Here is a 115343-nt window from a genome sequence, read left to right as displayed (position 1 = left end):
ATGTCTTGAGGTCACCCTGTCAGCGACCCAAAGCGACGTGTGAACCGATTTTTACGGTTTTTTGTCGGCTATAAGTTTTGTTTAAAAAATCTACAAGCCGATCGGCTATCCGGGACAGATCGCGATCGGAATGGCGGATCATAACGCAAACGGCGGCAGAGATCCTCCCCTTCCTCACAGAATAGATCCTTTTTATCCACAGGCAGCGCATATCAAGTGAGTAAGATTCGCTGACAGTATGAATAGTAGGAGGCTGCATCGCGGTTTGCACAATAAAATAAGTTTTCTCGACAGCTCATTCACAGGTTTTCAACCGGGATCACACCGCCCCTGTTCATGGAATGTTCAAGGATCAAGCGGCGATCCTTGCGATTTGGGCAGGAGTCCGTATAATCCTCAGCCCTACGTGTGATACCCGTGCTCCTGATGGTCATTGGTGACCACGGGAATATTTGGTAAACAAATTCGGCGCGCTTTCTAGCAATGTAAATTGACTCAGGACTGTACAATTATTACAATCCCGCTTCTTTATATGTTGCGACAAAGGCATCGGCTGCTTCAGCACCGAGAGCCCACGCGTTTACTGATCAGTTTTAATTTCAAGTTTAGGTAGAAATCGCCATGAAACGCACTTTCCAACCGTCTGTACTGAAGCGCAACCGTAGCCACGGTTTCCGTGCTCGTATGGCCACCAAGAATGGTCGTCAGGTTCTGGCTCGCCGTCGCGCGAAAGGCCGTACCCGTCTGTCTGCTTCTAAGTAATAAAAGCTAACCTGTTTAGTGGTTAAGCTAGCTTTTCCCAGGGAGTTACGTTTGTTAACTCCCCGTCATTTCACTTTCGTCTTCCAGCAGCCACAACGGGCCGGCACGCCTCAAATCACCATCCTTGGCCGCCTGAACGAGCTGGGGCATCCCCGCATCGGTCTCACCGTCGCAAAAAAACATGTCAAACGCGCTCACGAACGAAATCGGATAAAACGCCTAACCCGCGAAAGTTTCCGGTTGAATCAGCATGCGCTGCCGTCCATGGATTTTGTCGTGCTGGTGAAGAAAGGGGTAGCCGATCTCGATAACCGTGCGTTAACGGAAGCGTTGGAGAAATTATGGCGTCGACACTGCCGACAGGCTCCCGCATCCTGATTGCCTTGATACGCGGGTATCAATTGGTAATCAGTCCCATGCTTGGGCCTCATTGTCGTTTTCGACCAACCTGCTCTCAATACGGTATTGAAGCAATTGGTCGTTTCGGCATGGTAAAAGGCAGTTGGTTGACGCTGAAGCGCGTATTAAAATGCCATCCTTTAAACCCAGGTGGTGATGACCCCGTACCGCCGAAAACCGACAATAACAGAGAACACTAACGATGGATTCGCAACGCAATCTTTTCCTCATCGCTCTGCTGTTCGTGTCTTTCATGATCTGGCAGGCCTGGCAAACGGACCACGCTCCGCAACCAGCCAACCAGACCACGCAACAGACTGCGAACACAGCCACCGGTGATGCTGCCAACCAGGCTGTTCCTGGAAGCGGACAGGGCAAACTTATTACCGTTAACACCGATGTCCTTTCTTTGACCATCAACACCCGTGGTGGCGATATCGAGCAGGCTCTGTTGACTCAATATCCGGTAGCGCTGAAATCCACAGCTCCTTTCCAGCTACTCGAAACGTCTCCATCATTCGTCTATCAGGCTCAAAGCGGTCTGACCGGCAAAAACGGTCCTGACAACCCGGCCAACGGCGAGCGTCCTCTGTTCACGACCAGCCAGGAAAACTTTACCCTGGGTGAAGGTCAGGCAGAACTGCGTATTCCGATGACCTACACGGCACCTAACGGCGCAGTCTATACCAAGACTTTTGTTATCAAGCGTGGCGCCTATGCCGTGAATGTTGAATACAACATTAATAACACGACGGCAGCACCGCTGGATCTGACCCTGTTCGGTCAGCTGAAACAAACCGTCGAGTTGCCTAAGCATCGTGATACCGGGAGCAACAACTTTGCTCTGCATACCTATCGCGGCGCGGCTTACTCTTCAAGCGACGACAAATATCAGAAATACGCGTTCGACAAGGACGAGAATCTGAATGTCACGACGCAGGGCGGCTGGGTTGCCATGTTGCAGCAGTATTTTGCCACTGCGTGGATCCCGTCTGCGAAAGACAGCAACACCTTCTATACCAACAACAATAACGGCATCGCGTCTATCGGCTTCAAAGGTGCGCCGTTTGTTGTTCAGCCGGGCGCGCAGCAGCAGGTTGGTTCTATCCTGTGGGTTGGCCCTGAAATTCAGGACAAGATGGCCGCAATTGCGCCTCACCTTGACCTGACTGTTGACTACGGCTGGTTGTGGTTCATCTCTCAGCCGCTGTTCAAGCTGCTGAAGTTTATCCACAGCTTTATCGGTAACTGGGGCTTCTCCATTATCATCATCACCTTTATCGTGCGCGGTATCATGTACCCACTGACCCGTGCGCAATATACGTCGATGGCGAAAATGCGTATGCTTCAGCCGAAACTGGCCGCGATGCGCGAGCGCATTGGTGACGACAAACAGCGCATGAGTCAGGAAATGATGGCGCTGTACAAGTCCGAGAAGGTCAACCCGCTGGGTGGCTGTCTGCCGCTGGTAATCCAGATGCCTATCTTCCTGGCACTGTATTACATGCTGTCCGGTTCCATCGAACTGCGCCACGCGCCGTTCATTCTGTGGATCCATGACCTGTCGGCGCAAGACCCGTACTACATCCTGCCGGTCATGATGGGTATCACGATGTTCTTCATTCAGAAGATGTCGCCGACGACCGTGACCGACCCGATGCAGCAGAAGATAATGACCTTTATGCCGGTTATCTTCACCGTGTTCTTCCTGTGGTTCCCGTCTGGTCTGGTGGTGTACTACATCGTCAGCAACCTGGTTACCATTCTCCAGCAGCAGCTGATTTATCGCGGGCTGGAAAAACGTGGTCTTCACAGCCGCGACAAGAAGAAAGCGTAAAAGTTAACGACGCTGTATAATAGGTACACAGGAAGGCGGTCATTTGACCGCCTTCTTTTTTAGATAAAACGCAGAGAACTCTATGAATACGTCAGACACTATCGTTGCTCAAGCTACGCCGCCAGGCCGCGGCGGCGTCGGTATTGTGCGCATCTCCGGCCGCGCCGCCCGCCTTATCGCGCAGGAGATCCTGGGCAAGCTGCCTAAGCCGCGTTACGCCGATTACCTGCCCTTTCTGAATGCCGACGGCAGCACGCTGGATCAGGGGATTGCACTGTGGTTCCCCGGCCCCAACTCCTTTACCGGAGAGGACGTGCTCGAGCTGCAAGGTCACGGCGGGCCGGTTATCCTCGACCTGCTCATCCGGCGTATTCTTGCCGTGCCGGGCGTGCGCATTGCGCGGCCGGGCGAGTTCTCGGAGCGCGCGTTTCTTAACGACAAACTGGATTTGGCGCAGGCCGAGGCGATTGCCGACCTGATTGACGCCAGTTCCGAGCAGGCGGCCCGTTCGGCGGTCAACTCGTTGCAGGGCGCGTTCTCGTCCCGTATCCATCACTTGGTGGAAGCACTCACTAACCTGCGCATCTACGTCGAAGCGGCGATTGACTTCCCGGATGAGGAAATCGACTTCCTGTCCGACGGTAAAATCGAAGCCCAGCTGAATGCGGTGATCGGCGACCTTAATGCCGTGCGTACCGAAGCGCGTCAGGGCAGCCTGTTGCGCGAAGGGATGAAAGTGGTGATCGCCGGTCGTCCAAACGCCGGAAAATCCAGTCTGCTCAATGCGTTGGCAGGTCGTGAAGCCGCGATAGTCACCGACATCGCCGGGACCACGCGCGACGTCTTGCGTGAACACATTCATATCGACGGCATGCCTTTGCATATTATCGATACCGCCGGATTGCGCGAAGCCAGTGACGAAGTCGAGCGTATCGGCATCGAACGTGCGTGGAACGAGATAGAACAGGCCGACACCGTGCTGTTTATGGTGGACGGAACCACGACCGCCGCGACCGAACCTGCCGACATCTGGCCCGAATTCATGGCGCGCCTTCCTGCCTCGCTGCCTATTGTTGTTGTCCGCAACAAGGCCGACATTACCGGCGAGACGATGGGTAAAACCGAAGTAAATGGTCACTCACTTATTCGTCTTTCTGCGCGTACGGGCGACGGTATCGACCTGCTGCGTGACCATCTCAAAGAGAGCATGGGCTTTAATCAGAACATGGAAGGCGGATTTTTGGCACGTCGTCGCCACTTGCAGGCCCTCGAGCAGGCGGCGCAACATTTGTTGCAGGGCAAAGATCAGCTCCTGGGTGCCTGGGCGGGCGAATTGCTGGCCGAAGAACTGCGCCTTTCCCAGCAGTCGCTGAGCGAAATCACCGGTGAATTCAGCTCCGATGATCTGCTGGGCCGTATCTTCTCCAGTTTCTGTATCGGAAAATAATCTCCTCTCGCCCCCGCTGCGGTTCTCGTCGCGCGGGGGCATTTTTCCCCGCCCTTTACTGTTTGTTTCTGCCTATTCCATAACCGGTATTTTCTTATTCACCTTTCCCCCTGCGGCAGCGCATTATTTGCGGATAAGTTATTTATATAATTTGCTCGGCGATCGTAGTATTGAGCGCAATTGATATAAATTTGTACGACCCATTAATCATGGAGTGAACAATGGCGTGCCACTTTGCCCGATGGAGAGTCACGGAGAGCGAGCCGGATACCCACCGCCTGCCCGCCGACGTTTTAACCTTCGCCAACACCCTTGCCCCGAAGCTGCGCCAGCGGTTTATCCACGGACGCGTGCTGCTGGCCGAACTGATGTTTTATCTGTTCGGCATGACGCAACTGCCGCAAATTATCATCCTGCCCAGTGGTCGCCCAAGCTTTGCCGCCAGCGGTCTTCCCGATTTCAGTCTCGCCTACGCCAGCAGCACGCTGGGCGTCATGCTGAGCATTGAGGGCAAGGCCGGACTCGACCTCGAAATCCTTCATGCCCGCAGCGCGCTGCATCAGACACGACAAGTCGCCTTCTCTGCCGTGGAAAAAACCTGGATAGCCGTGCAGGCCGACCCCGATGAATCCGCTTCGCAGCTGGAATGCATTCGCCAGAGCGTCCACAAACTCTCGGGGCAAACCGACATCACTGCCGATACGCTGAGTCTGCATCCCCTTTCCGGCCGATTGCGCTCCAGCATCACGCAGAACGTGCAGGTGATGAGCAACATTGAAGGCTCGATTATCTGGTCCTGCGCGCACAGCCCTGCTTTTCAGCGCCTGATTTGCTGGCACTATCATCCCGAGGAAGGATTTGTGCGCGCGCAGACTTTCTCCTCGCAGCAGCAGGTCGATTCGCTACACTTCATGAAACTAACCAGCTTACCGCCGGCCAAGTGATCGCCCTTTTCATTGCACAGGAGTCGTTTATGTCTACTCAACCACTGAAGTTCGTCACCCTGCTCGGCAGCTTGCGTAAAGGCTCGTTCAACGCCATGGTGGCGCGCACGCTGCCAAAACTGGCTCCCGAAGGTGTCACCATTGAAGCCTTGCCGTCGATTGGCGACATTCCGTTATACGATGCCGATGTTCAGCAGGAGTCGGGATTTCCGGCCACTGTGGAGAAGATGGCCGCGCTAATTCGTGAGGCGGACGGCGTCATCATCGTCACGCCGGAATACAACTATTCGGTGCCGGGCGGCCTGAAGAATGCCATCGACTGGCTGTCGCGCGTGCCGGAACAGCCTTTGGCGGGCAAGCCGGTACTGATTCAGACCAGCTCGATGGGTGCCATTGGCGGCGCGCGCTGTCAGTATCATCTGCGGCAGATTCTGGTCTTTCTGGATGCCATGGTGCTCAACAAGCCCGAATTTATGGGCGGCGTGATTCAAAACAAGGTGGATGCACAGGTGGGCGAAGTGATCGATCAAAGCACGCTGGACCATCTCACGGGCCAGCTGAGTTCGTTCTCCGACTTTACTCGCCGCTTCAAGAAGTAGACTACGAGGGTCGCGATAAAAAAAGGCCGCGAATGCGGCCTTTTTTATTTTTGCGCTGAAGCGGTTATTTGCTGTCGATAAACGCGATTTTCAGGACAAACAGCAGCGTCACGACGATCACGCACGGGCTGATTTCACGCCAGCGCCCGCTTCCGAGCTTCATCACGACGTATGAAATGAACCCAAGCGCAATGCCTTCGGTAATCGAGAAGCTGAACGGCATCATCACGGCCGTAACGAAGGCGGGTACCGCTTCGGTCAGGTCGTCCCAGGTTACGCGCGCCAGACTCGAGGTCATCAGCACGCCGACATAAATCAGCGCACCGGCGGCGGCATAACCCGGCACCATTCCGGCCAGCGGCGAAATAAAGATAACCAGCAGGAACAGAATACCGGTAACGACAGCGGTCAGGCCGGTACGCCCCCGATGGAGACGCCGGAGCAGCTTTCAATATAGGCAGTCACGGAAGAGGTGCCGATAAACGAACCGGCGACCGAACTCAGGCTGTCGACAAACAGTGCCTGCTTCATCTGCGGGAATTTGCCTTTGCTGTCGGTCAGTCCGGCCTTGTCGGTCACGCCAATCAGCGTACCGGAAGAGTCGAACAGGTTGACCAGCATGAAGGAGAAGATAATCCCGGCAAGGCCCACGTTCAGCGCGCCCTTGATATCAACCTGCCCGACAACGCTGCTTACGCTCGGCGGCATCGACCAAATACCGGCATAGTGCACGTCGCCCAGTGCCCAGCCGATAAGCGTGGTGATCACAATAGACACCAGCACGGCGGCGTGCACGTTGCGCGCGGCCAGAATGGCGATAATAAAGAAGCCCAGCGCGCCCAGCAGCACCGAATGGGAGGTCAGATGGCCGATGGCCACCAGCGTGTCGGGATTGGCGACCACGATGCCCGCGTTTTTCAGCCCCATCATGGCGATAAATAGCCCGATACCGCTGGTAATGCCGATACGCAGGCTGGCCGGAATATTGGCGATCATCCAGTAGCGCACGCGAAAGACGGTCAGCAGGAACAACCCGACCGCACCCCAGAAAATCGCGCCCATGCCGGTCTGCCAGGAAATCCCCATGGCGCCGACGACGACAAAGGCGAAGAAGGCGTTCAGGCCCATCGCCGGTGCCAGAGCAACCGGCAGATTGGCGACAAGGCCCATCAGAATGCTGCCAAAGGCGGCGATAAGACAGGTGGTCACAAACACGGCCTGCTTGTCCATGCCCGCCACGCCGAGGATCTGCGGATTGACGAACACGATATACACCATGGTCAGGAAGGTCGTGAAACCGGCGACGGTCTCGGTTCTCAGCGTGGTGCCATGTTTACTCAGTTTAAACACGCGCTCTAACAGTCCTTGCCCGGCGCTGGCGTTGTTTTGTGGTGTGCTCATTAGCGAGTTCCAAAAGGGAAAATCAGTCGGCCGCTATCCTATACCAAATGGGCCGCCGAATGAGATGAATCTGCTGCTTTTTATTGCGAATTGTCATTTTTTAACCGCTATTTCGGATGAACTGCGCGAGCAAGCTGCTTCGTTAAGCCAATTTAGTCGAATGTTTAAAGAAACAGAGAGGTCGGAACGGCGGGCCATCTTCTGTAAGATAGTGTCTGGCACCACGATTTACCCTAAGCGATAAAGCCGAAAAAGGAAGGAATATGTCTCGGATAGAATGCGTTTTCTTTGATTGTGACGGTACGCTGGTCGACAGCGAGCGCCTGTGCTGCGAGGCCTACGTGCTGATGTTCGCCCATTTTGGCGTCACTGTGTCTTATGACGTGATGTTCAAAAAATACAAAGGCGTCAAGCTGTACGAAATCATCGACATCATCAATCGCGAACATGGGCTGCAAGCCGGCAAGGAAGAGATGGAAAAGGTTTTCCGTCAGCATGTCGCGCGCCTCTTCGACGAAAAGCTGGAGCCTATCGAGGGCGCCAAAGCCCTGCTTGAGTCCATCACCGTGCCAATGTGCGTGGTCTCGAACGGCCCGGTCACCAAAATGCAGCACTCGCTCGGATTAACCGGTTTGCTGCCGTTTATGGGCGAGAAACTGTTTAGCGGCTACGACTTGCAGCGCTGGAAGCCGGATCCTGCCCTGCTTTACCATGCTGCTGATAAAATGCAGGTTCCTGTCTCTTCCTGCATACTGGTCGAAGATTCCGTTGCGGGTGTGCAGGCAGGCATTGCCGCCAATATTCCGGTGTATTATTACTGTGCCGATCCGCATAATCCGCCCATTGATCATCCCTTGGTGACAACTTTTGACGATATGCATCAGCTTGCCGCCATTTGGCGAGAAAAAGGCTACAATATCGTCAAATAAAGCCGAATGATTTAATTTTGATTCAACTTCTCGAGGGTAACCTTTTTGAAAGACACCACAGGTTTCGTTAAGGAGAAGACGCTGACTAGCCAAAGTCCCCAGACGACGGGGCGAAAGAACGATCCTATAGGCCTCAAGCAGCGTATTTTCGACAGCGCGCTGAACGAGTTTGCCGAGTCCGGACTGATGGGCGCACGGATGGAAAACATCGCCAACAATGCGGAAACCACCAAACGTATGGTGGTTTACCATTATAAATCGAAAGAAGCGCTCTACATGCAGGTTCTCGAGCATGTCTATCGCTGCCTGCGCAAACACGAGCTTGAACTCGATCTCTCTGCCTATCCCCCGGCCGAGGCTATCGTCAAGCTGGTGGAGGCCAGTTTCGATTTTCACGTGTCGCATCCTGAATTTATCCGCATCGTCTCGACCGAAAACATGCTGCGCGGCCGGTTTATTCGTCAATCCACCCATATTCGCCAGTTGAACCAGACGGCGCTGACGCTGCTGGACGATATTCTCGAACGCGGTAAAAAAGGTCATCTTTTCAAGGAAGATGCCCAGGCGCGGGACGTGCATCGGCTCATTAGCAGCCTTTGCGTGCACCAGGTCGCCAACAAGTACACCTTTGGCGCGCTGTTTGAAAATCCGGAAGAACTGGATACCCAAACCGCGCATTATCGCCAGTTGGCGGTCATGGTGGCGCTGCGTTACCTGATGATTTAGTCAGGCAGAAACAAAGAAGCCCGTTAATGGCTTAACGGGCTTCTTGATAACAGTCTGTCGCGTTGACGAAAACTAGGCCGGTTTGTTGGCGTCGCCGTCTTTATCGCCCACCAGCAGTTTGTCCAGCGCATCGCCCCCGACATGGCGGAAATCCTGCCCCTTGACGAAATAGAAGATGATTTCGCAGATATTCTGGCAGCGATCGCCGATACGCTCGATAGAGCGCGCGCAAAACAGCGCGGTCAAAATGCTCGGGATCATGCGCGGGTCTTCCATCATATAGGTCATCAATTGACGCACGATGCCTTCATATTCCTGGTCAACCTTCTTGTCTTCGCGATATACGCGGATAGCTTCGTCGAGATCCATTCGCGCAAAGGCGTCGAGCACGTCGTGCAGCATCTGCACCGTGTGACGGCCAAGCGACTCCAGGCTCACCAGCAACGGCTGATGCAGGTGCGAGAACTTCTCGAGCGCCGTGCGGCAGATTTTGTCTGCAACGTCGCCAATACGCTCCAGCTCGGAAATGGTCTTGATAATTGCCATTACCATGCGCAGATCGCTTGCGGTCGGCTGACGCTTGGCGATGATACGCACGCAGGCTTCGTCGATAGCCACTTCCATCATGTTGACCTTGTCGTCGCCCTTGATGACACGTTCGGCAAGCTCGGCGTCCTGATTGTGCATGGCCGTGATAGCGTCGGTCAGCTGCTGTTCGACCAGCCCGCCCATCGCCAGCACCTGTGTGCGGATGTGCTCGAGTTCGGCGTTGAACTGCGCAGAAATATGTTTATTAAGATTTAAATTGTCCATATTGCTCCCTTGCCTGAAAAGGCCTCAACCGTATCGGCCGGTAATGTAGTCCTCGGTCTGCTTTTGGGCAGGTGAGGTGAACAATGTGTCTGTATCGGTGTATTCGATAAGTTCGCCGAGATACATAAACGCCGTGCGATCCGAGCAACGTGCCGCCTGCTGCATGTTGTGGGTCACAATCACGACGGTATAGTCGGATTTCAGCTCGGTAATCAGTTCTTCGATACGGCCGGTGGAAATCGGGTCAAGCGCCGAGCAGGGTTCATCAAGCAGCAGCACGTCGGGACGAATGGCAATGCCCCGCGCGATGCACAGACGCTGCTGCTGGCCGCCAGAGAGGCTGTAACCGCTCTGATGCAGCTTGTCTTTCGACTCATTCCACAGCGCGGCTTTGGTCAGCGCCCACTGTACGCGCTCGTCCATATCGGTACGCGACAGCTTCTCAAACAGGCGCACGCCAAAGGCGATGTTGTCGTAAATCGACATCGGGAACGGCGTCGGTTTCTGGAACACCATGCCGACCTTGGCGCGCAGCAGCGCGATATCCTGCTTGTCGACCAGAATATTGTCGCCATCGAGCAGGATTTCACCTTCGGCGCGCTGATCGGGATACAGCTGATACATCTTGTTGAAGGTGCGCAGCAGCGTCGATTTACCGCAGCCCGAAGGACCGATAAACGCCGTCACTTCATTTTTGGCAATATCCAGTGAGATGTTCTTCAGCGCATGGAACTTACCGTAATAGAAATTCAGATCGCGGACCTGGATTTTGCTGTTGGATGCATCGGTCATTCGACTCATTCAGACATCTCTCTTAATCAATATTTTTTGTAATCACTGCTTTTTCTTGGCGAAAATCACGCGAGCAATGATGTTCAGCAGCAGTACGCACACGGTAATCAGCAAGACGCCCGCCCAGGCCATCTGCTGCCATTCCGCAAACGGGCTCATGGCAAATTTAAATATGGTGACCGGGAGGTTGGCGATAGGCTGCATCAGGTCGGTGCTCCAGAACTGGTTGGAGAGCGACGTGAAGAGCAGCGGCGCGGTTTCACCGGCAATACGCGCGATAGCCAGCAGCACACCCGTGATAATTCCGGACACGGAGGCTTTCAGCGTAATGGCCGAAATCATCTTCCATTTCGGCGTACCGAGTGCATAAGCCGCTTCACGCAGGCTGTCCGGCACCAGTTTGAGCATGTTCTCGGTCGTGCGGATAACGATGGGTACCTGCAGGAGCGCCAGCGCCAGAATGCCCGCCATGCCGGAGAAATGGCCCATTTTCGCAACCACAATGGTATAGACGAACAGCCCGACCACGATGGACGGTGCCGACAGCAGAATGTCGTTGATGAAACGAATCACTTCCGCCAGCCAGGATTTACGGCCATATTCCGCGAGATACACGCCCGCCATAATCCCGAGCGGTGTGCCGATAACGGTGGCCCAGAGGATCATCAACCCGCTGCCCGCGATGGCGTTGGCCAACCCGCCGCCCGCCGTATTCGGTGGCGGCGTATTTTCGGTGAACAGGGCAAGCGACATGCCGTCGATGCCTTTGGTCACGGTGGTAAACAGGATCCATATCAGCCAGAACAGGCCGAAAACCATCGTCGCCATCGACAGCAGCAGCGCAATACGGTTTTTCTGACGACGCCACGCCTGACGTTTGCGGCGCGACTGCAACAGCGCGTCGTTGCTTTGCATTTCGAGCGTTGCCATCTTAGCGGCCCTCATTCTTGGCGAGACGCATGATCATCAGCTTCGACAGCGCCAGCACGATAAAGGTTATCACAAACAGGATCAGACCCAGTTCCATCAGAGCAGACGTATGCAGGCCCGATGCCGCTTCGGCGAATTCGTTGGCCAGCGCCGAGGTAATGCTGTTGCCCGGCATATAGAGCGAAGCACTGTCGAGCTGGTAAGTGTTCCCGATGATAAAGGTCACCGCCATCGTTTCACCGAGCGCGCGGCCCAGCCCCAGCATGATGCCGCCGATGACCCCGTTTTTGGTGTACGGCAAAACGATACGCCAGATAACTTCCCACGTGGTGCAGCCGATGCCGTAGGCAGACTCTTTCATCATCACCGGGGTCTGCTCGAACACATCGCGCATGACGGAGGCGATATAGGGAATGATCATGATGGCGAGAATCACGCCCGCTGCCAGAATCCCGATGCCGAAGCCCGGACCCGCAAACAGCGCACCGATGATAGGCACGCCCGAGAGCACATCGCCTACTGGTTGCTGAAAGTAGGTCGCAAACAGCGGGGCGAAGACAAACAGCCCCCACATGCCGTAAACGATACTCGGGATAGCGGCCAGCAGCTCAATGGCAATACCCAGCGGGCGTTTCAGCCAGTTGGGGGCCAGTTCGGTCAGAAACAGCGAGATCCCGAAACTCACGGGCACGGCTATCAACAGCGCGATAATCGAGGTTACAAGGGTGCCGTAAATCGGCACCAGAGCACCAAATTGTTCGTTGGGAACATCCCAGGTTTTATTCCACAGGAAAGAGAAACCAAACTTTTCCATACTGGGCAGGGAAGAGATAAACAGCGAAACGATGATCCCGCCGAGCAGCAATAGCGTAATCAGCGCAGCCAGTTTAACCAGCGCGCCGAAGATAATGTCACCGTTCTTGCCTGGTGCTTTGATGGACGGCGTTTTTTCAGCCATAACACTCTCTTCTTTTCAGATTTATTTCTCCTGCGACAAGGTGTTGGCGCAAGAGAATGAGACAGTAGACTGGTACTTTATCCCAATTGAACGTCAAGCCAAAGTTATTGGCCCGGTAGCAGAACCAGCGGGCCAATGCCCGCTGCAAGCTGCCGCCGTGTAAAGCCGGAGACTTAGTTCAGGGCCTTGCCGCTGCTGTCTTTGATATTGTTCTTCCAGGCGCTCTGAATCTGGGTGACCAGAGAGTCCGGCAGGGAAGCGTAATCCAGACCGGTAGTCAGCTGGTCGCCGTTTTTATACGCCCAGTCGAAGAACTTCAGCACTTCTGCGCCTTTTGCGGCATCCTGCTGCTGCTTGTAGACCAGAATAAAGGTGGTGGACGAGATAGGCCACGCGTTATCACCTTTCTGGAAGGTCAGATCCTGGGCAAAGCTTTTGCTCCAGTCTGCGCCTTTCGCTGCCGCGCTAAACGAGGCTTCGGAAGGGGCGATGGCTTTACCGCTGGCATCCACCAGCTTGGTGTAAGTCAGGTTGTTTTGCTTGGCGTAGGCGTATTCCACATAACCGATGGAGCCCGGCAGACGCTGAACGAACGCGGCTACGCCGTCGTTGCCTTTACCGCCCAGACCCACCGGCCAGTTAACGGTCGTGCCGATGCCAATCGCGCTTTTCCAGTCGGCATTGGCCTTGGACAGGTAGCTTGTGAACACGAAGGAGGTGCCTGAACCGTCGGCGCGGCGAACCACGGCGATGTTGGTGTCTGGCAGCTTGACGTTCGGGTTCAGCCTGGTAATTTCGGCATCGTTCCACTTCTTGATTTTGCCGAGATAGATATCGCCCAGCGTTTTGCCGTCAAGCGTCAGTTCGCCCGACTTCACACCCGGAATATTCACCGCCAGTACCACGCCACCGATTACGGTCGGGAACTGGAACAGGCCATTTTTTTCGAGGTCGGCATCGCTCATCGGTGCATCGGAAGCACCGAAATCAACGGTTTTGGCGATGATCTGCTTTACACCGCCCGAAGAACCAATGCCCTGATAGTTAACCTGCACACCGGTAGCTTTTTGATAGGCATCCGCCCATTTTGCGTAAACAGGAGCCGGGAAGGTTCCGCCTGCACCCGTCAGATTGGTTGCTGCAACCGCAGAAATAGCGGTTAAAGAGAAGGTCGCTGCCACAATACCAGCGATGGTGTTACGCATCATTTTCATAATCCACTCCCGGAGGGTAAACCCTGGCAACGTCATATCATTGCGGAGGGCTATATTGATTCGACTCAAGTCGAAGCTTAGTAAAGTGTTTGGCACAGGAGGAAAATAGGACAATTGAGTGACAGTAAAATGTAGTTTATATGACAGTTTTGTGACAGCGTGCAAAAAGCCGCCACTTCATCCGGGAGGAGGTGCCTGCGTTACGCCTGTTCCTGCCGCTTCAATCCGCACATGGCCTTGAGGCGCAGCCGATCGATTTTTCCGGTTGCCGTTTTTGGCAGCACATCGAGTACAGTAAAATCAAACGGATACATATAATCGGGCAGTAATTCGGCCAGACGAACCTGCACATCGGGCAATGCAGCGTCGCCTCCGGCAAGACTGAGACAGGCGTGAAGGGTCGCGCCATATTTGTCGTGCGAAAGTGTAATAATTGCCACCTCCTCTACCGCTTCAATGGCGGCAAAGGCGTTTTCGACCTCGCCAATCTCGACGCGATAACCTCGCGTTTTCACCATGTTATCGATTCTGCCCCGATAAATTATCTCGCCCCGTTCATTGTAATAACCGTAATCGCCGGTGCGAAAGGCCAGAGTCGGATAGGCTTGGAAAGGACTTTGAATCAGTTTCTCGGCGGTTAACGACGGCGCATTGAAATACCCCGCAAACACGGTGCTGCCGCGCACCAGAATCTCGCCCATCTCTCCTTGAGGCAAGGCACGAAGCGCCTCATCGACAATATGGATTTCAGTGTCTGTTACCGGAACGCCAATAGGAATGCTGGTGGCGTTCGTCGTGGGTTGTGTGACGTGCTGGCAGGTCACGATATTGGTTTCGGTAGGCCCATAGATGTTGGCAACCGCCGCGGCGGGTAGACAATCCATCACGCGCCGCAGCCAGACCGGGGAGAAAGGCTCGCCCGCGTAGAGCAAAGTGCGCAAACTCGGCATACCGCGCGCCAGTTTGCCTTTGATAAACCAGCGAATATACGCCGACGGCACGGTATACACTACCGTAACGGTTTTTTCGCGCATAAAATTCACGACATTGAACGGCGAGTTGTCGAACCCCTCGGGAACAATAACCAGACAGGCCCCGCTGAGCAGCGTGGTAAAGATATCGAAGACCGACAGGTCGAACTGCAACGGCGCGCGGCTGAAAATTCGGTCACGGGCGTGGATGGCGAATTCCTTTTGCATCCAGACGATAAATGAGCAGGCATTGCGGTGGGTCAACATGATGCCCTTCGGGTTGCCCGTGGACCCCGAGGTATAGAGAATATAGGCCACGTTATCACTCAGGTTCGCCACCTTTTGCAGGGGAGGCGGCTCGTCTTGTTCTGCCAACGCGGGGGCTTCGAGCAAGGTAATCGGCACCGCCTGGCTGGACTGGCTTAATGCCGAGAGATAACGCGGTTGCGCCAGTACCTGTTTCAGCTCGGCGGACATTACCAGATGCTTGACCCATGTCGCCGGGGCATGAATATTGATAGGGATATAAATAATGCCCGCATAAAGCGCCCCGAGCATCGCACCGATGGCAAAGGGCGTAACGTCGGAAAGAAGACCGATATGATCGCCCTTTTTAAGCCCGCAGAGTTGAAAATAGCGCTGATAATATTCCCCGAGTTTTTCTATATCGCGATAGCGGTATTTCTTTTCGCCGTATTCGACGGCGATATTCAGGGAATAATGTTGTAACGCCTCGGCAATAATATCTGGCAGAGTCACGGCATTGAGTAATTTCATACAGAATATCCATCAATAGGTATTAATAAGCAGTTTTACCGTCCCTGCTGCGCGGGTGGATTCCACCACGCAGGAAATGGTGCCGGTGGCGATGGGCAGAATGGAAGATTGCCGGGCCGACGAGCACACCAGCCAGGCGAGTCCGCCCTCTCGCCAGCCGACGTCGTGCGTGATGACCGTCAGCAGCCCGGCATTCTTGGCCAAACCCCAGGCATTGGCCTCGATATGCCCGAGAAGGTCATGACTTCGCCCTTCTTCGATAAATCCTTGCAGCAGAAAAGGTTCGGGATAGGACGGCGGCGGCGTGGCAACCTCTTGCCGCAGAGGTGAATAGGGTGAAAAGAAAAACAGCTCGCCAATCGTTGAATGCGCAATCCGTTGGGTGAGCCTGAATCCAAATTCATTTAACAGAATCTCGAGATTTTCGGCGTCGTAGGCCAGAGATTGCAGAAATTCGCGGGAGGATATTTCCACCCCGCGCTCGGTAACACGACAGCGCAGATCGGTGCAGCCGCACTGCTGGTAATAGGCCATTCTTGCGAGCGTTGCCTGTTCGTTGCTGGCAAATCCCGAGATGATCACCTCGGTATTGCGACCTTTAAGCTCTGCCAGCACGCGAAGGGGATCGCGTAAATTTCCGAAACAGTTGAAGGGAAAGAACAGACAGCTTTTACCGGCGATGTCGATATCCGAATCAGGCAGCACGCAGTGAAGATGCTCGGCCGACAGATGCTCTATCTGCGCGCTACAGTTGGGCGGTAAGGGGCAGGCGGTTACCCTTGCCTTGCCGAGCGCCGCCAGCCAACCTACCAGCTCGATTCCGCGATAACTGACACCGTGTTTCAGCGCGACATGCAGATAGCGCCCGTAACCGCAGCCCACCTCGATAAACTGCTCGAGGGCCTCTCCGGCCTCTTCAAGATATTCCGCCACCAGCCGCTTTTCTTCAACCAGATAGGCGGCCACTTCGGGCGTTAGCATTCGCCCGTCAAACATCCGCCAGCCATTGTGTTGACCATAAAAAGTCTCGACGCGGTCGGTGCAGCGGTTTTCATCATTGGTCATAGGCATCTCCACCCGGCGTCAGCGCAACACCGGCGCGAAGCCACTGCGTTTTGATTTCACCAAACAGCGTCAGGAGGTGATCGACCTGCTGCTGGGTGTTCAGGGAAGTCAGGGTAATGCGCAGGGCTTCCTTGCCCTTGGGCATGGTCGGATAGGGACAGGCGGTAAGGAAAATGCCGTGTTGATAGAGGTATCGCGAGGCGTCGATCAGCGTTTGAGTGTTGCCGGCCCAGACGGAAATGATGGGAAACAGGGTCTGCGTCATGACGTGGAAACCCAGACCGCGAAGTCCTTCGACCAGCGAGCAGGTAAGACTATAGACCTCGATGCGGCGCACCTCGCCGACTTTGGGCAGTAGATCGAGTGCGGCGTCCAGCACGCCCAGACAGAACGGGGTTGAGGGATGGGTGTAATCCAGCGGCTTGGCATAGGCCATCAGATACTCTTTCATCTCGGGCGTGACGGCTGCAAACGCCGCGCTGGCGGCCAATCCCTTGGCGGTGCCCGCGACATACAGCGTGTTGCCGGACGGCGCGCCATAATAGTTGATGATGCCGTTGCCCCGCTTGCCGTAGGGATGCCGGGCATCGGGCTGTTCGCCGACAAAGCCGAAACCGTGGCCATCGTCGATATACAGCATGGCATTGTACTCTTCGACAAGCGGGATCAAACCCGCCAGGTCGGCGTAATCGCCGGTCATACTGTAGACACCGTCGACACAAACCATTTTGCGAGGACAATGCCGGTGGGTTTCAAGCAAGATGCCGAGCGCCTCCATGTCTCCCTGAGGAAAGCTTTTCAGGATGGCGCCCTTGTCACGCGCCATCTGCGCGGCTTGATACAGGGTCGCATGCGCCGCCTTGTCGAGCAGGATAACGTCGCCCTTCTGCACCAGTGCGGGAATAATGCCGATGCTGGTGAGCGTGGTATTGGGAAACATCAGCGTGTCCTCCGCGCCGATAAAATTCGCCAGTTTCTTTTCAAGATGCGTAAAAAGCGCGTGATAGCCCATCAGCCTTGCGCGACTGGTATGCATGCCGAACTCTCTGGCCGCCTGTACGCCGCGAGCGAGCAGTTCTTCCTGCTCGCAGTCAAAGCCGAGATAGTTGCAGGAGGCGAAATCATACAGTTTTTTGCCGTGGATATCGGTCAACTCGCGGCCTTCGGCGCGGGCGATTCTGACGTCATATTGCTGACTCTGTCTTAATACCAGAAGAAGCGGATCGCGTTCACTGGCGCTGTGTTGTAAAAAAGCCTGTTGAATAGTCATAAGTTTCTTATTGGTAGAGTAACAGAGGCGGGTAAATTCCCGAGACGATGCCGAACCCCTTTCAAGAAAAAGGAAAGTATTTATAAAGGAAATGCTATTTTTATGCTGCTGGATATTATTTCGCTATAAACATTCAGCTTTTATATTTAATAGCTACCAGCTATATAACAGAGTAATTTTATTAGAAATAAATATCTTGATAGTTAAAGTGGCCAGAAGATTAATAACCAAAAGTGCAACCACTGTAATAAACTTGGCGGGCAATAAATATCATAAAACACTTTTATTGCCGGTGGCGGGGAAATAAGTCGGCGAATAAAAAAGCCCCGCGTCATGACAGATTCACCACGCAGGGCTATGCTTTTTCATAGGATTTTTGGCAATACAGGCCAATCTAGGCTTTGTCTTGTCTGGCCTGCATGACTTCAGGCAGGTTTTCTTCTATCCAGTCTGCCAGCGAAGCGACGCGCTCGGCCGCCCCTTCGCCCAGCGGCGTTAAATTGTAAACCACATGAGGCGGGATAACCGGATACGCGGTACGGCGCACGAAGCCATCCTGTTCGAGGCGTTGCAGCGTCAGCGCCAGCATTCTTTCACTGACTCCGGTCGCTTTTCTGCGCAATTCGCTAAAACGCAGCGTACCGTCGCGCAGCGCAATCAGACAGAGCACGCCCCACAGGCTGGTGACATGATTAAACACCTCACGCGAAGGACAATCCTTGGTAGTGAGTTCTCCGCGCCGAACCTTGCCCGACAGGTTCTGCTCCTCCTGCTCCAGAGGGATTGTTTGTAAATTTTTCATTTTATCCTCACTAACATTTTTGTACGTACTTCTTTTAAGTGCGGTACTAGTTTAAGGTTTAAACATGCAAACAACAACCACGGAGTCTTCCATGAGTCATTTAATTCTTGTTACCGGTGCATCCGGCCAACTGGGTCAGGCTGTTTTGCAACATCTGACTGAAACCCTGGCAGTACCGGCAGAACGTATTGTGGCGGCCAGCCGCAATCCCGAGAAACTGGCTTCCTGGGCTGCAAAAGGTGTCGCAACCCGCGAGCTGGATTTCGAAAAACCGGAAACCTTCGCCGCCGCCTATGCGGATGTCGAACGCGCACTATTGATAAGCACCGATACGCTGGATAAGCCGGGTCACCGTCTTTTGCAGCATCGCAATGCGATTGACGGATTTGCCGCCGCGGGCATCAGGCACGTGATTTACACCTCGGCGCCCAATCCTGCCGATTCACCGCTGTTGATAGCGCCTGATCATGAGGGCACCGAGAAAGCGCTGGCCGCCAGTTCCCTTGCAGGCTGGACCGTGCTGCGTAACCACTGGTATCTGGAAAACCTGTTTATGTTCCTGAAACCGGCGCTTGCCTCCGGCTCCTGGTACACCGCCGACGAAGGCAAGGGCAGCGCCGACATCTCGCGTAACGATCTGGCGCTGGCGGCCGCAACGGTGTTGGCAGGCAACGAAACGGCCAAAAACACCTATACCCTTTCAGGAAGCCAGTCGCTGACCAAAGTCGAGATAGCATCGGCCGTGAGCGAAGCCCTTGGTAAACCGCTGGAAGTGGTACAGGTACCGCTGGAAGGGCTGGTGCAGGGAATGGTTCAGGCCGGGTTGCCAGAACCGGTGGCGCGGATTTTTGCCTCGTTCGATGCCAACACGGCGGCAGGCCGCGTGGCCGATGTTACGGGTGACTTCGAGCGCATTACGGGGCGTAAACCGCAATCCTTCTGTGAGTGGCTGCACGCCAACAAAGCCGCGCTCGCCTCGCTTTAAGCATAAAAAAGTCCGGCAGGCGTTCTGTATACGCACTCCGGACTTTTTCGGCGTCGAAACAAGAAGGGCTTAACGGCCTTTCTTTTTGCGACCCGGCTGGGCAAAACGCTTGCGCGACGCGGCGTTGCCTTCTGGTTTTTCGGCAACTTTCGGCTTTTTGATCGCCGGTTTTTTCGCGGCGGCAGGTTTGGCCTGCGCCTTCTTCGCCGGTTTATCTTCGGAAGAAGAGTTTTCAATCAGCTTGAATAACTCGATCAGTTCATCGTCGGTCAGATCACGCCATTCGCCGAGCGGAAGCCCCTTCAGATTGACGTTCATGATGCGTGTACGCTCAAGCTTGGTGACTTCAAAGCCAAAGTGTTTGCACATGCGGCGGATCTGGCGGTTAAGTCCCTGTACCAACGTAATGCGGAACACAAAAGGCGCTTCTTTCTTGACCTTGCACTTTTTGGTTACCGTGCCTAGCATCGGGACGCCAGCGCTCATGCCCTGAATAAATTCGTCGGTCACCGGCTTGTTCACGGTCACCACGTACTCTTTTTCGTGATTGTTGCCGGCACGGAGGATTTTGTTAACCAGATCGCCGTGATTGGTCAGGAAAATCAGTCCCTGCGAATCTTTATCCAGTCGACCAATCGGGAATACGCGCTTGCTGTGATTCACGAAATCACTGATGTTATCCCGCTCGCCTTCTTCCATCGTGGTAATGATGCCAACCGGCTTGTTCAGCGCAATCAGCACCAAATCTTCTTCATCGCGAGGTTCGATGAGCTGACCGTTAACTTTCACTACGTCTCCGGGAAATACCTGATCGCCAACGGCGGCACGCTTGCCGTTAATAAAAACGTTGCCCTGTTCGACATAACGATCGGCATCGCGACGAGAGCAGATGCCGCTCTCGCTAATGTATTTGTTGAGACGTATTGATTGATTGGTCAGCATGGTTCCTCCGTAAAGTGCGGACTATACCTTACCGGCGTTGGCTTGCGAAGCGCGATTGTCGCCTGACGTGTGCGGGATAACGTCTGAAAGCCTGCGAAATAAAAAAGCGCCGGGGAAGGTGCTTCATAACCCATAATATCGCGCGCGCCCTCATGAAAGTGCGCGGACGTCAGTCTTTAGCGCGTCGGACAGAAGGCGCAAAGCTTGTTACCGGAGGGATCGCGAAGATAGGCCACACATTTTCCGTCGGTTTCGCGGGTATGTGGCGGAGTCTCGACGGACGTTCCTCCATTTTCGACACCTTTGTCGTGCCATAGATGCACGTCTTCGACAGTTGCCAGCAAGAAACCGATTGTTCCGCCGTTGGCCGGGGTCGCAGGATTGCCGTCAATCGGGCGGGTAATAATGAAACGCTGATTGTTTTTGGTGTAATACGGGCGCTCCAGAGCATCTATTCCTTGCTCGTCAGTGCCGATCACACCAAAAAGTGCATCGTAGAACGTCTTTGCAGTATGCAGATCGTCAGAACCAACAACAACATGACTAAACATGGTGAATCCTTTTATCCAGTAAACAAAGCTGCGCGTTATGCATTGTTTTAACACAGATAAATAAAAAAATGAGTCATTTGGGGCGGGAAAATTCATACCACGATAAATGCAGCAGATTGAAGGATGCCAAAAGATCCCTTGTTCATTTCGGCAACAAAAAAGCCCGTCATGCGGGATTCGCATAGACGGGCTTTTTAATTCAGTGGCTTAGCCACTCAAACGGGATGCGGCGTTATTCTACGGTAACAGATTTCGCCAGATTGCGTGGCTGATCGACGTCGGTGCCTTTGATAAGCGCGACGTGATAAGACAGCAACTGGAGCGGCACTGTGTAGAAAATAGGGGCCACAATTTCTTCGACGTGCGGCAACTGGATGATTTTCATGCCGTCGCTGTCGGTGAAACCGGCATCCTGATCGGCGAAGACATACAGCTGACCGCCGCGTGCGCGCACTTCTTCGATATTGGATTTCAGCTTTTCCAGCAGTTCGTTGTTTGGTGCAACAACGATGACCGGCATATCGGCATCAATCAGGGCCAGCGGGCCGTGCTTCAACTCACCGGCGGCGTAGGCTTCTGCGTGAATGTAGGAAATCTCTTTCAGCTTCAGCGCGCCTTCCATTGCGATTGGATATTGATCGCCACGACCCAGGAACAGCGCGTGATGTTTGTCGGAGAAACCTTCTGCCAGCGCTTCGATGGTTTTATCCAGCGACAGCATCTGCTCGATGCGCGCAGGCAGCGCTTGCAGCCCGTGAACGATGTCGTGTTCAACCTGTTCGCTCATGCCTTTCAGACGGCCCACGCGTGCCACCAGCATCAGCAGAACGGTCAGCTGAGTGGTAAACGCCTTGGTCGAGGCGACACCGATTTCGGTACCGGCCTTGGTCATCAGCGCCAGGTCAGATTCGCGAACCAGCGATGAACCCGCGACGTTGCACACCGCAAGCGAGCCAAGATACCCCAGCTCTTTGGACAGGCGCAGCGCCGCCAGCGTATCGGCCGTTTCACCAGACTGGGACAGCGTAATGATAAGGCTGCCCGGACGCACGGCCGATTTGCGATAGCGGAATTCGGAGGCGATTTCTACGTCGCACGGCACACCGGCCAGCGCTTCGAACCAGTAACGCGCCACCATACCGGAGTGATAGGAGGTGCCGCAGGCAATGATCTGCACATGCTGGACTTTCGCCAGCAGCGCGTCGGCATCGGCACCCAGCTCGCTCAGATTGATTCTGCCATGCTCGAAACGCCCTTCCAGCGTATTTTTAATCGCCTGTGGCTGCTCGTAGATCTCTTTTTGCATGTAGTGACGATACGCGCCTTTATCGCCGGCGTCGTACTGCACTTTGGATTCGATTTCTGCACGCTCTACCTTGTTACCGTGTTTATCAAACACGGTAACTTCGCGGCGTTTAACTTCTGCGACATCGCCTTCTTCAAGGAACATGAAACGACGAGTGACAGGCAGCAGCGCCAGCTGATCGGAGGCGATGAAGTTTTCACCCACGCCACGACCAATCACCAGCGGGCTGCCGGAGCGGGCGGCCACCAGCACGGAAGGGTCACGTTTATCCATCACCACGGTGCCGTAGGCGCCACGCAGCTGAGGGATCACACGCAGAACCGCTTCGAGCAACGTGCCGCCTTGAGACAGCTCCCAATGCACGAGGTGCGCGATGACTTCGGTATCGGTCTGGGACGTAAAACGATAACCGCGTTCGATAAGCTGCACGCGCAGCGGCTCGAAGTTTTCGATAATGCCGTTATGAACAACGGCGATGTAATCGGAAACGTGCGGGTGTGCATTCGCCTCGGACGGTTCGCCGTGCGTTGCCCAGCGGGTATGGGCAATACCGGTGCCACCGTGAAGCGGGTGCTCGTCCAGCGCATCTGCCAGCATCTGCACTTTGCCAAGACGGCGTAAACGGCCCATATGACCTTCGTTATCGACCACTGCCAGACCGGCAGAGTCATAACCGCGGTATTCCAGACGGCGTAAGCCTTCCAGCAGGATTTCAGCAATATCGCGTTGCGCTACTGCGCCAACAATTCCACACATCGGTTTTATTCCTATAGAAGATCTGTTTGCAGATCTTTTTGATGCCACAACCTGATTGATAGCCGCGGCGGTCGCGCAAGCACGCCGTGCGGGTTCCCCGAGCCTTGTAGAGACGGGGATTATTATGTTTTGCGCTGTCCATCGCTCTGAAATGGGCAAGGCAAAACACAATCGGTCATCATAATTAACAGGGCAGGACAGATGCGTTCACCTCTGTCCTGCTCCTGTTGAACATCGTTTACGAGGTTCGTTTCAGCGGTCGTTGCCAGTCAGGTTTGTGCACCTGAGTAACACGACTTATCACGAGGCCGCCTGCGGCCACATCACGCGTAATGGTGGTGCCTGCGGCGATAGTCACGTCGTTGCCGACGGTGACCGGCGCAATCAGTTGCGTATCGGAGCCGACAAAGACGTTGTCGCCAATGACCGTCTGCGACTTGTTCACGCCGTCGTAGTTACAGGTAATGGTGCCTGCGCCGATATTGACGTTATCGCCAATGACCGCATCCCCGAGATAGCTGAGGTGACCCGCTTTCGACCCTACGCCGAGACGCGCTTTTTTCAGCTCGACGAAGTTACCGACGTGGGCGCCCTGACCCAGCTCCGCACCGGGACGCAGACGGGCAAACGGGCCGACGGTGCATTCCGCCTGAAGATTTGCGCCGTCGAATACGCTGTAGGGACTGATGACGCAGTCATCGCCGATCACACAGTCTTTCAGCACACAACCTGCACCAATGGTGACGCGGTTGCCCAGCTTGACCTTGCCTTCGATAACGACATTGACGTCGATATTGACATCGATACCGTGCGACAGCTCGCCGCGCAGATCAAAACGCGCAGGGTCCATCAGCATGACGCCCGCCAGCAACAGGCTTTCGGCCTGTTCCTGCTGATAAACGCGCTCGAGGCGAGAGAGTTGCAGGCGGTTGTTCACGCCCTCGACTTCGCTCAGGCGAGCAGGGTGTACGGTCGCAATCTCATGACCTTCGGCATGCGCCATCGCAATGATATCGGTGATGTAATATTCGCCCTGCACATTGTTATTCGAGAGTTTGCCTAACCAGCGCTTGAGGGAGGCACCGGTTCGCCACCAGAATGCCGGTGTTTATCTCGTTGATGAGAAGCTGTTCGGGAGAGGCGTCTTTCTGCTCGATGATGCCGACCACCTTGTCGTTCTCACGAACGATACGGCCATAGCCGGTAGGATTATCAAGTTTGACGGTCAGCAGACCGATGCCGCCTTCAGGCTTGGCAGCCAGCAGCTTTTGCAGGGTTTCTACGGAAATCAGGGGCACGTCGCCGTAAAGCATCAGGACATTTTCGTCGTCGGCGAACTGCGGCGCGGCCTGCTGCATGGCGTGGCCGGTGCCGAGTTGTTCGGCCTGCAATACCCAGCTTAACTCGCTACCCGCCAGATTCTGCCTGAGCAGGTCTGCACCGTGGCCGTAAACCAGATGGACATTATTGGCACCGAGTCGGGTGGCCGCATCGATAACGTGCTGAACCATCGGTTTTCCGGCAAGGGGATGCAGCACCTTGGGAAGGTTCGAATACATACGCGTTCCCTTGCCTGCGGCAAGGATCACGACACTTAATGCGCTGTTGGACATAGGCAACCTGACAAATCCAGTTTGAGTGACAAAAGTAACCCGTTAGCCGGTCGGATTACTACATATTTTTCATTGAAAACTACCCACAGGCCGCATGCGGCAAGGGTTGAGCGGTTTATAAACAACGTGAAAGGAAACACGGAAAAACTGTCTTCAATAGCAGACAGTATTTCATTGAAATGCGCTGAATTGAATGAAGAACTTGCTGAAAATACCGCTTTTTTAAAGCAAAAAAAGCGACCCGAAGGTCGCTTTCCAATTGGCAGTGCTTTGATAACCAATACGGCTATTGCCGATTAGTAACCCGCTCTTCTGGTCAGTTCGATTACGCGAAGTTTCGCAATCGCCTGAGCCAGTTCTGCCGACGCCTGAGCATAGTCGACGTCGCCGTGAGACCCGTTGATGTGGTCTTCCGCTTTACGCTTAGCTTCAAGCGCGCGCGCTTCGTCGAGGTCTTCTCCACGGATTGCAGTGTCAGCCAGCACGGTCGTTGCGTTCGGTTGCACCTCAAGGATGCCTCCGGAGAGATAAATATACTCTTCTTCGCCGTGTTCTTTGACAATACGCACCATGCCAGGCTTGATGGCGGTGAGCAGCGGGGCGTGACCAGGGAAAATACCCAGTTCACCTTCGCTACCCGTCACCTGGATTTTCTGCACCAGGCCGGAGAACATTCTCTTTTCCGCGCTGACTACATCCAGATGGTAAGCTTTTTCAGCCATGTCACCTTCCTCTCTCAATACTGCAACGTAAATTACCCCGAAGGGAGAACATTACAGTTTTTTGGCTTTTTCCACGGCTTCTTCGATAGGGCCAACCATGTAGAACGCTTGTTCTGGCAGGTGGTCGTAGTCGCCTTCGATAATGCCTTTGAAACCACGAATGGTATCTTTCAGCGGTACGAATTTGCCTGGAGCGCCGGTAAAGACTTCAGCAACGAAGAATGGCTGAGACAGGAAACGTTCGATTTTACGCGCACGAGATACAACAAGCTTGTCTTCTTCAGCCAGCTCGTCCATACCCAGGATTGCGATAATATCTTTCAGTTCCTTGTAACGCTGCAGAACAGACTGCACGCCACGCGCCACGTCATAGTGCTCTTGACCAACAACCAGCGGATCAAGCTGACGGCTGGTGGAGTCCAGTGGATCGACCGCTGGGTAGATACCCAGAGAGGCGATCTGACGGCTCAGTACCACAGTCGCGTCCAAGTGGGCGAAGGTGGTTGCCGGAGATGGGTCAGTCAAGTCATCCGCAGGAACGTAAACGGCCTGTACAGATGTGATTGAACCACTTTTGGTCGAGGTGATACGTTCTTGCAGAGCGCCCATCTCTTCCGCCAGCGTTGGCTGATAACCTACCGCAGAAGGCATACGGCCCAGAAGTGCGGACACTTCGGTACCGGCCAGGGTGTAACGGTAGATGTTATCGATGAACAGCAGCACGTCACGACCTTCATCACGGAATTTTTCCGCCATGGTCAGGCCTGTCAGTGCAACGCGCAGACGGTTACCCGGTGGCTCGTTCATCTGACCGTAAACCAGTGCAACTTTGTCGATAACGTTGGAGTCAGTCATCTCGTGGTAGAAGTCGTTACCCTCACGAGTACGCTCACCCACACCTGCAAACACGGAGAAACCGGAGTGCTCGGCCGCGATGTTACGGATAAGCTCCATCATGTTTACAGTCTTACCAACACCAGCACCGCCGAACAGGCCGACTTTACCGCCCTTGGCGAACGGACACATCAGGTCCATTACCTTGATACCGGTTTCCAGCAGTTCCTGGGAGTTTGCCAGCTCTTCGTAAGAAGGAGCTGCACGGTGAATACCACGACGGTTCTTCTTCGCCGATTTCACCTTTCATGTCGATTGGTTCACCCAATACGTTCATGATGCGACCCAGAGTCGCAGTACCTACCGGTACTTCGATTGGGTGTTGCAGGTTGTTCACTTTCAGACCGCGACGCAGGCCGTCTGAGGTACCCATTGCGATACAACGAACAACGCCGCCGCCGATCTGTTGCTGAACTTCCAGCACCAGCTTGGAGGTACCGTTTTCTACCTCAAGAGCAGTGTACACGTTCGGTACTGCATCCTGAGGGAACTCGACGTCCACCACGGCGCCGATTACCTGGATAATCTTTCCAGTAGCCATCTTGAATCCTCTACGTAATTCGTAAACCTAGCTTAAACCGCGGAGGCTCCCCGACGATCTCGGTGAGTTCCTGAGTGATGCTGGCCTGACGAGCTTTGTTGTATACCAACTGCAGCTCTTTGATCAGGCTGCCGCCGTTATCGGTGGCGGCTTTCATCGCTACCATTCGCGCGGCCTGTTCGCTGGCCAGGTTTTCTACGACGCCCTGATAAACCTGAGACTCTACATAGCGACGCAGGAGGGTATCCAGCAGCGCTTTCGGGTCTGGCTCATACAGGTAATCCCAGGACTTCTTCGCCAGGGTGCCGGTATCTTCTTCCGCAGGCGGAAGAGGCAGCAGCTGAACGATTCTTGGTTCCTGAGACATGGTATTGACGAATTTGTTGCTAACAATGCACAGCTTGTCTAAACGACCTTCATCGTAGGCTTGCAGCATGACTGCCACGGGACCGATCAGTTCTGACAGGGAAGGGTTGTCCCCCATGCCAGTAACCTGGGCAACGACGTTGCCACCCACGGAACCGAAGAAAGATGCCGCTTTAGAGCCGATCAGAGCCAAGTCAATCTCGACGCCCTGCTCGCTCAGACCTTTCATCTCCAATAGCAGTTTTTTGAACAGGTTGGTGTTCAAACCGCCACAGAGACCGCGATCGGTAGACACGACCAAATACCCGACGCGCTTAACTTTACGCTCGTCCAGGTATGGGTGCTTGTATTCCAGATTACCCTGCGCAAGGTGACCAATCACTTTGCGAATGGTATCTGCATAAGGACGGCTGGCCGCCATGCGTTCCTGCGTTTTACGCATTTTGGAGGCGGCGACCATTTCCATCGCTTTAGTGATCTTTTGCGTGTTTTGCACGCTACCGATCTTACTACGTATCTCTTTTCCGCCGGCCATCTCTGCTTCTCCTCATTACCACTTCCCCACCGGGTTAACGGTGAGGGAAGTCAGTATTACCAGGACTGGGTTGCTTTAAAGGTCTCGAGGATGGTTTTGAATTTACCCTCGATTTCCTTGTCGTACGCGCCAGTTTGGTTGATTTGTTGCATCAGCTCGCCGTGCTCGCGGTCGGCATAAGCCAACAGCGCAGCTTCGAAGCTACCCACTTTAGACAACTCAACGTCTTCCAGGAAGCCACGCTCTGCAGCAAACAGAATCAGAGACTGCGCAACGATAGACATTGGCGCGTACTGTTTCTGTTTCAGCAGCTCGGTCACTTTCTGGCCGTGATTCAGCTGTTTACGGGTTGCTTCATCCAGGTCGGATGCAAACTGTGAGAACGCAGCCAGTTCACGATACTGTGCCAGTGCGGTACGAATACCACCGGACAGTTTTTTCATGATCTTGGTCTGAGCAGCACCACCAACACGGGATACGGAGATACCCGGGTTAACCGCAGGACGAATACCGGAGTTGAACAGGCTTGATTCCAGGAAGATCTGACCATCGGTAATCGAAATTACGTTGGTCGGAACGAACCGCGGAAACGTCACCAGCTTGCGTCTCGATAATCGGCAGTGCAGTCAGGGAACCGGTTTTACCTTTCACTTCACCTTTGGTGAATGCTTCAACGTAATCAGCGCTCACGCGAGATGCACGCTCCAGCAAACGGGAGTGGAGGTAGAACACGTCACCCGGGTAAGCTTCACGACCTGGCGGACGACGCAACAGCAGGGAGATCTGACGGTAGGCAACGGCCTGTTTAGACAGGTCATCGTATACGATCAGGGCATCTTCACCGCGGTCACGGAAGTATTCACCCATCGCGCAACCAGAGTATGGTGCCAGGTATTGCAGCGCAGCTGATTCAGATGCGGTTGCAACAACAACGATGGTGTTGGCCAGTGCGCCGTGCTCTTCCAGTTTGCGAACCACGTTGGAAACGGTGGAAGCTTTCTGACCGATAGCGACGTAAATACATTTGATACCGGAATCGCGCTGGTTGATGATGGCATCAATGGCCAGAGCGGTTTTACCGGTTTGACGGTCACCGATTACCAGTTCACGCTGACCACGACCGATTGGGATCATGGCATCGACTGACTTGTAGCCAGTCTGAACAGGTTCGTCAACGGATTGACGATCGATAACGCCCGGTGCGATAGCTTCTACAGGAGAGAAACCGTCGTTATCAACCGGACCTTTACCATCAATAGGGGCACCCAGTGTGTTAACCACACGGCCCAGCAGGCCGCGGCCAACTGGAACTTCAAGGATACGACCCGTACATTTTACTTTCATACCTTCGGCGAGGTCGGCGTAAGGGCCCATAACTACGGCACCTACAGAGTCGCGCTCCAGGTTCAGGGCGATAGCGTAGCGGTTACCCGGCAGCGCAATCATTTCGCCTTGCATGACTTCGGCCAGGCCGTTCACGCGGATGATTCCGTCAGAGACGGAAACGATAGTACCTTCATTGTGAGCTTCGCTCACTACATTAAACTGAGCAATGCGCTGCTTGATCAGTTCGCTGATTTCGGTGGAATTCAGTTGCATGCTCCAGTCCCCTTAAGACTGCAAGACGTCTGCCAGGCGTTCTAGACGACTGCGAACGCTGCCATCAATCACCATATCACCTGCACGGATTACGATCCCGGCAAGAACAGACTTGTCAATTTTGCAATTCAGCTTAACTTTGCGAGACAAACGTTTTTCCATCGCAGCAGCGATTTTCGCCTGCTGTTCTTCAGACAGAACGTTGGCAGAAATAACTTCTACTTCAACGGTCGCCTCCAGTGCCGCACGCAGTTCGAGGAACTGTTCCAGCACTTCAGGAAGAACGCGTAAACGTTTGTTATCAGCCATAACCTTGATCAGGTTCTGACCCGCTTCGTCGAGTTGTTCACCACATACCGCGATAAAAGTTTTAGAAAGCGCTTCAGGGCCCATGGCACCTGTCAGCAATTCCGAAATCTGTTTATCGCGTGTGACTTGAGCCGTGAACGCGAGCATTGACTGCCAGCGGTCCAAGCTTTGATGCTCAACGGCAAAGTCAAAAGCTGCTTTGGCGTAGGGGCGAGCTACCGTAGTAAATTGTGACATCAGCCCCTCCCTCCTTACAGTTCAGCGACCAGTTTATCAACGATGTCGCTGTTAGCAGCTTCATCCACGGAACGTTCGATGATTTTCTCGGCGCCAGCAATGGCCAAAATACCGACTTGTTTACGTAACTCTTCACGAGCACGTTGACGTTCAGCGTCGATCTCTGCCTGCGCTTGCGTCACGATCTTGTTACGTTCCTGCTCGGCTTCAGTTTTAGCTTCATCGATGATCTGAGCTCTACGCTTGTTAGCTTGCTCGATAATCACCTGAGCTTCCGCTTTGGCTTTAATCAGTTGGTCGGTCGCATCGGCTTGCGCTAAATCCAGCTCTTTTTTGGCTTGTTCTGCGGAAGATAAACCGTCAGCAATTTCTTTTTGACGTTTTTCGATGGCAGCCATAATTGGCGGCCATACATACTTCATGCAGAACCAGACAAACAGGACGAACGCGATAGCCTGGCCGAGGATTGTTGCGTTAAGATTCACAGCACAATGCCTCTTTCAAAGTGAAATTAGTTGATGTCTATCGATTAACTCAGAGCGAGCTCTGTGTTAGGCGACAGCAAACATCACGTACAGACCCAGACCAACAGCGATCATCGGGATGGCGTCGACCAGACCCATAACGATAAAGAACTGTGTACGCAGCAGAGGAATCAGGTCAGGCTGACGCGCAGCGCCTTCCAAGAATTTACCACCCAGGATGCCGATACCGATCGCAGCACCGATTGCCGCCAGGCCCATCATCACAGCGGCAGCCATGTACAGCAGATCCATACTCAGGTTTTCCATGACAGTCTCCAGTTTGTTTCAGTTAAAACGCAGTATTGTTAAAAGAAAAATCAGTGTTTTTCAGATGCCATCGACAGATAGACAATCGTCAGAACCATGAAGATAAAGGCTTGCAGTGTAATGATCAGGATGTGGAAAATGGCCCAAGGCACACTTAGAACCCACTGTGACCACCACGGTAGCAGGCCAGCAATAAGGATGAAGATCAACTCACCCGCATACATATTGCCAAACAGTCGCAGACCCAGTGAAACTGGTTTGGACAGCAGGCTGACGCCCTCAAGAATCAGGTTAATCGGAATGAAAACCGGATGATTGAAGGGTTGCATTGTTAGTTCCTTAACGAAACCACCAACACCTTTCATCTTAATGCTATAGAAAAGAATCAAAATGAATACGCCAAGAGCCATCGACAACGTAACGTTCACGTCGGCGGTTGGCACAACTCGCAGAGCTGGCAGACCGAGAACATGCTCACCCACGTAAGGGAGCAAGTCGATTGGCAGCAAATCCATCAGGTTCATCAAAAACACCCAGACGAACACAGTCAGTGCCAGAGGCGCGATCACTTTGCTTTTGCCGTGATACATGTCTCGCACATTACTGTCGACGAAACCGACAACCAGCTCTACAGCCGTTTGCAGTTTACCTGGAACACCACTGGTGACGTTTTTGGCGACGCGATGGAAAATAACCAAAAAGAGTACCCCGAGGACCACGGAGAAAAACATCGAATCGATGTTAATCGACCAGAATCCCGTCCCAACCTGAAGCTGTGTCAGATGGTGACCGATATACTCTTGTGGAGTAGAGATTTCTCCTGATGCAGACATGATGCCTCTTACCCTTTAGTAGTTAAGTACGGTTATCTACGGTTACGACCGATTGATTACGGTCGGAGCTACAATCTGCGTGATTAGCACAGATAAATAGGCCATACCCAGCGGAGCAAAAGCAGCCTTGAAAAGGCCCAGCGCGATAACCAGCAAAGTTATGGTAGCCACAACTTTCAGCGCCTCTCCGATGACAAATGACCAGGCAACTCGTCCAGAGACCGTTGTTTGCGCCTGTTGGCGCCACGCATACAGCATAAACAGTGCATTCGGTAGCCAGGCAGCCATTCCCCCCAGAAGCGCAGAGACGGACCACCAGGAACTCTTGAAACCCAATGCTGCACTGAGAAGGACAAACGTCAATAGCTGCAGTATTAACAGCTTTCTCGCTACTTTCCCGCCGTTCTTATCGTATAAGGAGTAAGACACAGACATGACGTTTATTCTCTCGTACCTAACTGGAGGTATGCTGAATGCCGTATAACACTGCCTTACCCCAAAGGAGTCAAGCAGCAAAAAACGTGCAAATTATACGGGCCACTCAAACGAATTCAATGGATAAGTAGCGAAAAGGTGAACAATTATTTAAATTGACCTTTTTAGAGCTATTTTCATAAGCAAACTACAGCCCTAAATAACGACAAATCAGCTGTCGACTTATTCCTTAACCCGACAAATATGCGTGCGCCGGATCACAAAATTCGTATTTAGCCGCTAATTTATTCGCCTGCCCTTACTCATCCACATTTTTGGCTTATATTTTCAAGCCATTAAAAACAACAACTTACGACTTCAAGCAATAATATTAATGGCGCTACTGAATTACCTGCCGCTCTTTTCACAAACAAACAACAAATAACAACAATTTGATCACAATTAAAATATTGAGCGCTTAAATGCAATTCAATTTCAAAAGTGATTATTTCGCATTGGATTAAAGCCAAAAGGTCAATCGGCTGCTGCTCAACCGTAAAATCCAGGTAAAAAGCGAATAAATAGCCAAACTAGTTAGCTTGCTTATTTTTACCTAAATTAAACATCTTGTTTTCTGACGTTTTATTGACGCAAGACAAACTTAGCAGGCGCGCAAAATCACCAGATGCCTTTCGCCTTCCAACTCGGGTACGCGGAGCTTGACGACTTCCTGCAACGCAATACCTTCCGGCAGCGAAGCCAGTTCGTCATCGGGACGAAGGCCTTTCAAGGCGTAGAAACGGCCCTGCCCTTTCACCGGCAAATGATGACACCAGGAGAGCATGTCCTGCAATGACGCGAACGCGCGGCTGATAACGCCGTCGAAAGCCGGTTCGGGGATAAACTCCTCTACCCTGCTCTGCACCGGCTCGACGTTTTTCAGTCCGAGCTCATGCTGTACCTGACGCAGGAAGCGTACGCGCTTGCCCAGGCTGTCCAGCAGAGTGAAATGAGCATCGGGGCGGACAATCGCCAGCGGAATGCCTGGCAGGCCGGGGCCGGTCCCGACATCGATAAAACGGTTGCCCTCGAGATGCGGGTTCACCACGATGCTGTCGAGAATGTGGCGCACCAGCATCTCCATCGGGTCACGCACCGAGGTGAGATTATAGGTTTTATTCCACTTGTGCAGTAACTCGACGTAGCCAATCAGCTGCTGTTTTTGTTGATCGGGTAGCGCTATTCCTGCCGCAGCAAGCAGCGAGTCCAATTTCTTTTGCATGGTAAGTCCTTGAGGCAAACTGAACCCGTCTCCCGCGCTGACAAACGCGGGAGACGGTGTGGCTGAATACTCGTTAACGTCAGGCGCTGCGGCGCAGCAGACCCTGTTTTTTCAGCCAGACTAAAAGTATCGAGATAGCCGCCGGGGTGATCCCCGAGATACGGGTAGCTTGTCCGATAGACGTTGGACGGTGATCGTTGAGCTTGGCGATCACTTCGTTGGACAGGCCGTTGACCTGCTTGTAATCCAGCGTTTCCGGCAGCAGCGTATTTTCGTTGCGCTGCTGTTTTTCAATTTCTTCCTGCTGACGCGCGATATAGCCTTCGTACTTGACCTGAATCTCGACCTGCTCGGCGGCCTGCGGATCGGCGACTGCCGGTGCGAAGGCGTTCATGGTGGTCAGCAGTTCGTAGGTCATTTCAGGACGACGCAGCAGCTCTTCGGCGCTGGCTTCTTTCGACAGCGGCGCAGAGAGTTTATCGTTGATTTCGGCAACCTGTGCGTGGTGTGGGTTAACCCAAATACCGCGCAGACGCTGACGTTCCTGCTCGATCATTTCAAGCTTCTCGCTGAAACGCGCCCAGCGTGCATCGTCAACCAGACCCAGCTCGCGGCCTTTTTCGGTCAGACGCAGGTCGGCGTTGTCTTCGCGCAGCATCAGACGGTATTCGGCACGCGACGTAAACATGCGGTACGGCTCTTTGGTGCCCAATGTGCACAGGTCGTCGACCAGAACGCCAAGATAGGCCTGATCGCGACGTGGCGCCCAGCCTTCCTGTTCCGTGGCGCTACGGGCGGCGTTGAGGCCGGCAAGCAGACCTTGTGCGGCCGCTTCTTCGTAACCGGTCGTGCCGTTGATCTGTCCGGCAAAGAACAGACCGTCGATAAATTTGCTTTCGAGCGTAGGCTTCAGGTCACGAGGATCGAAGAAGTCATACTCGATGGCGTAGCCAGGACGCACGATCACGGCGTTTTCCATGCCCTGCATCGAACGCACGATTTGCATCTGCACGTCGAACGGCAGGCTGGTCGAGATACCGTTTGGATAAACTTCGTTGCTGGTCAGGCCTTCCGGTTCAAGGAAGATCTGGTGCGCGTTACGATCCGCAAAACGCATGACCTTGTCTTCGATCGAAGGGCAGTAGCGAGGACCGATCCCTTCGATGATCCCGGCGTACATCGGGCTGCGATCCAGATTGCTGCGGATCACGTCATGGGTTTTTTCGTTGGTATGCGTGATGTAACACGGGATTTGGCGCGGATGCTGCGCCGCATTGCCCATGAACGAGAATACCGGAGCGACCTCGTCGCCGTGCTGCTGGCCAAGGACGCTGAAATCGATGGTACGCGCGTCGATACGAGGCGGCGTGCCGGTTTTCAGGCGATTAACGCGCAGCGGTAACTCGCGCAGACGTTGCGAAAGTGAAATGGCAGGGGATCCCCGGCACGGCCACCGCTGTAGTTTTCCAGCCCGATGTGGATCTTCCCGTCGAGGAAGGTTCCTACGGTCAAAACTACCGCTTTGGCACGGAATTTTAGGCCCATCTGGGTGACAGCGCCGACCACACGATCGTTTTCGACGATCAGGTCTTCGACAGGCTGCTGGAAAATCATCAGATTAGGCTGGTTTTCCAGCGCAGTGCGTACGGCCTGGCGGTAAAGCACACGGTCTGCCTGCGCACGAGTCGCACGAACGGCAGGGCCTTTAGACGCGTTTAGTATCCTAAACTGGATACCCGCATGGTCGATCGCCGTTGCCATCAAACCACCGAGTGCGTCCACTTCTTTAACCAGATGTCCCTTCCCGATCCCGCCAATGGCAGGGTTGCACGACATCTGTCCCAGCGTGTCGATATTATGGGTCAATAACAGAGTTTGACGTCCCATTCTGGCTGAAGCCATGGCCGCTTCTGTGCCTGCATGGCCGCCACCGATGATGATGACGTCAAATTGATCCGGATAAAACATGGTACTGCACCTCGAAGTTCAACGAACGATCGTATTGCGTTGGGAAAACGGATTCTACGCGAGTTTGGAGCTTCCACAAGCCCCAGGGGATCGTCACTAATTAAAAGAAGATCTTTTTATTTAAAGATCTCTTACTACTAACTCTTATTAGGATCGCGATCCTCTGTGTATAAGTCATTATTGTCTATTTAGATCAATATGCTAGAGAGGATCGAATGCTGTGAATGATCGGTGATCCTGCGCTGTATAGGCTGGGATCTAAATGGCGAGTTATGCACAGCACCACAATCGGGCAAGGGTTGTTAGAGGGATAACTACCGGTTTTACACCGCTTTAAAGCCTAGTTATCCACATCTGATCGCATAATATTTACACTTATCTGAGCAAATTAATCCAGTTCAGTGCCCAAACCTCGGCCGGATCTTCAGGAATTTCGTGCTGGGTCACGTCGATCTCGAGGCGATCACCTATCCTTTTTGCACCCAGATCCGTCAGTTTTTGATCCAGAACGCGGATGGCACCACAGAAAGTGTCATATTCGCTGCTGCCCAGACCGATCGCGCCAAAGCGGACATTGGAGAGATCCGGTTGCTGCTCTTCAATCTGTTCAAGCAGAGGTTGAAGGTTGTCAGGAAGCTCTCCTGCACCGTGTGTCGAGCAGACCACCAGCCAAATACCGTCGGTCGGCAGTTCATATAGTTCAGGACCGTGGAACAGCTGGGTGGAGAAATCGGCTTCTTTCAGCTTCTCTTCTACATGTTCGGCAACATATTCAGCGCTGCCAAGCGTACTGCCACTGATCAGGGTGATGTCAGACATAATGCTCTTACCCGAAAAAAGAATGGCTATTGTACGCTGTGAATCAGCTGGGATCTACCTGTGGATAATAAGGTATTAAAATTTATTGCTCAGGGCTGGATCGTACGCATGATCGGGTTTTGCAAGGAGATTAAGGTTTCGGTTGACTGAATCTCGTCGATAGTCTGGATCTTGTTGATAAGTACCTGTTGCAGCGCATCGATGGAGCGGCACATCACCTTGATGAAGATGCTGTAATGCCCGGTGGTGTAATAGGCTTCAACCACTTCTTCGAGGCTTTCAAGGCGTTTCAGCGCGGAAGGATAGTCTTTGGCGCTCTTGAGAATGATGCCGATAAAGCAGCATACGTCGTAGCCCAGGCGCTTTGGGTCGACGTTGACGCGGGTGCCGGTGATTATTCCGGCCTGCTTCATTTTCTCGACCCGCACGTGAATGGTGCCGGGACTGACGTTAAAGGATTTGGCCAGTTCGGCATAGGCTACGCGGGCATTGTCCATCAATGCGTTGAGTATTCCGCGATCAAGGTCGTCTATCTGGTAGTGGTCGGACATCGTTTTATTCTCGATTAGGGACGTTTCCATCGTCGTTGTACACGGCTTTTCATTCCAGTATCAAAGCGCCAGATGTGGTCAAAGATACGCATTATTGCCGGTTTGCCATAGTGCGACATGGCCAGTGCGTGAAAACGGTGATGATGCTGGTTCTGCTGCTGCCTGACCCGCTTCTGCACTTCGTCGGGAAGACGCTGGGCAATGAAGTCGGAGATTATGACCGCATCGGCGTCCTGCCATTCGGGCGTGGCGAGCTTGTCCAGCGTGGCGGTGAGGCAGGCCGAAAGATCGGTGCCGCCTCTGAAATGCTGCCCGAGAAAGCGCATGGCCTGTTCCAGTCCGCTGCTCGACGTCAGTTCGTAGTGAATCACTTCACTGGCGAACAGCATGATATAGCAACGCCGGTTGTCCGCCAGCGCAATGCGCAACAGCGCCAGACAGAACGCCTTGGCGCACTGGTTCGTTGAAACCGCCCATCGATCCGGAGGTGTCGACACAGACGACGAATGGCCCGCGCGGCTGAGGTTCCTGCTGCTGATACACCACCGGGCGCATCACCACTTTTTCTCGCCAGACATCGCCCTGTAGCTGATAGGTCATCAGCCGTTTCTCAAGCATTCGGCGATAGAAGTCTATCTCCAGTTCGGGAATGCCGAGGGTGGCAAGCTCGGGCGGCAGCAGACGCAGAATATCGTCGCTGTGGTGAATGCCGCTGACCTCTTCGGGCACCGTGGCTGGTTCCCGCACCATGAGACGGTGCGCTTCCATCGTGGTTTCTTCGTGCGGATTGGCCTTGGCCGTCTGGCTGCGGCCGAGCTGTTCGGCCAGCTGCTGCAGCTCGGGTTGCTGTTGCAGGAACGTGCCATAGCGAATCAGGGACTGATAATCGCCGCGCTGACGCCTACCCTTGCTCATATCCCACAGTCGCCCCGCCGCCGCATCGTTTTCTACCAGTAAGGGAGAGAGTTCCCCGCTCATCTCGAGCCGTTGCTCCAACTCGTTTTGCAGTTGTTCCTGTTCCTGTTCCAGCAGTTGATGATGCAGCGTGACCGTCTGAAAGGTGATGTTCAGTCGCCAGCGCTGCATGAACAGCCCGTGGAAACTGGCGCTGGCCGTGCTCGAGGCATTGTTTTGCAGTGCTCGCGCCTCCGTGAGAAAGGGCGAGGTAAACTGCTCGAGCTTCTCGACCGTCTCTTCCAGTTCTGCATGGAAAATGCCCTGCGTGCTCTGCTGGCAGTGTTGATAAAGGTAAAACTCTTTCGCCAGCTCGGGAGGCACCGGCGTGTCGTGGATCCGCTGTTTCAGCCTGAAACGCCATTCTGGAAGATCCTTGGTCAGCGCACGCCTCAATCTCGGGTATTTCTCGAAGAAAACCTGAAGCTGGGGCGTTGCCAGCAGCGTGACGATCAGCTCGTCGATCAGTTCGGCTTCCTTGATGGCGAGCATGACATCCAGCGTTTCGAGGCTAAACATCAGTTTTTGCCAAACAGTTGCTGTTGCTGGGTGAGTTGTTCACTGACTCGAATCAGGCTGGCTTCGATTTTTGCCGTCCACGCCTCGGGAACAAACAGGCAGGGATGATGCTGATTGAACAGCTGGCGCTGACGAGTCAGGGATTCGCCGAGGGTCAGCAGCGTATTTTTCATTTCGTCGGGTACGGTGATGTGCTCGTTGCCCGGCAAGGTCAGATAACTCGGTTGACGGCTGATGTCGAAAATCACCAGTTGCAGTTTGTCGTCGACTTCGACGTCCACAACCTGCGCAAAGCCGATGCCGTTGAGCTTGGCTTTGAGTTGTCCGCCTTTGTTCAGCCATTCTGTCATGGCCTCGCGTTCCACCAGCACGTGCGTGACCTGAATATCATGCAGGTGCAGCGGTTGCTGCAACGAGAGGGTCAGGCTGGTGGAAGAGAGCGATGCTGGCAGATCATACTGGGGTTTTCGGCTGAACATCCCTGATTTTTTTGTGAGTTTTAGCGCCTGGCGTGTGCTTTGCTGCTGCTGATACTGGATCCACTGCTGGTTGAGTTGCTGAATCTTTAAACTTAAGGTCTGCTGCTCGTAGGCTTGCTCGGTAAGGCTCTGCTCTATTTGCGTTTGTAACAAATGATAAGAGCTCATGTCATGCCACAGGCAGTCTTTGAGCAAAATCAGGTCTACCGGCGATACCGACGGGCGTCCGCTAAAGAAGGCGCAGGCCTGAAGCAGGCGCAGGGCTTTTTCCAGCGGCGGTCGGAAACGTAAGGCGCATTGTCGAGCGCACTCAGGCGCTGGCGTAGCTGGAAAACCAGTTCGAAACAGTGATCGGGTAGATGGACCTTTTCAATTTCCGGCTGCCACTGCTGATACTCCTCGTTGCTGATACTCAGGTTTTCGGCCACGGGATGTGTGTTTTCGGAATGACGGCTCGACAAAAGCGAACTGGAAGTTCTGTTTGTCCTGCACGCGGTCCATCCACAGACGGATGAGCATACGGTCATAAAGTGCTTCGAGACCGCCGTCGGCTTCGGGCAACTCATTGGAGGCGCTGACCAGCAGGCGCATCGGAATGGCTTCTTCCGTATCGCCGTTTCTGAAACGCCTTTCATTAATAGCGGTGAGCAGGGTATTCAGAATTGCCGGTCCGGCCTTCCAGATTTCATCGAGAAACACGATTTCGGCTTCGGGCAGATAGCCAGTCGTGAGGCGCAGATAGCGGCCTTCATCCTTTAACGCCTGAATGGAAAGCGGGCCAAAGACTTCTTCGGGTGTCGAGAATCGGGTCATTAAATATTCAAATGCACGCGCATCGCGAAACGCGTATTTTAATCTGCGCGCGATAAGGCTTTTGGCGATGCCCGGCGGGCCAAGCAGAAATACGCTTTCTCCGCACAGCGCAGCCAGCAGACAGAGGCGAATCGCTTCCTGCCGTTCATAAAGACCGTTTTCCAATGCGTTGGCCAGTCGGGTGATTCGTTCTGCCAAAAGTGGTGATTGCGCCATAATGTGTTTTCAACTGCCCCGATAAGTGTCTTTATTAAGGAAATAGTGGACTGCGAGCAGATAATAAACCATGATTTTTTTCGGCGATATAGCTTGTTGATTCGCAATATCTTTCCATTTCGGAAAATGTGATACGGCCGAATGATTTGTTTACTTGTCTTTGTAGTAAAGGGTAGGCAATCTGATTTATTCGTGCATACTGTGCGCCTTTTCGTGGGTTTAAAGGAACTGCCAACCCACATAGCTTACGGATTTTGGGCGAAGAAATTTTTAGCCAAATACTCAAGTCAGCCAAATGACAAAGCATAAAAGAAACCCATTATGAGCACAGAACATAAACGGTCACTTCCTGCAGTAACCCTGGCCGCCATTGGCGTGGTTTATGGTGACATCGGTACCAGCCCACTCTATACCTTGCGCGAATGTTTTTCCGGCCATTACGGGTTTAGTGTTGAACCCAGTGTTGTATACGGCTTTCTCTCCCTGATTTTCTGGCTGCTTATCGTGGTCGTTTCGGCTAAATACCTCTCCTTTGTCTTGCGTGCCGACAACGCCGGTGAAGGCGGGATACTGACGCTCATGTCGCTCGCCGGAAGAAACACCTCGGCGCGTACCACGGCGATTCTGGTGATCCTCGGGCTCATCGGCGGCAGTTTCTTCTATGGCGAAGTGGTCATCACCCCGGCGATGTCCGTGCTTTCCGCGATGGAGGGCCTTGAGATAGCCTCGCCCAATCTGGAACGCTACATTGTTCCTCTTTCCATTGCCGTGCTGACCCTTCTGTTCTTTATTCAGAAACACGGTACGGGGCTGGTGGGTAAACTCTTTGCGCCCGTCATGCTGCTGTGGTTCCTGGTGCTGGCGGTGCTTGGCCTCAACAGCATCATGCATAATCCTGAAGTGCTGCGCGCCGTCAATCCTATGTGGGCGGTCAACTTCTTTATCGAACACAAGTCTTTCTCCTTCCTGGCGCTCGGCGCGGTGGTACTGTCGATTACCGGTGTCGAAGCGCTGTATGCGGATATGGGGCACTTCGGCAAACTGCCTATTCGACTTGCATGGTTTAGCGTCGTGCTGCCTTCGCTGGTGCTGAACTACTTTGGTCAGGGCGCGTTGCTGCTCAAGAATCCCGAAGCCATCAAGAACCCGGTTCTTCCTGCTGGCGCCTGACTGGGCGCTGTTGCCGATGCTGATTCTGGCCACGCTTGCGACCATCATTGCCTCACAGGCGGTGATTTCGGGCGTGTTCTCTCTCACCCGTCAGGCGGTGCGTCTGGGATATCTGCCGCCGATGCGCATCATCCACACGTCGGAAATGGAAGCCGGGCAGATTTATATTCCGGTGATCAACTGGCTGCTCTATTTCGCCGTCGTTATCGTGATTCTCGGCTTTGAACACTCCAGCAATCTGGCCGCCGCGTACGGCATCGCCGTGACCGGCACCATGGTGCTGACCACTCTTCTTTCCTGCACCGTGGCCTATAAAAACTGGCACTGGAAGGGGTTTATCGTGGCGATTCTGGCCGCGATACTGCTGTTTATCGACGTGCCGCTGTTTGCCGCCAACGCCACCAAAATTCTCTCAGGCGGTTGGTTGCCTCTGGTGCTCGCCGTCATGATGTTTGTGGTGATGACCACCTGGAAGAGCGAGCGCTTCCGCCTTATGCGCCGCATGCACGAGCACGGCAATTCGCTTGAGGCGATGATTGCCTCGCTGGAGAAATCTCCGCCGGTACGTGTGCCGGGCACGGCGGTTTACATGTCGCGCGCTATTAACGTCATTCCCTTCGCGTTATTGCACAATCTCAAGCACAACAAGGTGTTGCACGAGCGCGTGGTGTTGCTGACGCTGCGTACCGAAGATGCGCCGTTCGTGCATAATGTCCGCCGCGTGACCATCGAGCAGATGTCGCCGACGTTCTGGCGCGTGGTCGCGAGTTACGGTTTTAAAGAAACGCCGAACGTGGAAGAAGTGTTCCACCGTTGTGGACTGGAAGGTCTGTCGTGCCGAATGATGGAAACCTCATTCTTTATGTCGCATGAATCGTTGATTTTGACCAAGCGTCCCTGGTATCTCTATTTCCGTGGCAAGCTGTTTATCGCTCTGAGCCGCAACGCCTTGCGCGCGCCCGACCAATTCGAGATCCCGCCCAATCGCGTTATCGAACTGGGCACGCAGATAGAGATTTAACCCGTTGCTCCCTCACAACGCCGCAGACTTTCCTGCGGCGTTTTTGTTTCCGGTTTCTGCCCACATTCTCTCCCGAACGACTTCTGCATGAAATACGCCCTCCTTGACCTGCGCCATCGAAACGTTTCGACAGTGATCACAATTTCATCGTTTGCTCATTGCCAGAATCTGGCAAATTCCTAGAATCGACGGCAAGCGAAACGTTTCGCTGCTGGAGCCGATAATGAAGAAAGCCGTATTGTTAAATGCCGATATCTCGCAGGTCGTTGCCTCTCTCGGGCACACGGACCGCATTGTGATTGCCGATGCCGGTTTACCTATTCCCGCCACCACCCAGCGTATCGACCTTGCGCTCACGCACGGTGTGCCGGAATTCTTGCAGGTGTTTTCGGTGGTGACCGACGAGATGCAGGTCGAACATGCCGTGCTCGCCGAAGAGATAAAGCAGCACAATCCCGACCTGCACGAATCGTTGATCGGTCAGTTAAAACGGCTTGAACAGCAACAGGGAAATACCATTACGCTGGAATATGTCAGCCATCAGGCTTTCAAACAGCAGACCCAAACCACGCGCGCCGTCATTCGCAGCGGAGAGTGTTCGCCTTATGCCAACATCATCCTCTGTGCCGGCGTGACCTTCTGAGGCCTCTATGCAACCTTTGCTGCAACTCGCGGGAATCGATAAAGCCTTCCCCGGCGTGAAAGCCCTTTCCGGCGCGGCGCTCAGCGTCTATCCCGGAAAAGTCATGGCGCTGGTGGGTGAAAACGGCGCGGGCAAGTCGACCATGATGAAAGTGCTGACCGGCATCTATCAAAAAGATGCGGGTTCGGTGCATTTCCTCGGCAAGGAAGCCAGCTTCAACGGTCCAAAAGATTCGCAGGAAGCGGGGATCGGAATCATTCATCAGGAACTTAACCTGATCCCTGAATTGACCATCGCCGAAAACATTTTCCTTGGCCGCGAGTTCGTCAACAGGTTCGGGCGGATCCAGTGGAAGAAGATGTATGCCGAAGCCGACAAGCTGCTGGCCCGGCTGAATCTGCGTTATAGCAGTCATCGGCTGGTGGGTGACTTGTCGATTGGCGATCAGCAGATGGTCGAGATTGCCAAGGTGCTGAGTTTCGAGTCCAAAGTCATCGTGATGGATGAACCGACCGATGCGCTGACAGATACAGAAACCGCCTCGTTGTTTAGCGTGATCCGCGAGTTGAGAGCCTCGGGCTGCGGTGTGGTTTACATTTCACATCGCCTGAAAGAGATCTTCGAGATTTGCGATGATGTGACCGTGTTGCGCGATGGCCAGTTTATCGCCGAGCGCCCGGTCAGCGAGCTTCAGGAAGATACTCTTATCGAAATGATGGTAGGACGTCGCCTCGACGAGTTGTATCCCCGTCTGAATCAGCCGCGCGGCCCCCTGCGTCTCGACGTAAATAATCTGTCGGGGCCGGACGTCAACGATGTCAGCTTCAAGCTTTACGGCGGCGAAATCCTGGGCGTTTCGGGATTGATGGGCGCGGGGCGCACCGAACTGATGAAAATTCTTTACGGCGCGCGTCGCAAAACGGCGGGCACTATTTCGCTGGAGGGTCAGGAGATTCAGCCGCGCACGCCGCAGGACGGGCTGGCGAACGGCATCGTTTATATCTCCGAAGACCGCAAGCGGGATGGTCTGGTGCTCGGCATGTCGGTGAAAGAGAACATGTCGCTGACCGCGCTGCGCTATTTCAGCCGAACGGGCGGTGGATTAAAGCATAAGGAAGAACAGCAGACTGTGGGTGATTTCATTCGTCTGTTCAATATCAAGACACCTTCGATGATGCAGCCGATTGGTCTGCTGTCGGGCGGAAACCAGCAAAAAGTGGCGATTGCCCGCGGGCTGATGACGCGCCCGAAAGTCTTGATCCTCGACGAACCGACGCGCGGCGTCGACGTGGGGGCCAAAAAAGAGATCTATCAGTTGATCAATCAGTTCAAGCGCGACGGTCTGAGCATCATTCTCGTTTCCTCGGAAATGCCCGAAGTGATCGGCATGAGCGATCGCATTTTGGTGATGCATGAAGGCGCGTTGAGCGGTGAATTCACCCTCGAACAAGCCACGCAGGAAGCCTTGATGGCGGCGAGCGTGGGCAAGCAATACGGCGTAAAGCAGGAGTATCCGCTATGAGTACCCAGACATTACCGGCCAAGAAGCGCGGCATCAGTAAAGCGTGGTTGTTGGAACAGAAGTCACTGATTGCACTGCTGGTGCTGATAGCCGTGGTTTCGTCGATGAGCCCGAACTTTTTCACAGTCAACAACCTGTTCAATATTTTGCAGCAAACCTCCGTCAACGCCATCATGGCCGTCGGAATGACGCTGGTTATTCTCACTTCGGGTATCGATCTGTCCGTAGGGTCATTGCTGGCATTGACGGGGGCGGTTGCCGCCTCTGTGGTCGGATTCGAATCCAGCGCCATGCTGGCCGTTGTCGCCTCGCTGGGATTGGGGGCCGCGGTCGGCGCCCTTACCGGCGCTATCGTTGCCAAAGGCAAGGTGCAGGCCTTTATCGCCACACTGGTCATGATGTTGCTGCTGCGCGGCGTGACGATGGTGTACACCAACGGCAGCCCTATCAGTACCGGCTTCAACGATGTGGCCGACACCTTCGGCTGGTTCGGCATTGGCCGTCCTCTGGGCATTCCTACGCCTATCTGGCTGATGGCGGTCGTCTTCCTGGCGGCCTGGTACATGCTGCAACATACCCGTCTTGGTCGATACATCTATGCGCTGGGCGGCAACGAGGCGGCAACGCGCCTGTCGGGTATAAGCGTCGATAAAGTTAAAATCATCGTCTACTCCCTGTCTGGCCTGCTGGCGGCGCTGGCGGGAATCATCGAGGTCGCGCGTTTGTCCTCCGCACAACCGACGGCCGGTACCGGTTACGAGCTGGACGCCATTGCCGCTGTCGTGCTCGGCGGAACCAGTCTTTCAGGCGGCAAGGGCCGAATTATCGGCACCTTGATTGGCGCGCTTATTCTGGGCTTTTTGAATAATGGCCTCAATTTGTTGGGCGTGTCTTCCTATTTCCAGATGATTGTCAAAGCAGTGGTCATTCTGCTGGCGGTCCTGGTTGATAACAAAAGCAATAAATAATCTTCCCTACAGGAATCCTTACCATGACAACATCTATGAAGAAAATTGCATTATGGGTCTCGGCGGCGGCATTCACCGCGTCGTTCAGCGCCAACGTATTGGCGAAAGACACTATCGCGCTGGTGGTCTCCACGCTGAACAACCCGTTCTTTGTGTCCATGAAAGATGGCGCGCAGCAGGAAGCCGACAAGCTGGGCTACACCCTGGTGGTGCTGGACTCGCAAAACAATCCGGCCAAGGAGCTTGCCAATGTGCAGGACCTGACCGTTCGCGGCACCAAGCTGCTGCTGATTAACCCGACCGATTCCGATGCGGTCGGCAATGCGGTCGCGATGGCCAATCAGGCGAAAATTCCCGTCATCACCCTCGACCGTCAGGCGTCGAAAGGACAGGTTATCAGCCACGTGGCTTCCGACAACAAAGCCGGCGGTAAAATGGCCGGGGATTACATTGCGAAGAAACTGGGCGAGAATGCCAAAGTGATTGAGCTGGAAGGCATTGCCGGTACTTCGGTGGCCCGCGAGCGCGGAGCCGGTTTCAAAGAGGCAGTCGACGCGCATCACTTCAAGGTGCTGGCAAGTCAACCGGCCGATTTCGATCGTACAAAGGGGCTTAACGTCATGCAGAACCTGCTGACCGCGCACCCGGATGTGCAGGCTGTATTCGCTCAAAACGATGAAATGGCGTTGGGTGCCTTGCGCGCGCTGCAAACCGCAGGCAAAACCGACGTGCTGGTGGTGGGGTTTGACGGCACCGAAGACGGACTTAAAGCGGTGAAAGGCGGCAAGCTGGGTGCAACGGTTGCCCAACGTCCCGATCAGATTGGTATGATTGGGGTCGAAACCGCCGATAAAGTGCTGAAAGGTCAGGCCGTTCCGCCGGTGAATCCGGTCGCGCTGAATCTGGTGACACAACCTTAATCAAGACGGCGCCATCTTTACCGGTGGCGCCGCACATGCAGGAATCAAGGCAATGGACAAGGGTAAACTGGTGGTTCTGGGCAGCATCAATGCTGACCACGTCCTTAATATCAGGCAATTTCCGCAGCCGGGTGAAACCGTGACGGGATCGCACTATACGGTGGCTTTCGGGGGTAAAGGAGCGAATCAGGCCGTAGCCGCCGGAAGAAGCGGTGCCGATATTTCATTTATTGCCTGTGTAGGAAGCGACGATATCGGTGAGCGCGTGCGTCAGCAGCTGGCGAGCGACAACATTGATACCCGTTCCATCGAAGCGGTTGCCGATACCACCACCGGTGTGGCGTTGATTTTCGTCAATGAAGATGCCGAAAATGTTATCGGCATCCATGCCGGAGCCAACAACGCGCTGACCCCTGACTCTCTCCCGCGTTTTGAATCGCAGATTACGCAGGCCTCTGCCCTGTTGATGCAGCTGGAGTCTCCGCTCGAGACGGTCATGGCCGCCGCCCGTTTAGCCAAGGCGCACAAGACGCAGGTTGTCCTGAATCCTGCGCCCGCCTGTGAATTGCCGGACGCGCTGCTGTCGCTGGTGGATATGATAACGCCGAACGAAACCGAAGCCGAAAAGCTGACCGGCGTGAAAGTAACCAACGATGAAGATGCCGCCCGCGCGGCGCAGATACTGCACGACAAGGGGATCGCGACCGTCATTATTACGCTTGGCAGCAAAGGCGTCTGGCTAAGCCAGCAGGGCGTGGGCAAAAATGTGCCCGGCTTCAAGGTAAAAGCCGTCGATACCATCGCCGCCGGTGACACCTTCAACGGAGCCCTGGTCACGGCGCTGCTCGAAGGCACGCCTCTCGATCAGGCTGTACGTTTCGCTCATGCAGCCGCAGCGATTGCCGTAACGCGCGCCGGTGCGCAGTCTTCCGTGCCGTGGCGTCAGGAAATCGACGATTTTCTCGCGCATCAGGAGTCCTAGTTGCCGACCATGAAAGATGTCGCCCGTCTGGCGGGCGTCTCTACCTCCACTGTCTCGCATGTTATCAACAACAATCGCTTTGTGAGCGAGGCTATCCGCGAGAAGGTCAATGCTGCCATTGGCCAGCTCAACTATGCGCCTTCCGCGCTGGCCCGCAGCCTCAAGCTGAATCAGACCCATACTATCGGCATGCTGATTACCTCGAGCAGCAACCCGTTTTACTCTGAAGTGGTGCAGGGGTAGAACGCAGCTGTTACGAACGCGGCTACAGTCTGATTCTCTGCAATACCGACGGCGACGAAGAGCGCCTGAATCGCAGCCTTGAAACGCTGCTGCAAAAGCGGGTCGATGGCCTGATCCTGATGTTTACGGAAAATCATCTCCCTTCGCCCGAGACGTTGAGCCGTTATCCGGCGATTCCCGTAGTCATGATGGACTGGGCGCCGTTTGCCGGGGTCAACGACATCATTCAGGAAAACGCCTTTATCGGCGGCAGGATGGCGACGGAATACCTGATTGCCCAGGGGTATCGTCGTATCGCCTGCATTACCGGTCCGCTGGACAAGACCACTTCGACGCAGCGTCTGGAGGGATATCGTCAGGCCTTGCAGGAGGCGGGAATGACGCGCGATGCCGGGCTTGAGGTCACCGGCGATTTCGAATTTGCCGGCGGATTGTCCGCGATGCAGCAACTGCTGGCGCTGGACGAGCGCCCGGATGCCGTATTTGCCGGTAACGATGCGATGGCCGTGGGCGTTTATCAGGCTATCTATCGGCACGGATTGCGCATTCCGCAGGACATCGCCGTCATGGGATATGACGATATTCAACTGGCGCAATACATGACGCCGCCGCTCACGACGATTCATCAGCCAAAAGACGAGTTGGGCGAATTGGCTATCGATACATTGCTGCACCGAATGAAAGCGCCGGATGCCGAAGCGCAAGTCCTGGTTTTGACGCCGGAGCTTGTGGTGCGTGATTCCGTGGCGGTGAAAGGCAAAGGGAACACAAGGTAGAATAGCTATATATAGAAGGGCTTCTTTATATAGCCGTATAAAGAGAAGAAAATCAGGCGGGGTCGCGCAGTAAAACGGTACAGGCCTGCAATGCCCCCTCGGCATCGCCTGCCAGTATCGCGTCGACTATCTTCTGGTGATGTTCGAGTTTGATAACCTCATTGCCGGTAATCGACCTGAAGTAGCTTTGGTAAACCGAACTGAACAGATTGGCGAAAGAGGTCAGGAATGGGTTCTTTCCGGCCTCGTAAATAAGCTGGTGGAATTGCGCGTCCACGTTTATCCAGCGCTCGCGATCAAAATCCTCATGCAACTCGCGCATTTCCGTCATATATAAAGAAAGCTGGCGTTTCTGTTCCGGGGTTGCCTGCACGGCAGCAAGGGAACAGGCTTGAGGTTCCAGCGCTCTACGCAGCAGAACGAAGTGCGACATCACCTGATCGAAGTTTTCGCGCGTCATCCACCAGGTCAGCAGCTCCTGATCGAGAAAGTTCCAGTTACTCTGCGGCATAACCCGCGTGCCGATGCGCGGGCGAGGCAGCAGCATCCCTTTTGCCGTTAAAGTCTTGACCGCTTCACGCACGGCGGTGCGACTGACTCCGAAGAGTTCACCCAACTCTATCTCGCCAGGCAGAATACTACCTTCCGCATACTCACCAGACAGCACGCGCTGGGCAATATTCTCGGCCAGCAGATAGGAAAGGTTACGTTGAGCAGCCTGTTGTTGGGCATTGAGCGACATTAATTGCATCCTTGGCGAGTGAAGTTCTCTTTATGCAAACTAGTTTACTCCACTACAGGCGAAGTAAAGGGTGAGATTTCGGCTGAAAATGATGCTTTATTGCACGTTCATAGCCTATTTGTAGAAAAAAGAAACGGTCGGAAGATTTTTATTAATTAAGGGTTGCGGCCCTGCGGAAACTCCCTATAATGCCGCTCCAACGACAGGGAACAGCGCAGCAGCAACGCGGTGTGAACGAGTCGGGAAGAATTAAAAATGATGGTGACCGACGAAATAAACGGTTGACATCAAATGAGGAAAGCGTAATATACGCCACCTCGAGTTAGCAAGCGAAAGCGCGTAACTCACTGCTCTTTAACAATTTATCAGACAATCTGTGTGGGCACTCACAAGACGATATCCGCCACCTCGGTGGCAAAAAATATCAAGTCTTAGAGTGACCAAGCAGTAATTCATTATGAATGATGTGAAGTAACTTTGAGCATCGCTGAACTTGTTTCAGCAAATCGAACTTTTAATTGAAGAGTTTGATCATGGCTCAGATTGAACGCTGGCGGCAGGCCTAACACATGCAAGTCGAGCGGTAGCACGGGAGAGCTTGCTCTCTGGGTGACGAGCGGCGGACGGGTGAGTAATGTCTGGGAAACTGCCTGATGGAGGGGGATAACTACTGGAAACGGTAGCTAATACCGCATGATGTCGCAAGACCAAAGTGGGGGACCTTCGGGCCTCACGCCATCGGATGTGCCCAGATGGGATTAGCTAGTAGGTGGGGTAATGGCTCACCTAGGCGACGATCCCTAGCTGGTCTGAGAGGATGACCAGCCACACTGGAACTGAGACACGGTCCAGACTCCTACGGGAGGCAGCAGTGGGGAATATTGCACAATGGGCGCAAGCCTGATGCAGCCATGCCGCGTGTGTGAAGAAGGCCTTAGGGTTGTAAAGCACTTTCAGCGAGGAGGAAGGCGTTGTAGTTAATAGCTGCAGCGATTGACGTTACTCGCAGAAGAAGCACCGGCTAACTCCGTGCCAGCAGCCGCGGTAATACGGAGGGTGCAAGCGTTAATCGGAATTACTGGGCGTAAAGCGCACGCAGGCGGTTTGTTAAGTCAGATGTGAAATCCCCGAGCTTAACTTGGGAACTGCATTTGAAACTGGCAAGCTAGAGTCTTGTAGAGGGGGTAGAATTCCAGGTGTAGCGGTGAAATGCGTAGAGATCTGGAGGAATACCGGTGGCGAAGGCGGCCCCCTGGACAAAGACTGACGCTCAGGTGCGAAAGCGTGGGGAGCAAACAGGATTAGATACCCTGGTAGTCCACGCTGTAAACGATGTCGACTTGGAGGTTGTGCCCTTGAGGCGTGGCTTCCGGAGCTAACGCGTTAAGTCGACCGCCTGGGGAGTACGGCCGCAAGGTTAAAACTCAAATGAATTGACGGGGGCCCGCACAAGCGGTGGAGCATGTGGTTTAATTCGATGCAACGCGAAGAACCTTACCTACTCTTGACATCCAGAGAATTCGCTAGAGATAGCTTAGTGCCTTCGGGAACTCTGAGACAGGTGCTGCATGGCTGTCGTCAGCTCGTGTTGTGAAATGTTGGGTTAAGTCCCGCAACGAGCGCAACCCTTATCCTTTGTTGCCAGCGAGTAATGTCGGGAACTCAAAGGAGACTGCCGGTGATAAACCGGAGGAAGGTGGGGATGACGTCAAGTCATCATGGCCCTTACGAGTAGGGCTACACACGTGCTACAATGGCGCATACAAAGAGAAGCGAACTCGCGAGAGCAAGCGGACCTCATAAAGTGCGTCGTAGTCCGGATTGGAGTCTGCAACTCGACTCCATGAAGTCGGAATCGCTAGTAATCGTAGATCAGAATGCTACGGTGAATACGTTCCCGGGCCTTGTACACACCGCCCGTCACACCATGGGAGTGGGTTGCAAAAGAAGTAGGTAGCTTAACCTTCGGGAGGGCGCTTACCACTTTGTGATTCATGACTGGGGTGAAGTCGTAACAAGGTAACCGTAGGGGAACCTGCGGTTGGATCACCTCCTTACCTCAAGATACGCATTGTGCAGTGTCCACACAGATTGTCTGATAGATGTAAACGAGCAAGAGCACCTGTTGATGCAGTAGGGAAACCTGCGCAGATACGAAAAAGTGCCGGGTCTGTGGATTCGGTGCTGCATTTTCGTGTCCCCATCGTCTAGAGGCCTAGGACACTGCCCTTTCACGGCTGTAACAGGGGTTCGAATCCCCTTGGGGACGCCACTCGACAACGCGTGAAAGACGTTGTCACCGAGTTTTTGCAAACTCATATCTTAAAGATGACTTCAACGAGTCGTGTTTGAGATATTGCTCTTTAACAATCTGGAACAAGCTGAAAAATTGAAACGCTGCAGCTGAAATCTGCCCCCGTAGAAGTATTGGGCAGTGAGTAACCTGCAGCAGAGTCTCTCAAATAATCACGGCTTCGAATGCGTCTGCAAAGACACCTTCGGGTTGTGAGGTTAAGCGACTAAGCGTACACGGTGGATGCCTAGGCAGTCAGAGGCGATGAAGGGCGTGCTAATCTGCGAAAAGCGTCGGTAAGGTGATATGAACCGTTATACCCGACGATACCCGAATGGGGAAACCCAGTGTGATACGTCACACTATCGCATGGTGAATACATAGCCATGCGAGGCGAACCGGGGGAACTGAAACATCTAAGTACCCCGAGGAAAAGAAATCAACCGAGATTCCCCCAGTAGCGGCGAGCGAACGGGGAACAGCCCAGAACCTGAATCAGTTTGTGCGTTAGTGGAAGCGTCTGGAAGGTCGCAGGGTACAGGGTGATACTCCCGTACACAAAAGCGCACAGATTGTGAGTTCGATGAGTAGGGCGGGACACGTGACATCCTGTCTGAATATGGGGGGACCATCCTCCAAGGCTAAATACTCCTGACTGACCGATAGTGAACCAGTACCGTGAGGGAAAGGCGAAAAGAACCCCGGCGAGGGGAGTGAAATAGAACCTGAAACCGTGTACGTACAAGCAGTGGGAGCACCTTCGTGGTGTGACTGCGTACCTTTTGTATAATGGGTCAGCGACTTATATTTTGTAGCAAGGTTAACCGTATAGGGGAGCCGTAGGGAAACCGAGTCTTAACTGGGCGTCAAGTTGCAAGGTATAGACCCGAAACCCGGTGATCTAGCCATGGGCAGGTTGAAGGTTGGGTAACACTAACTGGAGGACCGAACCGACTAATGTTGAAAAATTAGCGGATGACTTGTGGCTGGGGGTGAAAGGCCAATCAAACCGGGAGATAGCTGGTTCTCCCCGAAAGCTATTTAGGTAGCGCCTCGTGAACTCATCTTCGGGGGTAGAGCACTGTTTCGACTAGGGGGCCATCCCGGCTTACCAACTCGATGCAAACTGCGAATACCGAAGAATGTTATCACGGGAGACACACGGCGGGTGCTAACGTCCGTCGTGAAGAGGGAAACAACCCAGACCGCCAGCTAAGGTCCCAAAGTCATGGTTAAGTGGGAAACGATGTGGGAAGGCATAGACAGCCAGGATGTTGGCTTAGAAGCAGCCATCATTTAAAGAAAGCGTAATAGCTCACTGGTCGAGTCGGCCTGCGCGGAAGATGTAACGGGGCTAAACCATGCACCGAAGCTGCGGCAGCGACGCTTAGGCGTTGTTGGGTAGGGGAGCGTTCTGTAAGCCGTCGAAGGTGGACTGTGAGGTCTGCTGGAGGTATCAGAAGTGCGAATGCTGACATAAGTAACGATAATGCGGGTGAAAAACCCGCACGCCGGAAGACCAAGGGTTCCTGTCCAACGTTAATCGGGGCAGGGTGAGTCGACCCCTAAGGCGAGGCCGAAAGGCGTAGTCGATGGGAAACAGGTTAATATTCCTGTACTCGGTGTTACTGCGAAGGGGGGACGGAGAGGGCTAGGCTGGCCGGGCGACGGTTGTCCCGGTTTAAGCGTGTAGGGGGTGTTCCTGGTAAATCCGGTTCACCTTAACCCCGAGGCGTGATGACGAGTCACTACGGTGATGAAGCAGTTGATGCCGCACTTCCAGGAAAAGCCTCTAAGCATCAGGTAACATTGAATCGTACCCCAAACCGACACAGGTGGTCAGGTAGAGAATACTCAGGCGCTTGAGAGAACTCGGGTGAAGGAACTAGGCAAAATGGTGCCGTAACTTCGGGAGAAGGCACGCTGTCACCAGGTGGAGGAACTTGCTTCCCGAGCCGAAGACAGTCGAAGATACCAGCTGGCTGCAACTGTTTAATAAAAACACAGCACTGTGCAAACACGAAAGTGGACGTATACGGTGTGACGCCTGCCCGGTGCCGGAAGGTTAATTGATGGGGTTATCCGCAAGGAGAAGCTCTTGATCGAAGCCCCGGTAAACGGCGGCCGTAACTATAACGGTCCTAAGGTAGCGAAATTCCTTGTCGGGTAAGTTCCGACCTGCACGAATGGCGTAATGATGGCCAGGCTGTCTCCACCCGAGACTCAGTGAAATTGAACTCGCTGTGAAGATGCAGTGTACCCGCGGCAAGACGGAAAGACCCCGTGAACCTTTACTATAGCTTGACACTGAACATTGAGCCTTGATGTGTAGGATAGGTGGGAGGCTTTGAAGCGTGGACGCCAGTCTGCGTGGAGCCAACCTTGAAATACCACCCTTTAATGTTTGATGTTCTAACTCGGCCCCATAATCTGGGGTGAGGACAGTGTCTGGTGGGTAGTTTGACTGGGGCGGTCTCCTCCCAAAGAGTAACGGAGGAGCACGAAGGTTAGCTAATCACGGTCGGACATCGTGAGGTTAGTGCAATGGCATAAGCTAGCTTGACTGCGAGAGTGACGGCTCGAGCAGGTACGAAAGTAGGTCATAGTGATCCGGTGGTTCTGAATGGAAGGGCCATCGCTCAACGGATAAAAGGTACTCCGGGGATAACAGGCTGATACCGCCCAAGAGTTCATATCGACGGCGGTGTTTGGCACCTCGATGTCGGCTCATCACATCCTGGGGCTGAAGTAGGTCCCAAGGGTACGGCTGTTCGCCGTTTAAAGTGGTACGCGAGCTGGGTTTAGAACGTCGTGAGACAGTTCGGTCCCTATCTGCCGTGGGCGTTGGAAGATTGAGAGGGGCTGCTCCTAGTACGAGAGGACCGGAGTGGACGCATCACTGGTGTTCGGGTTGTCATGCCAATGGCATTGCCCGGTAGCTAAATGCGGAAAAGATAAGCGCTGAAAGCATCTAAGCGCGAAACTTGCCTCGAGATGAGTCTTCCCTGGGGCTTTGAGCCCCCTGAAGGGACGTTTAAGACCAAGACGTTGATAGGCTGGGTGTGTAAGTGCAGCGATGCATTGAGCTAACCAGTACTAATGACCCGTGAGGCTTAACCTTACAACACCGAAGGTGTTTTGAAGAGACGCAGTTTTAACTATCAGCTTGTTCAAAGATTGGTTTTCATGGCCGGCCCGCAGTAGGGGAAGGCGGTGGAAATAAACAGAATTTGCCTGGCGGCAGTAGCGCGGTGGTCCCACCTGACCCCATGCCGAACTCAGAAGTGAAACGCCGTAGCGCCGATGGTAGTGTGGGGTCTCCCCATGCGAGAGTAGGGAACTGCCAGGCATCAAACAAACGGAAAAACCTCAGTCGAAAGACTGGGGTTTTTTTGTGTCTGCGAATCATGACAAACCCCAGGGAAAGGCCCCCGTCTCTCGACGCGGGCCTTTTTATTTGCCTAAAAAACCTGTTTAAACTGAATCTCCAAGCCATTCGCCGATAAAATCGCCGATCTCGGCTACATTATTGAGGTCAAATTGCGGGATATTCACTGCGAGAGGCTTATCTGTCGCGATGGCAATCACAAAATCATCAACTAAACCGTCAATATCCTTGCCGCTCGCCTCTCGAAACAGGGCAATTTTCGCAATTTTTTCGTGCTTGAAGCCTTCTACCAAAATGATATCGAGCGTCGATTCATCAAATCGGCTGGCTAAATAGTGCAGATCCAGTGTCTCGGCGGCAGGTGTTTCGGTCATGAGCGCCCAGCGTTGGCTACTTGCCACCATGGTTTGGTCTGCGCCCGCCTTTCTCAATTCAAAACTGTCTTTGCCTGGCGTGTCGACGTCAACAGAATGATGACTGTGCTTGATAAGCCCTACGCGGATATTGTGGTGACGCAGATAAGGTATGAGCTGCTTGAGCAAGGTGGTTTTCCCAGTTCCGCTTCGTGCAACAATGCCGAGAAGCGGGATCATGGCGTAGTCCTCATCGAATTCTGCCACGCTGCAACCTCATCAGGTGTATTGAGATTGGAAAAATATTCTTCTTTATCAAAGCGTACTGGCTGGGCATGACAGTGTTTAAAGAACAACATCACCTTTCTTTCGCCTCGCGTCAGGTAATCTTCAAGCACCGGTATCAGACTTTTATGGAGCAGACAAAGCGCCGGATGCGCGCGATTCGCGTCTTCGGCATAGGCCGCCAGCGACAGGCCTTTACCCTCCCAGAGACGAGCGACCAAGTGCTCGGGGAAGGCGGGAGCATCACACGGAACGAAGACAACCCACTCTGTTTCACTGGCAATCAATCCTGCCAGCATGCCGGATAACGGCCCTGCAAAGTCGGGGATGACATCCGAAATGGTAGGATAACGCGCCGCATAACGGTCCTGATGGCGATTACAGCTGACCAAAACGGTTTTGACCTGCAATTCGAGTTTTCTGCCGATATAGGCAAACAGGGGCTGCCCGTCTATTTCTACCAAGCCCTTGTCTTGTCCCATTCTTGTCGAACGGCCGCCTGCCAGGATGACGCCCGTAATCTGCCTGCCAATCATGTTATTGCTCCTTTGCGCTGCATCTATTCATTTTAAAGCCAGGCCATTCACATTGCTGCGAAAAAACGCCTGTTGGCCATGACAGAATAAACGCTAAAAATGCGCCCTATTGTCACGACAAACTGCATTAACAGATTAAAACGCCGGGAAACAGGCTGTCAAAACGGCAATTTTACGCCTGCGAGGGATCCTCCAGGATTGATGTAAACTTATGTGAACTTCATGCTTGAGGCTAAAAATTGATGATACTATTTCCGACTATCGTTTTGCTCTCTGGCCAATCTGAATGAAGTTATGAATAATTCTGCTTTTAATTTTCAGGCACTGTCTCCAGACCTTATCCTTGATGCGCTGGAAAGTGTAGGCTTGATTGCCGAGTCAGGTTTGACCGCGCTCAATAGCTACGAGAATCGGGTTTATCAGTTCCTCGACGAAAATCGTCAACGCTATGTGGTGAAGTTTTATCGTCCCGAGCGCTGGCGTGCCGAACAAATCGAAGAGGAGCATCGTTTTTCTCACGATCTCTCTGCCGTAGAAATTCCCGCCGTTGCTCCCGTTTCCCTTCAGGGCAAAACGCTTCACCACCATCAGGGCTATATGTTCACGCTCTTTCCGAGCATTGGCGGTCGACAATACGAAATAGATAATCTCGATCAACTCGAAGGCGTCGGGCGTTTTCTTGGCAGAATCCATCAGGTCGGCAGCGAAAATCTCTTTACGCATCGTCCTACTATGGATTTGACCGAATATCTGGTCGAACCCCGTAATGTTCTCGCGAGCAGTGAGTTAATTCCCGCAAAACAGCGCGCTGCATTTCTCACGGTGCTGGATTCATTAATCGCCACAGTAGGTGAATATTGGCATCACGACTGGCAACCACGCCGATTACACGGCGATTGCCATCCGGGCAATATTCTGTGGCGCGACGGCCCGATATTTGTCGATTTGGATGATGCCCGTAATGGTCCTGCCATCCAGGATTTATGGATGCTGTTGCATGGTGAACGCAGCGAGCAGCTTATCCAGCTGGATACTTTACTTGAGGCCTACGGCGAATTTAGCGATTTCGACAACCGTGAACTCGCTCTGATTGAACCGCTACGTGCAATGCGCATGGTCTATTATTTGGCCTGGGTAACTCGTCGCTGGCAGGACCCCGCCTTCCCGAACAGTTTCCCCTGGATGAAAGATGAGGATTTCTGGTTAGGTCAGGCGGCAGCATTTAAAGAACAAATTAATAAGTTACGGGCACCACCTTTACAGTTGATGCCAATGTACTGAGCAACGAAATAAGCTTTATATAATTATTTAAACGGAGATGGATGAGTATGAAGAACCTTTTTTCTGCCAGAAAGATAATGCTAGCTCTAATCGGAATGGTATTGGCCTTTAGTGCATCGGCCGCTCAATTTTCTGAGGGTACGCAATATACGAAACTGGATAAGCCATTGGCGAGCGAGCCGCAGGTTGTCGAATTTTTCTCGTTCTACTGCCCGCACTGCTACGAATTCGAACAGGTATGGCATGTTTCCGACAACGTGCGTAAAAACCTGCCGCAGGGCGTGAAATATGTGAAGTATCACGTCGAATTCCTGGGTCCATTAGGTAAGCAGCTGACTCAAGCCTGGGCTGTAGCCATGGCGCTGGGTGTTGAAGATAAAGTCAGCCCGCTAATGTTTGATGCGGTGCAGAAATCACAAACCGTCAAAACCGAAGCCGACATTCGTGACGTCTTTATTAAAGCCGGTGTTAGCGGTCAGGATTACGATGCTGCCCTTAATAGCTTCGTTGTAAAATCTCTGGTCGTGCAGGAAGAGAAAGCCGCTGCCGATTTTGGTTTGCAGGGCGTGCCTTCCGTTTATGTTAACGGCAAGTATCAGATTAAAAACGATGGCCTCGACACCAGCTCGATGGACGCGTACGTGAAACAGTTCTCTGATGTAGTCAATTTCCTGACAACACAGAAATAAGCCTCTTTATAAACGCCGGCATCGCGCTGGCGTTTATATTTCCACCCCCTTACTCGTCCCCGTATTATTCGTTTAAAACCTGTCTGCTTTTTGAACAACTCCCTTTGATTACGCTTTATCTTAATCACCTAAATCGTCATAAATATCGCCGTGTTCAAATTCTATTTTTCATGCCGGAATGACGGATTCATTATTACGTTTTATTTTATATCCACAATGAAGATTAAATAAAAATGACAGCCTGAAGAGCGCCGTCAGCCGTATAACTCAATGATTACCGGCCTTATATCGATCCCTTCTGATATAGGCAACATGAATCGGTGATCGAGATAGAATTTTACTCACAAAGTTATCCACAGGAAGATCCTGCGATAAACCTCGCAGGATCAACATCAAATTTCCTTTCAAGGTTCGCCTTTAACCTCAGCTATGGCATGCTTAGGGGTATGACATGCCACGTATAAAGAAGAGTTATGGCCCAGATTGCTGAAAACCCCTGATCCTGGTAGACGGTTCGTCTTACCTTTACCGCGCCTACCATGCGTTCCGCCGCTCACCAATGGTGCGGGCGAACCCACGGGCGCGATGTACGGCGTGCTGAACATGCTGCGCAGCCTGCTGTTGCAGTATCAGCCAAGCCATGTCGCCGTCGTGTTTGACGCCAAAGGCAAAACCTTCCGCGACGAGCTGTTTGCCGAATATAAATCGCATCGTCCGCCAATGCCCGATGACCTGCGCGCCCAGATCGAACCACTGCATCAGATGGTCAAGTCAATGGGGCTGCCGCTTCTGGTCGTTGCGGGCGTCGAAGCCGACGATGTAATAGGGACGCTGGCGCTCGAAGCCGAGAAGGCGGGTCACAGCGTGCTGATTAGTACAGGTGATAAAGACATGGCGCAGCTGGTTACGCCCGCTGTGACCCTGATTAACACCATGAACAACGCGATTCTGGGCCCGGATGAAGTGATAACCAAGTATGGCGTTCCTCCCGAGCTTATTATCGATTATCTGGCGCTGATGGGCGACTCGTCGGATAACATCCCGGGCGTTCCGGGTGTGGGCGAGAAAACTGCGCAGGCGCTGTTGCAGGGCATTGGCGGTCTTGACGCGCTGTACGGCGATCTCGACAAAATTTCGACCCTCGGTTTCCGTGGTTCAAAAACCATGGCTGCCAAGCTTGCCGACAACAAAGAGGTGGCCTACCTGTCTTATCAGCTCGCGACCATCAAGACCGATGTCGAGCTGGAGATCACCTGCGCCGATCTCACCGTGAGTGAGCCGAATGATGAAGAACTCAAGGGGCTGTTCGAGCGCTACGAGTTCAAACGCTGGCTGGCCGATGTCGATCAGGGTGGCTGGTTAAACGGCAAGAAAGGCGTCGCCGCAGCGAGCAGGAAAGGGGCTGTACCCAACGTTGAAAGCAGCGCTGCAACCGCTGTAGAGCGCGCTCAGCTCCCGCAGGAGGGGTATGTCACCATCCTCGACCAGGAGACGCTGGATCAATGGCTGGTATTGCTGAAAAATTCCGAGGTGTTCGCGTTTGATACCGAAACCGATGGGCTGGATACGCTGACCGCCAATCTGGTCGGCCTCTCTTTTGCCATCGAACCCGGCGTTGCCGCCTATCTGCCGGTCGCGCATGATTATCTGGACTCGCCAGCCCAGCTCGATCGCAACGAGGTGCTCAAACAACTCAAGCCGCTGCTCGAAGATCCGGCGCAGGCCAAGGTCGGACAAAACCTCAAGTTCGATCGCGGCGTGCTGCTGAAGTATGGCATCGAGCTTCAGGGCATCAGCTTCGACACCATGATCGAGTCCTATGTTCTCGACAGCGTTTCGGGTCGTCACGACATGGACAGCATGGCCGACCGCGTACTGGGTCACAAGACCGTCACCTTCGAAGAGATTGCGGGCAAAGGTAAAAATCAGCTGACCTTCAACCAGATTGCGCTGGAGCAGGCCGGGCCCTACGCTGCCGAAGACGCCGACGTCACGCTGCGTCTGCATCAGGAGATGTGGCCAAAGATTGCCAAAGAGCCGGGCCTGAAAACGGTGTTTACCGATGTCGATATGCCGCTGGTCGCGGTGCTGTCGCACATCGAGCGCACCGGCGTGCTCATTGACCAGAATATCCTGGCCGCGCACTCCAAAGAGCTGGCGCTGCGCCTGAACGAGCTTGAAACTAAAGCGCACGAACTCGCAGAAGAGCCGTTCAACCTCTCTTCAACCAAACAGTTGCAGGCAATTCTGTACGAGAAACAGCAGTTGCCTATCCTCAAGAAAACCCCTGGCGGCGCACCGTCTACCAATGAGGAAGTTCTGGCCGAGCTGGCACTGGACTATCCGCTGCCCAAGGTGATTCTCGAGTATCGTGGCCTGGCCAAGCTGAAATCGACCTATACCGACAAGCTGCCGCTGATGATAAGCCCTGAAACGGGTCGAGTGCATACCTCCTATCATCAGGCGGTCACCGCAACCGGGCGTCTGTCTTCAAGCGATCCCAACCTGCAAAACATTCCGGTTCGCAACGACGAAGGACGTCGTATTCGTCAGGCCTTTATTGCCCCTGAAGACTACTGCATCGTCGCGGCCGACTACTCGCAAATCGAGTTGCGCATCATGGCGCATCTGTCGAAAGACAAAGGGCTGCTGGATGCCTTCTCCGAAGGGCAGGATATTCACCGCGCCACGGCGGCCGAAGTCTTTGGCACCGAAGTGGAAAAAGTTACCGGTGAGCAGCGCCGCAGTGCCAAGGCCATCAACTTTGGCCTGATTTACGGCATGAGCGCCTTTGGCCTGTCGCGTCAGCTGAATATTCCGCGCAAAGAGTCGCAGCGTTATATGGATCTCTATTTCGAACGCTATCCGGGCGTGCTTGAGTACATGGAGCGCACCCGCAAGCAGGCGTCCGAGCAGGGTTATGTTGAAACGCTGGACGGCCGTCGCCTGTATCTGCCCGACATCAAGTCCAGCAACGCCATGCGTCGCAAAGGTGCCGAACGCGCCGCCATCAATGCTCCGATGCAGGGCACGGCTGCGGATATCATCAAACGCGCCATGATTAAGGTAGCCGACTGGCTGGCAACCCCCGATGCTCCCCGCGCCCGCATCATCATGCAGGTGCACGATGAACTGGTGTTTGAAGTGCACAAGGATGACCTTGAAAGTGCAAAGGAAACAATCCGCCAGCTTATGGAAAGCAGCATGACGCTCGCCGTACCGCTGCAAGTTGATGTCGGTGTCGGTGAAAACTGGGATCAGGCTCACTAAGTGACGATAAAATAAGCTGATTTTGTAATTAAACAACATCAGTTAGGTGAAAAAGGATGAGGCTGATCGCATATCCCTCAACTTTTGTGTAAGTAAACTACAAAAAATACTTTTTCATCTCAAAAAAATGAGGTAAAGTCTCAGACGTAGGGTACAGAGGTAAGATGTTCTATCTTTCAGACCTTTTACTTCACGTAATCGGATTTGGCTGAATATTTTAGCCGCCCCAGGCATTTATGTCTGGGGCGTTTTTTATTGGGCTTTTGGTAAGATTTTCTGAAGTTTTGCTGCTATTTCCACAATCGCATCAGACCTGTTTCTCTACATGGCGCGCATAAAAAAGGGCAGCCGAGGCTACCCTGTTTTTTACGTTGCGACTGTCGGACTTATTCGTCTGCAAGCCCTTCTTCCAACACTTCCGGTGGAATTTCGCTAAACCAGCTGTTCAGCTTGGCCTTCAGTTTATCCACACCGGTTTTTTCAGGGACGAGAAGGTTTCAACCTGAATATCACCCATGAATGACTCCACTTCTTCACGCACCAGTTTCAGCTGCTTTTGACGAGCGCCCGAAGCCAGCTTGTCCGACTTGGTCAGCAGTACCAGCACAGGCGTGCCGACATCTACGGCCCACTGAATCATCTGCTGGTCGAGATCTTTCAGAGGGTGGCGAATGTCCATCAACACCACCAGACCTTTCAGGCAGTTACGCATTTGCAGGTATTCGCCGAGTGCGCGCTGCCATTTGCGTTTCATCTCTTCCGGTACCTGCGCGTAGCCGTAGCCCGGCAAGTCGACCAGACGAACACCTTCTTCGACCTGGAACAGGTTGATAAGCTGGGTACGGCCCGGCGTCTTACTGGTACGCGCAAGGCTTTTTTGCTCGGTCAGCGTATTGAGCGCACTGGATTTCCCGGCGTTTGAACGACCAGCAAAGGCGACTTCAATGCCCACATCACTCGGTAGATGCCGGATATCCGGGGCACTGATGACGAAATGAGTCATATGGTAGTTGTAGGTTTGGCTGGTCAAAACGTGTGTCTCCGTGAGGCGTCAGTATCTGGCTGGCGATTATAGCTGTATCAGAGGCGCGATGTGTTTCTGTTTTACACACTGCATGGTGAAAAATCATTCAAAGAAATGATAGCAGTTGCGATTTCTGCCATTAAGCTGTGAGAGTTTTGCCATTTTTAATGCGAGCTAAAACGCGAGTTTTTATACTAAAACAATAATTATCAATGAAATTCATTACGTTGCTGGTGGCTTGTCAAATCTGCCTCCCAGGCTTTGCGGCGGTATCTTGAGCCTTTAGCGCGTTAGGGTAAAGTTTTATTACACGATGAACGCAAGACGGATGCACGGACGAGCAGGCGTTGAGGGAGGTTTGGAACGCATCGTGGCTGCACGGACTTAACGGAAAATTCGCCGTGGAAGGCGACTCAGGCAACGGAAAACAGGGACATGATTGCCGCACATGGACAGCTGTGTACTAAAATTCTTCCATTGGAAAAAATAAAAAGGTGACAAGGTTAACTTGTTGCCTTTTTTCTTTGTTCGCTTTCTGCTAGATTCCGCCGCAATTCTATACTAAATGAACACACCTAAGAGTAGATGCTATGAACCAGTCAGCGAAAGCACCGCGTGCCAAAGCCGCGACGTCTAAAACGAAGAAAAAAGTCGCGTTGAGCTTGATATCGAAGCGCGCGATCGTAAGCGTGACAACAAACATCGTGGCCACAAACCAGGCTCACGCGCCAATCCTGATGCCGACAAAAACAAGTCTGGCACGGCGGGCAAGAAAACCGATCCTCGTATCGGCAGCAAGAAAGCCGTCCCCTTGATAGTCGAGACGGTCTATAAAGAAAAACCAAAAGCGCAAAAGGCCGAGAAGCCGAAGAAAGACGCTGCGCCAGTCTTGCCGCCGGAAGAAGAACTGACGCTGCTTGAAAACGACGCACGCCTTGATTCTCTGCTGGATCTGCTGGACGAAGGGAAAACCCTGAGCGCAGAAGATCAAAGCTATGTTGATCAAACGTTGGACCGCATCGACGTCCTGATGGAATTGCTGGGCATCGAGCTTGGCGATGAAGACGACGAAGACGAAGAGCAGGGCGAAAACATGTATCGCCTGCTGAAAGGCGGCAACTGATTTACCGCGTCTAGTCATAAAGCCTCTCGGCAGAGCATCTGTCGAGGGGCCATTGTGCCACGCCTTTCTGGCTTGGCCCTTTCAATCATTTCAGTCGATACCGCAACGCCCTTTTTTCTTTAATTGCCTTGTTATAATCCTCTTAAACTTTCTTCTCTATCTCCCTACTTGATAAAATTCTTTTGAACATCCGTAAACAAAGCACGCTATTTTATAATTCATATGAATATATAAGTTTATAAAATAAAGTCTTAATTATTGATAGAAGTGAAGATCAATCAATGGGAAACCAGATAAAGGTTTAATTAAATAATCACGCGCCTCGCCAGTGTAATCAGTTATATTTATGACTTCGATTATCTGTTTAAAACCTTTGACTCAGGGATGTGAAGAAAAGGGCTATGAGCATAAATATTGTCGTTGCCGAAGAGTTGCAGTTGGTCAGAAAGGGGATTTGCTGTCTTATCAACAAAATGGTCAATCTCAACACGGGCTCAAGGTCTGCGCTGCCGCCTCATGTCGTCGATACGGGCAGCCCCGGCGAACTCGTTACCCTGCTGGCCGCAAACCGCATCGATCTGCTGATTTTGGGTTATTCCCTAAATACGCAAGCATCGGGTAAACCTATTTCCACGCTGGATGGCTACGGATTAATTAAATGGCTCGCCAGAAAATATCCACTTCTTAAAATTATCGTTATCTCGCCCTATAAACATTCTGCCATTATGCGCGCGATTCTCGATATGGGCGCGGCAGGTTATATCACAATGAACAGCTGTGAAAAAACGCTGGAGCAGGCCATCGTTGCCGTGATGAATAATGATATATATGTTAAGAACGGATTAATGAAAGCGCTATTTAAAGGCGGTGATCTGAGTGGAAAAGAGATGTCGCTAAGAGAGATGGAAGTGCTGCGCCTGCTTCTGAAAGGGCTCAGTTTTAACGACATCGCTGAGCAGATGAATCTTAGCCCGAAAACGGTAAGCGCCCATAAACTGCGGGCAATGAGCAAACTGGAAGTGCATTCGGATTGCGAACTCTATTGCCTGTTGACGCAAATCAGGTTATTTAACCCCTCTTTCTAAACTCTTTTTCAAGCCAGATTGATGAATATCATTGTATTGGTCATCACCTCATTCTTCGTGTGTTTTGTTGCCTGCCTGTTGGGTAGACTTAAGCGCCTGTCGAACCAGAAGTCACGCCTGCGCAGGGTTGGCCTTGCACCCTCCCGCAGACAACCGCTTCTGCCGCGACGGTCGGAACGGCGTCGTCAGCGCGACAGCCGTGAACGCCCCTAGGTTTTCGGGCCTTTCAGCAGCATTCTGGAGTCGGCATGTCGGCAGCGTCTATCGAATGGGATACGGCCATGATTCAAAAATATAACGGGTCCGGGCCACGTTACACCTCTTATCCTACCGCGCTGGAATTCAGCCCCGACTTTCGACAACACGATTTTTTACGCGCCGTTGCACGTTTTCCCGACCGCCCCCTTTCTCTGTATGTCCACATTCCCTTTTGTCATCGCCTTTGCTACTTCTGCGGATGCAACAAGCAGGTGACGCGCCAGCAGCATAAGGCGGAGGCGTATCTTGACCTGCTTGAAAAAGAGATAGCGCATCGCGCCGTGCTATTTCGTGGCCGCAAGGTCAGCCAGATGCATTGGGGCGGCGGGACACCCACCTTTCTCGACAAAAGACAGATAAGCCGCCTGATGACGTTATTGCGCCATCATTTCGATTTCTTGCCTGCGGCCGAATTATCACTGGAGATTGATCCTCGCGAAATCGAGCTGGATGTACTGGATCATTTACACCGCGAGGGTTTTACTCGTCTGAGCATGGGCGTGCAGGATTTCAATAAAGACGTGCAGCAAGCCGTGAATCGGGTGCAGGATGAAACCTTTATCTTTTCGCTGATGGCGCGCGCGAAAACGCTGGGTTTCAGTTCAACCAACATCGACCTGATTTATGGACTGCCCAGACAAACTGCCGAAAGTTTTGCCCTTACGTTGCAGCGCGTGGCGGTATTAAACCCTGACAGGCTGAGTGTATTCAATTACGCGCATATGCCGAGCCTGTTTGCAGCCCAGCGCAAAATAAAAGTAGAGGACTTACCCGATGCCGCAACTCGCTTGCGCATTTTGCAGGAAAGCACGGCCTTTCTGACGGCATCCGGCTATCGGTTTATCGGCATGGACCACTTTGCCCGGCCCGATGACGAACTGGCCATTGCGCAAAAAAACGGGGTGCTGCATCGCAATTTTCAGGGTTACACCACGCACGGCGACAGCGATTTACTGGGGCTTGGCGTGTCGGCAATAAGCATGATCGGGAATACCTACGCACAAAATGAAAAATCGCTGAAAATCTATGCCTCACAGGTGAATTCTCAAGGGCAGGCGATGTGGCGTGGGTTGGCGATGACGGTGGATGATTGCGTACGGCGTGACGTAATTACGTCGCTGATGTGCCATTTCAGTCTGGATTTCGGCGCTATCGAAAAACGGCATCGGCTGAGTTTTCCTGATTATTTTGCCGAAGACCTGCGAATGCTCGCGCCGCTGCAACAAGACGGGCTGGTGGACATAAAAGATAACGGCTTAACGGTTACGCCCAAAGGCCGATACCTCATCCGCACTCTCTGCATGTGTTTCGATATTTACCTGCGTCAACAGCTCAGACAGCGGCAATACTCGCGTGTCATCTGATTTTTTGCTGATTTTTCTCTGAGTTTTTCCTGAGAATAAAAAAACAGCCGCGTTGCGGCTGTTTTGCGTAACACCTTGCTGACTTCAGCACACGTCGATTACGAGTGGTCGAGTGGTGAAGGTTTGATTGGCAGAGGCAGCTTGTACATCTTGACCGGATATTCCACCGTCGATGCTTTACCGCCGGTGGTCGCCGGTGTGCGGTTGATCTGACCGGACGGCATCCACAGTGCGCCATCGGTTACCCACATCGCATCAATCCACACCAGACGCGGATCGGAGATAACGGTTGAAACCTTGCCTTCCGGGGTAATACGCTTGATGGAACGGGTGTTGATGTCCGACGCGTAGATGTTGCCTTCGCTGTCAATGGCCGTACCGCCGGTGCTCCAGGTATCAATCACTTTCTCGGCATGCTTGTTCACTTCGCTGGCCGGCAGTGAATCATCGTTCAGGTAACGCGTTTCGATACGCGCCAATGGACCCGGAATCGCCTGGTAATACAGCCATTTGCCGTCTGGAGAGACTTCCAGCTGGTCCAGACCTACACGTTTCTCCTGGCCGTTTGGCAGAATCAGTTTCTTGCCGTCGGCATAAATAGGGTCGTGGTCAATCGACAGCGGCTGATTGTCCAGCACGCGGTGTGCCTTGCCGGTATCCAGATTCAGCACGACCAGACCGACTGCGCCCGGATCGGTCATATAGGCGTAATGACCGTTAAAACGGACATCATCAATGTAGCTGGCGGTCTTCTGTACCGGAGGCTTGATCAGGTAGGTTTTAACCACTTTGTTGGTCGCCGGGTCAATCTTCACCAGCTTGGCACCGCCATCGACCGATTTTGCACCGGTACCGATTCCAGTATTACCCGCATCAACAGCCCAGAGATTGCCATCGGGACCGATGCGCAGCGCATTGACGTGAAGGAAGTGGTGTTCAGGATCGGACGGTTTCCATTGATTCCATTCTGCGTCGGGATACGGCGTAACCTTGCCGTTTTCGCCCACTTCACCCAGTTGCAGACCCGGTCCTTCGGATTGCGTAAAGGAAGCAAAAATGCGTCCGCCGGTAGTGACCGTAAGCCCGTTCCAGACGTGGGTCGAGGTGGCTACCTGCTGTAAACGCGCATCCTGCTGCGTCGGTAACGTTGGGGGAAGTGTGTCTTTGGCCTGTAATCCGCCAGCCAGTAATAGACCTATTGTGAGGCTCATGGTTTTTAACACGAGTTTCATGTCCGCTCCTTTTCAAAATAATACACAGAGGTTGATACGGAGTTCGCGTGGGGACAGAAGAATTTCCCTTGTCCAGACCGCGACCCTGCAATGCTGCTTGCGTCTCTTTATGCAGCAAAAAGGGGTGTTGCCACCCCAAAGATAGTTTAAATATTTTTATATTGCTTAGACTGGGCAGCCTTTGGCGCGCAGTAAGCTGTTGAAACGCTCAGGATCTGTGGTGCCTGACGCGTTATGCGCTCTAATCTCTTCTTCACGCTGCGCGTGTTTTTGCACCTTCGGCAACAGGTCATCCAGTTCCGCGTAAGGAATGGCAATCACGCCGTCCGCATCACCGACAATCAGGTCGCCCGGGTTGACGATAAGACCCGCGCAGGAAACCGTTACGTTCACCTGGCCCGGACCGTCCTTGCTTGGCCCGCGCAGGGTATTGCCACGTGCGAACACGGCGATGCCGCCTTCCGCCCACTCGTTCAAGTCACGGATAGCGCCGTCGATGACGAAACCGGCAATCTTTTTGGTCAGCGCCGAAGTGCGCATCAGGCCGCCTATCAGCGCCTGTGTCAGGTCGCCGGAACCATCAACGACGATAACGTCGCCCGGTTTTGCCATCTCGATGGCCTTGTGAATCATCAGGTTATCGCCTGGACGTACCTTGACGGTCAGTGCCGGTCCACAAAGCACCGCTTTGCTGTCTGCGTGATAAGGTTGTAACCCAAGGGCGGCAACGCTGCGGCCCATACAGTCGCCGATGTTCGGGACCGGCAGACGGCTGAATGCCTCGACCGTGGCAGAGTCAGGCACATGGTCGCGAGAACCGATAAAGTAGCCAGCTGGCCATTCGCTGCGAGAAGTCATTCGTTACTCTCCTTTATTCAAAACTTCAGGATTTACACAGGCGCGCGCGTTGATCCGCTGCTGTTGTAAAAAGTCCAGACACTGCTGCGCGGCGGAACGTGCCACGGCATCCAGTGCTTCAGGCGTCGTGCCGCCGATATGCGGAGTCATGACGATATTGCTGAATTGACGGAAGGGATGGTCAAGAGGGAGTGGCTCTACGGCCACGGTGTCGAGACCGGCCGCGGCGAGTTTGCCGTCAGTCAACGCCTGCGCGAGAGCAGGCTCGTCGATAAGCTCACCGCGAGAGGTATTGATAACGATAGCGCGTGGCGGCAGCTGAGCCAGCGTGTCGGCATTCAGCATCAGGCGTGTCGCCTTGTTGACCGGGCAGTGCAGGCTCAGCACGTTGCTGTTTTTCAGGAGTTCCTGCAAGGTTGCATACTGCACGGCGTCGGAAGAATCGGTTCCCTGAGGAATGGCCGGATCGAAGAAAGCGGTACGCATGCCGATGGCCTTGGCGATGTGCGCCACGCGACGACCAATCTCGCCGTAGCCGACCAGACCCAGCGTCTTGCCATAAAGCTCGATGCCTTCGCTGCTGCGCGTCCAGCGGCCTTCGGCAATTTCATGCTGGAAGAACGGCAGTTGACGGGCGGCGCTCAGCATCAGGCCCACCGTCAGTTCGGCGACCGACTGGGCATTGGTTGCCGGGGTCGTCAGAACAGGAATAGCGCGCGCAGTCGCGGCGGCGACGTCGATGTTGGTCACCCCCACGCCGTGCTTGCAGATAATTTTCAGCGAAGGGCAGGATTCAATTGCCTTGGCAGACAAGGTTACCGTGCGGGAAATCACGGCGTCATAGGCATGGGTTGCCATCAACTGTTCGACTTCCTGTCCGTCGTTGGCATTTTGCAGGTAATCCACTTCGCAACCTGCGTCCGCCAAAACCTTGCGGCCCGCCGCGCCAAGGGCCGGTGCGGTCATCAAAAACTTATAGGTCATACGCTACTCCAGTGCTATTTTTACCCATATTGGCACTGTTAAAAGATAAATCATAACGCCTGAATTTTATTTATTGATTCCTACGAGGAATGGAATGGAACTGAAATACCTACGCTATTTCCTGGCAATTCAGGACACAGGACATCTGGGACGTGCCGCGATAACCCTTGGTATCACTCAACCCGCACTGACAAAATGCATCCAGAGACTCGAGAAAATCTACAATACTCGACTGATTTTAAAGGTCGGTAGAGGGATTCGTTTGACCGAAGCGGGGTTGCTACTTTGTGAGCGAGCTCAAAGAATCGTACAGGATATGGAAGTCACCCAGCGCGACATGAGCGCGTTGGCCGAAGGCACCGCCGGGCATATTCGTCTGGGGGCTGCGGCGACGGCGGCCGAATTCATGCTGCCGCAACTGGCAAAGCGCCTGCTCGAAGAAGCACCCAGTGTGCGGCTGGACGTCAAGGTCGGCATGAATGATCTGCTGCAAAGTACGCTGCGCGAGAAGCAGCTCGACATTATTCTGGGTTTTCTGCCTGAAAAGAGTAACGAGTTTATCTCGCGTCCTCTGCTCGACGATCCGGTGGTGCTGGTGGCCAGCAAGGATCACCCGCTGGCCGGAATACACCCGAACTCGGAACAGCTCGATCAGTACAACTGGCTGCTGCCGTCCAAGAAAGTGGCCACACGTCAGTGGCTGGAGCAGCGCTTGCGGGCAGGGGGTTATCCGCCGCCGCGTATCCAGATTGAAGCCAACTCCATTGCCACGCTGCATTCGGTCATTGTCGAAACCAATCTGTTGAGCTTTGTTTCGCGACGCGCGCTGGAAGAGATTCAACCGGCCATTCCGCTGGTGGAAATCCCGATGCCGCTGCTGGTCATGCCGCGTACCTTTGGCTTGCAGTTTCACTCCTGGAGCGAATTGTCGCCGGTCGCGCGCCATTTTGTGCAGATAGCCGAGAAGATTTGGAATTATCAATAATCGCCCTCTCTAAAAGAAAGGTTATTGCGTTATAAGCATCGCAGAGACACGGATCAATAAATAATTAGTCACGGCAACCAATAAAAAACTATTTTGTGAGCGCGCCGAGGTTTTCGCTTATACAAAAAGTGCCTATTTATTCTCTGGGCAGAATTTCCCGGAGAATAATTCCCTTTCCGCCGAAATAAACAACAATTAAATAATTCCCCTCAGTGATAAATAACCAGAGTGAAGGTTATCGATAACCGATTGATACTGTTTTCAAACGTGTCAGCGTGATAAAAATGTATTACAAATGTTATCGGTTGGTGAGTTTTAATTTTCTGCAATGTCAATTTATCCTGCCGGATTTCAAATCACAGCTAATAATACTGTCGTTGGGAAGACGAAGGGATACACCCATTTATTATTAACGTAGCGAAATAAAATATGAATAAATCTTCAGATCTGGCTTATGTCGTAGCGCGTATTTTGGCCGTTGGGCTGTTTTTTGCATCAGGTGCCGATAAAATTGTTCATTATTCCGACAACGTTGCGCTCATGGCGCAAAACAATGTGCCCGCGTTCTTCCTGCCGCTGGTCGTTCTGCTTGAGGTCGGTGGCGGTATTGCCATTGCCTTTGGTTTCCTGACGCGCTTCACCTCTATCTTTATGGCCGTGTTCTCTATTGTCGCCGGTTTCCTGTTTTATCAGGGATACAGCCACGCCCACCTGATGGTCTGGCTGAAAAATGCTTCCTGCGCTGCCGGTTTCCTGCTGCTGGTGGTAAACGGTCCGGGCCGCTGGAGTCTGGATTACCTGATTAAGCAAAAGTTTGGTAACAAAAATAATAAAATCAACGGCATGAATAAGAGTGCGGCCTGATATTCTGCTCGATATCCGACGTGGCGGGCGACGATTTTCGTGCCCGCATAATGTGTTATAAAAAGTGAGATTTGCTATGAAGAAAGTAACTTGTGCACTACTGGTATCTGGACTGCTGGCCGGTTTTGCCGCACAGGCAGCGGAAGACGGTATCACCCGCGGTTCCTGTACTGACCCGCGATCAGGCCAACGTCTTGCTGCAAAAAGCGGAAGATACCATTAAATCGCACCACATCGGCGGCGCAGTTGCCATTGTCGATGCTGCCGGTCAACTGATTACTTTTGACCGCCTTGACGGTTCAACGCCGGCCAATATTGCCCTGGCACCCGAGAAAGCCAAAACCTCCGCTTATTTCGGTCAGCCTACCGATACCTATCAGCAAAAAATTGCTCAGGGAAATTTGAATATTTTGGGCAACCCACGTATTTTACCTTTTGGCGGCGGTATTCCTATTAAACTGGATGGCCAGGTTGTCGGCGCTATTGGGGTCAGTACCCCTAATGGCGATGTGGATAACGAAGCCGCCAAAGCCGCATTAACTGCGCTGAAATAAAACGTTGAAATAAGACTCTCAGGTTTTACCGTCGTCTCGCATTATTAATTGTTCATATTAAATGAGACGGCGGCTGTTGTATCAATCACATTATTTATCTAGTCATTTTCATCCTGCTCTTACTTTCCATATTATTAATGATATAGGGGTTTTACCGTGAAGAAATTACTGATGTTGGCTGCTCTTTGTTCCCTTGGCAGCCTGAGTGCCTTTTCCGCCAACGCCACCATGACCCAAACTATTCTTTCTTACAGCGATGCGGAAAAGCTTATTTCCGTCGCGACTGAAAAAGCCGAAAGCCTGCATGCCAATGTCTGTATCGCGGTACTGGATCAGGCAGGTCAACTGCTGGCCTTCAAACGTATGGACAACGCGCCGGTAGGCTGCATCGACTCCTCCATCCTGAAAGCTCGTGCCGGTGCGCTGTATCATACGCCAACCGACAAATACATGGGCCGCGCCAACGGCACGGAGCCTGCCATCGCCACGCTGCCTGGCATGGTGCCATTGGGCGGCGGTAATCCGGTGATGTTCAAAAACAGCGTTATCGGTTCTGTGGGAGTCAGCGGCTCCGCCAACCCGAATGAAATCGCGATTGCCCAGACCGCCGCCGAGAGCTTCAAGTAATCAGGCAATAAGGTCCGGATAAACAAAAACCCCAGCGGAATTTCCTCTGGGGTTTTCTTTTTAAGCGCAATGGCATCTTTTCAGTGCGGGGAAGGCGCGAAAATCAGCTGCTTCTTTCTGCAAGCTTGCCCTTACCCATGCCAATCAAGAGTACCAGCACCGCGCCAACGATACCGCCGATGGTAGGCAGATGATTGATGGTCGCCATTTTCAGATGCGCAATCGCCGGGTCTTCGACCAGCATGCTGCCTGCAATCCAGCCAATCAGCGCACCACCCAGCATCACCACCGCCGGGAAGCGGTTGATAATCGCCAGCACCAGCTTGCTGCCTGCCACGATGATAGGAATACTGATAACGACGCCCAGCGCCACCACCAGGAAATCGCCTTTACCGGCAGCAGCCACCGCCAATACGTTATCCAGTGACATCACCACGTCGGCCACCACGATAGTCATTGCCGTTTTCCAGAGGCTGGTGGCGCTCTTGATATCGCTCTCTTCGTCTTCGTTGGCGACAAGCTTGATGCCAATCCACAGCAGCAACAGTCCACCGACCAGCTTCAGATAAGGCAGGTTCAGCAGGCTTACCGCGACAATCAACAAGACCACGCGCGCCACAATCGCACCAATCGTACCGATGACAATCGCCTTGTTGCGCTGATGGGCGGGCAGTTTACGGCAGGCCATCGCGATAACCACCGCGTTGTCACCGCCCAGCAGCAGGTCGATTACAATAATTTGGAGCAGGATGACAATGAAATCCCATTGATCAAATAACCAGGTCATAAAACACTCTATGCAGCGTAGAAAGGGAAGATCCCGGTAAGCAGGGAGACTGCAATCAGTATCAGGCTGCTTACCAGAGACCATTTAAAGGTGAAGTACTGATTCTCCGAATAATCGAGTTTCAGCATGCTCACCACCAGATAGGTCGATGCCACCAGCGGGCTCAGAATATGCACCGGCTGGCCCATCAATGCCGCGCGCGCCATTTCGATAGCGGTAATGCCATGATGTTTGGCGGTATCTGCCAGCACCGGCAGCACGCCAAAATAGAACACATCGTTGGACACAAGCCAGGTCATCGGAATGCTCAGCACGGCAGTCACTACGGCCATGTACGGACCCAGAGCTTGCGGGATAACGTTGAGCAGGGCACTGCCCACCGCATTAACCATCCCCGGTTCCGTGAACACACCGGTAAATACTCCGGCGGCAAAGATAAGGCTCGAGACGGCAAGAATCGGTGGAGCATGTTGTTCCAACTGCTCTTTTTGTGCCGTCAGGTCCGGGAAGTTAACAATCAGCGCCAGACAGGCCGCAATCATGAACAGATAGCTTAACGGCAACACTTCGATACATAAACCAATTATCAACAAAATGGTTAAAGCCCAATTAAAGTAGAAGGTTTTTGCGCCGCGACTGCGGTTTTGATCTTCTATGGCATGTTCGAAGTTGATATTGAGGGTCGGTCCCAGACGTGCGCGCTCGCGACGGCCAAAGATATAGGCCAGCACGAAGGTCCAGATGGCGCTGGCTATCAGCGCGGGCACCATCGGCACAAACATCTGGCCGATGTCTACGTGCATCGAGGTGGCGGCACGCGCGGTCGGACCGCCCCACGGCACCATGTTGCCCAGTCCTGACACCTGAAGCAGCAGGCAGCAGACCATCGGCAGCGAAAGCCCGAGGCGTTTGTAGATAGGCAGGAAGGCCGACAGCACGATGATGTAGATAGTGGCACCATCACCGTCCAGTGCGACGATAAAGGCCAGCAGAACCGTTCCCAGGAAGATTTTTACCGGGTCGCCTTTCACCATCTTGATGACGCGTTTTACCAGCGGGTCAAACATACCGGCTTCGGTCATCACCATGAAATACAGCATCGCAAAAATAATCATCACGCCGTTGGGCGCAACCATGCGAATGCCATCCATCATGTATTTGCCGATGTTGGCGTAGAAGCCACCAATCAGCGCAAAAATGGTGGGAATAATGATCAATGCGGTCAGGGCCGACAGCCGTTTTGTCATCAGGCAAAAGATAAAGAAAACGAGCATCAATATACTCAGGGTCACCAGCATCGCTTCATTCCTCTGTAGGGGAGAGATAAAAAATCGGTCATCACAGCTATTGTTAGCTGCTTGTTTCTTTTGGGTTATTTCTAAAGATTATGTCAGTAACACTGCGTTAAGAACCGCATCTGGTTTTATGGATTGATTCCTGCAGGGAATGATAAATGCTTCAAAATATGTTGAAAATTTAAACTAAAAACGTACCGTTAGGTTCGAATTGCCCTGTCGACCTTGATAATAGGGACTTTTAAGAAAATTCGCAGCAGCCGTGCAGGGGATTTTCGCGGTAACAGAATGTTTTTGAGCGCGGTTTAGCAGGGTAAACCGTGTATCGAGTTTGTGAGCAAGGACAAATAAATCGCGCGGGTGAAAGGGCGGCAGGACGGGAAAAAGGCAAAAAAAAGCCCGGCTTTAGGGGCCGGGTCTCCTTTTTGGCAGGGAATGCGTGCCGCGAGCCGGCACCTTTTCCCTGCTTTTTACAGCGCGGAATTTACTCCATGCCCAGCTCTTTGAGCTTGCGGGTCAGCGTGTTTCGACCCCATCCCAGCAGACGTGCCGCCTCCTGCTTGTGACCTTGCGTATGACGCAGCGCAGTGGTCAGTAGAGTACGTTCCATCTCGGGTTGGGCTTCCGACAGCAGGTTTTGATGACCGGAACGTAGCGCGCGATCGGCCCACTGCGCCAGTAACGTAGCCCAGCTGTCCGGCAGACTTTGCCCGCCGGTTTCCGGCGCGCTGCTTTCAAACAGTTCAGGCGGGAGATCCTGAATCAAAACTTCCTGACCGGCGGCCATGACGGTCAGCCAGCGACAGGTGTTCTCAAGTTGACGCACGTTACCCTGCCAGGGCAGACGCGTCAGCGCCGTTTCCGTTTCGGGATGCAGGTTTTTCGCCTCGACTCCCAGCTCTTTCGCCGCCACTTGCAGGAAGTAGCGCGCAAGACGTGGAATATCTTCCCGGCGTTCGCGCAGCGGCGGCAGATGCACACGAATCACGTTAAGACGGTGGAACAGGTCTTCGCGGAATTTGCCTTCCTGAACGCGCAGCTCCAGATTCTGGTGGGTAGCGGCAATAATACGCACATCGACTTTTACCGGCGCATAGCCGCCCACGCGATAGAACTGGCCATCGGCAAGCACGCGCAGCAGACGAGTTTGAACGTCCATCGGCATATCGCCGATTTCATCCAGAAACAGCGTGCCGTTGTCGGCCTGTTCAAAACGGCCCTGACGAATCTGGTTCGCGCCCGTAAAGGCCCCTTTCTCGTGACCAAACAGCTCGGACTCGATCAGGTCTTTGGGAATTGCCGCCATGTTTAGCGCAATAAACGGTGCTTTGGCGCGCGGGCTGTGGCGATGCAGCGCATGGGCAACCAACTCTTTACCGGTGCCGGATTCGCCGTTAATCAGCACGCTTATTGATGACCGGGAGAGACGACCGATAATGCGAAAGACGTCCTGCATCGCCGGTGCTTCGCCGATGATATCCGCCGTAGGGCCGCTGGCCGGTTGGCTGCGCGCAGGCTGCTGCTGCTCCTGATAGTGACTTATCGCGCGCTCGACCAGCGCAACGGCTTCGTCGATATCGAAAGGTTTCGGCAGATAATCGAACGCACCCTGTTGATAGGCGCTGACCGCCGCGTCCAAATCCGAGTGCGCGGTCATGATGATGACCGGCAGCATCGGGTGACGTTGCTTGATTTGCTTTAACAGCGCCAACCCGTCCATGCCGGGCATGCGAATATCCGATAACAAAACGTCGGGGGTTTGAGTCGCAATGGCTTCCAGCACTTCATTGCCGCTGTCGAACGTGGTGCAGTTCAAGCCGGCTCCAGTGAGCGCGCGTTCAAGAACCCAGCGGATGGAGCTATCGTCATCGACGATCCAGACTATCCCTCGTTGCATAGAAACCTCACTGGCGAATAGGCAGGAAGACCGAGAATTCGGTGTGTCCTGGCCAACTGTTAAATTCAACTTTACCCGAATGCTGGTCAATCAAACTGCGCGCGATGGACAGGCCCAGACCTGTTCCCCTTCGCGGCCACTGACCATGGGGTAAAAAAGTGTGTCCTGCAAATGGGCCGGCACGCCGGGGCCGTCATCTTCGATATCGATACGGGCCACCAGACGGTAGCGCACACCGTGCAGGGTGCTCTGGAAGGCGGTACGCGTTCTTAACGTAATAGTGCCGCCTTCTTCCCCCAACGCCTGCAAGGCATTGCGGGTAATGTTGAGCAGGATCTGTTCTATCTGATCCGGGTCATGCGCCAGCTCGGGCAGGCTGGGGTCGTAGTCACGCACCAGCTGAACGTTGTCGGGCTTTTCCATCGACACCAGCTGACAGACGCGTTCGGCAACCTGGTGGATGCTCTGCGTAATGTGCTGGCTCGGACGTTGCGGCCCCAACAGGCGGTCGACCAGATTGCGCAGCCGGTCAGCCTGCTCGATAATGACTTTGGTATATTCCAGCAGGGAAGGGTCGGGCAGCGCTTTCGACAACAACTGCGCCGCGCCCCGAAGCCCGCCCAGCGGGTTTTTTATTTCATGTGCCAGCCCGCGGATAAGATCCCTTGCGGCGACCTGCTGCGCGTGCTGAAGCTGTTCCTGACTCAAACGACGCTGGTTATCCATCGGCGCGAGTTCGATTAAAATAAAACCTTCCGGCAAAGCCTGTGCGGTCAGCGACATGATGTGCGCCCGACCATCTACCACCAGCGTCACTTCGCTGTCGGTAAATCCTTGCCCAGCCTCGATACTTTCGCGCATCAGCGCGATATTCAGCGAAAAGTAGCCCACCAGATCGGGTAACGGTGTCCCGAAAAGTTTTCGTGTACTCTGCGCAAGTAATTGCTGAGCCGCCGGATTGGCGTAATGCACGGCCAACTCGTCGTCCAACAGCAGAACGCTGTTGATAAGAGAATTGAGGATCTGCCCAGCATCGGGCAGCTTGCCAGTTGCCATACAGCAGTCTCCCGCACCTGATTGGTGCATTTAAACCGCGACCCGTAAACGCTTCGGATCAGAGGTGTCACACAGGAAAGAGGCGTGGAGAAAAAAGCCCATCCGGAGATGGGCTGAAATTTTCCACGGCAACAAAAAATATCTCGATATTTTTGTTCCGCACTGCCGCAACCCGAAAGCGGCGACAGTACAGAGCGTAAAGCCCGGACTACGCGTGATTAGACGCTGTAGTACAGTTCGAACTCTACCGGGTGTGGCGTCATGCGAATGCGGTCGTTTTCTTCAGTGCGCAGTGCGATGTAGGCATCGATTGCGTCATTGGTGAATACGCCACCACGAGTCAGGAACTCACGGTCGGCATCCAGTTCTTTCAACGCTTCTTCCAGAGAACCTGCAACCTGTGGGATCTCTGCCGCTTCTTCTGGTGGCAGGTGGTACAGGTCTTTGTCCATGGCATCGCCAGGGTGGATTTTGTTGATGATACCGTCAAGGCCGGCCATCAGCAGGGCAGCAAACGCCAGGTACGGGTTAGCCGCTGGATCCGGGAAGCGCGCTTCGATACGCATCGCTTTCGGGCTTGAAACGTGTGGAATACGGATAGAAGCAGAACGGTTACGCGCGGAGTAAGCCAGCATAACAGGGGCTTCGTAGCCTGGGACCAGACGCTTGTAGGAGTTGGTGGTCGGGTTCGCGTAGGCGTTTATCGCTTTGGCGTGCTTGATGATACCACCGATATAGTACAGCGCAGTTTCGGACAGGCCGCCGTATTTGTCGCCGGAGAACAGGTTGTTACCGTCTTTGGACAGAGACATGTGGCAGTGCATGCCTGAACCGTTGTCGCCAAACATTGGTTTTGGCATAAAGGTCGCGGTTTTGCCAAATGCGTGAGCCACGTTGTGAACCACGTATTTGTAGATCTGGATTTCGTCGGCTTTCTTGGTCAGGGTGTTGAAGCGGGTTGCCACTTCGTTCTGACCTGCGGTTGCCACTTCGTGGTGGTGAGCTTCAACAACCAGGCCCATTTCTTCCATGGTCAGACACATGGTAGAACGCAGGTCCTGAGAGGAGTCGACCGGAGGAACCGGGAAGTAACCGCCTTTGACAGCAGGACGGTGGCCCTTGTTGCCGCCTTCGTATTTGGTGCCGGTGTTCCATGCGCCTTCGATATCGTCGATGGCAACGTGGGAACCCGCGATGCTGCTGCCGAAGCGCACATCATCAAACAGGAAGAACTCTGGCTCAGGTCCGAACAGAACGGTGTCTGCGATACCGGAGGTTTTCAGGAAGTCTTCAGCACGTTTAGCCGTTGAACGCGGGTCGCGGTCGTAACCTTGCAGAGTGTTAGGTTCGACGATGTCGCAACGGATTATCAAGGTTGACTCTTCAAAGAACGGGTCAAGCACCGCTGTGCTCGGATCTGGCATCAATACCATGTCCGAGTCATTGATGGTTTTCCAGCCGCCGATGGAAGAACCATCGAACATTTTACCATCTTCAAAGAAGTCCGGGCTCACCTGGTGAGATGGAATGGTAACGTGCTGTTCTTTACCCTTGGTGTCAGTGAAGCGCAGGTCGATGAATTTGACTTCATTTTCCTTGATAATCGCAAAAACGTGTTCAGCGGACATACTAGTTCTCCCGAATTTCTCATTATGTGTTCGTCGTGGAACGAATAAACAAACATTGTTGAAAATGGCGTGTGGCTTAAACAGCTTTTATAGTGGCTCTGATAAGACTCTTTTCACCCTGAATAAGTAATAGCGAAATCTGTGCCAACTTTGTCAAAAGGGCACGATTGCCATTCTGCGCGGGTTGTATGGTTATTGAGTATGCACCATAACGGGATTAATGCACTATTTTGGTTCAATAACGCGCACGTGGTGAACCATTTTGGTGCACCATTTTGGGTCATGGCGACTTTTGCACCGAGAAAGGGATCGTAAAGTAACCATACAGAAGTTGTTTCGAAGAGAATCTTGTGAACTTGTTTAGAACCTAGCCTAATACGTGTACAATAGCGCGCTATTTCTATATTTCTAAATGCCTGAGGCAAAGCTGTGATCGAAAATTTGCGTAACATCGCCATTATTGCCCACGTTGACCATGGTAAAACTACCCTGGTTGATAAGCTGCTACAGCAATCCGGTACCTTCGGAGAGCGTGTGGAAGCCACCGAACGCGTAATGGACTCCAACGATTTGGAGAAAGAGCGTGGGATTACCATCCTCGCAAAAAACACCGCCATTAATTGGAAAGACTACCGCATCAACATCGTTGATACCCCGGGACACGCCGACTTCGGCGGCGAGGTAGAGCGTGTGATGTCAATGGTCGACTCGGTGCTGCTGGTTGTGGATGCAATGGATGGCCCTATGCCGCAAACCCGCTTCGTGACCAAAAAAGCATTCGCCAATGGTCTGAAGCCGATCGTGGTAATCAACAAGGTCGACCGCCCTGGCGCGCGTCCTGACTGGGTTGTAGACCAGGTATTCGACCTGTTCGTTAACCTTGATGCTACCGATGAGCAGCTTGATTTCCCTATCATCTATGCATCTGCACTGATGGGTATCGCGGGTACCGACCATAACGATATGGCCGAAGACATGACTCCGCTGTACCAGGCAATCGTTGACCACGTATCTGCTCCGCAGGTTGAAGTAGAAGCACCATTCCAGATGCAGATTTCCCAGCTGGACTACAACAACTATGTTGGCGTTATCGGCATCGGCCGCATCAAGCGCGGAACCGTCAAGCCTAACCAGCAGATCACCATCATCGATAGCGAAGGCAAAACTCGTAACGGTAAAGTCGGTAAAGTTCTGACCCACATGGGTCTTGAGCGTATCGAAGCGAACATCGCCGAAGCGGGCGACATCATCGCCATCACCGGTCTGGGCGAGCTGAACATCTCCGACACCATCTGTGATCCACAGAACGTCGAAGCGCTGCCGGCCCTGAGCGTTGATGAACCAACCGTAACCATGTACTTCAACGTCAACACCTCTCCGTTCTGTGGTAAAGAAGGCAAGTTCGTGACTTCACGTCAGATCCTTGACCGTCTGAACAAAGAGCTGGTGCACAACGTGGCACTGCGTGTTGAAGAAACCGAAGACTCCGACGCATTCCGTGTTTCAGGCCGTGGTGAACTTCACCTGTCGGTTCTGATCGAAAACATGCGTCGTGAAGGTTTCGAACTGGCCGTTTCTCGTCCTAAAGTTATCAACCGTAAAATCGATGGCCGCATGCAGGAGCCGTTCGAAAACGTGACTTTGGATATCGAAGAACAGCACCAGGGTTCAGTCATGCAAGCCATGGGTGAGCGTAAAGGCGACGTTAAGGACATGATCCCTGACGGCAAAGGTCGTATTCGTCTCGATTACCTGATCCCGGCGCGTGGCCTGATCGGTTTCCGTACCGAATTCATGACCATGACCTCTGGTACCGGTCTGCTGTACTCCACGTTCAGTCACTATGACGACGTGCGTTCAGGTGAAATCGGCCAGCGTCAGAACGGCGTGCTTATCTCCAACGGCCAGGGTAAAGCGGTTGCGTTTGCTCTGTTCGGTCTGCAGGACCGCGGCAAGCTGTTCCTGGGTCACGGCGCAGAAGTGTATGAAGGCCAGATCATCGGTATTCACTCACGCTCCAACGACCTGACCGTTAACTGTCTGACGGGTAAGAAACTGACCAACATGCGTGCTTCAGGTACTGACGAAGCCACCACGCTGGTTCCTGCCATCAAGATGTCTCTGGAACAGGCTATCGAATTCCTGGATGACGACGAGTTGGTAGAAGTTACTCCTCTGTCTGTGCGTATCCGTAAACGTCACCTGACCGAGAACGACCGTAAACGTGCAAGCCGTGGTCCAAAAGAAGCGTAATCTTCTTTAACCCGAACGTTTAGTCGTCAAGAGGGCACCCCAGGGTGCCCTTTTTTTGCCTTTTTTCAGTAAACGGGCATCACGACGCTCACTCTGTCACTGTTCAGACCTATCATTTACGACTAACCTGTTATCTACTAATCAAACGAGCTTCGTCTTTGAAATCAGGAGCGTGCAATGCTGTATATATTCGATATGGGCAACGTATTAATTGATATCGATTTCAAGCGGGTACTGGGGGTGTGGAGCAATCTGAGCGGCACGCCGCTGGCGCATCTTATGGAACGTTTCACCATGGGGGATGCTTTCCAGAAGCACGAACGCGGAGAAATCACCGACCGCCAGTTCGCCGATGAAATTTGTGACGAACTGGGCATCGCGCTGAGTTTCGAGCAGTTCACCGCCGGATGGCAGTCGATTTTTGTCGGCCTGCGTCCGGAAGCTATCGCCGTGATGCAAAAGCTGCGCAGTCAGGGGCATCGTGTCGTCGTGCTGTCGAATACCAATTCGCTGCACTTGGAGCACTGGCCAACGCATTACCCCGAAATCGAGCAAAACGCCGATGCGGTTTATCTGTCCCAGCAGATAGGGTTACGCAAACCCGATCCCGAAATTTTCCGCTATGTGCTGAATAAAGAAGGATTCAGCGCGCAGGAGACGGTGTTTTTCGATGATGTTCCCGAAAACGTCAACGCCGCCAGCGCGGTAGGTATTCAAGCCATTCTGGTGACCGACAGCGAAACGCTGCCACGTCATTTTGCCGGAAATCAGATCACCTAAGTTTTAAAGGATGAAACAATGTCGAGGCTCCATCCCAAGCTGAAGTGTGCCTTTCGTTTTAGCAAGATGCTTTATTGGCGCGCCGACAACGATGGATTAACCTTGTTGGCGGGCCATCTGGCCTATGTCTCTTTGCTTTCGCTGGTACCGCTCATCGCCGTCGTCTTTTCCCTGTTTACGCTTTTTCCGGTGTTCTCCGACATTAGCGTGCAGCTAAAGAGCTTTATTCTGACCAATTTCATGCCCGCGACTGGCGATATCATTCAACGCTATCTCGAGCAGTTTGTTTCCAACTCCAGCAAGATGACCGCCGTGGGCACGATTGGGCTGATTGTGACCTCGCTGCTGCTGATAGCCTCGGTCGACAGCGTATTGAACAAGATTTGGCGCAGTCATACCCAGCGGCCTCTCGTCTTCTCGCTGGCGGTTTACTGGATGGTTCTGACGCTCGGGCCGATTCTGCTGGTGGCAAGCGTAGCGATAAGTTCTTATCTGCTGTCGCTTAACTGGTTGAGTCTCAACGGATTGCATGCCGTGGTCGATCGCGCGCTGCGCGTGTTGCCGCTGCTTATCTCGTGGATCTCCTTCTGGTTGCTGTATCTGGCAGTGCCGACGGCCAGCGTGCCGACCAAAGATGCGCTGATTGGAGCGCTGGTCGCCGGTGCGCTGTTTGAACTGGGCAAAAAGGGCTTTGCGCTTTATGTGCAGTTGTTTCCGTCCTATCAGCTGATTTATGGTGTGCTTGCCGTGATCCCGATTTTATTTTTATGGGTCTATATCAGCTGGTGTATCGTACTATTGGGTGCCGAAATTACCGTCACACTTGGGGAGTTTCGCGCCAAACAACAAGAACAGGCTGCCGTCGAAGAGTCCGCGCCGCTGGAGAAGTAGAGTTTTATGATTGCGTTAATACAACGAGTTTTAGAGGCGAGCGTCACCGTAGAGGGCGAAATCTGCGGTGAAATCGGTCCGGGACTGCTGGTTTTGCTGGGCGTGGAGCAGGGTGATGACGAACAAAAAGCCAAAAAGCTCTGCGACAAGGTCGCCGGATACCGCATTTTCGGCGACAGCGATGACAAGATGAACCTGAATGTCACCCAGGCTGGCGGCAGCCTGCTGGTGGTGTCGCAATTTACGCTGGTCGCCGACACACAAAAGGGAATGCGCCCGAGTTTTTCAAAGGGCGCTGCGCCCGCCGAGGCCGACAGACTTTATCAGTATTTTACCGGTCAGTGCCGCGAAAAAGGCATTCCTACCGAAACCGGGCGTTTTGCTGCCGACATGAAAGTGGCTTTGGTTAATGATGGACCCGTAACCTTCTGGTTGCAGGTCTGACGCAACGGCGCAATGCCAGAGAGAGAAAGTATCTATGTATCACCTGAGAGTGCCTGTAACCGAATCGAAACCTGGCCGCCTATTATCAATTCCGTTGGGAAATGCTGCGCAAGCCTCTGCATCAGCCGGAAGGTTCAGAGCGTGATGCCTACGATGCCATGGCTCACCATCAAATGGTGGTCGATGAACACGGTAAACCCGTTGCCGTCGGAAGGCTGTATATCAATGCCGATAACGAAGCCTCGATTCGCTTTCTGGCGGTCGACCCCAACGTGCAGGCCAAAGGGCTGGGTACGCTGGTCGCCATGACGCTGGAGTCTGTCGCGCGTCAGGAAGGGGTAAAGCGTGTAGTGTGTAGCGCGCGTGAAGACGCCGTCGAATTCTTTGCCAAGCTCGGCTTTATCAATCAGGGTGAGATAACAACGCCGCAAAGTACGCCGGTGCGACACTTTTTAATGATAAAACCGGTCGAAACGCTGGACGATATCCTGCACCGCCCCGACTGGTGCGGTCAGCTTCAGCAGGCGTGGTATGACCATATCCCGCTCAGTGAAAAGATGGGTGTGCGCATCAGTCAGTACACCGGCCAGCGTTTTGTGACCACCATGCCCGAGACGGGCAACCAGAATCCTCACCATACGTTATTCGCGGGCAGCCTGTTTTCGCTGGCGACCCTGACCGGCTGGGGATTGATCTGGCTGCTGCTGCGCGAGCGGCATCTGGGCGGCACCATCGTGCTGGCCGACGCCCATATCCGCTATAGCTCACCTGTGACCGGCCGCCCGCGGGCGATTGCCGATCTCAGCTCCATCAGCGGTGATCTGGATCGTCTGGCGAAAGGGCGCAAAGCCCGCGTGCAGCTGGAGGTAAAGTTGATGGGCGAAGAGGGTGAAGGCGCAATATTTGAAGGGACCTATCTGGTGCTTCCGGCCTCTCCCAATGCGCCGCTTGAACCTTCCATAAACTGAAAGGTTCGTTGTTCATGACGTTGTGCAACCCGATTATTCGCGCATCCCGTAGGCCTCTCCCCTTCGAGGCCTGACATCCCTAGGGAGCCTCACTCACCACGCCGTTATTTATCTGCTGATGAATCTCTTTGCCCTCGTTGCCGGTGGCGCGCAACGATCCGTTAAGTGTCGGCCTGAAATCGACATGAGCGGGCATCTGGCCTTTCAGCGTCAACTGCATATTGGCGTTGCCTTCAATGGGCAGCGCCGACCATCCCCAATTCTGCAATTCGTTGGCCGGAACGGCGCGTCCCGTCAGCGAGACAGAGAAGTCGCGCTGAGGCTGCTGGCTGACTTTGGCAGTGGCTTCAAGCAGTCCCTCTTTGGTAAAGGCGCTAAGCTCTGTAATAGTAATGGCGTCGTCGCTGGCCTCCAGCGCCAGAGAAGGTCGGCGCACATCATTGCGAATAAAGGTTGCATCGCTGGCGTTCAGATTCAGTTTTCCCGACCAGATCCCCCACTGATGATCGCGCGCCAGCTTGAGTTGGGTGCCGAAACCGTCGAGGCCGGTTATCTGGAAAGGGGAATCGGGCGAGATATCGATGATCAGATTGCGGTTGGCCGTAAATTTTGTCACGGACACATCGGACAGCCAGTCGGGCAGTGTATCGAGCCACAGCTGACGCCAGTTTTCCGGCAGCGTGTACTCCAGCGCCGCCACGCTGAGCTGGTCGAGTTCGAGATTACGCGATGCACGGGTCCAGTTGCCGGATGCACGCAGCAAACCGCCTTCCCAGCGCGTGCCGAACTGGCGAATCGCGACGCCCTGCGGTGAAAGGTCGAGATTAAGGTTGGGATCGATAAAGTGCAGATTGCCGTTAATCATATCGGTGGCGTTGAGCGACAGCTGACCGTCGGCGCTCTGCCAGTCGCCTTTTTGCAGGGTGACATCGGTGACGGTTAAATCCAGATCGCTGACCGACCAGTTTTGCCCCTGCAAACGGGCGTCAATGAGATCCAGACGCTTGATATCCACCTTCGGCAGTTTGATAAACTCCTGCCAGAAAGTTTCGAGCGGTTGGGCGCTTTGCAGCCTGACATTGCTCAGGCGCAGGTTATCCAGCGTCCAGTCGCCGTCCGCGCTGCGGCTGGCTTTGCCGGTCAGTTGTCCCCGCGCCAGGTCGGCCCCGAAGTTGCCCAGCATCAGCTGCCGATTATCGATTCGGCCCTGAATCAGCACATTGGTGGCAGGAATGTCGTCGAGCGACAGCGTGTCGGCACTGAGCTGAAACTGGGCATTGTTGCCCAGCACGGCATTCGCGGTCGGCTGCCAGGGCGATATTCCGGCATTGACGTTTTTACCGTCGACTTTCCACTGTTCAAGTGCGCCACTGAGCGCGATATTGCTCAATTGCAACGTATTGGCCTTTAGAGGCAGATTCAGCGTTTGAGGCGAAAGATTAAGGTTGCCGTTAACCAGCACGACGCGGTCAAAGGTGTGCGGCTCGGTGATTTGCGCCCAGCTCAGGTCGAGGTCGACCTCTTTGGCATCGAGTACATCAGGCTGATTTTTTCGGCGAATTTCACACCGGACAGCGTCAGCCGGGAAGGGGATGACCAGCTGTGGCTGATGGCATCGATAGACAGGCGATACTCGCTGTTGTCGGTTACCCAGCGGCTAATCGAGCCAGCGGCCCAGCGGGTCTGGATAAATACGTACACAATGACCAGCACCAAAACCAACAACAGAAGTATTGTCAGCAGCAATCTACCGAGAAATTTCATCGTCTGAATCCATATCCGTTGAAACCGTTATGTTGTTTATGCCGTAATCAGCAGCCGTTCTCAACAGGTTACCATGTTGACGGCAATAAAAAACGGCGAGGGGAATAACCCGTCGCCGTTGTTTAAGCAAGATTGCGTTTAAGGTTCGCGCGGGAACACAAGATTCAACACGATTGCGGTGATCCCGCCCGCCGCGATGCCGGAAGAGAGCAGCGTTTTGAGCCAGTCCGGTGCAAATTGCAGAATAAGCGGCTGTTGTGAAACGCCCATGCCGACGGCCAGCGACAGCGCCATGATCATGATGGCACGACGGTTAAGACGCTCGCGCGAAACAATGCGTACGCCCGATGCAGCAATGGTGCCGAACATCACGATAGTCGCCCCGCCCAGAACCGGCTCGGGAATGTGCTGCACAAAGCCTGCTACCGCCGGGAACAGCCCCAGCACGATAAGCATCAGCGCCACGACAAAACCGACATAGCGGCTGGCAACACCGGTCAGCTGAATCACGCCGTTGTTCTGACCAAAACAGGAGTTCGGGAAGGTGTTGAACACCGCCGAAAGCAGGGAGTTCAAGCCGTTCGCCAGCACGCCACCCTTGATACGCTTCATATAGACAGGGCCACTGACCGGCTGCTCGGAAACGTCGGAGGTTGCGGTGATATCGCCGATGGTTTCAAGCGACGTCACCATAAAGATAAGCATCAGCGGCACCAGCAGATTCCAGTCGAAACCCAGACCATAGTAGAGCGGCGTAGGAATGTTGATAAGGTGAGGGGTTGCAGCGGGCGTCGAGGCAGGCAACATGCCCATCGCCCAGGCGACGACATAGCCCACGGCCATTGCAATGACCAGCGAGGCCACGCGCAGATACGGATTGCGCTGACGGTTTAGCAGAATAATCACCACCAGCACCACGGCGGCCAGCAGCAGGTTTTTCGGCGAGCCAAAGGTGTGGTCGCTCATTGCCGCATAACCGCCGCCAATGGAGGTCAACCCGACCTGAATCAGCGACAGCCCGATAATCATCACCACAATGCCGGAAACCAGCGGAGTAATGACGCGGCGAGCCAGATGTAGCACGCGCGACAGCAGGATTTCGGTGCAGGACGCGACCATCAGCGTACCGAATAGCGCGGCCATCATGGTCGGCACATCGGCACCGCCATTTTTCAGCGCCATGCCGCCCATAATTAGTGGGGCGACGAAGTTGAAGCTGGTGCCCTGAATCGACAGCAGACCGGAACCCACCGGACCCCAGGTTTTAATCTGCAAAATGGACGCCAGACCGGAGGCGAACAGCGACATGCTGATAATGTGCTGCGTATCCTGCGCTGGCAGGCCCAATGCCTGACAAATCAGCAGTGCGGGAGTGATGACCGCCACAAACATGGCCAGCAGATGCTGACCGGCCGCAAACAGCGTTTGGGGCAACGGCGGGCGATCTTCCAGTCGATAAATTAGTTCACTGCTGCGCGTCGTTTCCGGCGCTGAGTGCTGAGCTTCTGGCTCGGCAGATTGTGTAGGCATTGTTTTGGCACCCCCATTAAGCCACAAAGCGGGCATTTTTCATGATATCAGGGGTAAAAGCAATCGTTTGCCGCCAGCATTTTCAGGCCATTATCGGCAACAGGGGGCATGCAAAAGGTCAGAGGAAGCAGGAAAACGGGAAGATATGTCGAACAGAGAGATTACGCGTTGGTGTAACGAACCCGTTCCGGCAGCCAGCGCTCGATAAGCGCCCGCGCGTGCTCGGGATATTGCTGATGAAGGTGACGCGCAACGCGCTGAACCTCGGGGATCATGGCCTGATCGCGCAGCAGGTCGGCGACCTTGAACTCGGCGCTGCCTGTTTGGCGCGTACCCAATAGCTCGCCCGGACCACGGATTTCGAGATCCTGCTGGGCAATCACAAAGCCGTCGTTGCTGTCGCGTAAAACCTGCAAGCGCTTTTGCGCAGTTTTGCTGAGCGGTGTTTTATAGAGCAGGACGCAGTGGGAGGCGACAGCGCCACGGCCTACGCGTCCACGCAACTGGTGCAGCTGTGCCAGACCCAGGCGCTCGGGGTTTTCGATAATCATCAGACTGGCGTTCGGAACATCCACGCCGACTTCGATAACGGTGGTGGCGACCAGCAGCTTAATCTCGCCCTGTTTGAACGCTTCCATAACCGCCTGTTTTTCCTGCGCCTTCATGCGGCCATGAACCAGTCCGATGTTAAGCTCGGGCAGCGCCAGCTTAAGCCCTTCCCAAGTCGCTTCCGCCGCCTGCGCTTCGAGCATTTCCGACTCTTCAATCAACGTACAGACCCAGTAGGCCTGACGATTTTCGTCCATGCAGGCGCTTTTCACCCGCTGGATGATGTCGTTGCGGCGCGTATCGGGAATGGCAACGGTGGTGACCGGCGTTCGACCCGGCGGCAGTTCGTCGATGACGGAGGTATCGAGATCGGCATAGGCGGTCATTGCCAGGGTGCGCGGAATCGGGGTGGCGGTCATGATCAGCTGATGCGGATGGAAGCCCTGCTGCTTGCCCTTTTCCCACAGCGCCAGACGCTGGTGGACACCAAAACGGTGCTGCTCGTCGATAATCACCAGCGCAAGCGCCGAGAATTGAATCTGTTCCTGGAAGATAGCGTGCGTGCCGACAATCATCGACACTTGTCCGCTGGCAATCGCCTCTTGCTGCGCAATCCGCGCCTTGCCTTTCTGTTTTCCGGCAAGCCAGCCGACCTGAATACCCAGGGGTTCAAACCACTGGCGGAAGTTATTGGCATGCTGTTCGGCGAGTAGCTCGGTCGGGGCCATCAGGCCAACCTGCTTGCCCTGCGCAATCGCGCAAAGCGCCGCCAGCGCGGCGACCAGTGTCTTGCCCGAGCCGACATCGCCCTGCACCAGACGCATCATCGGATACCCTTGCGCAAGGTCGTGTTCAATTTCATCGACAACGCGTTTCTGCGCCCCGGTCGGGCTGAAGGGCAGCGAAGCCAGGAAGGCATCGATCAGATGATGATCTTTCACCAGCGGCAGCGCTTTATAACTCTGCGTACCGGCTCGAACCGCCAGCATGCTGAGATTATGCGCCAGCAACTCTTCCATGATCAGTCGGCGCTGCGCAGGATGTTGACCCTTTTCGAGGTCTTCGAGCTGCATGTCGGGCGGCGGACGATGTAAAAGGTGCAGCGCCTGCGACAGCGAGATAAGCGAACGGCTGAGTTCCTGCGGCAAAAGCTCGGCGATAGGCTGGGTATCCAGCAATGCCAGCGCCTGATCGGTAAGCTTGCGCAGCGTGGCCTGACGAATACCTTCTGTCGTAGGATAAACCGGCGTCAGGGATTCCTGTAAAACCACCTCGCTGTTCTCGCCCTGCACCCGATATTCGGGATGAATAATCTCTGCGCCAATCGTGCCGCGCTTTATCTCGCCGTACGCCGTAACGCGGCGGCCGGGTGCCAGGCTGTTTTTCATCGCCGCATTGAAGTTGAAGAAACGCAGCGTCAGCAGGCCGGTGCCGTCACTTATCTGGCAGGTCAGCATACGACGACGGCCAAAGCTTATATCCGTGCGCAGAACTTCACCTTCGACAGTGGCGAAAATATTGGGAAGCAGATCGTTTATGGCATAGAGACGGGTGCGGTCTTCATAACGCAAAGGTAAATGAAGGAGCAGATCCTGAATGGTTTCGAGGCCGATTTTTGCGAGCTTTTCCGCCTGACTTGCGCCAACGCCGGTCAAAGACGTCAGCGGGACGGCATCCAGCAGGCGGCCCTTCATCTGGCAACCGTCATTTGCATTGCGGCCCACCATGCGTCATCGGCAACAATATTACCGGTGTCGTCAATCAGTGGGCGGGGAGCTTTTTGCGCAGCGCAACGTTTGCCAGCACCGGATAGCCGCCTTCAAACAGCAGGCGCTGTTGCTCCTTCTCTTTGAGCAGGCTGGTTTTGCGCGTATACATGCCGGCGTTTTGGCGCTGACGTTGGGCTTCGTAAAGGATCAGTGCGGAGGCCACGGACACGTTCAGCGATTGCACCATGCCGACCATCGGAATAATGATATCGCTGTCGGCAAGAGCCAGGGCTTCCGGCGTAATGCCGGTTTTTTCCTGACCCAGCAGAATACAGGTGGGACGCGTGTAATCAATCTCGCGAAAATCGACCGCTTTTTCAGAGAGATTGGTCGCCAGAACCTGCATACCCATCGCCTTCATTTTGGCGACGGCTTCCTGAATGGTTTTGTGCGTTTTGACCTGAACCCAGCTGTTGGCGCCCGCCGCAAAAGAGCCCTGCGTGCGCATCTTGCTGGTGGGCCAGACGGCGTGAACCTCATTGACGCCCACGGCATCGGCTGTGCGAATCACCGCCGACACGTTATGCGGCTTGTGTACCTGTTCCATACACACGGTCAGGTCAGGTTGGCGAGCCGCCAGCATTTCTTGAATGCGCGCATAACGTTCGGGAGTCATGGGATCAGTTTCTGTTACGGGTGACTTTAATAACATCCGGCATGATGCGAATCTTGCGCATGATGTTGGCCAGATGAACACGGTCACGGGTGCTCAGGCGAATAATCGCGCTGTAGACGCGGCCGTCTTTCTCTTCGCTGCTCAGGCTCTGGATGTTCGACTGGGCTGCATTGATTGCCGCCGTCAGATTGGCCAGACCGCCCTGATGGTTGAACATATCAACCTTGATCTCGGCGATAAACTCCTGCTCGGTTTCCTGGTTATCCCATTCCACAGCCATAAACTTCTCCGGCTCTTTCTGGTAACCACGGATGTTGCGGCAGGATTCATGGTGAACCACCAGACCTTTACCCGGACTGACGTGGGCAATGATCGGGTCACCCGGAATCGGTCGACAGCATTTCGCAAAGGTAATCAGCACGCCGTCTGCGCCTTTGATAGGCAGATTGCGTGAACCCGACGTCGCCATCGAGGACTGATCGCCCATCAGGTTTTTGGCAACCACCAGGCTCATGGCATTCCCGAGACCGATTTCGGCCAGCAGGTCGTCCATCGCGTGAAGCCTCATGCGATCGAGTTCTTTCTTGATATTCTCCGGTGGCAGGTCGGCGAGTTTACGCCCGCTGCCCAGTGCGTGATTCAACAGACGGCGACCGAGTGAAACCGAGTCGTCACGTTTGAGGTTTTTCAGCATCTGGCGGATTTTTGCCCGCGCCCGCGAACTGACCACGAAGTTTAGCCATGCCGCATTCGGACGTGCGCCAGGTGCAGTAATGATTTCGATGGTCTGACCGCTGGTCAGAGGCTGCGAGAGCGGATAAGGCTGTCTGTCGACGCGCGCGCCCACGCAGGCATGGCCGATATCGGTATGCACGGCATAGGCAAAATCGACCGGCGTAGCACCGGCAGGCAGCTCGACAATGCGACCTTCCGGTGTAAAGACGTAGATTTCATCAGGGAAGAGGTCGGATTTGACGCTCTCGATGAATTCGAACGAGTTACCTGCGCTCTGCTGGAGTTCAAGCAGACTCTGCAACCAACGCTGGGCGCGGATTTGCGCCGTCGTGCCGTTGCTCTCGCCGTTCTCTTTATAGGCCCAGTGCGCCGCGACCCCCATCTCTGCCATCTGATCCATATCTTCGGTACGGATCTGTACTTCTACCGGCACGCCGTGAGGCCCGATTAACGAGGTATGCAGAGACTGATAGCCGTTGGCTTTTGGAATGGCGATATAGTCTTTAACCCGCCCCGGACGAGGCTTGTAAAGGCTGTGCGCCTGACCCAGAACGCGATAGCAGGTATCAAATTCTTTCACGATCACCCGAAACGCGTAGATATCCATAATCGAATGGAAACGTTGTTCTTTCAGGTGCATCTTCAGGTAAATCGAATAGAGGTGTTTTTCACGTCCGCTGACCCGACACTGAATGCCGGCTTCGGTCAGACGACCCTCAATCTCGGAGAGGATCTTTTGAATCATCTCTTTACGGTTACCACGCGCGGCTTTCACCACTTCCTTGATAACACGATATCGATTGGGGTACAGCGCCTCAAAGCCCAGCTCTTCAAGCTCGGTTTTAAGGTGATGAATACCCAGCCTGTGCGCCAGAGGACTGTAAATCTCCAGCGTTTCACGGGCAATGCGGCGACGTTTGTCCGGGCGAAGCGAGCCCAGCGTGCGCATATTATGGGTACGGTCAGCCAGTTTGATCAAAATGACGCGGATGTCTTGCACCATCGCCATGATCATCTTGCGGAAGTTCTCCGCCTGGGCTTCTTTCTTGTCGCGGAATTTCAGCTTGTCCAGCTTTGAAACACCTTCAACCAGTTCGGCAACGCTTTTACCAAACAACTGCTCCATGTCCTGGTAGGTGGCCGGCGTGTCTTCGATAACGTCATGCAGCAGCGCCGCCATCAACGTTTCGTGGTCGAGTCTCATTTCAGCTAATATGCAGGCCACGGCTACCGGGTGAGTAATGTAGGGCTCACCACTTGAGCGTGTCTGACCCTCGTGCGCGTCCCGCGCGACGAGGTATGCCTGCACGAGGCGCTTGATCTGGTCCTCTGGCAGGTATTTTTGAATCAGCTGATTCAGGCTTTCAAAGATGTACAAGGTAGACCCGCTAATTAAGTAGGACGACGGCCTTCAGCGATAGCAGTAACCGCTTGAATCTCGTTAGCTTCCTGGTCTTTTTGCTCCTGACGATCGCGCGCGTCGAGGATCTGGTTTGTAATCAGACCTTCTTCGATTTCACGCAGGGCAATAACGGTAAACTTGTCGTTTTCTTCAGCGACCAGTGGATCTTTACCACCAGATTGCAGCTGGCGTGCGCGACGAGCAGCCACCAACACCAGGTCAAAACGGTTACCAATTTTTTCTACAGCGTCTTGAACAGTTACGCGTGCCATATATGTGCTACTCCACAGGGTGACGAAAGACTGGGCATAATACTGAAAGTGACTTCAGTCTGCCAATAGTTTGGTGATTAATCCGTCATGACGGAGCTTTTGACGGCCCAGACGGAGACGTTCTGCACGAATAATGGTTTTAAGGTCTGACAAGGCCAGGTCAAAATCATCATTCACAATTAAATAGTCGTACTCGGCGTAGTGCGTCATTTCGGCCACGGCCTGCGCCATACGTTTGGCAATGACTTCTTCGCTGTCCTGACCGCGTCCGCGCAGGCGGCGGTCAAGTTCGTCTTTCGACGGCGGCAGCACGAAAATGCTGCGTGCATACGGCATGCGCTGGCGAATCTGCTTCGCGCCCTGCCAGTCGATGTCCAGAAACACATCTACGCCCGTTGATAAAACCTGTTCAATGGCTTTACGTGAGGTGCCGTAATAGTTACCGAAAACCTCTGCGTGTTCTAAAAAGTCATCATGCTCGATCATCTCGCAGAACTCTTCCTTGGAAACAAAGAAGTAGTGCTCGCCGTGTTTCTCACCAGGTCGTACTTGACGAGTAGTGTGAGAAATCGAAACCTGCGTGTCGTAGAGCGGTTGAGTTTTTAGTAAAGCCTGAATCAGGCTTGATTTACCTGCTCCACTGGGGGCGGAGACAATATATAGCGTGCCTTGGACCATGTTGACGTTTCAGCTGATTGGGTTGAAATGGAAATACAGAAGAGTGATCTTCGGCACAGTATACACGTTCACCGCTTGGGGTGCAGCGTTCCAATACATTTCAACGCAAGTAATCAGGATAAAACAGCCCAAGTTGACCTCTTTGCGAGGCTTATTCCAATAAATAACGGCAATTATGCAAACCTTGATTAACTTGTCGAGGATTCGCGGAAAAGCGTATTTCCCCGCTGGATGACTCGATTAAAAGCGCATTGAATAGCCGCAACGAGGAGAATCGTCATGCGCTATTTATTGCTGTTTTTTATTATTCTGACTTCCTTACCGGCCAAGAGCGAAACAGAAAAAGTTTCTCTCCAAAATAGCCAGTGCCCTTCATGGCAAGCGGCCCGTCTTGAACAGGAAATCGCCCGGCTATCGGTAAAGCTTGAAGGCTGGGACCTTGCCTATCATTCGAGAGGGGAGAGCCTTGTAGATGATGCGGTTTACGATAGCCTGCGTGAAAAACAACGCAGTTGGCTACGTTGCGCCGGAAAATCACAGGGCGAAGTGCTACCGCCTGCAGGGTCGGCAACTTCGCGTCATCCCGTCTCCCATACCGGTCTAAAAAACTCGCGACCGCAGAGGACGTTGCAGGCTGGATGAAGGGCAAACCCGACCTCTGGGTACAGCCAAAAGTCGATGGTATCGCCGTTACCTTGGTTTATCGACGTGGCCAGCTGGTTTCATTGTTAAGCCGGGGCGATGGTGTTCGCGGTCAGGACTGGACATCAAAAGCCAGGGCCATCTTTGCAATCCCTCAACACATTCCAGACAACGCCGAGCAACTGATACTGCAAGGAGAGCTGTTTCTCATGATGAACGGTCATCGGCAGAATGTGGCTGGCGGTGTCAATGCGCGCTCGACGGTAGCGGGAGCAATGATGCGCCGCACCTCGCACTCTGTCATGCCGTCTATCGGCCTTTTTGTTTGGGAATGGCCTGATGGCCCGCCGACCATGACTGCCCGACTGGAACGGCTCAAAGACTTGGGCTTTCCACTTACTGCCGAATTTACCCAACCGGTCTCTACCTTTACGCAGGCAGCGCAGTGGCGTGAGTTCTGGTATCGCCACGCCTTGCCCTTTGCCACCGACGGTATTGTTATTCGCCAGCAGGCCGAACCGGAAGGACGATACTGGCGCAATCGACCCGCGAATTGGGCAATAGCGTGGAAATATCCCGCCGTGCGCAAACTCACTGACGTGATAGGAATTGACACGACTGTCGGAAGAAGCGGGAAACAGGCGGTGGTGTTAAGGCTCCAGCCCGTCATGATCGATGACAAAAAGGTCACCCGCGTCAGTATAGGATCACCTGAAAATTTGGCAGAATGGGATATTAATATTGGTGACCGGGTGGCAGTCAGCCTTGCGGGACAAGGGATCCCCCGGCTGGACGACGTAGTCTGGCGCGTCGCGGTTCGCGAGAAAGTGCTGGCGGATAAAGCAGGGAAGTTTGATGCGTTTACCTGCTTTACGCCTGACACTTCTTGCCGAGCACAGTATTTGTCACGACTGGTGTGGCTTAGCGGACCCCAGGCATTACAGATTCGTGGTCTTGGCCCCGAAACCTGGAAGAAACTGCTGGATGCCCATCTTGTTTCTTCTTTAGTAAGTTGGCTTTCACTTACCGAAGCCCAACTCAATACCGTGCCTACTCTTGGGGAAAAGCAGGTGAAAAAACTCTTTGCCGAAATGCAGCTTGCGCGACAACAGAGTTTGCGGCGATGGATTTCGGCACTAGGTTTCCCCACCGCCGGTTTGGCAAAAATTGAATCCCTTGACTGGTCGCAACTTAATGCGATGACCAGGGAGCAGTGGCAGAAGGTAAGGGGCGTAGGCGAGAAGCGCGCGAGACAGATTCAGCGTTTTATGCAGCATCCCGAGGTTATCGCGATGTTTGATATTCTCGTTAAAGAGCGGCTGCCGGCATTCACGCAATCCGACAGCCCTGAAGAATCGCTCAGTGATCCGAATCGGGATAATTAAATACTGGCAGACCCAGTTTAAAGCGCAGCGCCAGTAGGCGAGCCACAAACCCGGCCAGCAGAGTAATAATCACCACCATATTTTGCGGTACCGCGAAGTACTGCAAAACGATGTAAAGCCAGGCCGCCGCAAAGGATATGCCGCCATAAATCTCTTTCTGGAACACCAGCGGGATCTGGTTGCACAGCATGTCGCGCAGCACACCGCCAAACACGCCGGTAATTACGGCAGCAATCGAGGCGATCAACGGCCCATGACCGGCATCGAGCGCTATTTGTGTCCCGATAATCGAGAATACGACCAGACCCAAGGCATCGAGCACCAAAAACAGTTTGCGTAGATGCTTCATTAACGGCGCTAACCAGGTCGTCAGAATCGCGGCGGCGGCGACAATCAAGATGTACTGCGGATGTTTGACCCAGCCTAGGGGATAATGACCCAGTACCATGTCGCGTACAGTCCCGCCACCAATCGCCGTGGCGCAGGCGATAATAATGACGCCAAAAACGTCCATTTTCCGACGGCCAGCGGCCAGCGCGCCGGTCATGCCTTCCGCCGTAATTCCAATAATATAAAGAACAGTAAGCAACATAAGTTTCGCCAATCGACATTCTGCGGGGATTTTCTCAATGTAGGGTAATGAGCTTTGCCTGGTCTCTCGACTGAATTTTTCTGCTCAGGTGTGTGTCGGATTAGTTTATATAATCTTTATCGTTGATTTACCCCGCCATAAAGTGCTGCTTGTTGATTTTTAGGTCAGTGCTCGCATTAATTAATTTTCATTCCAAAAACGATAATTCCTTCTCTTTTACGCCCGTAAACTCTTGAGCGAATAAACATAGGTGTTCCATTCAGGTAACGAATGTGTATATTTGTCACCTGTTAACCTAAGCTAGATATAGCTGATGTATTTGCCTGGAGAGCTTCATGAAATCCGAAAAGCCGGTTGTACTGCCCCAGCGTGGTCCCGCTTTGCATGAGCGCCGAGAGCAGATTATCTGTGCCGCACTTGACCATTTCCGCCACTATGGTTATTCAAAAACCTCCGTGGCCGATCTGGCAAAAGCCATCGGCGTTTCAAGTGCTTATGTTTACAAGTTTTTCGAGTCCAAGCAGGCTATAGGTGAGGCGGTTTGCAGCCATTCTCTTGGGCAGATTGATGATGCCTTGAGAGACATCGCGGCCAGTAACCAGAGTGCCGCTGCCCGTTTGCGCGAGCTGTTCTCGTCTCTGCTGACCAAAAGTCTGGCGCTGTTTTTTGAAGAACGTAAACTGCATGACATTGCTGCTGTCGCCGTTTCAAATCATTGGGATTCGGCCAAGAATCATCGGGTTGCGCTCTACGGGATTTTGAAACAGGTCATCATTGACGGACGAGATTCCGGTGAGTTCGAATCCGAAACGCCGCTCGAGGAGGTCTGCATGGCTATCGCCAGCGTGATGACCCCCTTCTCACATCCGCTAATGCTTGAAGAGAAAACGCCCGAGCAGCTGAAAGAGCGGGTTATCGTCATCACGAATTTGGTTTTACGCAGTCTGACAAAATAATCCGACTGATAAAAAAGATGTGTAATTCACATCCTTACTTAAGCGGAATGGTCCGCAGAGGAATTAATATGACTCATCGTCGCGTAGTAATTACTGGCATGGGGGCGGTGAGCCCGCTCGGTTGTGACATCGATACTATCTGGAAACGACTGCTAGCCGGTCAGTCTGGTATCCGTGTGCTGCCAACCGAAATCAGCGAAACCCTGACCGTTAAAATCGGTGGTCAGGTTCAAACTGTGGAACAGGATCCTGAGTCTGGTTTTGACGCAGACCATTATGTGTTGCCGAAAGACCAGAAAAAATGGACCGCTTCATTCTGTTCGCCATGGCGGCGGCTGATAAAGCCATTGCCGAATCGGGCTGGAAAGCCGAAACCGCAGAACAGCAGGAACGTTCTGCAACCGTTATCGGTTCCGGTATCGGCGGCTTCCCGGCGATTGCCAATGCCGTAAGAACCAACGACACTCGTGGTCCTAAGCGTCTGTCTCCGTTCACTATTCCTTCCTTCCTGGTGAATCTGGCAGCGGGCCAGGTTTCAATCAAGCATCAGTTCAAAGGCCCAATTGGTGCGCCAGTTACCGCCTGTGCGGCGGGTGTACAGGCCATCGGCGATGCTGTTCGTCTGATTCGTAACGACGAAGCCGATGTTGCCCTGTGCGGCGGAGCCGAAGCGACGATCGATACCGTGACGCTCGCAAGCTTCGCAGCGGCGAAAGCCATGTCGACGGGTCATGAAGAGAGTCCAGAGCAAGCCTCGCGTCCATTCGACAGCGCGCGCGACGGCTTCGTCATGGGCGAAGGCGCAGGCATGCTGGTTATTGAAGAGCTGGAACACGCGCTGGCACGCGGCGCGAAACCGTTGGCCGAAATTATCGGTTACGGCACAAGCGGCGATGCCTACCACATGACGTCCGGTGCCGAAGACGGCAACGGCGCAGGTCGTGCCATGAAAATTGCACTGCGTCAGGGCGGGATCAAACCAGAACAGGTTGACCACCTGAACGCGCACGCGACCTCAACACCGGTCGGCGATCTGGGCGAAATCAATGCCATCAAAAACCTGTTTGGCACCGGCGACAAACTGGCAGTGACCTCCACCAAATCTGCGACTGGTCACTTGCTGGGTGCGGCTGGCGGTCTGGAAACCATCTTTACCGTGCTGGCCGTTCGCGACCAAATCGTTCCGCCTACGCTGAATCTGGACAACAAAGACCCGGCAGCCGAAGGTTTGAACATCATCGGTAATAAAGCGCAGCCCCATGAAATCACCTATGCCCTGTCCAACGGCTTCGGTTTTGGCGGCGTAAATGCCTGCGTATTGTTGAAACGCTGGGAAGCGTAATTCTCCCTTCTCTTCTCTAAAAGCCCGTTAATTCGGGCTTTTTTCTGCATGATCCTCATCCTTAATTATAATTATTTTTCACTCGTAGAGTTTTTGAAATAAAAATTCAGACTTTGCACGAACGGTTTTACCCGACAAGAGGGAAAATAATGAACAGGAGAAATTTCTGCAAGGCTTCGCTTATTTCCACGGCAGCGGCGGCATTGCTGGGCAATAATTTGGCGCAGGCAGCCATGAAAGCCACGGATTATGGGTTGAGTAAAGGGCTGGGTCCTGAGCTGCAACAGGTTGCGAGCCTGAAATGGCTGGCCAATGCCGTTACCGTTAGCCAATCCGGGCGAACCTTTGTCGGCCTGCCGCGTTGGCCGACGAACGAAGATACCCCTCCGTCGCCGAGCTTCTGCCTGATGGCTCACTGAACCCTTTTCCCGGCGGAAGCTGGAACGCGTGGCAGTCTGGTCAGTCAGGCGAAGACGCCTTTGTGATGGTCAATACCGTGCATATCTTTGATGACGACACGCTCTGGGTAGTCGATCAGGGTGATCCCAAACTTCCTCGCGATGCACAAAAGATCCTGCAATTTGATATTACAAGCGGCAAGCTATTGAAGAGGATCACCTTCAATGAACAGGTTCTGCCCAAGGGCGGCAATATCAATGACCTGCGGCTTGATGCACAACACGCCTATTTCACAGACTCCGGTCTTGGCGCCATTATCATTACCGATTTAAAAACGGGAACATCCATTCGGCGATTGGCCGCTCACCCTTCCGTAAAAGCCAATGTCGAACGCCCCGCGCTGGACGAAACCGGCACCGTAATGCAGAAAGAAGACGGCAGCCCGAAAATAGTCAACTCCGATCCGCTCGAGCTAAGCCCAGACGGCAAATGGTTATACTATCAGCCCCTTTCAGGCCCGCTTTACCGCGTGCCGACTGCCTCATTGCGTGATGAGAAACGTAGCGAACCAGGCCCTCGGCGAAGAAGTGGAGTATGTCTATGATACACCTGCACTTTCGGGCACGGCGATAGACACGCAGGGCAATATTTATATGGCTGAAGCGCAGCGGCCTAGAATTACCCTGCTGACGCCAGAAGGCGATTTGAAGGTTATTGTTGAAGACGACAGGATTTGGGGCCCCGATGCGCTGTTTATTACCCATCAGCGCGAGCTTTACATTCCGTGTCCGCAGACCGCCAGACTGGCCTATAACCGCGGTCCGAATGGTAAAGATCTCGTACAACGACCTTATAAAATCTTCAAAGTTAAACTGCCTGCGTCTCTCGGCGATCGCGAAAAAGTCCCGCCCGTTTCACGCTAGATTTCGGTCTATTGAAGTGAGTCATCATGAGGACCATAAAAAAACAGCAGGCATTGAGCCTGCTGCTTCATGAAGAGAGTAGGGCACTTAAAGGCCGTATGGGCGTGGGACTTCGTAATATTGACCCGATGGGTCGCGCTTGTAGTAATGGCCGTGGCTGACATAGAAACGCTCGCCGTGGTAATCCATCGGTGCGAGGTCAGGCGGCGCAGAATCATATTCATCTTCTTCCTCTGGCGGTGGCGGCGGTGGGCCATCGTCACGAGGTGGCGCGTTCACTTCAACGTATTGATCGCCTTGTTTCTGATAGTAATTTCCGTTCAACGCCCAGTAGGTCAACCCACCAATCACCACGGCCGCAGCAGCCTCAGGCAAGAAGTTGAATCCAGGTCCACCGTGACCACCACCGCCTCCGTGCGCCATTGCCAGCGTAGGAGTCAGCAGGCTCAGGGTTAATAGTGATGCAGCAAGCTTTTTCATTTCATTCCCCTCAGGGGTCAAACTTCAGACTAATACAAACTCTCCCGACTGATATAAGACCTAAACCGCCCGCCGTCAATCTCAACACCGCCTTTTACACACGCCGTTACAACTCAGTACGGTATCCTCACGGCGTGGAGGAAAACTGACAAATGGTAGGTAAAGAGTGAGTAAGTCTCATATTTATTTGTCTACATTATGACTTGGATGACAAGGGATTTGGTAGGTTGTAAAAGTTTATAAACCGCATATCATAAATAGCTGCTCAAATATCGATAAATTTTTGTTTTAAGTAGATGTATTCAATATTTTTCATTCTGCTTATAGACATTTTTTGGTGGAGGAAAGAATGCAATTGCAAAAAATTTTACAGGACTTTATGCAGGGCTGGGTGCAGGCCAGTAAAGAACCTTTTACTGCACACCCAACGGCTACCCTGTTCCGCCAAGATTTTTGTGCGAAAATTGCCGCTATCGTAAAAGCATTCGATCCACTTTATGAGGTGAAAGCCAGCGTCGGTGCTGGAAATTGGGCCAACGTTCTTGGCTATCAATCCTCAATCCAAAAATTACCAACACAACCCAAGAAGGGATTTATCCGGTTTATCTCTTTAACGCGGATGGCTCAGGTTTTTATTTATCTTTAGCTCAAGGAACAACAAATCCTACAAAAAAATTGGGCAAGGTAGCAGCTGAATTACAAGCAAGCCAAATAAAGGATAAAGTTTTAGCTCTGATCCCAGGTTTAAAAGAGTGGGGAATAAAGGATATTGACTTAAAGGCCACAACATCATTGGGGCAGTCCTATGAAAAGTCGAATATCACCGCCAAATATTACGATGTGAATAATATCCCTTCTGATGATAAGCTCCAGCAAGATCTCGAAACCCTCTTAGAGTTTTACAAGCAGATTGAAAATATTAGCTGGTTGCCGGAGAGTCCAATAATGGAAGAGAGCTTAGTCAACGTTGCTGATTTAACCTCACTATCTAAACCTTTTCTACTTCTTGCTGGTATTTCAGGTACGGGTAAAACTCGATTCGTTCGTCAGCAAGCGAAGGCAAGTAATCCCACTGGTGAATTAGGAGAAACGTACTGCCTAATTTCGGTGCGTCCAGACTGGCACGAGCCTTCGGATTTACTGGGTTATACCTCGCGCTTAAGTGGCGACAGTGAATATGTTACTACCGAAGTGCTGCAATTTATTGTTAAGTCATGGATTGAAATAACGCGGGCAGGTGTCGATTTTTCGAGCCGCACATTTGAGGGTAATCGAAATCATCTCGATAAAATTCGTCCGTTTTGGCTTTGCCTTGATGAAATGAATTTAGCCCCGGTCGAGCAGTATTTCGCTGACTATCTTTCTGTGTTAGAAACGCGAGATTGGCAGTGGTCAGGCGATAATTTCATGTACGACACAGATGCTTTATTAACCGCAAATGTTATTAATACGCTGTCTACAGTTGGGCAACAGAAAATTCGCCTAACTTTGGGATTGGCTGAGACCCAGTTTGATCCTCTTTGGCACTATTTCCAGACCTACGGTATCGGTATCCCCTTTAATTTGATTGTCGCAGGTACAGTCAATATGGATGAAACTACTCACGGATTCTCAAGGAAAGTCATTGATAGGGCACTGAGTTACGATTTTGGCGAATACTTCCCAAATAATTATGAAGAGTATTTCTCTCCGCAGTCTGCACCGAAGGTTTTTTCATATCCTATATGGTCTAATGCAAAATCTAGTAAAGACAAGCTGCCTGCAATAGATCAGGATGGGGCAAAAAGTATAGCTTTCCTAACGGCTGTAAATCAGGTGCTCAGTGATTCCCCATTTAAACTGGCGTTTAGAGCATTGAATGAACTGCTTCTTAGTATAATAAGTCATCAACCAAAAAGCGGGTCTGAACTTCAAGCTGTCTGGGATGATTTTTTAATGTGTAAGGTTTTACCTCGAATTGAAGGTGATGCGGACAAACTGCAGGGTAAAAAAGGTCACGATTCTCTCTTGCTGGAGCTGACTCAATTATTGGGATCACAGTTCAGTGAAATCTGGTATCTCGAAACAAGACCAGATCTGCATCGTGAACAGCTCGAAGGACTAAACAAAGTCATTTTCATACCTTGCCGCAGTAAAGCTAAACTTGAATGGATGCAAAAGCGGCTGGCTTTGGGCTTCACAAGTTTCTGGCCATAGAACGAGAGGGATGAATGTTAGATTTACTGAACATAAAGACTGAACATTTTGAATTCTCAATGTGGTGCAGCAATATCATTAAACGTCAGCAAGTTTATGAAACGACTTTAGATAAACGCGGTAAATATGAAGAGTCAGGCAGTGAAATTCGTTTTTCACCCGAGTTAACTCTTACCAGTGACGTCCTCGTTGAAGGGCAAGCCTCTGCGGTAGAGTATATAGACGGAGAGCTAAAGAAGATTTCTACGTTTCAAACATCAAGGCCATTATTTTTTGAAAACGTACAGTATCAGATGGAGTGGATTTTTAACGCTCCAGAAGTTGAGCAAGCCCAAATCGCTCACCGCTTACATTCTATAAACGAAGGTTTCCGTTTTACTCGTGGAAAAGGGAATAGTCCGCCAAGGTTGGTCGGAACATTAAATACTGGCAATGACGTTGGTTGGCTTAAATTACCTCTATTTTATGAGGTGGCGGGTCAGTTACACGAATTAACGATGTCGTTCGAAGTATTACCAACAAAAATGGATCTACACAGTGATCTTGCTGCGATGTATCAATCGATTGATAAGGCATATCCGCTATGGCGGTTTAGTTTAGCCGAGAGGACAGAGCAGGATTCCGCTCAAAGTAAAAGACGCGGCAATTTTCCCCTATTATGGCTGGCAAATTTCACGGCGCTTCGTATAAAGCTTGAAGAAAGTCTTAAAGTTATTGCTCAAGCTCCCCATAATCGCCTACAAAGTCACGCAGGCCATAGCAAAGCGGATCGTCTAAAAGGCAAACTTTCTTATCGCTTAACGGAACGTATTAGAGAAGATATTCGTGGCGGTCAAAAAGACAAAAGCTATTACACGGAAAAGAAATTTTTAAGCGTCGATACGCCTGAAAACCGTTTTATCAAAATGGTCGTTCAGCATAGTAAAGCGAGCTTGGAGGACTTCCATCATAAGCTTCAACAAGCAAATCAGTCTCCAGACAAGCAACGCCTTTCAACACAGTTTCTAGAAGAAATTGCGAGTTGGCAGATTCCCCTCACAAAAATGCAGAACCAAAATTTTTTACGCGAGGTTGGGGCATTTAATGGTCATACTCGAGAGTCGTTGGTTTTGCAGCAAAAGACGGGATACAGCACTGTTTACCGCATTTGGCAGCAATTGAAATTCTACCTTGATATTTTTGCTCATCAAGCCACGGTATCAATGAAATCCGTCGCTGAAATTTATGAAGTGTGGTGCTTTTTAACCTTACGAGAAATCCTAATCGATGAATTAGGTTTTAGAGATGTCAGTGTAAGTAAAAAGACGTTAGAAACTAACGATTACATGGAATATCAATTAAAGGATGGGTTTTCCGGCGCATTTGAATTTACACGTCAAGATGGATTAAAGGCTAGGCTAGCTCATGAGCCTATATTTTTTCCAAAAGGTAAAATAATTCGTTCCTATTTGGTAACGCAACGTCCAGACATTCTACTTGAAATTATTTTCCCTGAAGGAAAAAAGTGCATCTGGCTATTTGATGCAAAATACCGTATCAAAACGAAAAGCGATAGGTTTGATAATTCAGATATCCAAAAAATAGATTTTGTGCCAGACGATGCTATCAACCAAATGCACCGTTATCGCGATGCACTAATTTGCACCACAAATCAATTCAATGCCCTTAGCTCATCAGTTTCGAAGAAAACTCGCCCTATCTTTGGTGCATTTGCTCTTTATCCAGGCTATTTCGATCAAAAAATCGAAAACAATCCTTACCATGATGCAATTGAAGATGTAGGGATTGGAGCATTTGCGATGCTTCCTGATGAAAGTATTGAAGGTGAAAAGCGTCGTTCAGGGCGGAAGTGGTTAATAGACTTTTTAAAAAAACAACTCGGTGTTACAGAGTCAGCTTATGCAGCACAAGAATTACAGGAAAAGCTGTTAACGAGCAACCCTGCACGTATTCCTCATTACGGTATGAAGCAAATATTGTACCCCGACTTATTAATGACGGCAGCGTTAGGGGGAATGAGCGGGCGACATGCTTCCTATATGGCGGCATTTAACTCAGGGGATTTTCGTTGGTATCACCTAAAAAAGGATACCTTTTTGCAAAAGTACGAGTCTCATGTTGTGGATGAAATCCGTTTCCTTGCATTAGCTGGTACGTCTTTAACGGATTCGACCACAAAACAAATCGAAAGAATTTGGCCTGTTAATAAAGTTACGCTCGTAAGAAGATCACAAATTACTGTGGAACAGGCTGGGAAAAGCTCAGATTCGGAAGAGTTGTATTATCTTTTCCATCTTGGAGCAGCATTAACATTGAGCAAACCAATTCTCGGCGTTCCTCATCGGCCGATCCTCAATTCCCTAAGATTTACGACCCTGACTCGATTGCAGAAAGCTCATCGATTCAATGAGGTCGAAGCAATTTACAGAGAAGCTTTGATATCTGGCATTAAAAAGCCCGCCTAAGCGGGCTTCTACACAACTTCACGATACCCAAACAACATTACTCGATATTCTGAATCTGCTCGCGCATTTGCTCGATAAGGACCTTCAGCTCGATGGCGGAGGTGGTCACGTCTGAGTTGATGGATTTCGACGCCAGCGTGTTCGATTCTCGGTTGAATTCCTGCATCATAAAGTCCAGACGGCGGCCAACGGCTTCCGGTTTTTTGAGGATTTTATGGGTCTCTTTCACGTGGGCTTCGAGGCGATCCAGTTCTTCGGCGACGTCGACGCGTTGCGCCATCAGCACCAGTTCTTGCTCCAGACGGTTGTTTTCAAGCTGAACCTGCGCGTCTTCAAGCTTGCTGACTAGACGCTCGCGCTGCCACAGCAAGACGTTTGGCATCTGGGCGCGGACTTTGAGCACTTCGGCGCTTACGCCGTCGAGGCGTTGTTCGATAAGCGCTTTAAGGGAATCGCCTTCGCTTTCGCGAGCCAGAATAAAGTCATCCAGCGCGCCGTCGAGCGCGACCAGCAGTTCATTGCTGATGGCGTCGAGATCTTGTTCTTCGGCAACCATCACACCCGGCCAACGCAGCACGTCGAGCGGATCGATTTCACCTTCGTCACTTTGCATTTTTACCCACTGTGCCGCTTCGACCAGCTGTTTAGCCAGTTTTTCATTGAGCTGCAAGGTGCCTTGAGCACTTGGGTCGAGGTCAAAACGCAGGTTGCATTCAACCTTGCCGCGAGTCAGTCGAGCGCGGACTCGTTCACGAATAACCGGCTCCAGACTGCGAAACTGCTCGGGCAGACGGATATAGGTTTCAAGATAACGTTGGTTGACGGAGCGAAGTTCCCACGCTGCGCTGCCCCAGTTACCCTTTATTTCACGTCGGGCATAAGCGGTCATACTACGGATCATGTCTGTGTACCTGTTAATGTAAAGATGAAAGGATTATAGCTTCGCTGAACCCGTCATGATAGGCATTACCTCACTAAGCCCGTATAATGCGCAGCCAACTATGATTTGCGAGCCGGAGAACAACCCCCATGCGTCCAGCAGGCCGAAATGCACAACAAGTGCGCCCCCTAACCCTGACCAGAAACTACACAAAACACGCTGAAGGTTCTGTTTTGGTTGAATTTGGTGATACCAAAGTCCTTTGCACCGCGACGGTTGAAGAAGGGGTTCCACGCTTTCTGAAAGGCCAGGGTCAAGGTTGGATCACGGCCGAATACGGCATGCTGCCGCGTTCTACGCATAGCCGTAACCCGCGTGAAGCGGCGAAAGGCAAGCAGGGCGGCCGTACTTTGGAGATTCAGCGCCTGATTGCCCGCTCACTGCGCGCCGCCGTTGATTTGAAAAAACTGGGTGAGTTCACCATCACGCTGGACTGCGACGTCTTGCAGGCCGATGGCGGCACCCGTACTGCTTCCATTTCAGGCGCTTGCGTAGCGCTGGCCGATGCCCTTAACGCGCTGGTCGCGGCAGGCAAACTGAAAGCCAACCCGATGAAAGGTCTGGTTGCGGCGGTTTCTGTGGGTATCGTTAAAGGCGAAGCACTGTGTGATTTGGAATATGTAGAAGATTCCGCCGCTGAAACCGACATGAATGTCGTCATGATGGAAGATGGCCGCATGATTGAAGTGCAGGGCACCGCAGAAGGTGAACCGTTCAGCCATGAAGAGCTGTTGAGTTTGCTGGCCCTCGCCCGTGGGGGTATCGACACTATCTTCCAGGCGCAGAAAGCGGTTCTGGAAAGTTAATGATTTAGGCGACTTTATAAGTCGCCTTTTTTATATTGATATCCACGTAGTGAGTGGGTGCAATGAGATAAATTTAATAAATTAAGAACACACGAGGAAAAGTCCCCATGAAAGCCTATCAGCGCCAGTTTATTGAGTTTGCATTGAACAAACAGGTTTTGAAATTCGGCGAATTCACCCTGAAATCTGGCCGTGTCAGCCCGTACTTCTTCAATGCAGGCCTGTTCAATACCGGTCGCGACCTGGCTTTACTGGGACGTTTTTATGCCGAAGCGCTGATCGACTCGGGTATCGACTTCGACCTGGTCTTTGGCCCGGCTTATAAAGGTATTCCGATCGCGACTACCACGGTGGTTGCACTGGCGGAACAGCACGAGCGCGATGTGCCTTACTGCTTCAACCGCAAAGAAGCGAAAGACCACGGCGAAGGCGGCACGCTGGTCGGCAGTCCGTTGCAGGGTAAAGTCATGCTGGTCGATGACGTGATAACCGCAGGCACCGCAATTCGTGAATCGATGGAAATCATTAATGCCAATCAGGCTACGCTTGCGGGTGTGCTGATTTCTCTTGACCGTCAGGAACGCGGTCGTGCGGATATCTCGGCCATTCAGGAAGTTGAGCGTGACTATGGCTGCAAGGTCATCTCAATCATTACTCTGGCTGATTTGATTGATTATCTTGAAGAAAAAACCGAGATGGCCGATCACCTGGCCGCGGTTCGCGCCTATCGTCAGCAGTACGGCATCTGATAAACGTCGTTGACGCGATAAAAATAAAAGGGCCTTCGGCCCTTTTTTGCGTTCTGTCATTCTTTCAAGAAACGTGAGACAGGCTTACAGCAGCTGTGCAGCTATCAATGGCCAGCGGGTATCGAAATCCTGCGTTGGGCGATATTTGAATTCAGAACGCACAAACCGTGACAGTAACCCTTCGCAAACCGCCAAAAGTTGGCTGGCCAACAGGGTTTCGTCTGTCTCGAAACCACTGCCTTCACGCATTTTCTTCTCGCGCAGCACCTGACGAAGCTGAACTTCAATACGCTCGAACAACTGATTGATTCGGCCTTGCAGGCGGTCTTGTTCAAACATGAGCGCATGCCCGGTCATAATGCGAGTCAGGCCCGGATTACGTTCGGCAAAGCCAAGCACCAGAAGCAGAATGAGACGAAGCCTATTTAGCGTTTCCTTTTCATCCTGCAAAATCAGGTTAATACGGGAGATCAAACTGTCCTCGATGAACTCGATTAAGCTATCAAACATCCGCGTTTTGCTGGGAAAATGGCGGTAAAGTGCTGCCTCAGAGACCCCGACACTGGCGGCAAGTTTTGCCGTCGTAATACGCTGGCTGCCATCGCTGGATTGCAGCATCTGCGCTAACGCCTGCAAAATCTCCTCGCGCCGGTTCCTTTTGGTATTTTCTTTTTCTGCCATGTCTGAATAGACCCTTGCTTAAAACGGCTCAAATATAAAAAAACCGAACAATTGCCGCATCAATCAGATGACTGTGCGGCTTTTTTGCCCCTGCATGTCGAGTGGCGACGCAGACTTCGTGTCGACACAAAATTTCCACGACCATGGGCAAAGCCCGTGAGGTCACGCGCAGTGGGCATTCATTAATTTTTATTGTATCGGTTTGATATAAATAAGGATCTGTTCAATATCCTGCGGCCCTGCACCGCGATGTTGAACAGATTCTTACTGGCGTCCTGAGTGACCGAAGCCACCTTCGCCGCGGTTCGCTGCTGGTAAAGTCTTCAACCAGATTAAATTCCGCCTGGACTACGGGCACGAAAACCATCTGGGCGATGCGTTCACCAGGTTCGATTGTGAAGGTGGTTTGTCCACGGTTCCATACGGATACCATCAACTGGCCTTGATAATCGGAGTCGATCAAACCCACCAGATTGCCGAGTACCACGCCGTGTTTGTGACCCAGACCTGAACGCGGAAGAATGACTGCGGCCAGATTGGCATCGCCAATGTGGATAGCCAGACCGGTTGGCAGCAGCGTGGTTTCACCCGGATGCAACGCGACCGCGGCGTCCAGCACGGCACGCAAATCAAGGCCTGCGGAACCTGGGGTGGCGTAGGCTGGCAACGGAAAATCTTTGCCAATGCGTGGATCGAGGATCTTAATGTCTATTTTTTTCATCATAACGGCTGACTATCTCATTGAGTAAAGCTTGGGCAAGCTGCTGTTTATCGGTGAGCGGTAAACGCAGATCTCCATCTTGCCAAAAAAGATGCAAGGCATTGGTATCGCTATTAAAACCATGCCCGGCAAGGGATACATCGTTGGCGCAAATCAGGTCCAGATTCTTCCTGATCCGTTTTTGTTGCGCGTATTCTTCCACATTCTGTGTTTCAGCGGCAAACCCTACGACATAGGGACGATGTGCTTTCATGGCACCGACACCGGCCACAATGTCAGGGTTTTTCACCATTTTGAGGGTGATTTCATCGCCCTGTTTTTTTATTTTTCTTCGGCGACCGCGACGGCGCGATAGTCGGCAACGGCGGCACAGGAGATGAAAATATGCTGTTCGGCAATGCTGGCGCCAACTGCTGTCTGCATTTCAAGCGCCGTGGTGACATCTACTCTTGAAACCCTGACCGGCGTGGACAAGGCAACCGGGCCGCTGACAAGCGTTACCCGTGCGCCGCGTTTGGCGGCCGCTTCGGCAATGGCAAAGCCCATCTTTCCGGAGCTGTGATTGGAGATATAACGCACGGGATCCAGCGCTTCACGCGTAGGGCCGGCGGTCACCATGATATTCAGATGCTGCAAGTCCTGACGGGGTGAAAAGTGTTCAACCGCCATGTCGACAATGACCAGCGGGTCGAGCATGCGCCCCGGACCGACGTCGCCGCAGGCCTGACTGCCCTCGTCGGGTCCCCACAATAATGTGCCGCGCGCCGCCAGCTGCTGCAGGTTTTCCTGCGTGACGGCGGCGCGATACATCTGCTGATTCATGGCAGGAACAACGGCAACAGGCGCGGCGGTTGCCAGACAAATCGTGGTCAGCAGGTCGTTGGCCATGCCCGCGTTGATGCGGGCCAGAACATCGGCGGTCGCGGGGGCGACAATCACCAGATCGGCCCATTTGCCGAGCTCGATGTGACCCATGGCCGCTTCGGCGGCGGGATCCAGCAGCGAGTCGGAGACGGGATAACCCGATACGGCCTGAAGGCTGAGCGGCGTGATAAAAGCCTTTGCCGCGTCAGTCATGACAACGCGCACTTCAGCGCCGCGATCGCGTAAACGCCTTACCAGCTCGGGTGCCTTGTAAGCTGCGATACCGCCGCTGACGCCGAGCACAATATGTTTGCCGGAAATTCCCGTCATCATGATTGTCCGATTGAGAGTCTTGAGAGGCGATATTTTAGCATAATGATTATTCATGACAGCTATACGGTTTCGTTATTAGCGATGAAGGCTCTGCATCCTGCGAGCTGTGCTGGAGAATCAAAGCGTAGTGAAACCGCCGCCGGACGGGCTGTGCGACAATTTTTGCCGACGAGATAATTTTCGATAAAAAGGCACAACGGTGAAAAATCATAATCGGGTCTGGCAGCACGGCGCAGGGCCACGCGAGAAACTTATCGAGCTGGGGGCGGCCAGCCTGTCGGACTGCGAACTGCTGGCCATTTTTCTGCACACGGGTGTGCGCGGCATGAATGTTATGGCGCTCGCCGAGAGTCTGGTGGCGCATTTTGGCTCGATATACGAGATTTTAGGCGCGGATTACGCCGCCATTGTCAGCTTTCACGGCATGGGCGCGGCCAAGTTTGCCAAGTTATCGGCGGTAACCGAACTGACGCAGCGACGTTACGCGGGTCAGTTGGCGCGTGAAAATGTCCTGCTCAACCCCTCGATTACCCGTCAATATTTACAAAATTTGCTCTCCGATCGTGAAAGAGAGGTCTTTTTGGTACTTTTTCTCGACAATCAACACCGTGTTATTCGCCATGAGGAGATGTTTGCTGGTACCATTAGCAGCGTCGAAATTCATCCGCGTGAAATTGTGCGCGAAGCGATGAAGGTTAATGCGACGGCGCTGATTCTGGCGCATAATCACCCGTCCGGCAAAGCTGAACCCAGTTTTGCGGACAGAAGGGTAACCGAACAGATAATAAAAGCGTGCCAACTGCTGGATATTCGCGTACTCGACCACCTGGTGGTAGGGGGCGGAGAAACGGTTTCTTTTGCCGAGCGCGGTTGGATTTAGCCTATTTTTGGAGATCCTTTGGGATCTTTAGCTGTTCGGGACTTGAGCACTTACGCTCTAGAGCGTATACTACGCCACCTTTGAGAATCTTGGGTTTGGCGTTAAGAGCCTATCTCAGCAGGTTTCGGCCTGATGATATACGGTTTTTACCCGACGACAGTGAGTCGGTTCTCAGTGGAGTTTGCTGAGATGGGCTCTCAAAGCCTGACGAGGCGGCCATACCCTATACGAAGCTCGAGCTGATTTGATTTTTGGAGAATAGACACATGTCCCGAGTCTGCCAAGTTACTGGCAAGCGCCCGGTGAGCGGTAACAACCGTTCCCACGCAATGAACGCGACCAAACGCCGTTTTCTGCCAAACCTGCATTCCCATCGTTTTTGGGTTGAAGGTGAGAAGCGCTTTGTAACTCTGCGTGTATCTGCTAAAGGTATGCGTGTGATTGATAAGAAGGGTATCGAAACGGTTCTGGCCGAAATTCGTGCCCGTGGTGAGAAGTATTAAGGAAAGGAACTGAAACATGGCTAAAGGTGTTCGCGAGAAGATCAAGCTGGTTTCTTCTGCTGGTACTGGTCACTTCTATACCACCACGAAGAACAAGCGTACTAAGCCGGAAAAATTGGAACTGAAGAAATTCGATCCAGTTGTCCGCCAGCACGTGATCTACAAAGAAGCTAAAATTAAATAATTTTAGTGGATTAATAAAAACCCGGCCTCGGCCGGGTTTTTTTATGCCTGTTGCCTCCCTCGCACTTGAAGCCACTGCTGTGTTGACTACACTCACTCACCCCGGCCACTGACTTGTGTCAGCTATCGGGAGGGCGTTCATTCACCGCCTTGCTGTGTCGCCCATTATTTTGGATAGAGGAATTAGCACAATGCCGGAACTACCCGAGGTTGAAACCAGCCGCCGTGGGATTGAACCCTATTTGGTGGGCCACACTATTTTGCATGCCGTGGTGCGCAATGCCCGCCTTCGCTGGCCGGTCTCGCAGGAAATCATGGAACTTAGCGATCAGGTCGTGATAAGCGTGCAGCGCCGCGCCAAATATCTGCTGGTCGAACTGAAAACGGGCTGGATAATCATTCACCTCGGCATGTCCGGCAGCCTGCGCGTGCTGGCGCAGGAGAGTGAGCCTGCCAAACATGACCATGTGGATTTGGTGATGGATACCGGTCACGTCCTGCGTTATACCGACCCGCGCCGTTTTGGTGCCTGGCTATGGACGCAGAGTCTGGAAGGCAGCAGCGTGCTCTCGCATCTTGGCCCCGAGCCGCTCAGCGAAGCTTTTAACGCCGATTACCTGCGCGAAAAATCGCTCAAGAAAAAATCGCCGATCAAGCCGTGGCTCATGGATAACAAACTGGTGGTTGGCGTCGGGAACATATACGCCAGCGAATCGCTGTTTGTGGCGGGGATTTCGCCCGATCGCCCGGCGAATTCCCTGACGCACGAAGAGTACGCGTTACTGGTTTCGACGATTAAGGCCGTGTTGCTGCGCTCCATCGAGCAGGGCGGCACAACACTGCGCGACTTTTTGCAGTCTGACGGCAAACCGGGCTATTTTGCCCAGCAGCTTCAGGTTTATGGTCGCGCCGGTGAACCTTGCCGTGCATGCGGCACGCTGATTGAAGTCAGCAAGCACGCGCAGCGCAGCACGTTCTTCTGTCGCCGCTGCCAGCACTAGTTACTCGGCGGCAATCCGTTCGAGCAGCGCGTGGGTGATGTGCTCGGGCAGGAAAGGCGTGATATCTCCCCGTGTCGCGCCACCTCTTTTACCAGTGAAGAAGAAATAAACGACCACTCCTTCGACGGCATCAGAAATACGCTTTCCAGCGTCGGCATCAGGTGCCGATTCATGCTGGCGAGCTGCGTCTCGTATTCGAAATCAGACACCGCACGCAGGCCGCGCACCAGCACGTTGGCCTGATGCTCTTTGGCAAAGTTCGCCATCAGCGAGCTAAAGCCGATCACGTCGACGTTGGCGAGATGCGAGGTTGCCTGCGTCGCCAGAGCCACGCGTTCATCCAGCGAAAACAGCGTTTTCTTGTGCGGACTGGCCGCTATCGCCAGAATCACCTTCTCGAACATCAGTGAAGCGCGAGTCACGAGATCAAGATGCCCATTCGTCAGCGGATCAAAGGTGCCTGGATAGATTGCCTTGGTGCTCATAGTGGCTCGCTCTTTTGCAGTTGATGGCTGAATGCCCAAAGGGCGGCATACTTGTTGAAAGTATACTGTGCGTTCACACCGGCAAGAATCAACCCCTGTTTTCCGTCAAGGAAACCGGCGCGCAGGATCCAGGTTTTGAAAAATGCCCCCAGCGTATGGCTGATGATAGAGAAGAAGCTACAGCGTTTACCCTGCTGGTGGCGCTGTTTCGCCCAGGCCTGGGCATAGTTTGTCTGCTTGCGCTGGAAGGCGAAAAAATCGCGGCAGGTGAGATGCAGCAGGTCGCCTTTCAGGTCGATAATGCGGGCGCCGTTCGTGTTGAGCGATTCATGCACCCAATCATCGTTATATTGATATTTATCAGCCTGATAGAGACGGTTGACGCGGTCGGGATACCAGCCGCTGTGGCGCATGAAGCGGCCCAGAAACAGATTGCGACGGCCGATACGGTAAACCGCATTGTCTTCTGGCTGGCGCAGACACTGTTCGATGGACTGACGCAGTGCCGGCGTGACGCGCTCGTCGGCATCGATCATCAAAATGTAGTCGCCGCTGGCATGGCTTTGCGCGCGTTGCCGCTGTTGGCCAAATCCCTGCCAGTCGGCGTTTTCAAAGACTTTCGCCCCGAGTTTTTGCGCCAGCGCCCGCGTGCCGTCGCTGCTGCCCGAGTCCAGCAGGATGATTTCATCCGCCCAACTGACCGAGACGAGACACTCTTCCAGCAGTGATGCTTCGTTTTTGGCAATCAGCACCACGGAAAGACGTTTTTTGGCAGACATCGATTAGTGACTCCGTGGAGGAAGATAAGGCTCCATCAGCTCGAGAAGGCGATGCAGCGCGCCCTGATTTTGACGCAGCACATCAACCGCATGACGACCGTAATATAAACGATAGTCTTCATCGGTCAGCAGGGTGGAAATCTCTTTCACCAGCGAGGCGCTGTCGGAAACCGTGATCAGGCCGTCGGCCTTGGCCAGCTTGGCGCAGATATCCTTGAAGTTGAAGGTATGCGGGCCCATCAGCACAGGAATGGCATGCGCAGCGGCTTCCAGCGGATTATGACCGCCTCGCTCGACCAGACTGCCGCCTACAAAGGCGATATCGGCAATTCCGTACAGCAGCATCAGCTCACCCATGGTGTCGCCAATGACAACCTGCGTCTGGGCGGAAGGCACCTGACCGGTGCTGCGCTGAATATAGCTCAGGCCCGCTTTTTGGGTCAGGTCGCAGGCTACCGGGAAGCGCTCGGGATGACGCGGTACCAGAATCAGCAGCAAATTCGGGAAGATTTTGAGCAGTTCACGATGGGCTTCAAGCAGCACGGCTTCTTCGCCGTCGTGAGTGCTGGTGGCAATCCACACCTGACGACGCGAAGCCCATTGGCTGCGCAAGGTCAGCGCCCGCGCAGCGAGTTCGGGCGTGACGGAAATATCGAATTTCAGGCTGCCGGTAACGGCAAGATGGGAACGCTTCAGGCCGAGCGAGATAAAACGCTCGCCGTCTTCGGCGTTCTGCGCCGCGATCAGGGTGATTTTCTTCATCAGACCCTGAATAAACTTGCCGAGTTTGCCATAGCCTTTCGCCGAACGGGCAGACAGGCGCGCATTGGCAATCACTAGCGGAATTTCGCGCTGATGCAGGGCCGAAATCAGGTTTGGCCACAGCTCGGTTTCCATGATTATCACAAGCTTTGGGCGAACCTGATCGAGGAAACGTTCAATGGAACCCGGCAAATCGTAGGGAAGATAGACGTGGCTGACGTCTTTGCCAAAGGCAGACACCGCGCGCTCTGACCCGGTCGGGGTCATGGTCGTTACCGTGATTGGCAGAGAAGGGTAGCGATGACGCAAGGCTCTGACCAAAGGCACCGCCGCCAGCGTTTCACCCACAGACACGGAGTGCAGCATAATGCCGTCCGGCACGACCTTACCTTTACAGAATCCATAGCGCTCTGCCCATCTTTTACGATAGAGCGGTGCTTTCCGACCACGCATCCACAGGCGGATCCAGATCAGCGGCTGGATGAGGTAAAGAAGAACGGTATACAGCGCTTGTAACATAATATCCGTAAAATCTAGGGGTAAAGGCGGAATTCTAAATTTTAACCGCCGCCAATGCCATAAGTTATTTTATTGCCAGCGCCGCATAGCGCCCGCAAATCGTCTGCAGGCTGAAGTGCGTCAGCGTGTCTGGGTCAATCGCGGGAGGATTGTCGTAAATCGTTTTTATCGTCGCCGCCAGCGCCGGGGCGTTGAGATCGGAAAGCCCGCGCGCCCATTCACCGGTCAGGATTTCGGCCGGCCCTCCCGGACAGCGAGTGCTCACCACGGGCGTATCAAGCAGCAGCGCTTCGACCAGCACATTGCCGAATCCTTCGCTGTCGGAGCTTAAAATCAGCACGGCGGCATGGCGAACAAAGGGATAGGGATTCGATTGAAAACCCTTGAAGATAACGCGATCGGCAACGCCCAGGCGCGCAGCCAGCGCATGCAGCTTTTCGGTTATCTCGGCCTTTCCCTGCCCCAGCAACACCAGCGGTGCCGTCACGCCACTCCGGGCATAGGCTTCGATGAGCCGGTCATGGCGTTTGGTTTCATGAAAACGTCCGACATGAATCAGATAAGGCGCAGCGGGCGTGTCGATGGGCTGGTCCGCCGCCTTGCGAATGGCGTCGATATCAAACGGGTTATAAATAATCTCGAGCCTTGCGGGCGTAAGATTGAACTGCCGAGTAATGTCGTCACCCACCGCGCGCGATACCGCCACAATATTGCGATGCTGATACACCCCGCGGATTTTGCGCTGTTTTAGCCAGCGGTCAAAACCGGTTCG

The 115343-nt window shown here is 53.1% G+C and carries 87 protein-coding genes, 1 tRNA gene, 3 rRNA genes and 21 pseudogenes (1 of these 112 cut by a window edge); 54 read left to right on the top strand and 58 right to left on the bottom strand.

Annotation, left to right across the window (positions count from 1 at the left end; translation table 11 throughout):
* Positions 1-621 precede the first annotated feature (621 nt).
* From rpmH to O1V66_RS17345, 7 genes are all read left to right on the top strand, one after another.
* Complete coding sequence (rpmH, locus tag O1V66_RS17375; protein ID WP_009637487.1) at positions 622-762, top strand: 50S ribosomal protein L34; 141 nt, start codon at positions 622-624, stop codon at positions 760-762.
* 18 nt (positions 763-780) lie between these two features.
* Positions 781-1140 carry a ribonuclease P protein component gene (rnpA, locus tag O1V66_RS17370; protein ID WP_009637488.1) on the top strand — a complete coding sequence of 120 codons (360 nt, stop codon included), beginning with the start codon at positions 781-783 and terminating at the stop codon, positions 1138-1140.
* Positions 1104-1361 carry a membrane protein insertion efficiency factor YidD gene (gene yidD / locus O1V66_RS17365; protein WP_072045099.1) on the top strand — a complete coding sequence of 86 codons (258 nt, stop codon included), beginning with the start codon at positions 1104-1106 and terminating at the stop codon, positions 1359-1361. The genes rnpA and yidD overlap by 37 nt, the downstream gene beginning before the upstream one ends.
* A 2-nt stretch (positions 1362-1363) precedes the next feature.
* Positions 1364-2998, top strand: a complete 1635-nt coding sequence (gene yidC, locus O1V66_RS17360) for a membrane protein insertase YidC (protein ID WP_045048872.1) — start codon at positions 1364-1366, stop codon at positions 2996-2998.
* Positions 2999-3080: 82 nt separating this feature from the next.
* Positions 3081-4445, top strand: a complete 1365-nt coding sequence (mnmE, locus tag O1V66_RS17355; protein WP_045048873.1) for a tRNA uridine-5-carboxymethylaminomethyl(34) synthesis GTPase MnmE — start codon at positions 3081-3083, stop codon at positions 4443-4445.
* Between the two features lie 221 nt (positions 4446-4666).
* Positions 4667-5389, top strand: a complete 723-nt coding sequence (locus O1V66_RS17350) for a 4'-phosphopantetheinyl transferase family protein (protein WP_045048874.1) — start codon at positions 4667-4669, stop codon at positions 5387-5389.
* A 29-nt stretch (positions 5390-5418) separates the two neighbouring features.
* Positions 5419-5988: an NADPH-dependent FMN reductase gene (locus tag O1V66_RS17345; protein ID WP_045048875.1), complete on the top strand. Its 570-nt coding sequence runs from the start codon at positions 5419-5421 to the stop codon at positions 5986-5988.
* Between the two features lie 64 nt (positions 5989-6052).
* Here the strand turns inward: O1V66_RS17345 and O1V66_RS17340 are convergent.
* Positions 6053-7266 (bottom strand): annotated as a pseudogene (locus O1V66_RS17340) (NCS2 family permease).
* Positions 7267-7652: 386 nt separating this feature from the next.
* Here O1V66_RS17340 and yieH point away from each other — a divergent pair.
* Positions 7653-8318: a 6-phosphogluconate phosphatase gene (gene yieH / locus O1V66_RS17335; protein ID WP_045048877.1), complete on the top strand. Its 666-nt coding sequence runs from the start codon at positions 7653-7655 to the stop codon at positions 8316-8318.
* Between the two features lie 45 nt (positions 8319-8363).
* The gene (locus O1V66_RS17330; RefSeq protein WP_072045100.1) at positions 8364-9044 is read left to right on the top strand and encodes a TetR family transcriptional regulator; all 681 of its coding nucleotides are present in this window, start codon (positions 8364-8366) and stop codon (positions 9042-9044) included.
* Positions 9045-9116: 72 nt separating this feature from the next.
* On the opposite strand, the gene phoU is transcribed toward O1V66_RS17330, so the two are convergent.
* The 9 genes from phoU to O1V66_RS17285 form a co-directional block, all read right to left on the bottom strand.
* Positions 9117-9857, bottom strand: a complete 741-nt coding sequence (gene phoU / locus O1V66_RS17325; protein ID WP_045048878.1) for a phosphate signaling complex protein PhoU — start codon at positions 9855-9857, stop codon at positions 9117-9119.
* Between the two features lie 24 nt (positions 9858-9881).
* Positions 9882-10649, bottom strand: a complete 768-nt coding sequence (pstB, locus tag O1V66_RS17320) for a phosphate ABC transporter ATP-binding protein PstB (protein WP_414058487.1) — start codon at positions 10647-10649, stop codon at positions 9882-9884.
* A 42-nt stretch (positions 10650-10691) separates the two neighbouring features.
* Positions 10692-11579 carry a phosphate ABC transporter permease PstA gene (pstA, locus tag O1V66_RS17315; protein WP_045048880.1) on the bottom strand — a complete coding sequence of 296 codons (888 nt, stop codon included), beginning with the start codon at positions 11577-11579 and terminating at the stop codon, positions 10692-10694.
* A 1-nt stretch (position 11580) separates the two neighbouring features.
* On the bottom strand, positions 11581-12537 hold the full coding sequence (pstC, locus tag O1V66_RS17310; protein ID WP_045048881.1) for a phosphate ABC transporter permease PstC: 957 nt from the start codon (positions 12535-12537) through the stop codon (positions 11581-11583).
* A gap of 173 nt (positions 12538-12710) precedes the next feature.
* Positions 12711-13751, bottom strand: a complete 1041-nt coding sequence (gene pstS / locus O1V66_RS17305) for a phosphate ABC transporter substrate-binding protein PstS (protein WP_045048882.1) — start codon at positions 13749-13751, stop codon at positions 12711-12713.
* 200 nt (positions 13752-13951) lie between these two features.
* The gene (locus tag O1V66_RS17300; protein WP_045048883.1) at positions 13952-15499 is read right to left on the bottom strand and encodes an amino acid adenylation domain-containing protein; all 1548 of its coding nucleotides are present in this window, start codon (positions 15497-15499) and stop codon (positions 13952-13954) included.
* 12 nt (positions 15500-15511) lie between these two features.
* A complete protein-coding gene (locus O1V66_RS17295; protein WP_045048884.1) occupies positions 15512-16564 on the bottom strand; it encodes a class I SAM-dependent methyltransferase in 1053 nt (350 codons plus the stop codon).
* Positions 16554-17834, bottom strand: a complete 1281-nt coding sequence (locus tag O1V66_RS17290; protein ID WP_045048885.1) for an aminotransferase class I/II-fold pyridoxal phosphate-dependent enzyme — start codon at positions 17832-17834, stop codon at positions 16554-16556. The genes O1V66_RS17295 and O1V66_RS17290 overlap by 11 nt, the downstream gene beginning before the upstream one ends.
* A gap of 394 nt (positions 17835-18228) precedes the next feature.
* Positions 18229-18636 (bottom strand): winged helix-turn-helix transcriptional regulator, encoded by a 408-nt coding sequence (locus O1V66_RS17285; RefSeq protein ID WP_045048886.1) that lies wholly within the window; start codon positions 18634-18636, stop codon positions 18229-18231.
* A 91-nt stretch (positions 18637-18727) separates the two neighbouring features.
* Here O1V66_RS17285 and O1V66_RS17280 point away from each other — a divergent pair, with 91 nt between their 5' ends.
* Positions 18728-19621: an SDR family oxidoreductase gene (locus O1V66_RS17280; protein ID WP_045048887.1), complete on the top strand. Its 894-nt coding sequence runs from the start codon at positions 18728-18730 to the stop codon at positions 19619-19621.
* Between the two features lie 69 nt (positions 19622-19690).
* On the opposite strand, the gene rluF is transcribed toward O1V66_RS17280, so the two are convergent.
* From rluF to glmU, 4 genes and pseudogenes are all read right to left on the bottom strand, one after another.
* Positions 19691-20563, bottom strand: coding sequence for a 23S rRNA pseudouridine(2604) synthase RluF (gene rluF, locus O1V66_RS17275; RefSeq protein ID WP_045048888.1), 873 nt, complete (start codon positions 20561-20563; stop codon positions 19691-19693).
* Between the two features lie 176 nt (positions 20564-20739).
* Positions 20740-21114, bottom strand: a complete 375-nt coding sequence (locus tag O1V66_RS17270; RefSeq protein ID WP_045048889.1) for a VOC family protein — start codon at positions 21112-21114, stop codon at positions 20740-20742.
* 232 nt (positions 21115-21346) lie between these two features.
* Positions 21347-23176, bottom strand: a complete 1830-nt coding sequence (glmS, locus tag O1V66_RS17265; protein WP_045048890.1) for a glutamine--fructose-6-phosphate transaminase (isomerizing) — start codon at positions 23174-23176, stop codon at positions 21347-21349.
* A gap of 238 nt (positions 23177-23414) precedes the next feature.
* Positions 23415-24789: pseudogene (glmU, locus tag O1V66_RS17260) on the bottom strand (bifunctional UDP-N-acetylglucosamine diphosphorylase/glucosamine-1-phosphate N-acetyltransferase GlmU).
* A gap of 21 nt (positions 24790-24810) precedes the next feature.
* On the opposite strand from glmU, the gene O1V66_RS17255 reads away from it, so the two are divergent.
* Positions 24811-25089: a hypothetical protein gene (locus O1V66_RS17255; protein ID WP_269127920.1), complete on the top strand. Its 279-nt coding sequence runs from the start codon at positions 24811-24813 to the stop codon at positions 25087-25089.
* Here the strand turns inward: O1V66_RS17255 and O1V66_RS17250 are convergent.
* The 15 genes and pseudogenes from O1V66_RS17250 to ravA all read right to left on the bottom strand — a co-directional run bounded on the left by O1V66_RS17250 (position 25086) and on the right by ravA (position 39631).
* Positions 25086-25511, bottom strand: a complete 426-nt coding sequence (locus O1V66_RS17250; protein WP_045048892.1) for a F0F1 ATP synthase subunit epsilon — start codon at positions 25509-25511, stop codon at positions 25086-25088. The genes O1V66_RS17255 and O1V66_RS17250 overlap by 4 nt on opposite strands.
* A gap of 51 nt (positions 25512-25562) precedes the next feature.
* A pseudogene (atpD, locus tag O1V66_RS17245) lies at positions 25563-26946 on the bottom strand (F0F1 ATP synthase subunit beta).
* A 32-nt stretch (positions 26947-26978) separates the two neighbouring features.
* Positions 26979-27847, bottom strand: a pseudogene (atpG, locus tag O1V66_RS17240) (F0F1 ATP synthase subunit gamma).
* 56 nt (positions 27848-27903) lie between these two features.
* Positions 27904-29446: pseudogene (gene atpA, locus O1V66_RS17235) on the bottom strand (F0F1 ATP synthase subunit alpha).
* A 12-nt stretch (positions 29447-29458) separates the two neighbouring features.
* On the bottom strand, positions 29459-29992 hold the full coding sequence (gene atpH, locus O1V66_RS17230; protein WP_045048896.1) for a F0F1 ATP synthase subunit delta: 534 nt from the start codon (positions 29990-29992) through the stop codon (positions 29459-29461).
* Between the two features lie 14 nt (positions 29993-30006).
* The gene (atpF, locus tag O1V66_RS17225; protein WP_045048897.1) at positions 30007-30477 is read right to left on the bottom strand and encodes a F0F1 ATP synthase subunit B; all 471 of its coding nucleotides are present in this window, start codon (positions 30475-30477) and stop codon (positions 30007-30009) included.
* A gap of 66 nt (positions 30478-30543) precedes the next feature.
* Complete coding sequence (gene atpE / locus O1V66_RS17220) at positions 30544-30783, bottom strand: F0F1 ATP synthase subunit C (protein ID WP_004093904.1); 240 nt, start codon at positions 30781-30783, stop codon at positions 30544-30546.
* Between the two features lie 50 nt (positions 30784-30833).
* A complete protein-coding gene (gene atpB, locus O1V66_RS17215; RefSeq protein WP_045048898.1) occupies positions 30834-31616 on the bottom strand; it encodes a F0F1 ATP synthase subunit A in 783 nt (260 codons plus the stop codon).
* Positions 31617-31658: 42 nt separating this feature from the next.
* Positions 31659-32051: a F0F1 ATP synthase subunit I gene (gene atpI / locus O1V66_RS17210; protein WP_082051044.1), complete on the bottom strand. Its 393-nt coding sequence runs from the start codon at positions 32049-32051 to the stop codon at positions 31659-31661.
* A 640-nt stretch (positions 32052-32691) separates the two neighbouring features.
* Positions 32692-33312, bottom strand: coding sequence for a 16S rRNA (guanine(527)-N(7))-methyltransferase RsmG (rsmG, locus tag O1V66_RS17205; protein WP_045048899.1), 621 nt, complete (start codon positions 33310-33312; stop codon positions 32692-32694).
* 79 nt (positions 33313-33391) lie between these two features.
* A pseudogene (gene mnmG, locus O1V66_RS17200) lies at positions 33392-35280 on the bottom strand (tRNA uridine-5-carboxymethylaminomethyl(34) synthesis enzyme MnmG).
* A 375-nt stretch (positions 35281-35655) separates the two neighbouring features.
* Positions 35656-36099: an FMN-binding protein MioC gene (gene mioC / locus O1V66_RS17195; protein WP_045048901.1), complete on the bottom strand. Its 444-nt coding sequence runs from the start codon at positions 36097-36099 to the stop codon at positions 35656-35658.
* Between the two features lie 89 nt (positions 36100-36188).
* On the bottom strand, positions 36189-36650 hold the full coding sequence (gene asnC / locus O1V66_RS17190; RefSeq protein ID WP_045048902.1) for a transcriptional regulator AsnC: 462 nt from the start codon (positions 36648-36650) through the stop codon (positions 36189-36191).
* Positions 36651-36664: 14 nt separating this feature from the next.
* A pseudogene (gene viaA / locus O1V66_RS17185) lies at positions 36665-38123 on the bottom strand (ATPase RavA stimulator ViaA).
* Positions 38123-39631: pseudogene (gene ravA, locus O1V66_RS17180) on the bottom strand (ATPase RavA). Before ravA ends, viaA begins: the two co-directional pseudogenes overlap by 1 nt.
* A gap of 321 nt (positions 39632-39952) precedes the next feature.
* Between ravA and kup the strand changes: the two are divergent.
* The 7 genes and pseudogenes from kup (at position 39953) to rbsR (ending at position 47876) form a co-directional block, all read left to right on the top strand.
* Positions 39953-41822: pseudogene (gene kup / locus O1V66_RS17175) on the top strand (low affinity potassium transporter Kup).
* A 223-nt stretch (positions 41823-42045) separates the two neighbouring features.
* Complete coding sequence (rbsD, locus tag O1V66_RS17170; protein WP_045048906.1) at positions 42046-42465, top strand: D-ribose pyranase; 420 nt, start codon at positions 42046-42048, stop codon at positions 42463-42465.
* Between the two features lie 7 nt (positions 42466-42472).
* Positions 42473-43987, top strand: coding sequence for a ribose ABC transporter ATP-binding protein RbsA (rbsA, locus tag O1V66_RS17165; RefSeq protein WP_045048907.1), 1515 nt, complete (start codon positions 42473-42475; stop codon positions 43985-43987).
* On the top strand, positions 43984-44955 hold the full coding sequence (gene rbsC / locus O1V66_RS17160) for a ribose ABC transporter permease (RefSeq protein WP_045048908.1): 972 nt from the start codon (positions 43984-43986) through the stop codon (positions 44953-44955). The genes rbsA and rbsC overlap by 4 nt, the downstream gene beginning before the upstream one ends.
* Positions 44956-44978: 23 nt before the next feature.
* Positions 44979-45875 carry a ribose ABC transporter substrate-binding protein RbsB gene (gene rbsB / locus O1V66_RS17155; RefSeq protein WP_045048909.1) on the top strand — a complete coding sequence of 299 codons (897 nt, stop codon included), beginning with the start codon at positions 44979-44981 and terminating at the stop codon, positions 45873-45875.
* A 52-nt stretch (positions 45876-45927) separates the two neighbouring features.
* Complete coding sequence (rbsK, locus tag O1V66_RS17150; protein WP_045048910.1) at positions 45928-46857, top strand: ribokinase; 930 nt, start codon at positions 45928-45930, stop codon at positions 46855-46857.
* A pseudogene (rbsR, locus tag O1V66_RS17145) lies at positions 46858-47876 on the top strand (ribose operon transcriptional repressor RbsR).
* A 52-nt stretch (positions 47877-47928) separates the two neighbouring features.
* Here rbsR and O1V66_RS17140 read toward each other — a convergent pair.
* On the bottom strand, positions 47929-48618 hold the full coding sequence (locus O1V66_RS17140; protein ID WP_045048912.1) for a FadR/GntR family transcriptional regulator: 690 nt from the start codon (positions 48616-48618) through the stop codon (positions 47929-47931).
* Positions 48619-49133: 515 nt separating this feature from the next.
* On the opposite strand from O1V66_RS17140, the gene O1V66_RS17135 reads away from it, so the two are divergent.
* The 4 genes from O1V66_RS17135 to rrf all read left to right on the top strand — a co-directional run bounded on the left by O1V66_RS17135 (position 49134) and on the right by rrf (position 54260).
* Positions 49134-50675: ribosomal RNA gene (locus O1V66_RS17135) — 16S ribosomal RNA — on the top strand.
* Between the two features lie 139 nt (positions 50676-50814).
* Positions 50815-50890: transfer RNA gene (locus O1V66_RS17130), tRNA-Glu, on the top strand.
* 237 nt (positions 50891-51127) lie between these two features.
* Positions 51128-54032, top strand: a 23S ribosomal RNA gene (locus O1V66_RS17125).
* A gap of 112 nt (positions 54033-54144) precedes the next feature.
* Positions 54145-54260, top strand: a 5S ribosomal RNA gene (gene rrf / locus O1V66_RS17120).
* The 16S, 23S and 5S rRNA genes sit together here with 1 tRNA gene alongside, the layout of an rRNA operon.
* Before the next feature lie 125 nt (positions 54261-54385).
* Here rrf and mobB read toward each other — a convergent pair.
* Both mobB and mobA read right to left on the bottom strand, forming a co-directional pair.
* The gene (mobB, locus tag O1V66_RS17115; protein ID WP_045049707.1) at positions 54386-54892 is read right to left on the bottom strand and encodes a molybdopterin-guanine dinucleotide biosynthesis protein MobB; all 507 of its coding nucleotides are present in this window, start codon (positions 54890-54892) and stop codon (positions 54386-54388) included.
* Positions 54889-55473 carry a molybdenum cofactor guanylyltransferase MobA gene (mobA, locus tag O1V66_RS17110; RefSeq protein ID WP_045049706.1) on the bottom strand — a complete coding sequence of 195 codons (585 nt, stop codon included), beginning with the start codon at positions 55471-55473 and terminating at the stop codon, positions 54889-54891. The genes mobB and mobA overlap by 4 nt, the downstream gene beginning before the upstream one ends.
* 294 nt (positions 55474-55767) lie before the next feature.
* Here mobA and O1V66_RS17105 point away from each other — a divergent pair, with 294 nt between their 5' ends.
* The 4 genes and pseudogenes from O1V66_RS17105 (at position 55768) to spfP (ending at position 60925) form a co-directional block, all read left to right on the top strand.
* Positions 55768-56754: a serine/threonine protein kinase gene (locus O1V66_RS17105; RefSeq protein ID WP_045049705.1), complete on the top strand. Its 987-nt coding sequence runs from the start codon at positions 55768-55770 to the stop codon at positions 56752-56754.
* 47 nt (positions 56755-56801) lie between these two features.
* Positions 56802-57443 carry a thiol:disulfide interchange protein DsbA gene (dsbA, locus tag O1V66_RS17100; protein ID WP_269127918.1) on the top strand — a complete coding sequence of 214 codons (642 nt, stop codon included), beginning with the start codon at positions 56802-56804 and terminating at the stop codon, positions 57441-57443.
* A gap of 496 nt (positions 57444-57939) precedes the next feature.
* Positions 57940-60713, top strand: a pseudogene (gene polA / locus O1V66_RS17095) (DNA polymerase I).
* A gap of 164 nt (positions 60714-60877) precedes the next feature.
* Positions 60878-60925 (top strand): small protein SpfP, encoded by a 48-nt coding sequence (gene spfP / locus O1V66_RS22005; protein ID WP_071892919.1) that lies wholly within the window; start codon positions 60878-60880, stop codon positions 60923-60925.
* 174 nt (positions 60926-61099) lie between these two features.
* Here the strand turns inward: spfP and yihA are convergent.
* Positions 61100-61743 (bottom strand): annotated as a pseudogene (gene yihA, locus O1V66_RS17090) (ribosome biogenesis GTP-binding protein YihA/YsxC).
* A 584-nt stretch (positions 61744-62327) separates the two neighbouring features.
* On the opposite strand from yihA, the pseudogene yihI reads away from it, so the two are divergent.
* The 3 genes and pseudogenes from yihI to hemN all read left to right on the top strand — a co-directional run bounded on the left by yihI (position 62328) and on the right by hemN (position 65567).
* Positions 62328-62860: pseudogene (yihI, locus tag O1V66_RS17085) on the top strand (Der GTPase-activating protein YihI).
* A 401-nt stretch (positions 62861-63261) separates the two neighbouring features.
* Positions 63262-63945: a response regulator transcription factor gene (locus tag O1V66_RS17080; protein WP_045049700.1), complete on the top strand. Its 684-nt coding sequence runs from the start codon at positions 63262-63264 to the stop codon at positions 63943-63945.
* 248 nt (positions 63946-64193) lie between these two features.
* Positions 64194-65567 carry an oxygen-independent coproporphyrinogen III oxidase gene (gene hemN, locus O1V66_RS17075; protein WP_045049699.1) on the top strand — a complete coding sequence of 458 codons (1374 nt, stop codon included), beginning with the start codon at positions 64194-64196 and terminating at the stop codon, positions 65565-65567.
* A 98-nt stretch (positions 65568-65665) separates the two neighbouring features.
* Here the strand turns inward: hemN and O1V66_RS17070 are convergent, their stop codons facing one another.
* The 3 genes from O1V66_RS17070 to O1V66_RS17060 all read right to left on the bottom strand — a co-directional run bounded on the left by O1V66_RS17070 (position 65666) and on the right by O1V66_RS17060 (position 68641).
* Positions 65666-66799, bottom strand: a complete 1134-nt coding sequence (locus tag O1V66_RS17070) for an L-dopachrome tautomerase-related protein (protein ID WP_045049698.1) — start codon at positions 66797-66799, stop codon at positions 65666-65668.
* A 165-nt stretch (positions 66800-66964) separates the two neighbouring features.
* Positions 66965-67657 (bottom strand): RraA family protein, encoded by a 693-nt coding sequence (locus O1V66_RS17065; RefSeq protein WP_045049697.1) that lies wholly within the window; start codon positions 67655-67657, stop codon positions 66965-66967.
* Between the two features lie 3 nt (positions 67658-67660).
* A complete protein-coding gene (locus tag O1V66_RS17060) occupies positions 67661-68641 on the bottom strand; it encodes a hydroxyacid dehydrogenase (RefSeq protein WP_045049696.1) in 981 nt (326 codons plus the stop codon).
* A 94-nt stretch (positions 68642-68735) separates the two neighbouring features.
* Here O1V66_RS17060 and O1V66_RS17055 point away from each other — a divergent pair, with 94 nt between their 5' ends.
* The 4 genes from O1V66_RS17055 to O1V66_RS17040 all read left to right on the top strand — a co-directional run bounded on the left by O1V66_RS17055 (position 68736) and on the right by O1V66_RS17040 (position 71671).
* Positions 68736-69626, top strand: a complete 891-nt coding sequence (locus O1V66_RS17055; RefSeq protein ID WP_045049695.1) for a LysR family transcriptional regulator — start codon at positions 68736-68738, stop codon at positions 69624-69626.
* A 429-nt stretch (positions 69627-70055) separates the two neighbouring features.
* Positions 70056-70490, top strand: coding sequence for a DoxX family protein (locus O1V66_RS17050; protein WP_045049694.1), 435 nt, complete (start codon positions 70056-70058; stop codon positions 70488-70490).
* Positions 70491-70582: 92 nt separating this feature from the next.
* Positions 70583-71044: a GlcG/HbpS family heme-binding protein gene (locus O1V66_RS17045; RefSeq protein ID WP_269127917.1), complete on the top strand. Its 462-nt coding sequence runs from the start codon at positions 70583-70585 to the stop codon at positions 71042-71044.
* A gap of 171 nt (positions 71045-71215) precedes the next feature.
* The gene (locus O1V66_RS17040; RefSeq protein ID WP_045049692.1) at positions 71216-71671 is read left to right on the top strand and encodes a GlcG/HbpS family heme-binding protein; all 456 of its coding nucleotides are present in this window, start codon (positions 71216-71218) and stop codon (positions 71669-71671) included.
* Between the two features lie 103 nt (positions 71672-71774).
* On the opposite strand, the gene O1V66_RS17035 is transcribed toward O1V66_RS17040, so the two are convergent.
* From O1V66_RS17035 to glnA, 5 genes and pseudogenes are all read right to left on the bottom strand, one after another.
* A complete protein-coding gene (locus tag O1V66_RS17035; RefSeq protein ID WP_045049691.1) occupies positions 71775-72458 on the bottom strand; it encodes a TerC family protein in 684 nt (227 codons plus the stop codon).
* Between the two features lie 8 nt (positions 72459-72466).
* Entirely contained in the window at positions 72467-73756 is a 1290-nt protein-coding gene (locus tag O1V66_RS17030) for a CitMHS family transporter (protein WP_269127916.1), read from the bottom strand.
* Between the two features lie 481 nt (positions 73757-74237).
* Positions 74238-75650, bottom strand: a complete 1413-nt coding sequence (gene glnG / locus O1V66_RS17025; protein ID WP_045049689.1) for a nitrogen regulation protein NR(I) — start codon at positions 75648-75650, stop codon at positions 74238-74240.
* A gap of 7 nt (positions 75651-75657) precedes the next feature.
* Positions 75658-76706 (bottom strand): annotated as a pseudogene (glnL, locus tag O1V66_RS17020) (nitrogen regulation protein NR(II)).
* Positions 76707-76924: 218 nt separating this feature from the next.
* Positions 76925-78334 carry a glutamate--ammonia ligase gene (gene glnA, locus O1V66_RS17015; RefSeq protein ID WP_045049687.1) on the bottom strand — a complete coding sequence of 470 codons (1410 nt, stop codon included), beginning with the start codon at positions 78332-78334 and terminating at the stop codon, positions 76925-76927.
* A 429-nt stretch (positions 78335-78763) separates the two neighbouring features.
* Here glnA and typA point away from each other — a divergent pair, with 429 nt between their 5' ends.
* The 5 genes and pseudogenes from typA to fabY all read left to right on the top strand — a co-directional run bounded on the left by typA (position 78764) and on the right by fabY (position 83670).
* Positions 78764-80587 carry a ribosome-dependent GTPase TypA gene (typA, locus tag O1V66_RS17010; protein ID WP_045049686.1) on the top strand — a complete coding sequence of 608 codons (1824 nt, stop codon included), beginning with the start codon at positions 78764-78766 and terminating at the stop codon, positions 80585-80587.
* A gap of 177 nt (positions 80588-80764) precedes the next feature.
* Positions 80765-81367 carry a glucose-1-phosphatase gene (gene yihX / locus O1V66_RS17005; protein ID WP_045049685.1) on the top strand — a complete coding sequence of 201 codons (603 nt, stop codon included), beginning with the start codon at positions 80765-80767 and terminating at the stop codon, positions 81365-81367.
* 18 nt (positions 81368-81385) lie between these two features.
* A complete protein-coding gene (locus tag O1V66_RS17000) occupies positions 81386-82258 on the top strand; it encodes a virulence factor BrkB family protein (protein WP_045049684.1) in 873 nt (290 codons plus the stop codon).
* A 6-nt stretch (positions 82259-82264) separates the two neighbouring features.
* Complete coding sequence (gene dtd, locus O1V66_RS16995; protein WP_045049683.1) at positions 82265-82702, top strand: D-aminoacyl-tRNA deacylase; 438 nt, start codon at positions 82265-82267, stop codon at positions 82700-82702.
* 34 nt (positions 82703-82736) lie between these two features.
* Positions 82737-83670: pseudogene (gene fabY, locus O1V66_RS16990) on the top strand (fatty acid biosynthesis protein FabY).
* A gap of 79 nt (positions 83671-83749) precedes the next feature.
* Here fabY and O1V66_RS16985 read toward each other — a convergent pair.
* The 7 genes and pseudogenes from O1V66_RS16985 to gmk all read right to left on the bottom strand — a co-directional run bounded on the left by O1V66_RS16985 (position 83750) and on the right by gmk (position 92985).
* Positions 83750-85434, bottom strand: a pseudogene (locus O1V66_RS16985) (AsmA family protein).
* A gap of 138 nt (positions 85435-85572) precedes the next feature.
* Entirely contained in the window at positions 85573-86964 is a 1392-nt protein-coding gene (locus O1V66_RS16980) for a nucleobase:cation symporter-2 family protein (protein WP_045049680.1), read from the bottom strand.
* A gap of 161 nt (positions 86965-87125) precedes the next feature.
* Complete coding sequence (gene recG, locus O1V66_RS16975; protein ID WP_045049679.1) at positions 87126-89207, bottom strand: ATP-dependent DNA helicase RecG; 2082 nt, start codon at positions 89205-89207, stop codon at positions 87126-87128.
* Positions 89204-89898: pseudogene (gene trmH / locus O1V66_RS16970) on the bottom strand (tRNA (guanosine(18)-2'-O)-methyltransferase TrmH). The gene recG and the pseudogene trmH overlap by 4 nt, the downstream one beginning before the upstream one ends.
* Positions 89899-89902: 4 nt before the next feature.
* Positions 89903-92011 (bottom strand): bifunctional GTP diphosphokinase/guanosine-3',5'-bis pyrophosphate 3'-pyrophosphohydrolase, encoded by a 2109-nt coding sequence (gene spoT / locus O1V66_RS16965; RefSeq protein WP_045049677.1) that lies wholly within the window; start codon positions 92009-92011, stop codon positions 89903-89905.
* Between the two features lie 14 nt (positions 92012-92025).
* Complete coding sequence (gene rpoZ / locus O1V66_RS16960) at positions 92026-92307, bottom strand: DNA-directed RNA polymerase subunit omega (RefSeq protein WP_045049676.1); 282 nt, start codon at positions 92305-92307, stop codon at positions 92026-92028.
* Between the two features lie 54 nt (positions 92308-92361).
* Positions 92362-92985, bottom strand: coding sequence for a guanylate kinase (gene gmk / locus O1V66_RS16955; protein ID WP_045049675.1), 624 nt, complete (start codon positions 92983-92985; stop codon positions 92362-92364).
* 279 nt (positions 92986-93264) lie between these two features.
* On the opposite strand from gmk, the gene O1V66_RS16950 reads away from it, so the two are divergent.
* Complete coding sequence (locus tag O1V66_RS16950; protein WP_269127915.1) at positions 93265-93627, top strand: hypothetical protein; 363 nt, start codon at positions 93265-93267, stop codon at positions 93625-93627.
* Positions 93624-95012 carry an NAD-dependent DNA ligase LigB gene (ligB, locus tag O1V66_RS16945; RefSeq protein ID WP_269127914.1) on the top strand — a complete coding sequence of 463 codons (1389 nt, stop codon included), beginning with the start codon at positions 93624-93626 and terminating at the stop codon, positions 95010-95012. Before O1V66_RS16950 ends, ligB begins: the two co-directional genes overlap by 4 nt.
* On the opposite strand, the gene O1V66_RS16940 is transcribed toward ligB, so the two are convergent.
* A complete protein-coding gene (locus tag O1V66_RS16940) occupies positions 94987-95604 on the bottom strand; it encodes a trimeric intracellular cation channel family protein (protein ID WP_045049674.1) in 618 nt (205 codons plus the stop codon). The two genes, ligB and O1V66_RS16940, sit on opposite strands and share 26 nt — an antisense overlap.
* 335 nt (positions 95605-95939) lie before the next feature.
* On the opposite strand from O1V66_RS16940, the gene O1V66_RS16935 reads away from it, so the two are divergent.
* The 5 genes and pseudogenes from O1V66_RS16935 to O1V66_RS16915 all read left to right on the top strand — a co-directional run bounded on the left by O1V66_RS16935 (position 95940) and on the right by O1V66_RS16915 (position 99224).
* Positions 95940-96560 (top strand): TetR/AcrR family transcriptional regulator, encoded by a 621-nt coding sequence (locus O1V66_RS16935; protein WP_045049673.1) that lies wholly within the window; start codon positions 95940-95942, stop codon positions 96558-96560.
* Between the two features lie 68 nt (positions 96561-96628).
* Positions 96629-97902 (top strand): annotated as a pseudogene (gene fabF, locus O1V66_RS16930) (beta-ketoacyl-ACP synthase II).
* A gap of 149 nt (positions 97903-98051) precedes the next feature.
* The gene (locus O1V66_RS16925) at positions 98052-98321 is read left to right on the top strand and encodes a hypothetical protein (RefSeq protein WP_269127913.1); all 270 of its coding nucleotides are present in this window, start codon (positions 98052-98054) and stop codon (positions 98319-98321) included.
* Positions 98264-98905 (top strand): L-dopachrome tautomerase-related protein, encoded by a 642-nt coding sequence (locus tag O1V66_RS16920; RefSeq protein WP_269127912.1) that lies wholly within the window; start codon positions 98264-98266, stop codon positions 98903-98905. Before O1V66_RS16925 ends, O1V66_RS16920 begins: the two co-directional genes overlap by 58 nt.
* Positions 98889-99224, top strand: a complete 336-nt coding sequence (locus tag O1V66_RS16915) for a hypothetical protein (protein ID WP_269127911.1) — start codon at positions 98889-98891, stop codon at positions 99222-99224. The genes O1V66_RS16920 and O1V66_RS16915 overlap by 17 nt, the downstream gene beginning before the upstream one ends.
* Positions 99225-99311: 87 nt before the next feature.
* Here O1V66_RS16915 and O1V66_RS16910 read toward each other — a convergent pair whose 3' ends face one another.
* Positions 99312-99704: a hypothetical protein gene (locus O1V66_RS16910; protein WP_045049670.1), complete on the bottom strand. Its 393-nt coding sequence runs from the start codon at positions 99702-99704 to the stop codon at positions 99312-99314.
* Between the two features lie 349 nt (positions 99705-100053).
* On the opposite strand from O1V66_RS16910, the gene O1V66_RS16905 reads away from it, so the two are divergent.
* Genes O1V66_RS16905 through O1V66_RS16895 form a run of 3 tightly spaced genes read left to right on the top strand, consistent with a single transcriptional unit; the run spans position 100054 to position 104365 of the window.
* Positions 100054-100350: an MrcB family domain-containing protein gene (locus O1V66_RS16905; RefSeq protein WP_269127910.1), complete on the top strand. Its 297-nt coding sequence runs from the start codon at positions 100054-100056 to the stop codon at positions 100348-100350.
* Positions 100233-101900 (top strand): MrcB family domain-containing protein, encoded by a 1668-nt coding sequence (locus tag O1V66_RS16900; protein WP_269127909.1) that lies wholly within the window; start codon positions 100233-100235, stop codon positions 101898-101900. Before O1V66_RS16905 ends, O1V66_RS16900 begins: the two co-directional genes overlap by 118 nt.
* A gap of 14 nt (positions 101901-101914) precedes the next feature.
* Positions 101915-104365, top strand: a complete 2451-nt coding sequence (locus O1V66_RS16895) for a restriction endonuclease-like protein (protein WP_045049668.1) — start codon at positions 101915-101917, stop codon at positions 104363-104365.
* A 37-nt stretch (positions 104366-104402) separates the two neighbouring features.
* On the opposite strand, the gene O1V66_RS16890 is transcribed toward O1V66_RS16895, so the two are convergent.
* Positions 104403-105266, bottom strand: coding sequence for a YicC/YloC family endoribonuclease (locus O1V66_RS16890; protein ID WP_045049667.1), 864 nt, complete (start codon positions 105264-105266; stop codon positions 104403-104405).
* A gap of 128 nt (positions 105267-105394) precedes the next feature.
* Here O1V66_RS16890 and rph point away from each other — a divergent pair, with 128 nt between their 5' ends.
* Complete coding sequence (gene rph / locus O1V66_RS16885; RefSeq protein ID WP_045049666.1) at positions 105395-106111, top strand: ribonuclease PH; 717 nt, start codon at positions 105395-105397, stop codon at positions 106109-106111.
* 107 nt (positions 106112-106218) lie between these two features.
* Complete coding sequence (gene pyrE / locus O1V66_RS16880; RefSeq protein WP_045049665.1) at positions 106219-106860, top strand: orotate phosphoribosyltransferase; 642 nt, start codon at positions 106219-106221, stop codon at positions 106858-106860.
* 84 nt (positions 106861-106944) lie between these two features.
* On the opposite strand, the gene slmA is transcribed toward pyrE, so the two are convergent.
* From slmA to coaBC, 3 genes and pseudogenes are all read right to left on the bottom strand, one after another.
* Positions 106945-107541 (bottom strand): nucleoid occlusion factor SlmA, encoded by a 597-nt coding sequence (gene slmA, locus O1V66_RS16875; protein WP_045049664.1) that lies wholly within the window; start codon positions 107539-107541, stop codon positions 106945-106947.
* 264 nt (positions 107542-107805) lie between these two features.
* Positions 107806-108265, bottom strand: a pseudogene (gene dut / locus O1V66_RS16870) (dUTP diphosphatase).
* Positions 108243-109456: pseudogene (coaBC, locus tag O1V66_RS16865) on the bottom strand (bifunctional phosphopantothenoylcysteine decarboxylase/phosphopantothenate--cysteine ligase CoaBC). The pseudogenes dut and coaBC overlap by 23 nt, the downstream one beginning before the upstream one ends.
* A 202-nt stretch (positions 109457-109658) precedes the next feature.
* Here coaBC and radC point away from each other — a divergent pair.
* The 4 genes from radC to mutM all read left to right on the top strand — a co-directional run bounded on the left by radC (position 109659) and on the right by mutM (position 112026).
* A complete protein-coding gene (gene radC / locus O1V66_RS16860) occupies positions 109659-110339 on the top strand; it encodes a RadC family protein (RefSeq protein WP_045049662.1) in 681 nt (226 codons plus the stop codon).
* Between the two features lie 266 nt (positions 110340-110605).
* Entirely contained in the window at positions 110606-110842 is a 237-nt protein-coding gene (rpmB, locus tag O1V66_RS16855; RefSeq protein ID WP_005164747.1) for a 50S ribosomal protein L28, read from the top strand.
* Between the two features lie 16 nt (positions 110843-110858).
* Positions 110859-111026 carry a 50S ribosomal protein L33 gene (rpmG, locus tag O1V66_RS16850; protein ID WP_004392084.1) on the top strand — a complete coding sequence of 56 codons (168 nt, stop codon included), beginning with the start codon at positions 110859-110861 and terminating at the stop codon, positions 111024-111026.
* A gap of 190 nt (positions 111027-111216) precedes the next feature.
* Positions 111217-112026 carry a bifunctional DNA-formamidopyrimidine glycosylase/DNA-(apurinic or apyrimidinic site) lyase gene (gene mutM / locus O1V66_RS16845; protein WP_045049660.1) on the top strand — a complete coding sequence of 270 codons (810 nt, stop codon included), beginning with the start codon at positions 111217-111219 and terminating at the stop codon, positions 112024-112026.
* Here mutM and coaD read toward each other — a convergent pair.
* The 4 genes and pseudogenes from coaD to O1V66_RS16825 all read right to left on the bottom strand — a co-directional run.
* Positions 112027-112511: pseudogene (coaD, locus tag O1V66_RS16840) on the bottom strand (pantetheine-phosphate adenylyltransferase).
* Positions 112508-113290 (bottom strand): glycosyltransferase family 2 protein, encoded by a 783-nt coding sequence (locus O1V66_RS16835; protein WP_045049658.1) that lies wholly within the window; start codon positions 113288-113290, stop codon positions 112508-112510. The pseudogene coaD and the gene O1V66_RS16835 overlap by 4 nt, the downstream one beginning before the upstream one ends.
* A gap of 3 nt (positions 113291-113293) precedes the next feature.
* Entirely contained in the window at positions 113294-114571 is a 1278-nt protein-coding gene (gene waaA / locus O1V66_RS16830) for a lipid IV(A) 3-deoxy-D-manno-octulosonic acid transferase (protein WP_045049657.1), read from the bottom strand.
* Positions 114572-114635: 64 nt separating this feature from the next.
* On the bottom strand, positions 114636-115343 hold the 3' portion of the coding sequence (locus tag O1V66_RS16825) for a glycosyltransferase (RefSeq protein WP_045049656.1). It continues 378 nt past the right edge of the window; 708 of the gene's 1086 nt are visible here — the last part of the coding sequence; the start codon falls outside the window, past its right edge; it ends in the stop codon at positions 114636-114638.

The sequence above is a fragment of the Rouxiella chamberiensis genome (assembly GCF_026967475.1).
Taxonomy (GTDB): Bacteria; Pseudomonadota; Gammaproteobacteria; order Enterobacterales; family Enterobacteriaceae; genus Rouxiella; species Rouxiella chamberiensis.
This window is presented reverse-complemented; position numbering and strand designations above follow the sequence as displayed.

Excerpts from the sequence above, each read along its gene's own strand:
- rpmH (WP_009637487.1), top strand. The coding sequence starts at position 622 with ATGAAACGCACTTTCCAACCGTCTGTACTGAAGCGCAACCGTAGCCAC.
- yidD (WP_072045099.1), top strand. The coding sequence starts at position 1,104 with ATGGCGTCGACACTGCCGACAGGCTCCCGCATCCTGATTGCCTTGATA.
- yidC (WP_045048872.1), top strand. The coding sequence starts at position 1,364 with ATGGATTCGCAACGCAATCTTTTCCTCATCGCTCTGCTGTTCGTGTCT.
- mnmE (WP_045048873.1), top strand. The coding sequence starts at position 3,081 with ATGAATACGTCAGACACTATCGTTGCTCAAGCTACGCCGCCAGGCCGC.
- O1V66_RS17350 (WP_045048874.1), top strand. The coding sequence starts at position 4,667 with ATGGCGTGCCACTTTGCCCGATGGAGAGTCACGGAGAGCGAGCCGGAT.
- O1V66_RS17345 (WP_045048875.1), top strand. The coding sequence starts at position 5,419 with ATGTCTACTCAACCACTGAAGTTCGTCACCCTGCTCGGCAGCTTGCGT.
- yieH (WP_045048877.1), top strand. The coding sequence starts at position 7,653 with ATGTCTCGGATAGAATGCGTTTTCTTTGATTGTGACGGTACGCTGGTC.
- phoU (WP_045048878.1), bottom strand. The coding sequence starts at position 9,857 with ATGGACAATTTAAATCTTAATAAACATATTTCTGCGCAGTTCAACGCC.
- pstB (WP_414058487.1), bottom strand. The coding sequence starts at position 10,649 with ATGACCGATGCATCCAACAGCAAAATCCAGGTCCGCGATCTGAATTTC.
- pstA (WP_045048880.1), bottom strand. The coding sequence starts at position 11,579 with ATGGCAACGCTCGAAATGCAAAGCAACGACGCGCTGTTGCAGTCGCGC.
- pstC (WP_045048881.1), bottom strand. The coding sequence starts at position 12,537 with ATGGCTGAAAAAACGCCGTCCATCAAAGCACCAGGCAAGAACGGTGAC.
- pstS (WP_045048882.1), bottom strand. The coding sequence starts at position 13,751 with ATGAAAATGATGCGTAACACCATCGCTGGTATTGTGGCAGCGACCTTC.
- O1V66_RS17300 (WP_045048883.1), bottom strand. The coding sequence starts at position 15,499 with ATGAAATTACTCAATGCCGTGACTCTGCCAGATATTATTGCCGAGGCG.
- O1V66_RS17295 (WP_045048884.1), bottom strand. The coding sequence starts at position 16,564 with ATGACCAATGATGAAAACCGCTGCACCGACCGCGTCGAGACTTTTTAT.
- O1V66_RS17290 (WP_045048885.1), bottom strand. The coding sequence starts at position 17,834 with ATGACTATTCAACAGGCTTTTTTACAACACAGCGCCAGTGAACGCGAT.
- O1V66_RS17285 (WP_045048886.1), bottom strand. The coding sequence starts at position 18,636 with ATGAAAAATTTACAAACAATCCCTCTGGAGCAGGAGGAGCAGAACCTG.
- O1V66_RS17280 (WP_045048887.1), top strand. The coding sequence starts at position 18,728 with ATGAGTCATTTAATTCTTGTTACCGGTGCATCCGGCCAACTGGGTCAG.
- rluF (WP_045048888.1), bottom strand. The coding sequence starts at position 20,563 with ATGCTGACCAATCAATCAATACGTCTCAACAAATACATTAGCGAGAGC.
- O1V66_RS17270 (WP_045048889.1), bottom strand. The coding sequence starts at position 21,114 with ATGTTTAGTCATGTTGTTGTTGGTTCTGACGATCTGCATACTGCAAAG.
- glmS (WP_045048890.1), bottom strand. The coding sequence starts at position 23,176 with ATGTGTGGAATTGTTGGCGCAGTAGCGCAACGCGATATTGCTGAAATC.
- O1V66_RS17250 (WP_045048892.1), bottom strand. The coding sequence starts at position 25,511 with ATGGCTGAAAAAGCTTACCATCTGGATGTAGTCAGCGCGGAAAAGAGA.
- atpH (WP_045048896.1), bottom strand. The coding sequence starts at position 29,992 with ATGTCACAATTTACTACGGTAGCTCGCCCCTACGCCAAAGCAGCTTTT.
- atpE (WP_004093904.1), bottom strand. The coding sequence starts at position 30,783 with ATGGAAAACCTGAGTATGGATCTGCTGTACATGGCTGCCGCTGTGATG.
- atpB (WP_045048898.1), bottom strand. The coding sequence starts at position 31,616 with ATGTCTGCATCAGGAGAAATCTCTACTCCACAAGAGTATATCGGTCAC.
- atpI (WP_082051044.1), bottom strand. The coding sequence starts at position 32,051 with ATGTCTGTGTCTTACTCCTTATACGATAAGAACGGCGGGAAAGTAGCG.
- rsmG (WP_045048899.1), bottom strand. The coding sequence starts at position 33,312 with ATGCAAAAGAAATTGGACTCGCTGCTTGCTGCGGCAGGAATAGCGCTA.
- mioC (WP_045048901.1), bottom strand. The coding sequence starts at position 36,099 with ATGTCTGACATCACCCTGATCAGTGGCAGTACGCTTGGCAGCGCTGAA.
- asnC (WP_045048902.1), bottom strand. The coding sequence starts at position 36,650 with ATGTCCGACCACTACCAGATAGACGACCTTGATCGCGGAATACTCAAC.
- rbsD (WP_045048906.1), top strand. The coding sequence starts at position 42,046 with ATGAAGAAAGCCGTATTGTTAAATGCCGATATCTCGCAGGTCGTTGCC.
- rbsA (WP_045048907.1), top strand. The coding sequence starts at position 42,473 with ATGCAACCTTTGCTGCAACTCGCGGGAATCGATAAAGCCTTCCCCGGC.
- rbsC (WP_045048908.1), top strand. The coding sequence starts at position 43,984 with ATGAGTACCCAGACATTACCGGCCAAGAAGCGCGGCATCAGTAAAGCG.
- rbsB (WP_045048909.1), top strand. The coding sequence starts at position 44,979 with ATGACAACATCTATGAAGAAAATTGCATTATGGGTCTCGGCGGCGGCA.
- rbsK (WP_045048910.1), top strand. The coding sequence starts at position 45,928 with ATGGACAAGGGTAAACTGGTGGTTCTGGGCAGCATCAATGCTGACCAC.
- O1V66_RS17140 (WP_045048912.1), bottom strand. The coding sequence starts at position 48,618 with ATGTCGCTCAATGCCCAACAACAGGCTGCTCAACGTAACCTTTCCTAT.
- mobB (WP_045049707.1), bottom strand. The coding sequence starts at position 54,892 with ATGATCCCGCTTCTCGGCATTGTTGCACGAAGCGGAACTGGGAAAACC.
- mobA (WP_045049706.1), bottom strand. The coding sequence starts at position 55,473 with ATGATTGGCAGGCAGATTACGGGCGTCATCCTGGCAGGCGGCCGTTCG.
- O1V66_RS17105 (WP_045049705.1), top strand. The coding sequence starts at position 55,768 with ATGAATAATTCTGCTTTTAATTTTCAGGCACTGTCTCCAGACCTTATC.
- dsbA (WP_269127918.1), top strand. The coding sequence starts at position 56,802 with ATGAAGAACCTTTTTTCTGCCAGAAAGATAATGCTAGCTCTAATCGGA.
- O1V66_RS17080 (WP_045049700.1), top strand. The coding sequence starts at position 63,262 with ATGAGCATAAATATTGTCGTTGCCGAAGAGTTGCAGTTGGTCAGAAAG.
- hemN (WP_045049699.1), top strand. The coding sequence starts at position 64,194 with ATGTCGGCAGCGTCTATCGAATGGGATACGGCCATGATTCAAAAATAT.
- O1V66_RS17070 (WP_045049698.1), bottom strand. The coding sequence starts at position 66,799 with ATGAAACTCGTGTTAAAAACCATGAGCCTCACAATAGGTCTATTACTG.
- O1V66_RS17065 (WP_045049697.1), bottom strand. The coding sequence starts at position 67,657 with ATGACTTCTCGCAGCGAATGGCCAGCTGGCTACTTTATCGGTTCTCGC.
- O1V66_RS17060 (WP_045049696.1), bottom strand. The coding sequence starts at position 68,641 with ATGACCTATAAGTTTTTGATGACCGCACCGGCCCTTGGCGCGGCGGGC.
- O1V66_RS17055 (WP_045049695.1), top strand. The coding sequence starts at position 68,736 with ATGGAACTGAAATACCTACGCTATTTCCTGGCAATTCAGGACACAGGA.
- O1V66_RS17050 (WP_045049694.1), top strand. The coding sequence starts at position 70,056 with ATGAATAAATCTTCAGATCTGGCTTATGTCGTAGCGCGTATTTTGGCC.
- O1V66_RS17040 (WP_045049692.1), top strand. The coding sequence starts at position 71,216 with ATGTTGGCTGCTCTTTGTTCCCTTGGCAGCCTGAGTGCCTTTTCCGCC.
- O1V66_RS17035 (WP_045049691.1), bottom strand. The coding sequence starts at position 72,458 with ATGACCTGGTTATTTGATCAATGGGATTTCATTGTCATCCTGCTCCAA.
- O1V66_RS17030 (WP_269127916.1), bottom strand. The coding sequence starts at position 73,756 with ATGCTGGTGACCCTGAGTATATTGATGCTCGTTTTCTTTATCTTTTGC.
- glnG (WP_045049689.1), bottom strand. The coding sequence starts at position 75,650 with ATGCAACGAGGGATAGTCTGGATCGTCGATGACGATAGCTCCATCCGC.
- glnA (WP_045049687.1), bottom strand. The coding sequence starts at position 78,334 with ATGTCCGCTGAACACGTTTTTGCGATTATCAAGGAAAATGAAGTCAAA.
- yihX (WP_045049685.1), top strand. The coding sequence starts at position 80,765 with ATGCTGTATATATTCGATATGGGCAACGTATTAATTGATATCGATTTC.
- O1V66_RS17000 (WP_045049684.1), top strand. The coding sequence starts at position 81,386 with ATGTCGAGGCTCCATCCCAAGCTGAAGTGTGCCTTTCGTTTTAGCAAG.
- dtd (WP_045049683.1), top strand. The coding sequence starts at position 82,265 with ATGATTGCGTTAATACAACGAGTTTTAGAGGCGAGCGTCACCGTAGAG.
- O1V66_RS16980 (WP_045049680.1), bottom strand. The coding sequence starts at position 86,964 with ATGCCTACACAATCTGCCGAGCCAGAAGCTCAGCACTCAGCGCCGGAA.
- recG (WP_045049679.1), bottom strand. The coding sequence starts at position 89,207 with ATGAAGGGCCGCCTGCTGGATGCCGTCCCGCTGACGTCTTTGACCGGC.
- rpoZ (WP_045049676.1), bottom strand. The coding sequence starts at position 92,307 with ATGGCACGCGTAACTGTTCAAGACGCTGTAGAAAAAATTGGTAACCGT.
- gmk (WP_045049675.1), bottom strand. The coding sequence starts at position 92,985 with ATGGTCCAAGGCACGCTATATATTGTCTCCGCCCCCAGTGGAGCAGGT.
- O1V66_RS16950 (WP_269127915.1), top strand. The coding sequence starts at position 93,265 with ATGCGCTATTTATTGCTGTTTTTTATTATTCTGACTTCCTTACCGGCC.
- ligB (WP_269127914.1), top strand. The coding sequence starts at position 93,624 with ATGAAGGGCAAACCCGACCTCTGGGTACAGCCAAAAGTCGATGGTATC.
- O1V66_RS16940 (WP_045049674.1), bottom strand. The coding sequence starts at position 95,604 with ATGTTGCTTACTGTTCTTTATATTATTGGAATTACGGCGGAAGGCATG.
- O1V66_RS16935 (WP_045049673.1), top strand. The coding sequence starts at position 95,940 with ATGAAATCCGAAAAGCCGGTTGTACTGCCCCAGCGTGGTCCCGCTTTG.
- O1V66_RS16925 (WP_269127913.1), top strand. The coding sequence starts at position 98,052 with ATGAACAGGAGAAATTTCTGCAAGGCTTCGCTTATTTCCACGGCAGCG.
- O1V66_RS16910 (WP_045049670.1), bottom strand. The coding sequence starts at position 99,704 with ATGAAAAAGCTTGCTGCATCACTATTAACCCTGAGCCTGCTGACTCCT.
- O1V66_RS16905 (WP_269127910.1), top strand. The coding sequence starts at position 100,054 with ATGCAATTGCAAAAAATTTTACAGGACTTTATGCAGGGCTGGGTGCAG.
- O1V66_RS16895 (WP_045049668.1), top strand. The coding sequence starts at position 101,915 with ATGTTAGATTTACTGAACATAAAGACTGAACATTTTGAATTCTCAATG.
- O1V66_RS16890 (WP_045049667.1), bottom strand. The coding sequence starts at position 105,266 with ATGATCCGTAGTATGACCGCTTATGCCCGACGTGAAATAAAGGGTAAC.
- rph (WP_045049666.1), top strand. The coding sequence starts at position 105,395 with ATGCGTCCAGCAGGCCGAAATGCACAACAAGTGCGCCCCCTAACCCTG.
- pyrE (WP_045049665.1), top strand. The coding sequence starts at position 106,219 with ATGAAAGCCTATCAGCGCCAGTTTATTGAGTTTGCATTGAACAAACAG.
- slmA (WP_045049664.1), bottom strand. The coding sequence starts at position 107,541 with ATGGCAGAAAAAGAAAATACCAAAAGGAACCGGCGCGAGGAGATTTTG.
- rpmB (WP_005164747.1), top strand. The coding sequence starts at position 110,606 with ATGTCCCGAGTCTGCCAAGTTACTGGCAAGCGCCCGGTGAGCGGTAAC.
- rpmG (WP_004392084.1), top strand. The coding sequence starts at position 110,859 with ATGGCTAAAGGTGTTCGCGAGAAGATCAAGCTGGTTTCTTCTGCTGGT.
- mutM (WP_045049660.1), top strand. The coding sequence starts at position 111,217 with ATGCCGGAACTACCCGAGGTTGAAACCAGCCGCCGTGGGATTGAACCC.
- O1V66_RS16835 (WP_045049658.1), bottom strand. The coding sequence starts at position 113,290 with ATGTCTGCCAAAAAACGTCTTTCCGTGGTGCTGATTGCCAAAAACGAA.
- waaA (WP_045049657.1), bottom strand. The coding sequence starts at position 114,571 with ATGTTACAAGCGCTGTATACCGTTCTTCTTTACCTCATCCAGCCGCTG.